The sequence below is a fragment of the Dictyobacter vulcani genome (genome assembly GCF_008974265.1).
Lineage (GTDB): Bacteria > Chloroflexota > Ktedonobacteria > Ktedonobacterales > Ktedonobacteraceae > Dictyobacter > Dictyobacter vulcani.
Genome location: NZ_BKZW01000002.1, coordinates 1,326,446 through 1,441,788 on the forward strand (window position 1 = coordinate 1,326,446; position 115,343 = coordinate 1,441,788).

Here is a 115,343-nt window from a genome sequence, read left to right on the forward strand (position 1 = left end):
GCGATCAAAGCTATTTAAGGTGCCGATGATGCGGAAATCCTGCGGGATGGGGAGTTCGGCACTGCCGTTTTCCAGTGTGACGCGTAGGACCTCATTGCCTCCCAGGGCGGTGAGGGCGTCACCAAAGGCGAGATCGATGGGCGCACGATTGAATTCGTCGATGACCAGCCATTGACCTCTAAAGGTGCTAATCTTTGTACGATCGATGCCGCTATGCGTGGTCAGGCGTGTGCGCAGCAGGCTCAGAGCGCTCCATTCCTCGAATTTTTCGCCCTGGAAGGACCAGTTGTTGAGGATGGTGGAGGTGAGATGGCCAAACTGAATGGTGTAGTTCAGTATCCCATTCTGGCTTTGCGGCATGATGCCACTGATCAGGGTACGCGTACTCCAATCGTCGGTGGCGGTGACTAAACGCGTGGTGTAGGCGCTGTCGGTCAGGTAGCTAGCGGCTAGCGCCTGCTCATCATCTTCCGTGTCACTCTGTGGGTTGGGGCTGGCCTGACTTTGCCAGAGGATTTCAGGAATGATACGCGCCAACTCTGTCTTACCGGTTCCTGGAGGTCCGGTCAGGATCACGTGGCCGGCCAGCAGGGCATAGTAGATGCGCCTGACGACCTTTTCATCGACCAGGATGTGTTGCTGGACTCTGTGGATAAGTTCGGTAAGTAGTGGCTCCGGCGTTGGCTTCAAGGGTATATGCTCGATCAGGAGTGTCTCGGCTGGTGCGTCTGTGTCCGTAGCAGTATTGGGCTGATGCACAGACGTTTCATAGAGTCCAGGTGGATCTTTTATCACTCCCAGTTGACCCGTCTTGCCGGTCAGGATATCACTATTATCGGCATCTTTGATAATCAGTGTAGGCGTATCGGACGATAATGTGTGAAATTCTCTACCAACCCATGAAAAAAAGGCATCATCCCAATAATGTGATTGGACAAGCTCAGGGGCCTGGCGGCTCACGAATTCCAGTAGACGCACTATTTCTCTATGCTCATCTGCTTTTTTTATTTCTATGTTATTTGCATTGAACATCGATTTCGGTAATTGAGGAAGTAATCCGGCCTGAACGAGTGTATAGATACCTTTGCGCAGACTTTCATAATAGATACAGGTTGGATGCGTGGGATCCAGCCAGCGTGCGAAGAGGGACATGATAAAGGCGCTCCGAGTAGGAGGAATGATCATGCCACTACTTTTTCCTGCTCTACGCAGCCGCTCCCTTTCTTGTAGCAGAAAATAATAGAAGGCCTCTATATGCTGTCCCAGGTTCGCACTGCTGAGTCCTTTTACACTATTGCGGAAATGGATCTCTGCGTTACTGTTATCATCATTATGATATTTATTTAATTTGTTCATCTCCATCATAAACCCGAAGCCGGTCGCTCCCCAATCTTCCTGGTTGTGGAGGATGGTTGTTAGCTGTGCCATCAGTGTTTTCAAGGAGATCTCTGCCTGCACAAAGCTTTGGACTGTACTATGTAATGCAGGCAGGTTGGCATCACGCAAGCTGGCTTTTTGCTTTCTACCCTCAATATAGTCATGATCAGCCAGATATGCTGTGACGATTTCATTGAATGTTTTTGCCATGGATTAACCTTTATTATTCATTATTATTCATTTTCAGTAATTCTTTTGAGAAAGGCCAGGTTGTCACGTTCGACGGTTTTGACCAGCACGGAGCGGTCCAGGTAGCGGTTGCCTTTTTCGCAGGAGGTTTCGGGGATGAACATACAGGCGTGACAGGCGGCTCCGTGCAGGGTGTTGTCTTCGAGACTGACGTGCTCGGCGCAGAGTGGATCGGAGGCGCAATATTCCATGTCGTCGATGACGCCGCCGATGTGGTAGCCCATATCCTTGCCCTGGCTGACCAGGCCGCCGAGCGTGCCTTCGCTATCGGAGGCGGCGGTATAGAGCAGGATGCCGGCCATGGCCCCGCCTTCCTCGGTGGCTGACTGTGAGTAGATGCGCTCACGGATACTGGCGGCGGCATAGCCACAGTGCAGGGTGAGTTGTCGGATCAGGGCGTGGGCGAAGCTATGCAGCAGGACATAGCGCATGTCGGGATAATTGGCCTCGATATCGACCATACTGCGCACGTCACGCCAGCGTTTATGGGCCTCATAGAAGGTTTCATTGTGTTCCTGTACCGCGCTTTTATTGAGCCATGCCTGGATGGCTTCTTCACGGAACTGGATAAAGATGCCCTCGCCACGTACCTCTGTGGCTGGTAACCACTCGGGCGAGCGTTTGGAGAGAGGCATGATATGATCTTTGGGCAGCTCTTTTTCTTCGGCGAAGTCGTTGAGCGACTCGATGCGTGTGAAGCCGGTCAGCGCCATTACTTCGCGCAGGCGTTCAACCAGCACAACCTGCTGGATATATTGCTCATAGCCAGTGGTCATCTCGGCCGGCAGGATCTCGAAGTCGTCGGTGTGGGGCGCATTGACTGGATCAATCAGTACGCGCCACTCGGGAGCTTGAGATCGCGGGGGCGCACAATCGCGGTTGGTTCGTCCTGGTTTTTCTTCGCGATGGCCTGCCAGATGGTCTCAAGACTATACTCGCCCAGCTTTTCCTGGATGTGTGGGATCTGCATATAGATCTTGAGCATCTCCTGGTTGCTCGCGGCCTGGAGGATAGACCAGTGATCCTCGATCAGTTGGGCCAGCTGGTCTTCACCTTCGGTATCGAGAGCGAGGTATAGCCCAGGGGAAACCAGGTGTTTGAGGCTGAGAGCAGGGTGGTCCTGGCCGGCTGCAGGCAGGCTTTTTTTTGCATACTGGCGTAGATGTGGACGGCGGCCAGTGCAGGTCGGGGTATAGCTTTTCTCCTCATTTGTGGTAAAGGCAAAGGCCTCAGACATAATTCTGCTCTTCTTGCAGGTCCGGCATTCGACCCGGATGTCGGATGGCTCACCGGTGATGCCGCGCTCACTCATGTAGAGGGAGGCTTTACAGGGGGCGGGTCCGTGGATAAAGTGGTGCCAGGGAAAATCGTCGAGGTGGCCGGCCGTGCAGGCGATCAGGAAGCGCGAGGGGACGACGATGGGATTCTTGCCTTTGGGACAATTTTCGTGGCGATAGCTGGTGCGATCAGGATGGAAGTCGTAGCTTTTCAGCTTGAAGAAACCATCATCCACCGAGGCCAGCAGCCGACAGGACGGGCAGACCATCCAGCGTGGAAAGGCGGCGACGGGTACACCGACATAGCTGGGATTCTTGCCGGTTCTTTCGGCGGTCGATGGGGTCAGCAGGTGCTTGACCTGGGGACCCATCACGGATTGGATGGCTTCCAGCAGGCGTGGCTCGATGATCTCTTCTGAGGTACGCGTGTCCCAGTCGTCGATGCCCATGATCAGGGTGGACATATGCGGCAGATCCACAATCGCACCGACACCATAGGAAAGGATCAGCTGGCTGGGGCGTAGCTCGCCAACGGGATGTTTTTTGATAAATGGGGCCATTTAGTTTGTCTCCTCCAACATATCTTCCTCATGCTCAGTATCATTGGGATCACCGAGTGGGCGTTCATCGATCAATAACTGGACTGCCGGTTCGACGTTGCGCATCGAGTTCAGGCAGGTAAAGGGTTCCCACTTGCCGCGCCTGGGTTCTTTGAGCAATCTGACCATGCCGTTGCGCTCCTCTTTATAGTTGAGGGTGGCATGCGTGTTGGCCTGTTTGAGCCAGTAGGCTTGCAGGAGCTTTAAATCATGCCGGACCCGCTCGCTGGCTTCCACCTCTCCTATCGCATTGGCTCGCTGAGAGATGATCTCGATGGCCTGTTCAAGTAACGCTGGATCATCGGTGATCTGGCTGGCGCTGTCGTTTTTGTTGAAGCGGCCACCGGTCAGACGGACCATGCTGACGAGCAGGGCGGCCAGCCCACGATCCAGGGCACGCGGCGCAAAGGGGGTGACGGAGAGCGCCTCGACGTGTTGATAGAAGGTAGCGTGATAGTGCTCGAACTGCTCATAGTGCGACAGATCACGTGGGCGCGCCCAGTTATAGACCGTACAGACCAGTCCCGGCGCATTACGACCGACGCGGCTGGTGGCCTGAATATATTCCGAGGTCGTCTTGGGTTGTCCCGTCACGACCATCAGGCCGAGGCGCTTGATATCGACGCCCACAGAGATCATATTGGTGGCCAGCAAGACATCGATGGGTTTGGGACTCCCCTCAATGCCAAAGCCTTGTTCCAGGCTACTCAATACCTCGGGAATATCACCTGAGCTGACGCGTGAGGTCAGTTCCTGGACTTTAGGGCGATTGCGGTTGCCCAGTCCACGTTTGTCCATACGCCAGATGCGGTTACTGATATCATCATCGACGAGGTGGCGCATCCCGCCCAGCTCACTCATCGAGTTAAAGTAGCCGACCAGCGTCATCCAGGGATCCGAGCTGGCTCCATATTTCTGGTAGAGCAGCTGGGCACCGGCCAGCAGGGACAGATAGACACGGATCTGCGCGGCCTTCATACGGCGGCCATTGGCGCAGATGCCCAGATAGCGGCGACCCGGCGCCTCGGGTCCTGGCTTGCGCTGGAGCGAGAAAAAGTTATCCTCGACATCCAGACCCTGCGGCGGAAAGATATTGACGGTACGCATAAAGAGCGCCTCGACCTGTTTGCTGGCCTGGCGAATCGTGGCGGTGGCCGCAATCACCTTGGGCCGCACCTGCTGGCCTTTATAGGTCCAGGTTGCCAGGTGATCGACGGCCGTCTCATAGAGTCCGACCAGTGTTCCCAATGGACCAGAGATCAGGTGCAGCTCGTCTTGAATAATCAGATCGGGTGGTCGCAAAGGAGTCTGGGGATAGCTGCGCGCCTCTGTAAGTTTGCCGACCGGCCGGTGCCTATCACTATCCTTGATCTCAGGTGAGCGGAAGCCATGGCGCTCACAATATTGATCCACCTGGCCGAAGAGCATCTGCGTCTCGCCCTTCCAGGGGAGCTGGGCAAACTTATCGACGGTCGCGATCAGCAGCGCGGGCAGCAGGCGATAGATCTCTTCATCGACCACCAGTACAGGGATACCCTCTGCATTGGATTTAGCACGACTGAACGGACATGTTCCAAATGGATCACTACAGTAGACCAGGGTGCGGCCACGGCCTTTTTCATAGCTCTCAACCAGGATATCTTTGCCGGCCTCAATCTCAAGGCCACACCAGGGACAATGCGTAATCTGACGCGGGTTGCCAGTGTTGTTGCTGTACTTGCTGGCATCGCGGGCCTGATTGATCGCCTCGGCCGAATCGCTGGTCGTATTAGGCGTGGAGCGCTGTCCTACCCAGAGTCCCAGGCGGAACGGAGTCTGGCCCCAGGTGCTGGTCCCGCCCCGGCGGATAATCTCGCAGGCGCAGATCAGGGCGGCCGCGCGCTGAAACTGTTGCAGGGTCAGCAGGCGCAGGGTATAGCGCATAATTACCGCGATCCCATCCTCGCCGGAGCGCCCCTCGATCACACCCTGGAGGCGACGAATGCCCAGCGTATAGGCAGTCAGGCCCAGATAGGCCTCGGTCTTACCACCACCGGTCGGGAACCAGAGCAGGTCAGCCAGGGCATCCTTCGTTGCATGGCGATCCTCATGGGCGGGATCGGTCAGGGCAGGCAGGTTGAGCAGGATAAAGGCCAGCTGGAAGGGACGCCAGCTGCGGTTGCCCGGCTGATCGATATCCACCAGCTCCTTAGAGCTCTTGCGCCGCTTCTCCTCTGCCAGTAGCGTATGGATGCGCTGGAGCCACATGGCGCGATTCATAAAGCTAAAAGCCTGCGCCGCCTGCGGATCACTCCCGACCAGGGCGATACCGGCCGCGATGCGCCGTAATGTCTGGCGGCAGTTGTCGATCGCTGTCTGGGCGACTTTGGCATAGGGCTGGAGATGCTCTTGAGGATCGCTGATACGCCGCTCCTGTTCATCGATCCAGGTGGTATAGGTGCTGACCAGGGGTTGTAGCAAGCCTGGTAGCGCGTCCATCTCCGCTGCGGCCAGGGTGCGCATATCCAGACACAGATCGGCCAGGGCGGGAATATCCTCGGCCGTAGGAGCCTCGGTGCGCGGCACATCATAGCTGGGAATAAAGCGCGTCGTGAGCCGGTAGGCGCTGGTGGAATCCTGCGCGTGGGTCTCGGCATGCACGCTGACACCATGGCCGATGGCGAAACCGACCTGCTTGCGATAGAGCATCGAGAGCGCCTTATCCTCATCCTGATAGATCTTCTGAAGCTCGGATGGACGGCGCTGGAAGATCTGGCCACCGTTCGGCGCGGCCACACTCAGCTCGGGCTGAAAGAGATAGGCCGAGTCGCTGTTCTTCTTCGACTGCACACGCTGGCCATTAACCAGGAAAATGGTGACCGTCCAGAAATCGGCTGAACGGCGCACCAATCCTTTGATATAGACGTCTGGCTGCTCGGTATCGGGGCTCTGTTGCTCAATTGTACCCTCGCGCAGGTGGATCTTCAGGGATTGGCCGCCGCGTGGTGTACGTTTCCAGATCTTGTTCGATTTAGCCTGACCTTCGGGCTTGACCTGACTATCGGCCCTGAGATACTGACCCCAGCTGGCCGTGACCAGTAGCTGTGTAGTCGCGCGATCGACGCAGAAGCTCATCCCAATCGAAGAAGGACTGAGGCTGGTCGTCTGCGAAGCATCCGTCTCAGGCTCACCCTGCTCTTCCGCACCGCTCTCAATCGTCCCCTGACTCTCCTGCTCCTCCGGCGGGATAGACATATCGCGCGGAGCCAGGATCCCGACCAGATAGCGGTCATGGACCCGGAACTCATCCACCTCCTCTTCCGCGCCCCCGGCCGGACCGAGCAGGTCGCGCAGCATCAAATCTTCCAGCTCATTGCGCATCTCATACTGCGAAGGGATACGTGCTTGCAGGATAGGTCCATCTGCTTGCTTATTTTTAACCTGCACCGGAACCTCGACCTTGCGCGTCGGCTCCGCATCATCGATATCTTCCAGATCCGGCAGCTCATCTTCAGGTAGCCATAGCTCAGGCCTGCTCGTAATCTTCGGCTTCGCCGGTAGCTCGATCGGCTTACCGATAACGGTCGCCTCGCGATCATCGCGGCCCAGATTAAAGGCCGCCGCCACAATCGGATTCAGCGCCTCCGAAATCGTACTCACACCCAGCAACTCGATATCATTTGAAAGATCAACCCCTTCAGAAGCGGAGCCAGATCCTCAGGAGTCACATCATGAGCGACCGCACTCCAATCCAGCTGGATCGTCCCGGCGCGTAACTCTTTATTCAAGCGTCGCAATTCAGACGCAGACGGCAATTGTGCCGCCAGACGAATCGTTTCCAAATCCCCATCCTTATCGTCTATGTTAATAATAAGCGACATCTCATCAAAAGACCAATAAAAACGCAAACGTAGGTTCGGCCCTCGCGGCCGATTGGTTTCCTCCCCGATATCCTCGGCATAGCATGATCAATCCGCCATTGGCCTCGTCTCGTGTCGATTTCTCCCCAACGGTGATCGCGAGGCGAGCCAATCGGCCGCACATTTCACGTTGGCGCAGAGGATATCGTAGGGGGAGTTAATCGACCGCGAGGGTCGAACCTACGGGTATTGCTTCTCTTGATCTTTGAATGAGATGTTACCTTTCTTGTTTTTTTGATGCGTTTATATTTTGCGATTAAAGTTCCAGTATTGTGGGTCGAAGCCTTCGAGGAGCGGGGTGGTGGTATCGTGGGGGATGATCACCAGCAGGGCTCGCATGGCTCGGGTCATGCCGACAAACATGGTGCGGCGCTCGCGTGATAGGTGTTCGGCTCGCTCTTCGTCGGTGGCGTCGAGCGGGATGACGGGATAGTTGGTGGCGCTAAAGCCGGCCAGGGCGACGATCGGGAATTCGAGTCCTTTGGAGGATTTCAGGTTGATGACTTTGATGCCGGGCCGGCTGAGGTCGAGGTCGCGACCAGCCATGTAGGTGGCTTCAAGTCCTTGATTCTCCAGGGCGGTGGCCAGTCCACGGCCAGCGGATTCGCTGGGACAGAGGACGGCGCAGGAGCCAATCGGCAGGCGCAGGGTGCGGCTGGCCCGTTTGAAATAGTTGGCGAGCAGCTGGGCTTCATGGTTGATGCTGCTGACCGTGCGGGCGTCGGGCGTGGGGCCGCTATTGATGTACTGGGCCTGGATGACTTCGGGCTCTAATACCTCATTATTCAAATAGGATAGCGCGGCCTCGCCGACTTCGGCGGTGGAGCGATAGTTGGCTTTGAGGACACAGGTGCGGCCCTGGAAGCGCAGGCTGTCGTGGACATCGGACCAGGAGAAGCTGCTGCCATAGATCGACTGGTTGGCGTCGGCGGTAATAAAGAGGCGATTGGGCGCTTTACAGAGGGCGATCAGCATACGCAAGGCGCTGGGATCCAGATCCTGGGCCTCGTCGATGACCACGGCGTCATACTGCTGGTAGAACGGACTCTGCTCTACTATTTCGGCGGCGCGCAGGCGGCGCAAGGCAAAGGTCTCCTTGCCCTGCGCATGCAGCAGTTCCAGCCAGTGCTGATAGACATTCCAGACCGCCGCGCGCTGGGTGGCATTCAGACGGAGCTTGCGGCCGGCGCGTGGGTCTTCGCATAGTCCACCTGGCTGGTCAGCTGGCGGGCGATAATAATTTTCTCGATTTCCTCCATCAGATAGTCATTGCCCATGCGCTTGAGGATGTCGCGCTGCGCCAGCTGCTGGAGCTGGTTGCCATTAAAGCTGGTCTCTTCGATGGCCCTGGCGAGCAGCTTCTTCGTGTGCTCACTGCTTTTCTCGATCTGATAGCGATTCTCCTGATGGCAGGAGGCGAGGATCTTCAGGGCTATACTATCGGCGGTGGCTACTTTGACATATTGATGGTCGGGACCAAGCAGCTGCCTGAGTAGTTGCTCCGATGAGCGGATCAGCGCGTTGGTGTAGGTGGTGAACAGGATCTTTGGCTGGCGCTGCCCGGATGCCAGTAACTGCTTGAGCAGCGAGCGGATGCGATAGAGGGCGACCGTACTCTTGCCGGTGCCGGGTCCACCCTTGACCAGGGTCGGGCCGCTGCTATGCATCGACCAGCTCGCATAGCGCTCCTGATCGGGCGAGAGTTTGAGCAGGAAGGCTAACAGCTCGCCTTCTTTATAGCGCAGCAGATCCTCGACATCGTTCAAGACCAGATTGGGCTGCTCGATGACCTCTTCCATGGGAGGATCAAACATATAGCCGTCGATGCGCAGCAGGATCTCATCGGGTACGCCGGGACATGCCAGCAGCCGCTCTTGATCCTTGATGCGCAGCAGGCGGGTATGATAGCTGGCCGGTACACGCAGTTTATTGAGCAGCTCGACCGTAATTGGCTCTGGCAGCTGGTTACTGTCTGATGGGGCCATAAACATCTTATCCCAATCGGGTTGGGAAGACGTGCTGGTGCTCACATCGCCACTGATCACGGTCGGACCCAGCACATCGGATGACGGTGGGGCCTCCGGGGCGGCGGTATCGTTATAGGTATCATCATCGCGATCATCCATCTTATAGATGCAGACCACATCCTGCGCGCACGTGTAAAAGATCCGATAATCGCCAGAGCGGATCCGATACGGGCGGCCAGCCATATGGGTCAACTGCTTCTTCAACTTTCCATCTGGCAGCGGATTAACCTCCAGCAGCTCAATCTTCTCGCGTACCTGCTTCATCTCTTTAGGCTGCAACTTCAGCAGATAATCCAGAAAAGCCGGCTTCATCACCATATCCCATTTTTTACTCATAGCTTTATCATGAATCCTTTCTAAAGATCGAACAATGTAGCCTGTCCAGGCTCGTCATCAGTAGTGCCGGCCGCCGAGCCCGGATGCTGCCCGTTGCCGCCATCCTTACCCGCCTGATTCTTTTTAGCGCGACCATGCTGGTTATCGGCATCCTTAGCCAGCAACTTCTTACCCTTAGCCGTGGGCTTGCCATTCTCATCCACCAGCCCGGCCGCCACCTCCTCCGCATGGCGCTGATGATTCAACAACAGCAAGCGATCCAACACCTCCTGCCGCGCCGCCTCACTGATCGTATAGCGCAAACCCTGCTTCGTCTCATGAAAGCCATGCTCCAACGCCAGATCATCCCACCCATACGCCTGCGCGACCGCCTCATCCATCTCCTTGTGTAGTTCCCGCAGCTTGATTATGTCTGGTGATTGCTCCTTGGGATTATGGAAGCGATTGTAAGTTTTTGTGAGACCCTCCTGGCGTGTTTGCATAATGGACTGGCGATGATTATAGTAGCTTTTTCCTTTCAATTCTAGATTTGTTGTATTATGAGGAAATGGATAAGTTTCAAAACAATCGCTTGGTGCATATACGGGGGTTAATCCCAACGTAGAACTGTTTGCTAAAACCCATTCAGTATGCAAACTCGTTTGTAATTGAATAAAATCTGTAAAAGAATTAAGCGCAAATACAATAACTTTTTGGTCGTACACCATTGTGTTTGGAACAAAGACAAAATTGTGATATTTACTTGTTTGAGCAACCACTAACACCTGTTTCATGTCAGAAATAGCATTTTCGAGCCCCTTCGCATAATCACCGTATATCCACCATTGTTCACGTCGGTTGAGACGTTTATTGTGATCTCTTTCGGGTTTAACTTTTTCCCTTACAATTTGGATACAAATTGGATAAGTTTGTGCTTTTTCTAAAGACCAATTTTGAAAATTAATAATCCACCTACTAGGATTTTGCTCAAAATGTGTATTTAAATCCTCCCCATTTAAAAACGGCTTAGTGACTTCTTTATATCTTGAATCCATCTTTAAAATGATTTCTGCTTCTTTTGTTTCAAGTACAAATCCTTTGCCATATATATTGTGTCCTTTAAATGATTTTTTCATATTTGCGTACAATGATTTTGGTTTAGTATATTTGCTGTTAGAAGCAGTGAGTTGAGGTGATATATGTTTTACTATTTTGCCGTTTAGCCAATAGATACCATTCCAGTCACCTTTTCTTACCCACACTTGTGAAACTTCGAGAGATGCATCTCCGGGCCATTTATAAGTAGGAGTAGCTCTATATATTGTGTTGTCAATTGTAAGTAACTGAGCTAAACCTACATCTAAAGTATCCCTTGGGCTATTGTATTTGTCGCTAACAATGAAAAGTGACCATGGCTAGTGATTAATGTCCCAGCTCTAAGAAAAAAGTAGGAACATAAATCTGCTTGACCGCCTCTTTTCCCCATAGCAATATAATTTACTAAATATTCTCTATATACGACTCCCAATGTATTGGTTATTTTTGCTCCACCCTGAAATGGTGGGTTGCCTACAATTGCAGAAAAGCCCATATTTCCTTTTTCATTGCCAAGAAATACTTCTGGAAATTCCAAGTACCAGTGAAATGGCCTACGATTTTTAAGCAACCCCTCTACTTCACTATGTATTCTCTTTAGTTCATTATTATTTGTGTCTCGGACTGTTAGGTTTTGGCTTTGGAACATCCCTTCACTAAAGGCTTGCATTAGCAGCATGTATTCATTACCAAGAGTGTCTTGGATATGTGCTTGTCTCTTTACGTCACTCAATGTGATGCCAATCAGTAAGTCTGCGCCGAGTTTGATCAATTCCATAGCTTGATCGGCTTCTTTAAGCATTTTTTCTTTGGTTTCGATGCCGCTGATATCGTGTTCGTGGAGCAGGCGGATCTGCCTGCGTAGTTGTGTCGCTCTAGGCACTGCGCTATCAGTTGCCCCTCGAATTCTGCTCATTTGGCTGATCTCGCCAGACTTGGCATCCATCGACCAGTTGGCTAGTTGTCTATCGCTGATTCCTAGTAGTGAATCGCCGCACCTCAAGGCATGGTCCAGGAAGGTGAAGGGTTGGCCTTTGGACATGGTGATCAGCCACATGGAGAGTTTGGCCATTTCGACGGCCATCGGGTTGATGTCGACGCCGTAGATGCAGCGTTCGCTGACCAGGCGGCGGGCGATAATCAGGCGCTCTTCGCGGTCGAGTGGGATAATCTCTTCGCTGGCTTCTCCGCTGGAGAGCTGACCGCTGGGCGTCTTCTGGGGGATGGCCTGCACCTTATTGATGTTGAGTTCGCGGTCGGTCTGTTCCCAGGCCTGGACGAGTTTCTCGGAGAGGTAGCGGCAGGCCTGGACCAGGAAGGCTCCGGAGCCCATGGCGATGTCGCAGACGGTCAGGCTGAGGATCTCTTCGGCTGTGCGCAATTGCCATTGCTCTTCGGGCCAGCCTTCGGCGGGTCCATGATAGACAAGGGGATCCAGGGCGTGCTGGACGATCGGCTCGGTCAGGCTTCTCGGGGTGTAGTGGGTGCCGGTCGAGCGGCGGTCGCTACCTTTGGTCATGTAGACGGAACCGGCGGTGATGATGGTGTAGTTCTGGAAGGTATCTTTGCGCAGCAGCCCGGCATAGGGTAGCACGCGCTGGAAGATTTCTTGCTGGTTATCGCAGGCCTCCATCAGGCGGCTGCGCTCCTGCTGCTTCTCAAACTGGACATCCAGGCCCTTTTTGAGCGCGGCCTCACTGCGGCCCGTGACTTCCTTCAGATAGTCAAGCAAGACCTTCTCACCTTTGCTGGCGCGTTGTTCCAGTTCTTCCAACGGCACTTCCGGCTCGGCCTTGTCGCTGCCCTGGAGTCCCAGGATGGTGGCCGGGGCGCGCTTGACCGTATGGTCCAGCAGTCCTCATAGACATGGCCAATCTGCTCGATATCCAGGCCACGGAACGAGAGGCGGCGCGGCTCGATAAAGCCTCCGACGCGGACCTGCAGGTATTGCAGGGCGTTGAGTAGATAGAGTACAGTGCGGTTATCGATGTGCAGCGGCTGCGCCGGCACCTTGCTCCACTGTGTGCCAGCGGCCCGCCCTTCCAGGAAGGGGAAGCGATCAGGATTAAACAGGCGACCACCATAGGCTGGCATGTGGAGATCCACATGGTCGAGACCACCATAGACAACGCGGAAGATCGCCAGCAGGCGGCTCCAGGCATCATAGCGCAGGCCCAGTACCTCTTCTCCGTGTTGATCAGCCTGCTCACGCAACTGCTGGTGCAGCGTCGAAGCGGCATAGTTGCGATCATAGATGGTATCTCCAAGCAGCAACAGGTTGCGTTCCTCGGCCGAGAGCAGGAAGACCAGGCGCATCATCACCGTCAGCGCTGCCTCATAGAGCTGGATCTCGGGAACATCCTTGAGCAGCTCGCGACCGCTATCCTTATCCAGGCGATCCAGTGTCTGCACCAGCACCTCGACGGCGCGGCGCACTTGATCACCCAGCTGCGTCGTCACCTCTTGCTGCTTGCTGGCACTCTCCGTCAGCAGCGCCTCCAGCGTCTTGTCGGCCTCCACATTAAAGAAGCGCTGCATGCACAGCAGGCTATGGAAGGCGCGCAGCGTCACCTTCTCCTCCAGCCACAGCGAGGCATACCAGGAGTAGTAGCCGGTCGTCTCACCAGCCGGCGCATCGATCAGCATCCAGTGCTCACCATTCGTAATCAGCCCGAGGCGCAGCCCATTTTTGCGCAGCAGCTCCATCATGCGCGTCTCCGGATAGGCCTTCCAGCTTTTGCCTGCTATCGGTTTCTGTAGATGCTGATTCTTCGGATACAACTGGATCAGCAGGCGTGGCTTCGGCTCATGAGGCGACTTGATCACCAGCGTCGGGCGAATCGTCTCATTAGTCTCCTTCGGCTCAAAGCTCAGCGAGGCCGGAATATCCTGACCCTCCAGGAGCGCGCTCGGCTGCATATCCAGTAGTTCTTCAAGCACAAAGCGCAGCCATTGATGATGGATAGCAGGATCAGGCCGCGAGCCTTCCTGATTATCGGCCCACTCCTCATAGGCCAGGCGCAGGCGGCGGCGCATCTCAGCCTCATCATCCTTTAAATCCAGGCCCTGCGGAAACGCATCCTGCAGGACAGGCAGGCTCAGGAAGGGGCCCGAGACCTCGATCAGGGAAAGCCAATCGGCATGTTGGCGGGTAACGGATTGTTGGGCGACCATCGTGTCAGAGTCCTTTCAAGGGTAAGTAGCCGGGCGGGATAGTCCAGCACGCATGCAGCGTGCGCTATCCCGGCCCCTGGCTACACTTCCTGCTTAACGTGCCAGATTGGAGGGCACCAGATAAGTTACAGCCACCGGAAAGATGCGAGGTTTGGGATCAGTAAAGCGCTTCTCGATGCGCTCAACCTCCTGCGCAATCTCGGTATCGATCTGTTCTAAGCGCGCCTCCAGCGAGGCGATGTCGCGGTTGATCTGCTGGCGCTCCTCATGCGAGAAGCCGGAGAGCGAGAGCTGTACCACCTCGGGCTGTTGCAGCTCTTTGATGATATTGTTCTTCAGCTCGGTCAGGATGGCAGTGATATCCTTCTGCTCTTTATCGGCGCGATCCGTCATCTTCTTCTGGAGACTTTTGCTGCGCTCACCCATGCGCTCTTCCAGCGCGCGAATCAAGGGCGGCCGCTGGACATCCCATTGCGCGGCCAGCCGCTGCTGCATCTCGGGCGCGACCTCATCAGTCTGGGCTGCATCCAGCGCCTTTTTCAGCTGGCCCTCATTCATCTGCACAAAGCGCCCCTGGCGTAGATAGCCACCGGCGGCGATCACCTCTTCATGTAGTCTCTGATTATCGCCACCCAGGATCAGCAGGCGGGCATGCGCAACCACGGCCGGAGAATCCATGGTCAGCGCGGGGACGGTGCGTGCCGTGACGCGGTGCAGCTTGCTCTGCTCGCCACTGGCCCAGACCTCGGCGCGCAGCAGGCGCAGCGACATCGTCACCAGGCGGTGATTCAGATGGGCCAGCACCACATCATCGCGTCCCTGGGCCAGATTATGATCAAAGACAATCGGCCGCTTAACATGGGTATGGGGATGCTCAAGTCCCTCCGTACACCTGGCCCAGCTACCCGTCAACTCAGGTACATCGAAGACCTGGATTGGTTTATGCTTGCCATGTGCATCCTTTAAGATCCTCGGTTGTAGCGGTGGCTGTTTGGCCAGCTCCAGTGCCGTCACCACTACCGCCTGGATATTCTCGGGTGTCAGTCCCAGCTCGCGCTTCCCCTCCTGCAACTGCTCATACAGCTGACGGATATGCGCCTCCAACCGCTCGCGCTGCTTGCGCTGGAACGCCAGCATGCGCCGCCCAGGAGCCCTGGACTCCGCTTTGACAGTATCCAGATTACGACGGCGGCCCAGCATGGCCTCCTCCACCTGAGTCGCGATCACCGGACCCACATTACCCAGATCCTCGCGGATATGCTCGATCTTATGCACCGCCTGCATCAAGAAATCCAGATCATCATCTAACTGCTGATGCTTCTCAACCGACATCGACTGTTGATTATAGCGGCTACTGACAAAGTGATAGATATTCACTTCAGCGGCGCGCTGTCCATGGCGATCCACGCGCCCATTGCGCTGCTCCAACCGATTCGGATTCCAGGGAATCTCATAGTGGATCAAGCGCGAACAATGATTCTGTAGATCGATACCTTCCGATGCAGCGTCCGTGGCCAGCAGGATGCGCACCGACGAATCAGCCGGATCGGCCTGGAACGACGCCTTGATCTCCTCGCGGGTCTTCGTATCCATACCACCATAGAGCATTTGCAGGCGGCGCTCCCCATCGGGTCCAGCCTCGGCAAAGCCCTCGCGTGCCAGCAGTGCAAACAACCAGTTCTGCGTCGCCCGATACTCGGTAAAAATAATCACCCGCTCCTGGCCCCACTTGCCATGCGGCTTCAGGATCCTGAACAGCCAATCGATCAACTCCTGAGCCTTACTATCGGGGCGGCCACGGGCATCGCTGGCCCAGGCGCGCAACCGCGTCAGCAGAGCCTGCTCCTGATCCGTAGGAGCATGGAAGAGCGGAGCCACCGCATCCAGCGCCTCCGTCGTCACCTCATCCAGATATTCATCATCATCACTCTCCTCCTGCAACTGCTCCACCCGGCTGCGCAGAATCCCCTCGCTCGGCCGCTTCGTCACCGCCGTATGGCGCTGCTTCTCGCCCAGCGACTGCTCATGCTTCTCCAGCGTCGTATAGAAAGCCTCAGGAGAAGAGAAGAGGCGCTTCTTCAGCAGCATCGTCACAAACTCAGACGCATAGCGCTCGACATTATCGCTGGCCTCTTTGATGCGCAGCGCACTATATTCCTGCAGCAACTGATGCGCCTCGCGCTCCTGCGGAGTATACGCCACCGGTAGCGGAGTAATCTGGCGTACGGCAAAGCGCGCCGAGCCATCCCAGCGCGTCGGCAACTCCGACTTCAAGCGCCGTACCATTACCGCATTCAACTGCTCATGATCCGGCTCCACGCCACGAGCGAAGCGCTGATTATCCAGCAGCTCCAGCAGAGCCGTAAAACTCTCGCGGTAGCCATTATGCGGAGTCGCCGAGAGAAACAACTTATGCTCAAAATGCGGAGCCAGCCGCCGCAGGGCCGCCGTGCGCTGTGAATCCATCGCATACTTACCCTGACCCGAAGGCGCGATATTGTGCGCCTCATCCAGGATCAACAGATCAAAGCGGCGCGGATAGCGCGGCTCACCCTCAGCAGGCAACGCCTCCGTAAAGAGCCGCAGTGGCCGCTCACGCTTCAAGAAATCGATCGACGTAATCAGGCGCGGAAAATGCTTCCAGGGATTCACATGCAAGCCCCGCTCACGGCGCAGCGAGCGCATCAACTCACTATCCACAATGCGGAACTCCAGGCCAAACTTATCGCGCATCTGATCGCGCCACTGCACCTGTAGAGCTGCCGGACACACAATCAAAATCTTACGTGCCCGATGGCGAATAATCAACTCCTGCGCCACCAGACCCGCCTCAATCGTCTTACCCAGACCAACATCATCCGCGATCAACAGATTCGCGCGCGGCATCTGAATCGCCCGCGCCACCGGATCCAGCTGATAATCCTCAAGATCGATACCACTCAAAAACGGAGCCTGGATCGCTTTTACATCCGCACTCGAAGCCGCGCCCCAGCGTACCGCATGCAAAAAGGTATCCAGACGCTCAGGCGTATCAAACTGTACCGGACGAGGCAAAGGAGTCTTATCAATTAACGTAGCCCCCGGCTCCACCTCCCAGATCACCTGGAGATCCTCGCCCAGACCATCATCCTCAACCGAAGAAAGCGTAACTAAATGCTGTTTATGGAGAGATTTAACAGAAGCATCATGTGTAGAAAGTGTACTGACAGGATTATCAACAACCACATAGCGACGTTGCCTGACATTGACCAGCTGACCAATTTCAGGTACAGAAGGGAAATAAGACAAGGACCAGCTCCTGACTAGTTCTACAAAAGAACATAGCAATACTAGATAGCATGCCCTCAATCGTGGATGCAAATTGAGCTCAAAGGGCGGCACTCACGATTGTTTTTTATAGCATAAAATCAAAAAAATATAGTAATAATAATCAAGATTGGTGGGTAACAACCGTATCAATAGCGCGGAATATGCCGATAAGCCGCAGATAAACGTGAGATATATATAAATACCGCCAGCTTGTCGGCCCCCACCACCAGCAAAAAAGACATCTCCCACTCCTCCCCCAAATCCCCCGAACCCTCTATAGACCTGTACAGTATTATACCCACCTTTTCACAAAAATACCAGAGTTTACTATAGATCCCTGCTAAATCCGTTATAGCTAGATTAAACTACCTATCCAGAATTCAACCCCAAACACAGCTAAAAAAGTAAATATAAAGCGACTGTATATATAATGAAACAACATGATATATCAACGAAATCCCCCCATATTCCCCGTACCGGCAGCACTCGTTGCTAATACGTTTCACGTAAGCCTTTTTCTGGACGAGATTGACGAAAGCATCTAAGCCGATCAGAGGCCCAGTGACTTCAAAGGATCAAGAAAAGCGAACAGGTAGGTTCGACCCTTTGGGTCGATTCGTGCCTGCATGATATCCGTGCTTGACCATGAGCAAGCCTCTTCACGCCTTGCTTCACCGCTTTTTCACTTGCGTGATCTTGCGGAGGTGAGGGGAGCGTGGAGGCAACCGAATCGACCCAAAGGGTCGAACCTACACGTTTTACCTCTCTTGATCCTTTGAGAAGGTGTTCCTTCACCGTCATGCTATCATTTCAGCCATTCAATCCTTAAGTGAAAAGTATTAGCACTCGTTGCTGCGACCACTCGACGTATGAGCATGTCCCTCCATGGGGTTGAGGTTAAATATTTTTGAGGTGACAAAAATACAAAAGCAGCGAATCGTACGTCGAGTGAGCGCTGGTCTTTCAAACAACGTTCCCAGGATCATCAATGTATGGCGGTTAATTTGAAGGTGATTCCTTTTGTTTTTTTAGCAGGCTTTGTCAGTTGAGTTACTGTGTATTAGCAATGGCAGATGAGCAAGAATGAAGAAGTTTTTTTGCGGGTTGTATGTTATGCTCTTTTCTATTGATTTGCTATGACGGAAAGGAGTTCCTGGTGCTAAACGAACCGGTTACAACCATTGATCAGCGTTTCAGTGATCCGGATGCTGCTGCCACGGATTGGGATGAGACGCGTCGCGTGCTTGAAACTGCCGAGATCTTCTGGCTCTCGACTGTCCGTACTGATGGTCGGCCCCACGCTTCTCCGCTGGTTGCTGTATGGCTTGATGATGCGCTCCATTTTGCTACCGGTGAGACCGAGCAGAAGGCCATGAACCTGCGTGAGAATCTACATGTGCTTCTGACGACTGGCTGTAATGACTGGAAGGAAGGACTCGATGTGGTAGTTGAGGGTGACGCCATACAGACCACCGACAATGCCGTGCTTGCACGCCTCGCGAAGGCATGGACGACAAAATGGGATGGGCGATGGCAATTCGAGGTGCGCGACGGTAGCTTTTATCACGAGGGCAGTTCCCCCGCCCTCGTGTTTTCAGTAAAGCCCACCAAAATCCTCGCCTTTGGCAAAGGCAAATTCAGCCATACCCGCCACCAGTTCTAATAGTTACTGAAGCTCTACCTGGCTTGCGAGATTAGCGTAAATTGGCCTTTTACATTTTGGTTCCCAGCGTGCTCACATCCCGAGCCAGGTTTTCGAGCTTTTTAATGGCCTCGAATTGACTGAGGTGAAATACGCAGGGCAATCGAATAGAGTTCCGCAAAGCGTTCCGGGCTTCCAAAAAGCCGCGTGATAAGCTCACGATATTTTTCTACGTAGACATGGTTCTGATCAGCAGGCAGATCAGTGGTACTTACCGATGCCTCACCAGTAATCACTATAATATCGCCTCCCATCCCGTTGCCATCAAAGTTGAGAGCAACCCGTGGATTCTGTTGTAAATGCCCAGGCGTTTGGCATGCGTCTGGCTGTAGACAAGCATAGTCGCAGTGGCGTCATCCCACAAAAACCAGACGGGTGCTGGCTGTGGCATACCTTTCGCATCAACTATCGTCATCCAGATCAAATGTTCCTCCTGTAACCGGCGAGCAACTCGTTCCCCAAACGGTGTCGATGGGTCTGGCAATTGAAATGTCATACTAACATCCTTTCATTCTATTCAATATTCGTGTCAGAGATAAACCTGATTCCTGTCTCTATCATACTGATAGGAAGTATACAGACCTGTCTCTATCATGTCAAGTGGGAAGGGCATCCAGGGCATTGTCAGATTTCTGGATGAGCGCAAGAAAGAACAATAATGATGTGCATGCGGATCCACGGGTCTGAATATGACAATAGATGTCATATTCAGGGTTGTATAGTCTGTTAAGGACTGTAAAACTGAATAGGGAGGTGCGCGCATGCGTATCGGGGTTAATCTGGGTCCAACGGGGAGTTGGGCGGATATACTGGCGGCGGCACAGGATGCGGATCGCCTGGGGTTTGAGGCGTTAAGCTTTTTGGATCATTTCCATACTGATAAACTTGAGTGGCCATATATCTCTGGCTGGGCTCTATATGGAGCACTGGCTATGAAGACCGAGCGCATCAAGCTGGTGCCGATGGTGATGGATCGCTTGAATTATCTGCCAGGCGTGCTGGCCAAAGAGACATCGGTCCTATCTATTTTGAGTGCCGGCCGCTTTGAACTGGGTATCGGAGCCGGAGATTATTTTCAGGAGGCGCGTGCCTGGGGCCTGGCGATTCCTGCTGCGCCGGCCAGGATCGCTGGCTTGAAGGAGACTATCCTGGCACTGCGCGAGATCTGGACGGGCCAGAAGGTAACGTTTACAGGTGAACATATCCAGCTGGTAGATGCCGCCTGTACGCCATCTCCTCTGGAGCCGATGCGTGTCGTAGTCGGTGCTGGCAGCTCGCGGCGACTGATCCAGAGCGCCGTTGAATATGCCGATGAACTAAATGTCTATGCGGATGACGAGCTACTGCGTTTTGCCAGCGAGCAGATCGCCGCCTCTGGGCGCAGCGTTACCCTGTCCGCCTACGTCTGGGACTGGCCCGAGAAGATCAGCCAGAAGCTACCTGCCTGGGAAGCCATCGGTGTAGCACGGACCTTCTTAACCGTCTGGGACTTCAAGCAACTGCCCGAGATCGCCAGACTAATGTCCTGATTGCCTGTAAAACTGATAATATCATTCAAGCTTTTCTGTAGAGTTGATTAGAGCAATTGAGTGATTCTGAGTCAGCTAATGGTTACATATCAGTAAAATACCCATTGGTTTAAAAAAAAGAAGTTTCCCTTTTTTATCGTCTGGCAATTGACAAAACACCCGTAACATGTTATACATTCTTGTGAAATAAGTAAGCAACTGTCCAGGCGCTTGTGAAAGCTCGGAAGACCGAGTACCGGATGAGTGATACGGCATACCGAAGGCAACATCGTGTATGTATGGTCCCCATCCGGTTTTCTTTTTCTCATCGACAATCCTGGATCATATTTCGCCGTATGTATGTATTTTTTCGCACTTATTGAGGCCGGTCGTCGAAGATCCAGAAATATTCAGAAATATTCAGACATACACATACTCCTGAAACAATCTATCTTAAAGGTACGCTGGAAATAAATGAAGCTTGCTTACCCATGCATACATATACAACCAATGTATCACGAATTTGAGAATATGAACCATGATTTTAAGGGACGGCCGTAAAACACGCAGCGTAGCGGCAGCCCTGGCGGCTAATACGTTTCGTTGAAGGAGAGAACCTCAACGGTATGGCGTGGCGTCGTGTACGTCGAGTGGGCGCCACACGCGGAGGCCGCACTGCTGCGTTTATGTGGAGCAACGCACTCGAAGCGTCCGCAGTGCTGTGGCGCCTCCACCGCAACGGATCCTGTTTCGCGTGCCTGCTCGCACAGCAATGTGATAAGAGCGCGCGTGGATCCTCTCCGTACCTTCTCGAAGAGGATCACGACACACGATCCGTGTCCCTGTAGGCGCCACAGGCATGCGCTGCTCGTTGAACACCTCGCTCCACCATCACGCCGCATGCCGGCCTCGCGTGTGGCGCCCTCTCGACGTATGATTCGCTGCTTTTCTCCACCATGTTTTTTATGGTCACAAAAGCGCTTCACCGAAACGTATTGGCCCTGGAGGCTGCGCCCGTCTCCCCGCGAGCGAAGCCAGCAAGCCCCCAGCTAGCACCTCTCGCTACGCCTCCCTCCACGACCATATGCCGCATGTTCGCGGGTGACGGTGTAGGAACGTTGACGAGTGAGAACCCATAGCGGCAGCCACCAGGACAGCCGTTACATGTTTGTGTGGCGGACGCGTTTGTTGAGGGTGGAGGCGATGGCGAGCATGATCAGCCAGCCTCCCAGAATGAGCGCGCTGCGTCTGGCTCCTACGTTTTGGATCAGCAGGCCTCCCAGGATGGCTCCCAGGGATTGCGCGCCACGGATCACCATCTGGACAGTACTGCTCATGCGACCACGCATGGTGTCCGGGGTGGTGGTCAGGCGGTAGGTGTCGAGCGCTATGTTGTAGATCGGGGCGACCAGTTCTTCGGCGGCGGCGATGATGCCCATAAAGATGGCGTTGGGTGCGACCGCGTAGAGCGGGAACATCAGGGCTTCGAGCCAGAGCATACTGATGGTGATCGCACCAAAGGAGAAGCGTTGCCGGACACGGTTGCTGGCGATATTGCCGATGATGGCTCCTACCGCTGCCGCCGTAAAGATAGCTCCGATGCCGCTCGGCGATGTATGGAGTTCTTTGGCCAGGATCAAGATTACGAGGTAGCCCGCACCATAGCGCAGGCTGTCAGCCCCGTTGATGATGGTCAGAAATCTGAGTAGCGGTTGTTTCCATAACCAGGCAAAGCCTTCAGCGATGGTCTGACGCAGCGGTAGACTCTCGCTTTTCTCGCTACTCTGGAAATTGCCACGAATGAAACTCAGCGAGAGTATCGACGCGCCAAAGGAGATCGCGTTGACCAGAAATGGAAAGACGCTGCCGATGGTATAGAGGGTGCCACCAAGCAAAGAGCCAAGCGTGCGCACACCGGAATATGCGGCCTGGGATTGCCCCAGGGCGTCTGGTAGTTGCTCGCTGGTGACAACATTAGGGAGCGCCGCGCTATTGGCCACGCTAAACATGGTACCCAGCGCACCGGCCAGCGTCACCACAAGATAGATTTGCAGCATACTCAGCACATGTAGCCAGTAGGCAAGCGGAATAGTCAGGATCAGTAGCATGCGGCCCGCATCGCAGGCCAGCATGATCCGTTTGCGATTCCAGCGGTCCGCCAGCACACCCGCCAGCGGGCTGACCACAATCACGGCGATGGTATTCAGGCTTACGGCAATACCCGCCTGGATGGCCGAGCCGGTGAAGGCCAGAATTAGCAGCGGCAGCGCAATAAATTGTTGTTGATCACCAATAAATGAAACAAGCTGACCACCCTGTAAGAGCAAGTAGTTGCGATTACGCCAGAGTGATGGCGAGCTATGATTTTTCTGTCTTTGTGACAACATCCTTGATAGACTCCATTCTCTCAATAGTTGTGCCGAGAAAACACAGAGAGTGTTTTTCAGTACACAAAAAGGCTATGGACAATGTTGATAGCTCGCCCGGTGGCCTGTCCATAACTGAGAAATGGACACAAAAAGGCCGTGGGCGAGAACATATTTTTTGTTCACCCACGGCCTGCTGGTCTGACGTCTGCTTAGCGTTTATGCCTGCTGCATATCAACGTCTTCTCCAAAAAGGGCATAGTATGGCCCTGGGCGACGCGAAACGCATCAACACATGCAAAACGGGAGCGGAAACACCATCCTCTGGTGTATCCCGCCATCGCGCTGGCCATATCCATTCCCTTTCTTTTTTTGCTCTTTATATCATTTTAAACGACTCGGAAACTAAAATACCATAACCCTTTTCTGAAGTCAACCTGCTTTCCTGGATTGCTGGCCGTGTAGAAGAAACATAGGTATGCTCATAGCGAGCACTATGGTAAAATAAACACAAGGTTTATAGCACTGAAATTATCTATCTACGTAGAGATAAAGGACCTCAGGAGAAAAGCATGCAAGCAGATAAATCGGATGCGCTGAAGCGGCTCAAGTATATTGAGGGCCATCTCAATGGGATCCGCAAAATGATTGAGGAAGATAAGTATTGCGTCGATATTTTGCGCCAGACCTATGCGGTGCGCAAAGCCATTGAAAAGCTGGAAGCGCTTCTGGTCAAAGGGCATTTGCAGACTTGCGTTCCTGATGGGATTAAAAATGGCGACACCGACAAGATTATTGAAGAACTGGTACAGCTATACAATCTTGCTGGCGGCAAAGAGTAAATAGCATAGTCTGGGAGCACGCCTCGCGCCAGCGGCGCTCGCAGGTTTTTTAGATTGTAGAGGAAACAAGGGGCAGGCGGTCGAGGCCACCTGCCCCTTGTTTCCTCTATCCATTTTTATCTTTGCGCCGAGCGTCCAAAGCGGCGCAGTCGTAATGAATTGCTGACGACCGTGACGGATGAGAGTGCCATGGCGGCCGCTGCAAAGATCGGTGCATTGTCCCGCAACCAGGGGATCAATGGTGAGAGGATCGCGGTCGGAATCAGGATGACGTTGTAGGCAAAAGCCCAGAAGAGATTTTGCTTGATGGTGCGCAAGGTGGCTCGTGAGAGCGCCAGCGCGGTGGCTACGCTCTTCAAATTGCCTTTGACCAGCGTGATATCGGCCGCTTCCATGGCGATATCGGTTCCGGTTCCATGGCGATGCCTGCATCAGCCTGAACCAGGGCCGGCGCATCATTAATACCATCACCGGCAAAGGCCACGACCAATCCCTGTTCCTGTAAACGCTTGACCTGATTGGTTTTGTCTTCAGGCAACACTTCCGCCAATACATGCTCGGCCGGGATCCCGACCTGGGCTGCAATGGCCTGTGCGGTACGCTGATTGTCACCTGTAATCATCCAGACGGCGAGCCCTTGCTGCTGCAAGTTCTCGATTGCTGCACGGGAATCCGCCTTCACGGTATCGGCGACGGCAATCAATCCAGCCGGATGACCATCGATGGCCACCAGCATCACCGTTTTTCCCTGCGCTTCTAATATCTCTAAACGCTCGTCGAGCATATTTATGGGGATGTGATTTTCACGCATCAAGATGCGTGTGCCAACCAGCACCTGGTGTCCTTCCACCTGCGCTTTCAGGCCACGGCCTACCAGTGCCGTGAAATCATCGGGAGTTGCACCCAGCGAAATTCCTCGGGACTTCGCCCCTGTGACGATCGCCGTCGCCAGCGGATGCTCTGATCCCTGTTCTGCCTCTGCGGTCAGGCGTAATAGCTCATCCTGGTCAATACCTGGCACTGCAAGCACATCGGTCAGTTCAGGTTTTCCTTTCGTGATGGTGCCAGTCTTGTCCAGCAAGACAGCGCTGACGGCTTGAATCCGTTCCAGGCTCTCGCCGCCTTTGATCAGGATACCCTGTTCCGCGCCCTTGCCTGTTCCGACCATGATAGCTGTAGGCGTCGCCAGACCAAGCGCGCAGGGACATGCGACCACCAGTACCGCGACCGCCGCTACAATCGCAATCATCCAGGGACTACTCATGGCGGCCGTACCCATGTTCATGTTGCCCATGGTACTCATATCCACGGACCCGGTAAAGCCCAGACTGCCCGCAATCGTCCAGCCGATAAAGGTCAGGAACGCAATCACCAGCACGATCGGGACAAAGATACTGGAGATTGTGTCTGCGAGGCGCTGGATAGGCGCTTTTGAGCCCTGGGCCTGCTCTACCATGCGAATAATATTCGCCAGCATGGTATCGGCCCCCACTTTAGTGGCTCGCATGCGCAGAAGACCACGCTGGTTAATGGTCGCGCCAATCAGTGGATCGCCCTCGCTCTTCTCAATCGGCATACTTTCACCCGTGATCATCGCCTCATCGATGGATGAGCGGCCCGTGAGCACCGTCCCATCGACCGGAATCTTCTCGCCCGGTCGCACAATCAACTCATCCCCAACCAGTACTTGCTCGATTGGCAAATCCAGTTCCTGGCCGGCCCGCACAACATGGGCGGTACGCGCCTGTAAGCCATCAACTTCTGGATGGCTTCGTTGGTCTGGCCCTTCGCTCGCGCCTCCAGATATTTCCCCAGGTAGATCAGCGTAATGATCAAGGCCGCAGTATCATAGAAGGTCGTGGCCCCGAGCACATCTGGAAAGAAGGTTGCCACCACGCTCATCAGATAGGCGGCCGTTGATCCGAGCGAGATCAAGGTATCCATGTTCGCACTCAGATGGCGAGCCGTTTTCAGCGCGGTCCGATGGAAATCCCAGCCCACAATGGCCCAGACTGGTGTGGTCAGGACAAGCAATAAGATATTCTCAGCGGCAAAGCGATTCATGAAGAACATGTTCAGGATCACTACGGGCAGCGAGAGCACGATGCCCAGGATCAGCAGGTTGCGCTTCCGAGTCAGTTCCGCCTGTCGGTGTGCGCTCTGGACCTGTGCAGGTGTTTGCTGCTCGCTGGCTGGCGTAGTAGTCGTAACAGGTGTGGGTTGTGGCTCTGCCTTTACAGCCTCTTGTTGAGGGATCGCTTTATAGCCGATAGCATCGACCTTCTGTACCATTTTGGACACATCTGTTTGGGTTGGATCATACGTGACCGTACCCTGTTCGGTCGCCAGATTCACGCTGGCATCCAGCACGCCCGGTAACTTCTTGAGTCCCTTCTCAATGCGCATCGAACAGGAGGCACACGTCATACCCTCCAGCATAAACCGGGCCTGTTCCTGATGTTTATCTGTATCGCCCGAAGGCGTATGTTCATTGCTTGCATGATTCTGACTCATCTCAATCGTCATATCATGATCCTCTCTTTGTAAAAAACCTTGTACCCATACCCCCGGGGGGGGATATGAATATCATAGATCCCTATTGAAATTTTGTCAAGATATGTTATACTTTTTTCGTACCCCTCCCAGGTGGGTAGGGGTGGAAAGGAACATAACATATGCATGCAGATAAACAGGATGTCCTGAAGCGCTTAAATTATGTTGAGGGTCATCTGGGCGGTATCAAGAAGATGGTTGAAGAGGATAAGTATTGTGTCGATATCTTGCGGCAGACATATGCAGTTCGTAAGGCTATCGAGAAACTCGAGAGTCTGCTGGTTGAGAGCCACCTGCATACATGTGTCCCTGAAGGTATTGCCGAGGGAAGAGGTGACGAGATCATTAAAGAACTCGTTCAGCTCTACACTCTGGCCGGAAATCGTTAACTAATAATCATTTTGCGCACTGGCTACGTGTGGCCAGTCCAGGGAGAATAAGTGTATGACAAAAGATATTACCCTTTCAGTGCCCGACGTGAGTTGCGAACATTGTGTGAAAGCTATCAATGGCGCACTGGGCGTGCTGCCAGGCGTAGAAGAGGTCGCGACCGATATTCCTACTAAAAGCGTCCGTCTCAGTTATGATCCAGCCCAGCTCTCACTGCAACAGATCGAAGAGACTCTCGATGATGTCGGCTATACCGTGTCCTCAGAACCTGCGCCCACGCCACGCACATCCGGCAAACCCTTGAACCTGTTCTAAGACATAGACCGTTTCTTTTTAAGCTGCATACACCCCCCTCCACCGGATAGGGGTGTATGCGGCTTAAAAAAACGGCCAGAAATCCTGGTATTTATGCTTGTGGACCTGTGGTTCCCTGGACAAAGCCGATTTCGGGAAATCTGGTTGTCCCGACCTCGATTGCTCCACTTGTAATCTGTGTGAAGCCAGCTGCCTGTAGCAATTGGGGTTGATCCTGGATGCCACTATTCCATGGACCAGTATGCACAGGGCGTGCGGGTTGACTCTGGCTTTCTTCGGGTCGCCTGGTATCCACGATCAGAACGCGGCCACCTGGTTTGAGTACACGCGCAATCTCTGCGATCCCCTGACGTTTAAGTTCGTCTGGCAAGACATGCATCATCAAAGTACTCAGTACGATATCGAACGAGTGGTCAGGGAAGGCGAGCCGCTCGATTACCCCGACCTGGAAATTAGCCGGTAACCTGCTCCATGCGGCTTTCTGGCGCGCCCTGGCGATCTGCTTTGGACCAGGATCAATGCCATAGACTCGACCTGTACTACCAACGCGTCTGGACGCCTTGAGTGCGATGGTTCCTGTGCCGCAGCCTACATCCAGTACCTGCTCGCCTGGTTGAAAGTGGGCCAGATCGAGGATGTTCTGTTCAAGTACTCCCCACTTGCCAAGTAGAGAACGTTACTCCACCATAACATCAGTCATAACGCCAACCCCAATCAATTACATGACCCTGTGTTGAACCAGTCTGCTCCTGGCTTTTTTTCGGATGGTGATGCGCGGATGCATGCATGAATTTACGCTCCTTTTTTGTATGCTGCAATGAAATGTCGTACGCCTGCTACGACCTGATCCTGGAAACTGATTTCCAGCAGGCCGTGTTGCAAGAAGTGATCGAGTTCGCTGCGCGTCAGGAACCAGGGCGGACCGGCGGTGGGCTCGTCTGCGTCGCGTGCATAGCAGATGAGGAGCAGGGTGCCGCCAGGTGCAACACAGTCGGCAATGGCTTCAATCGCTCGCGTATGTAGTTCGGGTGGAAGGGATTGGATGGTGCGCGACTCAAAGACAAATTTGAAGGCTTGCTGAAAGGTTGCTGGCAGTTGGAAGAGGTCTGCGACCTGATAATCAACGCGGGAGGTTGGGAAGCGCTGGCGACACCAGGCTATAGCCTGGGGCGAAAAGTCGAACGCAGTGACACGCTGCTGCTGTTGGGCCAGCGTCTCGGCATCGTCACCAAGCCCGCAGCCGATCACCAGCGCCTGTCCATATGTGCTCATGTGCCCCTTATGTTGTGCCAGCCATGGTAGCAGGAATTGAGCGTTGCTCTGTCTGGTCCAGGGAACCTGCTGGATATCATTGTCCGCACTGGTATACACGCTCTCAAACCAGTCCGCTGGATCACCATATGGGCGACGGATCGCAGGATTCCCTGATGAGGGTTGCGTTTTTTCGGTATTATTATCCATAATCCTTTTTCCTTTTCATTCAAACAGACGCATGTAGAGGGTTCAGATAGTCCAATTGTTCGTAGCTTGTAAAAAGCAACTCTAACGACTACAATGAATATATATGCTAGCTATGAAGAAAACAAGTACGCAATTTTATTTGACATAGTCAAAAAAATCAGACTATCAGCCAGACCTGATGCAAAAAAGGGAGCAAAGCGATGAAGCATTTACAGGCGATTTGTTGTCCGGTCGAGGTGACCCTCTCAATAGTTGGTGGCAAATGGAAACCAGTGATTGTCTGGCTCTTGCTTGGTGGCACGAAACGTTTTGGCGAGTTGCGCCGCTTAATTCCAGCCGCCACGCAGCAAATGTTGACAACGCAGTTGCGTGAGCTTGAGCAGGCGGGGATCATTCATCGAGAGGTCTATGCGCAGGTGCCCCCAAAGGTTGAATATTCACTGACCGAACTGGGCCGTAGTCTGGAGCCAGTGGTCTATCAGCTGGCCACATGGGGCGAATGGTATTTCGAACAAAATAATCAAGCTCATCACCAGATAAGCCAGGAAATAAGAAACCACGCCCGGTAGGTTCGTGGCTTGCTCACGATTGCATATCAAAGAGGAACCAATCGTGGACAAGCCACGAACCTACTGCGGGACCGGGTTATCCAGGCGCTCACGCATCTGCTCAAAAGTAGACGCGTCAATCTCGCCGCGTGCATAGCGCTGCCGCAGGATCTCAAGTGCAGAAGGTTCTGCTTTCGTACTGATGAATCTCGTGGAGCGGCTTAACCACCGGATCAGAGCCCAGACGGCCAGTGCCAGTAGCGCTAACCAGAGAACGTTCCAGAAAATCATGCCAAGCATCATTGGCCAGCTATAGCCATAACCATATCCCCACATCATAGCCCTATCCTCGCTTTCTTTTTGCTTACTATCCATGTTTAGCATGACTCGTAAGCATCACAGCGCTATCACAGCACCCGTTGATCTTCTCTCAATAGATACACAATCATCATTTCCACATTAAAATATTCGAGAGTAGCGCAGACGCGAGCTATCAATGCTAGAGTTTATATATATTAAATTAATAGCTAATCTCGGGTGTTTTGTGGTACAGTAGGTAATATAATAACCTATTGCAATATACATGCTATCTGAAAAATACGCGTAGGCAAATAAGGCATATCATGCCATCTCTTTTTATGTGTAATAATCCCCTGATTGGCATATCAGCCTGTTATGCCGCTTTATATTCTTACATTGACATGCAGTAAAATAATAATGTCCTGAGCACAAACTCTCAATATTGTGAACAATAACTGTGTTAACATTACAATTATTTTGGAGAAGGTGACGATGAAAAGAGAAGATAAATCAACATCCAAAGTAGAAAAATCCACGACTATATTTGAAATACTTTCATCCAATCAATCTTCAGACAAACAGACACGCAGAAAAGTCCAGAGTGGAGTAGCGGCATCGCCACGTCAGACATGGCGTGATCTGCTGGCCCAGATTATCCGTGATGAAGAAGTAAAGCAACAGATTATTGATGCGCTCCATATCTCTCCTGTTACCTTGAGCCGCTGGATTACTGGTAAATCAGAGCCACGTGCACAAAATTTGCAGCAGTTGCTCAATACATTACCGCCACAGTACCAGGAACAGATGGCGCTGTATTTGCGTGAAGAAAATAAGCTGCCAACGCCTCCAGCAGGCGAAGATGGCCAACCCTCGCTCACGATTCCGAGCGAGTTTTATCAACAGGTTTTTATGGCACATGCCACGACCAGTGAAAATCTGCGTTTCTGGTCCCTCTGTCAGTTGATTATTCAGCAAGCCCTCGGCCAACTGGATCCAGAACGGCGTGGTATGTCAATCTGGGTCGTGTGTTGTATGCCACCTTCGGGCACGCACAACAAAGTGCGCAGCTTGCGTGAAAGTGTAGGAGCAGGCACCTCGCCATGGCAAAGCAACCTGGAACAGGAAGCCATGTTCCTGGGTGCTGAATCCCTGGTAGGGAATGTGGTTACCTCTTACCGACCAGCCATTGTACAGGACCTCGATGAGGATCATAGTATATTGTCGTTCTCACGGGTAGAGCATGAGAAGAGTATCGCTATTTACCCTATTCTTTACTGTGGCCGCATTGCCGGTGTCTTCATGGTATCCAGTGCCGAAACCAACTTTTTTCTGGATCCAGGGCGTATCGAACTGATCCCGTGTTATGCGGACCTGTGTGCGTTAGCTTTTGAGAACAAGCAGTTTTACACCGCTAACCAGATTGCGCTGGAAGTCATGCCCACCTATCAAGATCAGAAAGCTTATTTCGTCCATTTTCGACAGATCATGACTGAAACCATCCTGGACGTGGTCAACAGCAATAATACCGTTAACAATACGCAGGTTGATCTGCTTGTCTGGCAAAAGCTAGAAGCAGCCCTGGTGGGGAAAAAAGAAGATACATTGTCATCGTAACGTAGCGGCAGCTCTTGTGGCTGCGAAATGGGAGCGCAGATTTTTCTGCGCTCCATTTCTTATGTGCTTTAAACGGAAATCCTACAAGGCCGTCTCGCTGGCGGCGGTGTTTTCCTGTTTGCTCGCTGACAGGGGACGAGCAATCTTTTCAAGGGATTTTCCTTCAGCGTCGATGCCAAAGAAGATCGCGACGATACCTGCACCGACCATCAAGACGGCACCCAGGATATAGCCATAGAAAACCATATAGGGATTACCGGTCTGGATCAGGTAGCCAAAGAAGATTGGGGTCAGGGCTCCACCGATCGCTGTACCAATCGCGTAGAAGAACGCGATGGCCATCGCGCGTGTCTCTAGAGGAAAGACTTCACTGACCGTCAGGTAGGCCGAACTGGCACCCGAAGAAGCAAAGAAGAAGACGATACACCAGCAAATGGTCAGCGTTATGGCATTGAGGATACCCAGGGCAAACAGCCAGCCTGTAACGGCAAAGAGTACGCCTGAGCAGATGTAGGTAAAGCTGATCATCTTCCGACGCCCGATGGTATCGAAGAGGCGTCCAATCGTTAACGGTCCAAGGATATTACCAAGGGCGAACGGAATCAGGTAAAACGCCACGACGTTCGGAGAGACTTTCATGAAAGTGGTGAAAATCAAGCCATAAGAGAAAGTGATGGCATTATAGAGGAAAGCCTGTCCGACCATCAGTGAGAAGCCGAGCAAAGACCGTTTCGGATAGTCTCTGAACATCGTTCTGGCAATCTGCGTAAAGGTGACCGTACCTTGTGGCCGAATTTCCAATGTTCCTTCGGGATCGGGCAGTTTGTCCAGCTTATCTTCTTTCATGATCTTCTCTTCGATGCCCTTCACCACCTGATCCGCCTCATCAAAGCGACCATGCATCATCAGCCAGCGTGGACTCTCGGGTACAAAGCGGCGAACCAGCAGGATTGCCAGTCCCAGGATGGCTCCGAGGCCAAATGCCAGACGCCAGCCCAGATTGATTGGAAAGATGGCTGGACTGAGCAAAACTCCGGTTAAGGCGGCTCCAACCGCTGTTCCTACCCACCAGGTGCTGTTAATCATAATATCTGTCCAGCCACGTGCCCGGGCAGGAATCAGTTCATCCACGGCTGAATTGATAGCTGAATATTCACCACCGATACCTGCGCCAGTAATAAAGCGGCAGGCGATAAACCAGTAGATATTGAAAGAGAATGCCGTCGCAATCGTGGCGATCAGGTAGAGCGCCAGCGTGAGCATAAACAGCTTTTTGCGTCCCCATTTATCTGTCAGGCGGCCAAAGAAGAGCGCACCGATTACCGCACCAATCAGGTAGGTAGTACCGGCACCGGTGACCTGGACATCGGTCAAATGCAATGTCTGTGGCTCTTTCAGAACACTGGCAATCGAGCCAACAATCGTGACCTCCAGGCCATCCAGAATCCAGGTGATCCCTAATGCGATGATCACTAACCAGTGCCAGCGGCTCCAGGGGAGACGATCCATTCTGGCTGGAATATCGGTTTTTACCGTCTCCGCCGCTGTCATTTGTTTACTCATTATCCTGCTCCATTGCACTAATCATGTTTTTAAAGAGAATAATTGCTAAAAATTACTAAAATACCTTCTCTCGCTGCCAGTTTTTAGCTACGGCAGATAGGAGAAGGAAACGATTAATAGAGGAAACTGATGTATATATTTTATGCATAGAGAATCGTTTCCACGTGCTTGTTATACGGGCTGATCCATATAAGCAGTTTCAATTTTTTTGCAGAGACTTGACATTTAATTCTGAACAGAATATATTTTTATCACTTGATAAAAATATTGGGCCAAAGACATTACCCATCCACCGTGATATGCTGCGTCTATGTACAGTGGGAAGATGAGCAGATACTTTTGTGTTGCTCTTCATAGAAAGTTTTTTTTTCCAGTCATTCACCGTTAACAAACGGTGCTTATGACGACTATTTTTTAGCTATTGTTTATCAATTGATAAGGAGTGAGTAGATGGAAGCGAATGCGAATATTTCGCCCGCATCTCAAAGTGCACCCGATCCTGGCTACAAATGGCGTGTTCTGGCGACTGTCGTGACAGGACTCTTCATGGTGGTGCTGGATTCAACCGTGATCAATGTGGCCTTAAAGGCTTTGCAGCAGCACTACTCGGTTTCAACCAGTGAGTCCCAGTGGGTGATCAGCCTGTATACGCTGGCGCTGGGTATTGCCACCCCATTATCGGGATTCCTGGGTGATCGTTTTGGCATCAAACGCATCTATCTGAGCGGACTGGTCCTGTTCGTGGTGGGATCCGTGTTGTGTGGTCTGGCACCCTCATTGACGTTCTTGATCGCGGCGCGTGCCATCCAGGGTATCGGTGGTGGTATTTCTTTGCCGCTGGGTACAGCCCTGCTCTTCCGGGCTTTCCCGCCCCGTGAGCGTGGAGCCGCCTTTGGTATTTTCGGCATTGTCCTGGTCTTTGCCCCGGCGATTGGTCCCTTGCTTGGTGGCTGGCTGGTCGACCAGAATCTGCTTTCCTGGATCTTCTACTTAAATATTCCTATCGGCATCATCGGCCTGACCATCGGTATGCTCTCGCTGCGCGAAGCACCCGGCTCAGCCAAAGTCAAAGCAGACGTCCCTGGTATCATCCTTTCCGCGCTCGGCTTTGGCGCCATCCTTTTTGCCACCTCGATTGCGGGCGAGCAAGGTACTGGTTGGACTGATCCACGGGTAATTAGTGGTTTTGTGGTTGGTGTGGTGGCCCTGGCCCTGTTTACGATCGTTGAGTTACGTGCCACAGAGCCTCTGCTGGATCTGCGTTTGTATGGTATTCCCAGCTTCGCGATCGCGAACGTAGCGGTTATGGTTGGTATAGTAGCCCTCTTCGGCGCTGAATTCCTGCTGCCCCTTTACCTGCAGATCCTGCGCGGCCAGACCGCCTTCCAGGCTGGCTTAATCTTGTTGCCGCTGGCTATTGCCTCGGCCTTCTCAAGCTTCATCAGTGGACGCATCACCGACCGCATCGGTCCACGCGTGCCGATCGTGCTTGGCTTTATCCTGATCGCCTACAACACCTATCAGCTCTCACAGATCCAGATGGATACCAGCATCAACTTCATCATCTTCCTGCTGGTGTTGCGTGGTATCGCGGTTGGCCTGATCATTCAGAACAGCCAGGTTGCTGCGTTGCTGGATGTGCCGATGGGCCGTCTAAATCGTGCCACCCCACTGGTACAGGCCACGCGACAAACCATGCAATCGATTGGTGTCGCCGTCCTGGCAACCATTTTGACCAGCGCCATCACGATCAGTATGCCGAAGAACGTCCAGGCGGGCGCGGATCTCACGAAAGTGCCACCCCCTGTCCGTGCAGCGATCCTGAACGATATTCATCAGTTCCAGGCCCAGTACATCACCGGACTCGAACACGCCTACCTGGCCACCTTTGCCATCGCGGTCGTTGCCACCTTGCTTTCCCTCTTCCTGCCGGGCTGGCCGGGCAAATATGAATCTGGCAAGAAAAGCGCGCCAGTTCCAGCGGAAAAGCAAGCCGCTGAAATGGCCTGATCTTTCAAACCCGTAGGTTCGACCCTTGAGGTCGATTGGTTTCTATCACCCTGGCCTGGTTCTGCATCACGTGATCGTAGTGCATGTTAGCGCGGGCAACCAATCGGCCGCGAGGGCAACCAATCGGCCGCGAGGGCAACCAATCGGCCGCGCGGGCAACCAATCGGCCGCGAGGGCAACCAATCGGCCGCGAGGGCCGAACCTACTTTCCAGGGAGCTTCAGACAGGAATGATGGTGTTATTCTCTTCAAGCCGCATCGGCATCCCATACTTAGGACGCAGCGTGACCAGTGGTTGGAAGACAATGTGTGCTCGTGGTTTTAGTTGTGGTACATAGCTTTGCAGGATGGTTGCCAGCAGGAGTTTGGTTTCGAGTTGCGCGAAGGTCATACCAATACAGATCCTGGGACCCAGGCCAAATGGAAAATAAGCTCCCTGCGGAATACTCTGTGCATTACGCTTATCCCAGCGCTCCGGCCGGAAGTTTTCTGGATCACCCCAGACATCAGGCAGATTGTGCAGGACCCACTGGCTCAGGATCGTGATTGTGCCGGCGGGAATCCGTTGTCCATCCAGTTCAAAATCCTCGCGGGCCATGCGGGCCTGTCGCCATGCGGGCGGATAGAAGCGCCAGGATTCATTGATCACGCCCTCTAAATAGGGCATGTTGGGCAGATCCTCCAGCGTTGGCACGCGTCCGGCCAGTACTGTCTGGATCTCGGCGAGGAGTTTGGCCCGGACATGTGGATGTTGTGAGAGCAGATAGAAGGTCCAGGAGAGCGTGTTCTGGGCGGTCTCATGGCCCGCAGCCACAAAGGTCAATATATGATCATGGATCTGCGTATCGGTCATGGATTCCGGCTCATGTTTCTGGGCCTGGAGAAGCATCGAGAGCACATCACCTGTATCACTATCGCTCTCGCGGCGTTGTTTGATCAAATTATAAATAAACGTGTCGATTGTGCGTGAGCCTTCTTCGCGGGCGCGCTCCGTGGCCAGAGGAAAATTGATACGGCTCGTAATCACTGAGCGTCGTGGAGGACTACTGATGACCGCATCAAAGGCATGGCCTAGCTGCTTTGTCTGCTTGATAGAATCCACGTTGAAGAGTGTTTTGGTAATAATACGCAAGGTTAAGGCCTGCATCTCGCTGGCCATATTCACCACTGAGCCAGGACGCCAGGACGCGATGGTTTCCTGTGCGTAGCGGGTCATGGTGCTGGCATAGCTATCGACACGCAGTTTATGAAAGGCCGGCTGGACCAGGCGGCGCTGCTGACGATGGTGATCCCCATCAATAGTGAGCAGTCCTTCGCCCAGAAAAAGCTTTAAGCCAGTATCGTTGGCATTGCCCGGCTTGACAAAATTACGTGGATTTTCGGTTAAAAAATAGCGGATATGTTCGGGTCGAAAGCAAAAGAGCACTGGTTGTTTGCCGACATAGACGGTCGCCATCCGACCATAGTGTTGCTCTAATTCTCTAAAAAAGCGCAAGGGACGGTACTGAAAATCGAGCAAGCTGCCAATGACAGGGAGGCCCTTTGGACCTGCTGGTAGTGTGACTGGAGTGCTGGCCATGGTTTTGTTCTCCAATAGAAATAAGGGATAGAGTTTCTCGTGATGATACAACTGTCCTCTATTATAACTCTACGAATAGTAGCTGGAGGATGTTGTATGAACAGCAAACAGCATCCCGGCTCATTCATAGGATGCTGTTTTACTGGTGTTGTATGTTTCTGGAAATTAGTGGGCCTGGAAGCCACCATCGACGGGTAGGGTCACGCCGTGGATCATATCGGCACCCGAGCTCAGCAGATAGGCGACCGCATGGGCCACATCCATTGGCTTGGCGAAGCGTCCGAGTGGAATGCGGGCCTTCATCGGTCCACTTTTAGCGGGATCGCGCCAGGCCATCTCACCCATCGGAGTCATCGTGATAGTAGGATTGACTGCATTGACCCGGATCTGAAAAGGCCCAAGTTCCAGCGCCATCACACGCGTTAACTGGTCCAGCGCGCCTTTGGAGGCGCAGTAGGCCGTATGGTCGTTTACTGCCAGACTGGAGGATTGTGAAGAGATATTAACGATCGAGCCGCCATAGCCACGCTGGATCATGCCCTGAGCAATAATTTGTGAGACCACCATGACAGCTCGTACATTGACCGCCATCGTGGCATCAAAGTCCTCAACCGTCGTCTTCAGAAAGGATTGTGGAATGGAGATGCCGGCATTATTGACCAGCAGATTAATCTTGCCCGCCTTGCGGGCCGCCTCTTTAGCTTGCTGAACATCACTGAGATCCGCTACAATCACCTCGCCGTGAAGCTCATGTGCCAGCAATGCCAGATCTTCCTCTGAGCGGCTCACCGCCACTACATAGGCTCCTAATTGTGACAACAAGAGAGCAATCTCGCGGCCAATGCCCTTACCCGCACCGGTAACCAGGGCGCGCTGGCCGTCAAAACGAATATTCATGTTGTATTTGCCCCTACTTCCTGTAGTAAAGAATAATCAAACTTCTCTGTTTGAGAGTATCAACTTTGATAAAATGTGCCGCTACGTTGGTTTTTTCTCCAATCTTCCACCTGCATATGAACCATGCCCTGGCACTAATCTCTCTCCCTTATCTTATCTCAATAGCAGGGTTTTTACCAGGGAGTATAAAGCAACATAAAAAAAAACAGAATAACCCATGATGTTATGGGTTATTCTGCAAGCGTTTCGGTGATCAAGGATTATAAACGTTTGCGACGACGCGTGGTGGTGGTTTCACTGCGGCCGGGAACGTTGGGAAAGAAGATCACGCGTACCAGTGAGACGATACCCCAACCGATCAAGGCGTAGATCAACATGGCCAGAATGGTTGAAATTTCAAAGACACCGGTGTTTCCAATCGTTTGATCATTGAAAATACCATTAAAGATTGACACAAATGGATGGCTGAGATTATAGAGGAAGCTGATAAACGGGCTAATCTCGTTGGCACCAAACAGGCGGAATATAAAACGTAGGCCCAGGATCACTTCGAGCACACCCAGCAAAAAGTAAATGACCGAAGTCATCCAATAGCGCGCATTCGCCATATCTATCGCGTTATTCTGATAGACATCTTTACGCTTCTCGACACGATTGCCCGCTGGATCCTGATACTGCTGGCGCTGGCTTTGCACATAGTTGCCGCCCTGCTGAACATTCTGCTCCGTCACATCATTGTACTCTTGATAGGGATATCCCCCACCCTGCTGATTGGGATATTGTGGATCGTTGTTGTATGAATTCCGTTGATTTGGCATTAAAAGACCTCCTTTGTCCATTACACTGACAAGACTGCCCGTATCATACCATTTATAATCGTGTAGGCGAAGTTACTGGTATGCCAGGGTTATGGATAAAAGCAAATAGATAATAAAAAAAGCTCTTTTATTACACGTATCAAGTCAACAGAAAGTAGCGGCAGCGCTGCCGGTACGACAGGTCTCCCTAACCGAAAAGTATCGGGCTCAAGACCTGCCGTTACAATGAAACATTTTTAGAATCTGTATTCATAATGGTCCTGTATACCGTACTAAATAAGATGAAGTTTTTGCGGTATTCATCCATGAAAACTTTGCACTTATTGGTAGTAGATTTTGATCGCTACACCGGTTGAATGTACATCTGTAATAGTCGCCTTAAAAAGAAAGGGATTCCTCAATGACAGTAGTCACCGATTGGGGTACAGCTATTATGAGTTCATTTGCCAACGCTGTGAATTTAATCCTCGCGTTTATTCCACGGCTGCTTGGCTTTGCTATTATCTTAATTGTTGGTTTATTGCTGGCATCTGCGATCAGCAAAGGGTTGACCCTCTTGCTGCGCAAAGTTGGCTTTGATCGCCTCGGTCAGCGCATTGGTTTACAGCGCTTCGAGCAAAACATGAATATCAGTATGGATGCCGCTGGCCTGCTAGGGCGTCTGGTTTACTGGTTTATCGTGTTGATCTTCCTGGTAGCAGCGGCCGACGCCCTGGGTGTTCCAGCAGTTAGCAATGTTTTGAGTAGCATTGTTAGCTTCCTGCCAAATGTGTTTGTGGCTATTCTGGTACTCTTCCTGGGTACGCTGCTGGCTACATTCGTGGCAGACATCGTGCGAGGTATGACCGCCTCCGCTAATGTTGGCAATCCTAATGTCTTTTCGGCGATTGCCCGTTACCTGATCGTAGGCTTCTCCGTTTTGATCGCCCTGGAGCAACTCAATATCGCTCCCGCTCTGATCAACGAGTTATTCGGAGCCATCGTTGCTGGTGGTGCGCTGGCCTTTGGTCTGGCTTTCGGCCTGGGTGGTCGTGACGCTGCACAGCGTTTACTTGCTCGCAGTGAAGGAACCGTCAGTGCATTTAGCACCGCAGCCGCTGAGGGTAAGCTGAAAACCAATATCAGCCAGCCAGCCAATCCTGCTAACGATCCTTATGCACAGGGACAGGTTCCCGCCTATGATGCACGGACCCAGCAGGTTCCAAACAACTACAATGCACCGGTTCAACAGCAGGCCCTGCTTATAATCCACCAGCCCAGCAGCAGGCTCCTGTCTACAATGCACCGGTTCAGCAGCAGGATCCTACCTATCGACCACAGCAGCAGGCCCCTGCACAGCAGCCACCATACGAGCCTCCTACGCAGCGGATTTCACAAAATGATCCACAGCGCCAGGTACCACCGTATGAGAATACACAGGGCTAACTATCAACCTGTATAAGTTTTTATCAAGCCAGAAAAGGACATCGGGTATAATCCTACCTGATGTCCTTTTTTATATTGCTTATATCGCTGGTGAAAGGCAAAGGCTATGCACCATTTTAATAATTCAGCAGTGATTAAAGCGTGGTCCGCGATGCCTGAAGATAATAACACTCCTGTTCATTCTCCCTGTACAAGCTGTTTACGCATAAATATGATCAGGGCAGCGCCGATGAGGAGCCAGACGCCGACTACGATCGGGACAAAGCTGAGCGGCGCTGGCCCTGGTGCGATGAACGCGGCTACAAAGATTGCGGCCATCAAGATGGTACTGACGATGGGCATAAGGCCGTGGCGTAGCAGGCTGAACTGGCTGCGGCGCTGTTGTCTGAAGAAGCGCAAGCAGGCTATATTGACCAGGATATAGATGGGCAGGATTAATAGGGCGTCGAGGGTACCCAGGAATGAGAAGGCGGTGATCGGTGTTAAAAAGAGCCCTAAGGGAATGCCGCAGATTAGCGCGAAGAGACATAGGAGCGTGATGGCGCCAATGGGGGTATGGTGTGTGCGGTGGGCTAGCGCCGTCCAGCGTGGCAGCAGGCCATCGCGTCCAACCGTATAGATGATGCGGGCGCCACCATTAATAATCGCCAGGGCGGCACTGAAGAAGGAGAGCGTGCCCGCCAGATCAATGATACTGGCAAACAGGCTACCGCTGAAATGGCGACCAATCGTATCAAATGGCGCTGGATCATTAGCATAGCCGCTGGCCATATTCTGGATACCATACCCGATGGTGGCTGTATAGGCTATCAGGATATAAAAGATACCCACCACCAGCATCGAGCCAAAGACGGCCCGGGGAATATTACGGTGAGGATTAGCGGTCTCCTCGCCCAGCGTGGCTGCCGTTTCAAAGCCGATAAAGCTCAGGACCGCCAGGATAATACCTACTGTCAGATCACCACCTTTGGGAACCTGGTTGACACTGAATGGAGCCAGACTTAAGCCGCCCTGGCTGCCCACATGGAAAAAGATCAGGGCCGCCAGGATCAGGCAGATTCCCATTTCAAAGACCAGTAAGGTCATATCGACCTGCAACGATTGGCGAATGCCTGTATAGCAGAGGGCAAAGACGATACCCACCGCCAGCACAAACCAGATGATCCAACTGACATTCAGGCCAGACCAGCGTAATACCAGTACCTGGATATTGGCGCTCATCAGGACAAAAGAATAAGGCGCGCCCACCGCCACCGCGGCCAATCCTAACCAGCCTGTCAGAAAACCCCAATGGGCATTGAGTCCTGTCCGCACATAGGTATAGGCCGAGCCACTGGAAGGCAGCTCGCGTGATAATTCACTATACTGATTCGCCACCAGCAGCGCGACGACAAACCCGATCACATAGCACAGAGGAATGGCCGCCCCGACCAGTCCAGCCTGAGGAATCGTATTAAAAAAGATCGAGGCCGCCGGCGACATCACCGCTACTGAAATCACCACGGCATGGCGCAGACCAAGCACACCCTTACCAAGCGTGGCTCAACAGGGGCTGCCACCAGCGGAGAAGATTCATCCTGCATATATGCACTCCTTGCAAAATAGAGCATAGATAAATGAAGCTGTTTGCCTAAGAAGATGTGTCCTCTCTTGCTTGCTTTATAGATGTACCTTGAACAGGATGCGAAATAGAGCTATGATCGAGCGCAAATAAGCGTTGCAGATAGTCATTGAGAAACAGCCCCTGTGGATCAAGTTCAGCCCGGATGCGTTGGAAGTCCTGCCAGCGGGATAGAGGCTGGCTAGCGTTGTGCCGTCCTGCGTATGCATTTTTCCCCAATGTGGTCGGCCCTGGTAGCGCTTGAAGATCGTTTCGATTTGCTGGAAATATTCACGATACGCCATACCTTTATACATATGGACCGCGATATAGGCGGAAGGGCGTTGATAGGCCGGACTCAACCAGATATCATCCTCATGGACAAAGCGACACTCAACCGGAAAATGGACCTGTGTATGGTGGGTGCTAATACTCTCTTTAATCTCAGCCAGGACCGTGGTAAAATGCTCAACCGGAATATTATATTCCATCTCCTGAAAGCGCACCATGCGCGGAGTCGCATAGACACGATGGCTATAATCGACTTCACTGACCGACGCCACACCCAGAGCAGAGACATTACTGATCGACTTCGATAACGGCGGCAGCAGGCGACAACTTTCCGAGAGCAGCCAGTAGAGTCCATTCTCCAACACCACCTTATTAAAGCGACTCCAGAGATTACTGCCCGTCAGCACCGCACTGGTCTGATTTAAAAACTTTGTCTGCACCGCCTCGGTATGGGGAAACCAGTAGAACTCGAAATGGTCATTGCTATTCTTATAGTCTTCAAGCTGCACCAGACAGTCACTGAGCTTTTCGCGCTGACTTTTGAAGTGCAGGCGTTTGGCCGGCACCACCCGTAGTTTGACTTTCGCAATAACGCCCAGCGCGCCCAGCGCTACCTGAGCGGCTTTAAAGATCTCAGGATGCTGTTCATCCGAGCATTCGAGGATCTCTCCATTGGCGGTGATCAATGTTAAGCCGACCACCTGTGTGGATAGTGAGCCGAAGTGGACACCCGTCCCATGCGTACCAGTACTGATCGCGCCCGCGATACTCTGCACATCGATATCGCCCAGATTTTCCTGTGCCAGCCCCTGTGCCAGCAATCTATTGCCCAGCAACTTGAGCCGTGTTCCGCCCAAGACTGTGGCTGTGCCGCCTTCGGCATCAATCGATTCAATACCCTGGAGCTTATCCAGCGACAACAAAATATCATTGGTCTTGGCCAGAGGGGTAAAAGAATGGCCCGCGCCCACCACACGTACATGGTGCCCCTCGCGACTATATTTACCAATCAAGTCAGCAAGCTCTTCGATGCTTGCGGGCTTCACCAGTTGACGAATATTAGATGCTACTGAACCAGACCAGTTATGCCAGGATTGTGTTTTTGCCATTGCCATAAAATGGGGGTCTCCTTCGTTAGTTATAGGAAGCATTGGCCGTCGCCACGATAGGTGGGGATTTCTTCGTTGATGGTGCCATTTGAGACCAGCAGGAGGGTCTTGAAGCGTTCGCAGAGTTCGCCGGCTTTACTGTGGCGTAGAAAGATGGGATCGCCGGGCTTGAGTTTTAATGGTCCTGGATAGTGTACAGGGGTTTGTACTTCGCCAGCGCCTTCCAGGGGATCCAGGCGGGCTCCGGTTGGCAGATAGGGTTGAGGTTGTTTGTCGCGGCCGACCGCTCCGGAGGCGATATAGCCACCTCCAAGGCAGGTATAGATGCCTCGATGGGCCTGGCGGACGATCTCGATGGCAAAGCCGGCGGCGGCCTGGTAGCGGAAGTCGCGATAATTGTCAAACAGGGCCGGAGCATAGAAGCCAGAGCCGACCGTGATCTCGGTTACGCCTGCCTCGGCACGGGTGGTATGCAGGCTGCCTGTGCCACCTCCGTTGACAAAGCGTAGCGCCGGCAGGTGATAACTTTCGATCAGTTTGAGTGTGGCCGTTCGGCGGGCCGCGACCTCGCGGATCGAGCGCTGCTTGAGATAGCGCACCAGCCGATTTTTGGCGGCGCTCTTCGGATACTGATCACCGACCCCGGCGACCTGAGCTTCATAGCCCATAATACCGGCCAGCGCTACATGTGGTGCCGCGACAATACTGTTCAGGACGGGACGTATCTGTTCCAGGGTACGCAGCGGGCTGCGCCAGACGCCAAAATGGAGTCCAGGCAGACTCAAGGCCATATCCAGGTCCAGGCAGACAGGAATACAGACCTCTTGTTGGCTGGCGATGGTTTCAATCTGCTGGATATGGTCCACACTATCGATCATCAGGGTGATCTGCGCACCTTCCGCGATGGCCCGGGCGACCGCCGAAATATCTTCGGCGTGCCAGGTGGGATAGCCGACGAGCAGATCCTGAAATCCCAGGGACGCCAGATAGATGGCTTCGCGGGCCGTAAAGCACATGATCCTTGAAAGCAAGGATCGGCTGCCAGGATACGTCTGAGTACTTCGACACTGCGGATCGACTTGGAGGCGATGCGGATGCGTTTACCACCAGCGCGGCTGATGATCTGCTGGATATTTTGCTCCAGCAGATCCAGATCCAGATAGGCCAATGGCAATGTATGGCCGGCAAAGACTTTCTTATAGTATTCATAGTCGTGTGTGCTGGTAGTCACGGTGGGCGAGAGAGCGGGCGAATCGGTGGATATGTGCACTGGCGGGCTCCTTTGCGCTAGACTGCCGGCTGAGCGCTTCCTTGCTCAGCTTGCATAAAGCGTAACCATTTCAAATGGATAAGTCAAGGAAATACGGCCAGCAAACGCCACTACCACCGGGTACACATTATTTGATGCGCTTCCACTCGGCCAGCTGAGTGCGTAATTCCTGAATTAATTGCTCAGGCAAGCCCACAAAGAGACCCTGTCCATTGGTATCGAGGACACGGGTGAGGAAAGTACGTTGATCCAGTTCTACCACACCAGAGACCTTGATTGGTGGCGGACCTGGCACGATCCACAGCTTCCCATGACGCGCCAGCAGCTCAAGTTCTTCTCGGTATTGAGACACCTTGAAGGCCAGCTGGATGATCATATGTGCCGGCTGCTGTACCTCGATACGCAGGCCAATCTGCATCGTATCCTTGCCTGGATGAGCATACCACCAGGTACAAAGGGCCTCGCTCTCCTCTCCCTGTTCGGTGGAAGCCAGAATCGCCAGATCGGGCCGATCCGAAATATCCACCCAGACCACCGCAAAGATCTGCTGCTGCAGATTCATCTGACTGATCTCATCAATAGGCAACGCCAATCGTCGTAACTCATCAATAGTATGCTCTTCCATCTGTATCTTCTTTCTTTCTTCCGTTCGTAGCGGCAACGCTAGCCGCTGCGACCCGTTCACGTACGCATAAAGCAACCTCAACGTAACGACAGCGCTAGCCGCTGTCCCCGCTCCACGTACTTACAACCCGTACCCGTAGCAGCGGTCTCCACTCTGCGTGTAAGGCTTACTTGTGCGTGGAGAGGGGGCGGCCGTGAAGGCCGCCGTTACGTTGAGGTTGCTTTATGCGTACGTGAACGGGTCGCAGCGGCTAGCGCTGCCGCTACTGGCTTTAAGGTTGAGATATATGTTACACTATATTCAATCCGTTGACAAAACGGATTATTGGGGAGTTGTATGGATCATAATAATAAGCTACGACAACAGAACATAGCATTACAGCAGCAACAAGGAAACCAGCCTGATATGAGGTCTGGTTTGTTGCCCATGCTCTCGACTCCCTGACAAAAAAAGTAGCAGATGCACAAATCGCCAGCCCTTGCTCGAAGGGCTGGCGATTTTTTTGTGTGTCGATGTACATCCAATTTTACGAGGAATGGAAAAAGATAATGGACATGAGTTTTCTGCTTAGAGGATTACTGATCGGACTCTCGGTGGCGGCTGTGGTGGGTCCGATGAGCGTGCTGTGTATTCAGCGCACGCTGCACAAAGGTCTGCGCTACGGTTTGATCTCAGGATTAGGTGTAGCGACCGCCGATGGGTTGTATGGTGTCATTGCTGGCTTTGGCTTAACCGTCATTGCCACTTTCCTCCTAAACCAGCAAACATGGGTGCGCATTATCGGTGGAATTTTCTTGATCTATCTGGGTATCAAGACGCTGCTTACGCGGCCCGCTGAGAAGGCTGCGACGGCAACAGGTGCCAGCAGTTTTCTGGGAGCCTATCTCTCTACCTTCTTGCTGACCCTGACCAATCCACTAACCATCCTCTCCTTTGCCGCCATCTTCGCAGGACTGGGCGTGGGGAGTACCAAAAACAGTATCATGACGGCTTTGCTGGTAGTCATAGGCGTCTTTTTGGGATCAACCCTCTGGTGGTGTCTCCTCATCGGCGGTGTGAGTCTGGTACGTGAAAAATTCACGCCCCAATGGATGCTCTGGATCAACCGCATCTCGGGTCTTGTTATTATGATCTTTGGCCTGCTGGCTCTTTTTAGTCTGAAAAGGTAATAAGCGTGCGTTTGTGGACGGGAAGAGGTTGCAGCGGCAAGCGCTGCCGGTACACGCGGGGGGATATGATGTACAATTGAGGGGAATATTTGTCTGGTAAGAAAGGAAGTTTTATGGCTACTGTACGAGAAGAAACCTTTCGTTTGTTGCGTGAGTTGGGGATGACGACTATTTTTGGGAATCCGGGTTCGACGGAACTGCCATTTTTGCGCGATTATCCGGCGGATTTTCGCTATGTACTGGGGTTGCAGGAGGCGTCGGTGGTGGCAATGGCGGATGGGTATGCTCAGGCCAGTGGGCGGGCAGCATTTGTTAATTTGCATACTGCGCCCGGCGTGGGCAATGCTATGGGGAGTATCGTGACCGCCTTTCATCAGCGGACTCCGCTGGTGATTACGGCGGGACAACAGGTGCGTGCGATGATGGCTCTGGAGCCGCTGCTCTTTTCCCAGGAGGCGACGGAGTTGCCGAAGCCATATGTGAAGTGGAGCTATGAGCCGGCTCGGGCTCAGGATGTGCCAGCCGCGATCGCGCGTGCCTATTATATCGCTTGCCAGCAACCACGTGGACCTGTCTTTGTGTCTATTCCAATGGATGATTGGGATGTTGAGGTTGAGCCGCTGACCGTACGCGATGTGAATCTGCGCATGGCTCCTGATCCTGCGGTCTTGCAGGAGGTGGCGGCACAGTTACAGGATAGCAAGAAGCTGGCGCTGGTCGTGGGGGCCGAAGCGGATCGGGATCAGGCCTGGGATGCTCTGATCGCGTTAGCCGAGCGGACCCATGCGGCGGTCTGGAAGGCTCCCCTGGCGGGCCGGATTGGTTTTCCTGATAATCATCCATTCTTCCAGGGCGATCTACCTCCGGCCACAAAGGCTCTGAGCGAGAAACTGTCCAGCTACGATACGGTGCTGGTGGTCGGCGCTCCCGTCTTTCACTATTATCCCTATGTGCCCGGTGCCATCATTAAAGAGGGCACCAACGTGATTCATATCAGTAATGATCCTGCTGAAGCCGCTCGCATTCAGGTTGGCCGCAGTCTGGTGGGCAATATTGCCCTGACCATTGAGCAACTATTGCCGCACCTGACTACTGCTGAGCGCGCAAAACCAGCGGCTCGACCGCAACCTCCGGTGCCAGCAGACCAGACGCCGATTCTGCCAGCCTTTGTCATGCATACGCTGAGTAAGGTCTTGCCAGAAGAGACCGTGATCCTGGATGAATCACCTTCTACCAATGGTCTCATGCGCAAATATGTGCAGATTACGCAGCCGGGTGGCTTCTATATGACGGGAAGTGGTGGACTCGGTTTTGCGATGCCTGCGGCGGTCGGTGTCAAGCTGGCGCAGCCCCGGAGACCGGTGGTGGCCGTACTGGGTGACGGCTCAAGCATGTACTCGATCCAGTCCTTATGGACGGCGGCGCAGCTAAAGTTGCCAGTACTCTTTATTATCCTGCGCAACGAAACCTATGCCATCCTGAAAGCCTTCGCCCAATTTGAAAAAGTCGGCGCGCAGATTCCAGGCCTGGACCTACCGGATCTAGATATCGTCAAACTGGCCGAAGGCTTTGGCTGTCATGCGCAGAGAATCACGCAACCCGAAGAACTGGCCCCGACCATCCAGTGCCTGCTCCAGTCCAGCACCCCATCAGTCCTGGAAGTCGTAGTAGACACAAAAGGATCATCCCTGTTATAAAACAAGAAACCAGCGTACCGGCAGCGCTGGTCTCCAATACGTTTCATATAAGCGAGACGTTGAGAGATGGTTTGACGTGATCAGCAAGCAAGGTGTACGTCAAGTGGGCGTCACACGCGGAGGCCGCACTGCTGCGTTTGTGCAGGCCAGTGTGCTCGAACGACGCGCAGTGCTGTGGCACCTACACGGATCGTGTGTGCCGTGGCCTGCTCGCGCAGCAACGTGGTGGGAGAGCGCGTGGATCCACCCCGTACCGTATCGGAGAGGATCACGAAACAAGATCCGTCTCGGTGTAGGCGCCACAGGCATGCGCTGCTCGTTGAGCACCTTGCTCCACCATCACGCCGCATGCTGGCCTCCGCGTGTGGCGCCCACTCGACGTACGATCCGCTGCTTTTCTCCACCATATTTTTATGGTCACAAAAGCGCTTAAACGAAATGTATTAGCGACCAGCGCTGTCGGTACGTCGGTTTCTCGGGTTAGCAGGTTTTTTGTAGGAATGTATTGACGATATCCATGAATTCGGTAAAGCTGCTGCGGTGGATGTTGTGGGCGGCTCCGGGAATCTCTACCGCTTCGCTGCCGGCGGGTAGGCGTTGCTGGACTTCTTTCCAGGCGGCGCTATCCAGGGTGGAGCCCTGGGCGGGATCTGCACGCACAACCAGGGTTGGCGCGGTGAGTTTACTCAGCAACGGGAGCAACTCGCCTTCGGCTTCGGTATCGGCAAAGACGCTGATGATGGTTTCTTTGCTGACCTTGCCGGCCGCATCGATTTTTCCGGCAATATCCTCGGCAGTCCAGTTTGAATTCTGGGCTAGTAAGCGGGCGCGTAACTCGTCGGGAGGAAGATCAAGGTCAGCAATAAAGCGCGCCGCGCGCTTCGCTGGATCGCCATGGCCAAAGTTATGGGCAAAATCCTCAAGAATAATGCGCGAAAATTGTGGTGGTGGCAGTTCGATATGGATGCCGCTGGCCAGCACGAGGGCCGTGGCACCACCCCAGGAGTGGCCGACCAGCACAGGATTTTGTAATTCAAGTGCCTGAATAAAGTATGCCACATCACTGGCCGTCAAATGGAGCGTATACCCGCCCGCCACCGGCTTGATGCTATCCCCATGCCCACGCATATCCAGCGCAAACACACGGTAGCGATCAGCCAGCGCTGGTCCAACTCGTACCCAACTCTGGCTGGAACTGGTAATTCCATGTAACAGGACGCAGGCCGGCAGGTCCGTGCGCTCCGCGTTCCAGCTCAAATAATGAAACTGGCCAGCAGGCAAGGTAATGATCTGTGATTGTGGTGTGTTCTCAAACTGATTCGACATCCCCAAAAATTCCTTTATGAAAAATACTACGCTGCCGCTGTACTGTTCCTCCGCAAGCGGCAGCGTAGCCAACGAATATTCTATTAATGGGTATAACACAAAACTGAGCGCTGTGTATAGGGCCTGATCAATATTTCGTGGTGATAGTTTTTGGAATCTTTTGTGGATTTTGGTGCTATGCAGTTTTTTATGGTTCACTGATATATGTATCGAAAATAGACTTAATATATTATATAAAAATTTATAAGAATGATTTATAGCTGTTTTTATAATTACAATATAACGAGTATATAAGCTAAAAAATGATCGAGAACTATAAGCACTGTGTTTATTTCTGGTTGGCAACAACAGGCTGTTCTGTCTGGTTGTCTGGTTGGCAGAACAAAATTCATTGGGTTGGATACTTATCACTGTATTGAGTTTCAGAGTAGCAGTTGATAGTGCGGCTTTGGATGCGTCTGTTGTTTAGATCTTCTAGAGGTAATGATGGAAAAATCTCGCAGCCTGCATGATGTCAGGTATTGGTTAACCAGGGTCGTTACAGGCATCTGTACCGGAATAGTCTTGTTGTTGCTGATCAACCTGGCCCCGCTGTCAGTGGTGGCATATTCTGAGATACCGCAGCGGTCGCACGTGCAGGGTCTACGCATTCCGGGACATGCCGTCCCCCTGCTGGAGGAGCACAAACCAATTGGTCCCACGGCCAAAGAGCAGACATTGCATCTGGCCGCTGTTTTGAAGCTGCGCGATGAGGCTGGGCTGGATGCCTTGCTGGCCGCCCAGAATAATCCGACCTCACCACTCTATCATCATTACCTGACGACCCAGGAATTTAACAGCCAGTTTGCGCCTACCCTGGCCTCCGTGCTTGCTGTGACCGCCTACCTGCAGCAGCAGGGCATCCAGATCACCTCGATTGCCCCGAACCGTTTGTTGATTGATGGTTCGGCTACTGTAGCTACCGCTGAACATGCCTTTGCAATCAGTATTAATAATTATCAGCTCAAGGCGCGTGTCGTCTATGCTGCTAATACTGATCCATACGTACCTGATGCTGTTAGCGGCATAATACAGACGATTACCGGCTTAAATAATGTGACTCTGTACCGTCCTACGAACTTGCAGCGCCAGCAGAGGCCGTTGCATCCTTATCCTGGTCCCAACGGTGGCTTTACCCCGGATGAGTTGCGGAATGCCTATGATGTGACGCCATTGATTGAGACTAAAATGGATGGGAAAGGACAAACGGTTGGCCTGTTTGAACTGGATGGCTATAATCCAGCTGATATTGCGACCTATCGGCAGCAGTTTCACCTGGGGCTGTTGAATGTCTCCAATGTACTGGTCGATGGCGCGACCAATACGGTTGGCCCGAATGCGATTGAGGTCACGCTGGATATGGAAACCGTGTCGGCTCTGGCTCCCGGGGCCGCGCAAAAGGTCTATATAGGTATCAATAACGCGGCTGGCATTAATGACACCTATAATCGCATCGTCACTGATAATGTGGCCAAAGTCATCAGTGTGAGTTGGGGGGAATGTGAACTGGCCAGTTCAGCGTCACGTCTGGATACGCTGAATACGATTTTCAAGCAGGGAGCGGCGCAGGGGCAAACTTTCTTCGCGGCCAGTGGGGATTCCGGGGCTTATGATTGTAATGATAATGGTGTGCAATCCTTAGCCGTTGACTCGCCTGCCGACAATCCTTATGTCGTGGGAGTGGGGGGACCTCGCTACGCACGAATCCCAAAGGGGCGTATGTCAGTGAAATCGGCTGGGGTGGGTCCTTGCTCGGGGGTATCTTTCATGTCGTGGGTAGTGGAGGAGGCAAAAGCACACACTTCTCACGCGCGGACTACCAGAGTGGCCTCAATCTGACCGATGCGAGCCGCCAGGTTCCGGATGTCTCGGCCAATGCGGATCCCGCGACTGGCTATGCCGTCTACCTCACGCCCAAAAATCCGAAAGATCCGGGCTGGCAGGTGGTCGGAGGCACCAGCGCGGCGTCCCCACTGTGGGCAGGCATCGCAGCCGATATCAACCAGGCCTTGCGGGCCATACATGTCTCGCCACTGGGTCACGCGCTTCCGGCGCTCTATCGCATCTATAATACGCCACAGATCTATCCGCCCTATCATGATATCGTCAAAGGCTCCAACCTGTTTTATCAGGCTGGCCCCAACTATGATCTGGTTACTGGTATGGGGACGCCTGATGCCTGGAATATCATGCGTGATCTCCAGGGCGCACCAGGCCTGCCCACGCAATTGTTGCAGAACGTGAGCTTTGAGGGTGGCCTGGCACCCTGGCAGGAACACTCTGCGGGTGGCTATGAACTTATCAGCATGGCCAATCCCCATACTGGCACATACAGTGCCTATCTGTGTGGCTATTCCAACTGCGATGATACCATCACGCAAACCCTGACCATCCCGGCTTCGACCCACAATGCCGTGTTGAGCTACTGGATCTATATCGGGCGGGCTGACACCACCACTACCTGTACGGATACCTTCCATGTGTTTCTCCGTGCGCCCACTGCACCCGGCACCACCGCGACCGATATTCAGAAGTTATGTAATACCGATGCCAATGGCTGGGTCCAATATAGCTTTGATATTACCGCCGCCCTGGTTCCCTATCTCGGCAAGCCAGTGCAACTCGGCTTCCAGGCCATCGGAGCCACCAGTCCGCGCTCCAGCTTTTTCGTCAATGTAGATGATGTCTCGCTCTATGTGACCCGTGGTTGACCACAGGTTCGTGGCTGCCGGTACGACAGATCGCAGCGACCAGCGCTAATACTTTTCCCTTAAGGATTGAATGGCTGAAATGATAGCATGACGGTGAAGGAACACCTTCTCAAAGGATCAAGAGAGGTAAAACGTGTATTTTTGACCCTTTGGGTCGATTCGGTTGCCTCCACGATACCCTCACCTCCGCAGGATCACGCAAGTGAAAAAGCGGTGAAGCAAGGCGTGAAGAGGCTTGCTCATGGTCAAGCAAGGATATCATGCAGGCACGAATCGACCCAAAGGGTCGAACCTACCTGTTCGCTTTTCTTGATCCTTTGAAGTCATTGGGCCTCTGATCGGCTTAGATGCTTTCGTCAATCTCGTCCAGAAAAAGGCTTACGTGAAACGTATTAGCGACCAGCGCTGCCGGTACGACAGGTCTCCCCATCTCGACCAGGATGCGCTTAACCGAAACGTATTGGCGGCTAGCGTTACCGGTACGGGTGCAGGTGTTCGTGGATCAGGTTGGCTTTGATCAGTAGTTCGCGGTTGTGCAGGATCTGTTCGGGGTGCCGTCGGCCAGGATGCTGCGGTTCTCACCCATCACGAGGATCCTGCGGGCGATGACCGGTACGATTTCAAGCTCATGGGTGGTGGTGATGACGGTTTTGCCGGCTTCTCCCAGTTTGCGAATCAGATTCACCAGGACCCATTTGGTGCGCGGATCCAGCGCGGCCGTGGGTTCGTCGAGCAGGATGACTTCTGGCTTGAGGGAGAGGACCGAGGCGATCGCGGCCCGCTTCTTTTCGCCGCCGGATAATTCAAATGGTGCGCGCCGGGCCAGATGAGTGATCTCCATCAATTCCAGGGCTTCATCACAGCGCTCTTTAACTTCGCGCTGACTCAGACCCATCTGTAGCGGTCCAAAGGCTACATCATCAAAAACGGTGGCGCTGAAAAGCTGGATATCTGGATCCTGGAAAACCAGGCCAATTTCCTGATGGAAACGAAAGGCCTCCTCTCCCGTGGTTGCCGTTTTGATATCCTGTCCCAGCACATGCATAGTACCTGCTGACGGCGTATAGATGCCATCCAGCAATTTCAGGAGCGTCGATTTACCGCTCCCGTTGGCACCGAGCAGCACCACCTGTTCGCCACGCTGAATGGTCAGATCAATGCCATCCAGGGCCAGTTGCCGATCATTATAGAGATAGCGAACGTTTTGTAACGCAAACACGGCGTTATCTGTAGATGTAATAGCTTCCGAGCTCACAGAACATACCTTCCAATACAAAAAATGAGTACTGCTAATAGACACGCAAGCACGAGTGCCAGCCAGTCTTGAGCGGTCATCCTATAGGCATTATATGAGCGCACCTCGCCCTGAAAGCCACGCGCCGCCATGGCAGCATAGACATCATTGCTCATCTTGAAGGAGCGGTTCATCAGATGGCTCATTGAGCCACTGACCCAGCCCCGCTGCTCCTGTCCACTGCTTCTACCCACGGTGCGGCTCTTACGCGCCTCAAACATGCCATTGGCGGAATGCAGGAAGAGGAAGATGTAGCGATAGGTCATCGAGAGTAGCAGCACAAAAATTTGCGGCACATGAAAGGCGCGCAGACTTTTCAGGATATCCGACCAGGGTGTGGTCAGAATCAAGAGTACAGCCAGCGAGACCGACACGCCGACGCGGGCAATAAAAATAGTCCCACTCAGCAGGCTGGCGCTGGATGGTCCAAAATGCAGTGCGCCCAGCGCGATATCAAAGAGGCGCGGGCCGCTGGTAACAAAGACGGATGGCAGTATGACGATGCCCGCGAAAAATGGTATCCCGATCCACACGCGGCGAATAAAGAAATCAAAGGGCACTTTACTCAGGCGCGCCAGTAGTAATAATACCAGATAGAGACAGGGCAGCGCGACCAGCGAATTTGATAGACTGGCGGCCAGCACGACCACCAGAAACATCGCCAGCTTGGCCCGTGGATCAAGTGCTTGGAGCAAGCCGGGCTGACGGCTATGCTCCTCAGTAAAAACCGCCTGCTCAATAGCAGCAGCAATGCCGGCAATCGTCTTCTCAATCCAGCCAAACTGCCGACGATAGGTTTTTTTTACCGAGCCCTGTGATGAAGTCGTATTCATACGTGCGCTCTTTCTTCTTGCTGCATGTTCTCATCTTTATGCTGGTGTGTAAGCAGGGTAGCCACGCCCCAGAAGAGTACGCCAATCAGTAAGATGCCCAGCAGGCCGCTCAGCTCATAGCCCAGCCCTTGCCGCCACATCGGCACATTGGGTCCATTGAAGAACGAAGATTGCAGATTATAGCCACTAAAGGGAGCGCTCCAGACACCTGAGAGTTGTTTTAAGCCCTGCGGCATATAGCCAAAAGCCTGCTTTACATCCTCGGGACTCCCCTCGGCATAGGCGAAGCCCGGCGCGATCAGACCAATCGGAACAAAGACCGCCAGCGCCACAAAGATCGTGCCTACTTTGCGTATGGATTTAGGTAAGAGGAACCAGGCCAGCGGGATCAGCCCGAGCGCGAGCCCGAGCACAATCACCAGCATAATCCCAACATCTGACCAGGCAACATGTGACCAATCAGTGCCAAAGAGATGGGTGAAGTCGCCATGGCCCGTGATCAGGCCAGCCGCCAGGAGTATGGCCAGTCCACAGGACAGACCAAGCGCCAGCATCTGCCAGAGCGGCATAGCCTGCCTGGATCCTGCTGAAGCATCGGCCTCTGCGACGGTTCCGCGTAATGTCGTGAGGTATTGAGGATGATTCTTCTGGATATAGACCACACCCAGAGCCGTAACCAGCGCCTCTACCAGCGAAGCACCAAGCGCGTGCGAGAGCAGCATCGTCGGAATCGCGACCTGCAATGGATAGGGACTGTAGAGCGGATGACCACCAGCTTGAAAGAGCAGCGGTTGGAGTCCGAGCTCGATGCCTACCGCCAGAGCCGACGCAGTAATGCCCAGATAAGCCCCGATGCCCGCCGCCCAGACGCGGCGCGTCGAACGTAAGGGCGCTCTGCTCGCGATCAGGCGATACACAAAATAGCCAATAAACGGCAGAATGATACCCATATTCAGGCAATTCGCAAAAATCGCCAGCACACCACCATCCCCGAAGAAAAGGGCCTGAATAATCAAAGCCGTACTGATCCCGATCACCGCTGCCCAGGGTCCGAGCACAACCGCGATCAACGTACCACCGATCGCATGGGCCGTCGTCCCACCAGGGACCGGAATATTAAACATCATAATCGTAAAAGAGAAGGCCGCAAAAATAGCTAACAGCGGGACCGTACGCTGATTCAGCACCTTTTTTACTTTATTGACCGCGACACCCCATACCGGGATCGTAGCTACCCCTGTTCCCAGCGAAAAAACCGGACTCAGATAGCCGTCTGGAATATGCATTCATTGCCTCCATAAGAATCAAGCGGCTTCTTATTCATCTTCTCTATCTCATAGGCGCTTGATCCAGAGCCTGCGCCAGCAAAGATGAAATTATATAGCTGTGAAAAATTCCTTATTGCAAATGTTTCGCAATAACAAGTATACAACAGCAACCCCACCCAGTGTAAGGGCAGATCCAGCCGGCTTTACCTTTTTTTATTTATTCGCGTTTTTTTGTGTGCGGGCTTTATGCTTTCTCCAATACCAGATACCGATGGCGGTCAATATTATTATTGGACCAATGGGAAAGACTGCTAGCAAGACAGCGCTCTTTATATAGGTCGTGGTGCAGTCCGGTCCTGGTGATGTATCATTAACACGAATATATGTTTGTTTCGCTGGCAGATTGGCTTGAGGCACGAAGACAGGATCTTTCTGCATATGCTCGGGTGTGTAACTGGTGTAGAAGCGTGTCAGATTGTAGGTGGTATCCGGAGACTCTTTTAGAGATCGGAGTAAGCCAGACATGTTTTGCGCTTGCGCATACTGAGTGACATAGGCATAGCCACCTACCTTTTGAATGGCCGTATCCATAAGTTGTGCATAGCTCTCTTGTGGACTTGGATTAGCGCTGACCTTATCCGCTGGCACTGTGACCTCGGTATAGTTTTTGAGCGTATAGCGTTGCTGTGCCAGGATTGAGACTTCCATTTTCATCTTGTGCTGAATATCAGTAGCCGCCAGACGAATGGGAACGGTGACCTGCTGCATGACCATTGGAAACGTAATTTTGACCGGCGCAACATTACTGACATTTGTGCCTGGACGTAAGCGCATGGCCAGAAAAAACATATTGCTCCGTACATATGGTTGGATCAGATTTGTGGTGTTCGCTGGTACGGTATATTTATGGTTTTGCAGCCAGCTTGTCAGAGCCTGGGCATCTCCAGACTTGATAATCTCATAGGCAAAGGGACCGGTCTCACCGCCTGCATAGACATTGACACCAGGATTGCTGGATGTGGGCGCTCCACCTGTTGCGTAATTATTCCCGAATAACATATGGGTGATATCAGCATGATTACAATTTTGGGGTGCAGGTATAAAGAAACGAGGAGCCGTATAGTATTCGAGCTGATTGAAGATTTCCTGGGCAGCCGTTTCAACCTTTGGTACCGCTGGTACAGGGAGTACCCAGGCAAAATCACGCGCATTGCCTTGATAGCGGATCTGTTCATACAGGGTTGTGCTATTGTGATTTATTGTAATCAGCAAGCGCTCGGTATCCTGGCTGACTTTTCCGCTGGTCGCGCTGCTAAAAAATCCTCCACAGGCCAGGGCCGAAGCGGGCGTTATTAGCAAGATTGCTAGTGTTAACAGGGACGTGGTCAACAGTAGTCGACGAGAACGAGCTAAATGCTTTGTTATCATACGTTCAATAGAATCCTTTCCTCTTCATTCTATACAAGAAACGAGACGAACCCCAAAAAATAACGGCTCAGGTCGCAGCGGGGTGTTCATACCTGGAGAGGTGGCAGCGGCAAGCGCCAATACATTTCGGTTATGGATGGAATAGCTACAATGGTGGAATGATCATGAAGCAACGCATGCAAAAATGATCAAGAGAGATACAAATGGTAGGTTCGACCCTTTGGGTCGATTGCCTCCCCCACACGAACGTATTGCCTCACATGGCATAGCTTGCTCATGGTCAAGCAAGGATAGTATGCAGGGAACCAATCGACCCAAAGGGTCGAACCTACTTTCGTTCATCTCCTCTAAGGATCAAACCGTCCCTGGGCTTAAGCGAAACGTATTGGCGGCAAGCGCCGCCGGTACGAAGAGGTCATTACTCGTACGCGAACGGGTCGCAGCGGCGAGCGCAGCCGCTACGGGAACGGGAAGCGATGATGATATAATGGGGGCATAGTTTAGATCAGTTTTAAAATGGAGTAAAAGAAAATTATGTCCCAGGATCAGAATACGCCGTTGACGTTTATGGCTGTTCATGCCCATCCAGATGATGAGGTTTTTGGTACCGGCGGTACCTTTGCCCGCTATAGCGAGCAGGGCGTGCGTACCGTGTTGGTGACCGCTACAATGGGAGAAGAAGGGGAGATCGTTGATCCTGCTTTAGATGAGCAGGCTAAAGAGGCGATGTTTCCACGGCTGGCCGAGGTGCGGCAGCAGGAACTGAAGAAGTCGGTTGAGGCTCTGCATATACAGGAATCACGTCTGCTCGGTTATCGCGATTCCGGCATGGCCGGTCGGGAATCTAATCAGCATCCTGATAGCTTCCATCAGGCTAATTTTGCTGAGGCGGTCAAGCGTCTGGTGGCTTTGATACGTGAGTTCAAGCCGCAGGTCCTTGTCACCTATGATGCCTTTGGCAGCTATGGTCATCCCGACCACATCCAGGCCAACCGCATCACCAATGCCGCCTTTGATGCCGCCGGCGAGCCCCGCTGCTATCCAGAATTGAATTTACCCGCCTGGCAGCCATCCCGACTCTACTATACCGCTATGCCGCGCTCATTTTTTGTGCAGGCCGTCAAGGCTGCGCAGGAGTCAGGCGAGCCCGGACCGTGGAATAATCCAGAGATGAACACTGACATTATGGGCACGCCTGATGAGCAAATCAGTGTTCGCATCGATGTACGGAAATATATTGATAATAAAATTCAGGCGCTGACCGCCCATAAGACACAGATCGCACCCGACAACTTTGTCTTCACCACGCCAGTAGAACAGCGTGATCAGTTCCTGGGCTATGAGCACTTTGTGCTGGCCCGCAGCGCCATCAATTCCCATGCTGGCGAACTCGAACAGGATCTCTTTACCGAGCGAGCATAATACCTGCTGACAATCAACCTGCAAAAGAAGAGGATAGGCAAAGAGCTTATCCTCTTCTTTTTATGGTCATGTAGACGCCATTTTTAGGACGAATGGTAATGGTTTTATCTGTATCAGGCACAATCTGCTGGCCAGGAACCAGGAAGTCAGACCCTTATCAAAATCCTGAGCATGTTCCACTATATAGCTAATAGAAGTATGCCTGAACGCAGATGAAAACGGGATCCATTCAATCGTGAATGGATCCCGTTGGGTGCTCTATTAATGGTATGCAGGCGATTAGTCGTTGCAGCCACCCTGGCCACCGAACCAGTTGCCGCCAAACTGATTACCACCACAAAACTGGTTGCTACCACCGGAATGATGACCACCGAAATGGTGCTGGCGATGCTGGCGATGATGGTGCCAGCCAAACTGATAGCCACCGAATTGATGACCGCCATTCTGCTGGTGCTGGGTCTGGACGTGTGAGCCACAGGCACCGGTCACATTTGAGAGATCGGCATCGGCTAATTCAAGTGCGCCAATGGGATTCTGAGGAACCTGTGCATACTCCTCACTGGTCAGGGACTCGCGATACTGTGCATCTTTCCAGGTTTTTGTGATATCGATATTCATTCGTTTGAGCCTTTCTGTGTGTTTACACAGCTATAAATTTTTATACATCCGGGCATCGTATATTTTGCTCTTAACACAGAGAATGCATGTGTGTAAATCTCTAAATGAAAAGCATAGAAATTCACTTCAATTTACAACCTACATTTTTCAATGTACCGCATTCGTTGCTTCGCTTTATTTCGATACCTAAATCTATTATAAAAATGCCCAAAACAAACAGGCGGTAAAAAGTCTGTCGAAACATGGCAAAAAATTCAGAAAGTGGCAAAAAAAAGCCATTTTTACACCTTTGCATGAAAAGAAATTTCATGTTTTCTGTCAGTGTGTGAAGTGTGCTCCTGAAAAGAGCCAGAATTGAGCTCAATAAACGAATTTTGGGCAATTTTTGCCAGTTTCAAAAAATTGCCCAAAAATGAATAAACTTTTAACTCCGTGGCGATGCTTATGTGTACGCCAACCAGTCGCAGCGTCAAGCGCGGTCGGTACAGGTGGAAATAGGCAATAAGAGGAGGACAACACCGTTGCCCTCCTCTTATCATAGTTGTATTCGTTTGGTTGTTAGTTCGAGCGGGTAATTAGCAACCGCCGCAGCTACCGCAGCCGCCGCAGCCACCGTCGAAACCGATGCCGAAGCCGATGCCGTATCCGCCTTCATAACCGCAGCCATAGCCACCTTCGTAACGATCAAAGCGACCACCATACCATGAGCCGCCACCGGAGATCCGGCCACCGCGCCATGGATCACAACCAAATTCACGGTGACCATGGCGACCAAATGCGCCAGTAACAGTGGTCAGGGCAGCATCAGAAAGTTCAACTGAACCGATGGTATTCTGGGTCAACTGTGCACGCTCTTCGGTGCTGAGGATTTCAATATTCATGCTTTTGTGTACCTTTCTTTTGTAAAAAAAGACAGTGTTATTTGTAGTATCTCAACCGGCCAGTAGCTGTAGAATGACTGTTATAAAAGCTCATTCACCTGACTCTGGGACCGGATCCACTATCGCTCTTCAAGGTAAGAGTGTGTCGCGAATTTCGATACCTGAATGTATTATAAAAAGTGCCAAAACAAGCGTACACTAAAAATGATGCAGAAAAATATAAAAATATTCATAGATGTGCACAGAGTAAATATTATGTCATACTATGTATGAATACAGTATTCATCTATTAATAATTATCTTTATCGATATGCTTTGGAACGTGCGCTGTTTTTCAGCACGCAATGGCTTTTTCTGTCGTCTTTTTTGAGCAATTTTCTGGAAATCACAAAAATGGACAAAAATTCAGAAAAAAAGACCCTCAAAAGGATCCAGAAATCCTTTTGAGGGCATACATCAGGGTGGGTTATGGTGTGTGATTGTGGCGTCGGTTTTTTAGGACTGCCACTGCCACTCCACAATTTCTTTGGGGTCTGACCCGTGCTCTTCAATATATTTATGGTGTTCGGCGAGCCGATTTTCATACTGGCTGATGCGGGCATTGGCTACTGCGGCAACCTTTGGATTATTAGCCGCCGCCTGCCGGATAGCTTGCATGACGATCTGATAACGGCTGGTACCATTACGCACATTCATATCGAATGGGGTGGTCGTGGTGCCTTCTTCGCGATAGCCATTGATGATGATGCGGTCAAGATTATGGCGTCCAAACAGCAACTGTTCCACCGCTGATGGATAGCCATGGAAATTGATAATGACCGGACGATCTTGAGTGAAGAGCGCCTCGAACATCTGTTGATCCAGGCCATGTGGATGGTCGGTGCTATTCTGCAAGATGAATAGATCGGTTACATTTACCACGCGGACGCGTAGTTCGGGCAACTCATCGCGTAGAATTTGCGTGGCGGCCAGAACCTCCAGCGTGGTGTTGTCGCCGATACCTGCCAGGACCACATCTGGATCAACCCCATTGTCGGTGCTTGCCCATGGCCAGATGGAGCCACCAGCGCGACAATGGGCGATAGCTTCATCCATCGACAGCCATTGTGGCATGCGCTGCTTATTGGCAATAATCAGATTGACCTTGTCCTGACTCTGCATACAATGATCCATCGTCGAGACCAGACAGTTCGCATCCGGTGGCAGATAGACACGTGCCACAGAGGCTTTCTTGTTCAGAATGGCATTAATGAAGCCAGGATTTTGATGTGAAAATCCATTATGTTCCTGCCGCCATAAGGTCGATGTCTCCAGGTAATTGAGGGAAGGTACGGGCAGACGCCAGGAGAACTCTTTGGACAGCTTTAGAAATTTGGCGAACTGATCCGTCATCGAGACGACGATATTTAAGAAGGCCTCATAAGATGGAAAGAGTCCATGGCGACCGGTCAGGATATAGCCTTGCAACCAGGCCTCACAGTCATGCTCACTCAGGACCTCAATAACCTGTCCACCCTTCGCGCCGACCTTCTCATTGTGTGGTGGGACGGGCCACTCATACTCACGTGGCTTGACATCCAGGACCGCACCCAGTTTATTGGATTGCAGTTCATCGGGACTAAAGATGCGGAATTGCTGCGGATTGCGGCGAATAACCTCGCGTAAGTACAGGGCAACCTGCTCCATGGCGCTGACATTGTTGCCGCCACGGCGCGCGGGCATGCCACGATCCTCTTTCACCGCCATATCCTGGATGGATGGCAGGTCTAGATCCTTTGAGATTTTTCCACCATAGGTATGGGGATTGCTACCCATGCGCCGATCGCCGGTAGGACAGAGGTCGAGGATCTCCTGCTGCGGTCGGCCTTGCTCATTAATCAATTCTTCAACCCGATAGGAGCGCAGCCATTGCTCAAGCAGTTTCAGGTGTTCAGGATTGGTCTGTGGATCTGCAATGGGAACCTGATGGGAGCGGTACGAGCCGACAATTGGCTCTCCATCCATCTCTGCGGGTGCCGTCATACCTTTCGGGGTGCGCAGAATGATCAGGGGCCACTGTGGCTTCTCAATTGGCTGGCCCGAGCGCGCCGCCTGCTGGATATTTCTAATCTCCTGATAGGCCCAATCTAATGCGCCATACAACTGAGCATCCAGATCGGCATCCGCGTTACCCTCGACGAACTGTATTTGATAGCCATAGCCAGTAAACAGGGACAGCAACTCTTCATCGGACATTGTGCCATAGATAGTTGGATTTGAAATCTTATAGCCATTGAGATGCAGGATCGGTAATACCGCGCCAGACTCGGCTGGATTGATGAATTTGTAAGAATGCCAGGCCGTGGCTGTAGGGCCTGTCTCAGCTTCTCCGTCGCCAACAATACATGCGACGATCAGATCTGGATTATCCATGGCTGCGCCAAATGAGGTGGCCAACGCATAACCCAGTTCGCCGCCCTCGTGAATAGTGCCGGGGACACCTGGATAGAGATGGCTCGGGAAACCGCCGGGCCAGGAAAATTTGCGCACAAAGGTATGTAAGCCCTGTTTATCAAAGGTCAGTTCAGGGTAGTACTGCTGGAGCGTCCCCTCAAGATAGAGATTGGCCAGATTGGCGGGCGCACCGTGTCCTGGTCCTGTAACCAGGAACATATCCAGATCGCGCCGTTTAATCAAGCTATTGAGGTGGGCATAAACAAGATTAATGCCCGGACTGGTCCCCCAGTGTCCAAGCAGGCGATCCTTGATATGCTCCGGCTTGAGCGGCTCCTCCAGCAAAACATTATCCCGCAAATAAATCTGCGCCACCACCAGATAATTGGCCAGGCGGCGATAGCGTGCGATTGCATCTAGCTCCTGAGCATGGGCCTGACGAACATTGTTTACCTCGACATGCTGGTCCGGATGGGTAAGATCTTTGACCATAAAAAATTCTCTTTTCTTATCACTTAAGTGTAGGAAGTGTGTAAAAAAACAGCTGCCTTGCATTTCGTCTTAGTAATTGTGTGCTGACATATTTTTCCGCAGTGTGCAGTACCAGAACCACCCACAATTTGTACACGAATCTGTCAGGAAAAAAAAGTCACTCCTGTTTCATAATAGCGTGTAGGGGAAAATGATAATAGCGTCTTTTTTTATCTTTTTGCGAAAAACCTGTCTGCTCGCCAGAAATTTTTAACATCGTGCAGAGAATGAGTCAGTATGGATGAGTAGTGAATTATTGTCGAATGATAAAGAGACGGCATTTTTTGGGGATTGGCTAGCAGAGGAGAACTGTGATGCGCTTACAGAACAAAGTGGCTTTAATTACTGGTTCAGCTCGTGGCATGGGACGAGCGGCCGCCGAACTATTCGCTCGTGAAGGGGCCAGTATTATCCTGACGGATATTGCGGAGCAAGATGGGGTTGAGGTGGCTGCAAGTATCTGCGCGAACGGCGGAAAAGCGTTATTTGTACCAGCCAACGTGGCCAGGGCTGAAGATGTGCAGCAGCTGGTAGAGGCGGGCATATCTGCCTTTGGGACGATTGATATTTTGTATAACAATGCAGGTATCATGCCAACCAGCGATACCAGTGTGCTTGATACCAGCGAAGAAACCTGGGATCAGATTATGGATGTGAACCTGAAAAGTACCTTCCTCTGCTGTAAATATGTAATTCCTCATATGATCGAGCAGCAGCGTGGCTCAATCATCAACATCTCATCAATGGTCGTTTTTCTCGGCTGTACCGTCCCGCAGGAAGCCTATGGAGTTGCCAAAGGGGGATTACTGGCACTAACCAAATCGCTGGCGATCCAGTATGGTCCAGCGGGTATTCGTTGCAACGCTATCTGTCCGGGACCTATTAATACTGGTTTGCTGGATCACCTCTGGACCAGTGATGAAGAGCGCAATCGTCGCCTGAGCCGTATTCCGCTGGGCCGCTTCGGGCAGATCAACGATATCATCTATTTTGCCCTCTACCTCGCCTCAGACGAATCCTCCTGGACAACTGGTAGCTGGATGACGATCGATGGAGGTATCTCTTCAAATTACTTTTGATAAATGTGATAGTAGGTTCGACCTCAATGGTCGAATCTACAGGGAATCATCCGAGGGGGCAGGGGTTTGCGGTATTTGCGGTCCCATTCGGCTTTTTTGCGTTGGGTCTGCGCTTGCTCGGCCAGATGGGTATAGGGATTGTCGCGCTCGTGCTTGAGCGCTGAGGCAGAGGACAATGCGTGCTCTTCCGCATAGTGGATCAAACCACCAGAGTTGCTCCTGAGCACGTTGCGCTACCAGACTCAATAGTTTATCGGCTTGCAATGAACTGGCTATATAAAATGCTGAAACCAGCGCATGATAGGAGGCCTCAAAGAGACCTTTAGCGAAGGTTTCGCGATTAATAGCCATCAACTGATCATAGAGTTTTTCGACATCATCATTATCGATGCTCTGAGACATATAGTTTTCCTTACGATACATAGGTATGATATTTTTTCGCACTTTCAGTTTATGCCACTGGCGCAAGAATTGTATCGTAGAAAATAGTCTCCTCGCGATCCGGAATATATTTCCAGATCGCTTGAGTTTGAGTATTAACCTGTTACTAATGACGATGCTCCATCGATCCACATTTCGGTATCGGTGATATGGCTGCTGGCATCGGAAACGAGGAAGAGTACCAGTTGTCCTACCTGCTCAGAAGTCGCGGCCTTCCCATCATTTAAGGGGATTGGTCCATTTTACAAGAACGCCATTCCATTCTTATCAAGGCACGGATAACACAAATGATAGGTTTCAAGCCAGTGGCCTCTATATTTGCTGCGAGTGAGCGGCGTTTATGCTTGCTTTTCAAGCGCATTATGATGATAGCCAAACAGTGTACTGATAAAGTAATGATCGGCATTGGCAAAGTTATAGAAGACATTATTTTCAATCACATCGAAGCGGTTTAAAGGAGCCAGCTTGCCTTCCGGGGTCATCACAAAATCGCGATAAAACTGGTGATCCAGTTTGCGCTCGCCCCATTTGCTGCCCGTGGTGACGTCGATGACATCGATAGCAGAGTTCACCACATGGCCCGCCAGCTTCATCATCGAGGTCTCTTTTTCTAAGAACTCTTGCTGGATGCTATGTGGTAGATTGGCCGTGACGCTGATCTCAGCCGTCGCCTCCTGCACGTCATGTCCCAGGCCCCTTTTAAGAGCTTCCACACGATCCATCTGCCAGCGCGTCCCCACGAGGCCACGGGTATTGCCATCGCCACTAAAGGTGATCAGCCCTTTAAGCCAGTGATTGGTCGCTGTACATCAGCGTCCGCGGCAGATCATCTGGCAAGCCAATATCTTGTTGAATCAGCTTATCCACGCCATGTTTTGTCTCTTTGGCCTGGAGACGACTGATGCGTTTACTGACCGAGGTTAAGCCCAGATCATAATGAAAGCCAGTCGTAACCAGATAGCCATGTTCCTGATCAGGTAGTGTAAAATCAAAGCTGGTATTGACCGCGACCCGCTGGTTGCGGCGCATCACCTTACGCTCAACCATGGGGAGATGGATCGCGCTGCGGGCCCGCACTGACAGATGTTTGGACGAAATGAGATATTGATCCATTCCGGCCCGCACCTGTCCATTTGTCTCCTCAGTCCCATAGCGAAAAATGGTAATCTCATCACCGAAAACATCCTCAAGCAGTCTGGTCATCCCAACACTGGACTTGGGGACCGCGCCGGCCTCTTGAAAATGCATGGTAAAGGCAACATCATTGCGCCTGGCCCGCTGGCGCATAGCTTTCAGAATATTAACCGTCGGAATATCTCCCCGCAGTAATTGTCCAGCATTACCAGAAAAAACCATTACTGCTGGTACACTCTCCGTCGGGTGTTCAATTGTCAATATACGACCTTTAGTAGTTGAATTACTGATGAGCATATAAAAAAAGATCCTTTAATGTAACATGAGGATAACCAGAAGAGTCATTCTCGCATATCATAAGTTAGTTCTAATTATGGCACGGTTTAGCCAGAGAAGTTGATACTTTTTTACTCTTACGGCCACCAGATTCCCACCTCTAACGCGGCGCTGCCAGCAGCCAGGACAGATTTCTCGCCTCCTGCCTGGTTGATCGCGGACATGAGAACCGCCAGTGCGGTCAGTGCCTCACGGCGGGTCTGGCGTGCCAGGAGATGCAACGTCTCAAGCAGGATCGGATAAAGTGTGGCTGTGGTAGATTGCGCGACCCATGTCGGTGCCTGTTTGAAGAGCTGTACCACCACATATGGATCATCCGTCTCACGCATATGCTGTACCACCAGATCAAGGAGTTGCGACCAGCCAGTGGGAGTAAGTGTTGATTGAAGCGCGGTCAGCACCTGATCCTGATGATGTTTGCTTTGTAGCGACCATAGAGCCTGTAGCAGCGGCTGATAGAGATCTTCAGGTAATTTGGGTGCCAGATGGGTGAGCACCCATAGCTGATCCTCTTCAGTTCCCAGCATGGCGCGCAGGCTCAAGAGTTCCGTGCTAAACACACGTTTTGGTTGCTCTGGTAGATACGTAACCAGTATCGTGATGATGCGTACCTGCCAGTACTTTCCCGCTGGAAACTGCGAGAAGTCTTGTAGATAGGTCTGAATTGATTGCGCTGACAACAGTTCCTGTAGCAATGATTCACATGCCTCGGCGCTCAGATAGTCCACCAGCACTTCAATAATTTCTAGTCGTTGTAGTGCCGAGCCAGCGCGCAATACATCGCGCTGTATCTCCGCCAGTTGTTCCTGTGTCATCGAAGGAATGAGCGTCTTGAGCACCGCCAGTCTTAAATCCAGATCATCAATCTGATCATAGATCTCCCAGACGCCAGCCAGCAAACTCTGAGGAAGATGAGAGATCAGCGGGATCAGCAAACGTGCTCGTAGATTGGCGGAATGCAGATTAAGGAGATGCTGCCAGATCTGCTCAAAGAAAGCCGTTGTGAGTTGCGGCTGAAGGATTTCGAGCGCATGCGGCAGCAGCCTGACTAAAATATCTACTTGTAATTTTTCCTGCCTGACAGTTTCTATGCTTGTGAAAAAGGCATAGAGTTCGGTGACGGGCACGCGATCTGCCAGATTTTCTAATACTTTCCAGTAGTTATAGGTTGAAAAAAGAGACGGTAGCATATCCCAGACCTGTTTGAAATAGCTTGTGGGTGTATGGGGAGCCAGGATGGCCAGCATGGCTGTACGTGTCTTTGCTGGCTTGATCTGTAGTGTAGCCTCCCAGGTATGCATAAACAGGGTGGGGGATAGATTGGGTGCCAGTGTGCGCAAGATCCACAGCGCCTGGCTTTCATCGGTATTGGTGACAATTGCCGTCCAGAGTGTCGGAAAAAATCCATCTGGCATCCGTGGTACTAAAAGATGTAAAAGGCGTAACTGCTGCAATATAGTATGCGGCAACATTACAGCATCCAAGATGCGTGTCAAATCTGTTTCAGGTGCGCCGGGTATCAACGCTTCCAGGAGATTGCCTCTCCATTTTGCATCCTGCGTCGTCAGGGCCGTCTCTAACAACTGCGCAAGCTCTGCCTCGGATGCGATAGCGGCCCTTCTGACTAGAATCTGGGTACGCCACTGGGGATTTTGCAATGTATGCACGCTGCTATAAAAGGACGCCAGGTGCTTTGTTGGTATATAGGGTGCCAGTGTTTCTAAGGTCCGAGCCCGGGCATCTTCTTTCTTCATCTTTTCTACGATAGTCAGTACCGCATGGTAGGTTTTCTCCTGTCCATGTGGGGCAAATGTCTGTAAGATACGGGCTTGATTCTCCTCATCGAGCATGGACCTGGTTGCGTGTAGCATCGTATGTTCTAATTGCGGTGCTAGTTGTGTATGGAGAAAAGAGGCACCAGAATGAATGAATTGAGCACGTGCGGCATCATCTTTGATGATCTGGAGCACCTGGATCATTTCTTGTATGCGAGCGCTTTTTTTGTTCTGCGGGCAGCGTTGCGACCAGGGCTTCCAGCACCTGCGCCCGTTTTTCCGGTTCCTGCATATTTCTGACAATCGCCAGTGCTGCAGAAAGTAAGGGACCATGGAGTTGTGGTGCCAGTACCTGCAAGACCTGAGCCTGATCGGCCTCATTCACAAAGCTCTGTACCGTCTCCAGGGCTCGCGGAAGCTGATCTGAAGGCAGGCGTCCACCCAGTTTGGTGAGGATATGCGTCTGCTCCTCTTCACTCCGGCTATGCCAGGCAAAATAGAAGATTTCCGTGAGCATAAACTCAAACAAACGTGCCAGTGCAGTATTGGATAAACGGGGAGCGATCGCCAGGAATGTTTGCAGGCGTTCTTCGCGTCCTGACATGGCTTGAAATGTCGCTGGCAGATTGAACGCAGACGTGGCCAGATTGTCCTGTAGCGGTGCCTCTAGCTCGGCGAGCACCCACACACGATAGCCTGGATCTTTGATCGTCAGGATAGCTTCCAGCAACTGTGGGAGTAAAGACTCAGGCATAGCCGTTCCAAGTTGTGCTAAGAGTGTGGCGCGACACCCTTCATCCCAGGTTAGATGGGCACAGGCCAGCACTTTTTCCAGCAAGTCATGTGAGAGTCGGGGCAGCAATGGCAGCAGGATATTGGTACGTTCTTCTTCACTTTTGAGTTTCAGGATAGCTTGCAGCAGGTCCGGTAATAGTTCATCAGGCATAGATGGCGTTAACGCAGCCAGGGCGCTGGCCCGTGCTCGCTCATCCCAGAGATAGTTGATTTCATCGAGGGCATACTGTAATGTATCAACCTGCAATAAGGGTGCCAGTTTTACCAGCAGTTCAACGCGATAGTCGCGATCCTCAATCTCGCGTTCCAGCTTAAGTGTTTCCTGTAAGACTTCTGGTGCTGGCAGATAGAGAGCCAGTTCAGCTAATAAGCGCATCCTCAACAGGCCATCCTGAATGGAGTCGGTTTGTTGTGCGACCTGCTGTAATGCTTCTTCAGGCAGATGAGGGACGAGTGCCAGTAGCGCCTGAATTCTATAGCGTTCCTCCTGTAACGACTGTATAGTTGCTAACAGGTTTGCCTGCTGGCCGGTGGGTAAAGGGGTTGCCGCCAGGCCGGTAAAGGCCAGGGACTGATACTCTTCCTCTTCTATCGCCTGGACCATGAGCATGAAGCGTTCAAGTAAGCCTGGATAGGGTGAGATGAATGGTGCTATCTCAGCAAGCATACCACCGCGATCCGCTTCGTCTTCGAAGTCCTGAATGCTATCCAGGATGTGGGCCAGCAGTTCTTCTGGAAGTCCATGGGCCAGGGCGAGGAGCGCATCAAAACGCAGATAATCATCTTTAATCGCCATGGCGGTATCTAAGGCTTCGTGCAGAATATCAGTGCGCAAAGGTTCCTGGACAAAGGCAGCCAGACCGACAAGTTCTACAGCTCTGGGCGCGAGCTCATGCAGCAGACGGATACAGGCCAGTCCCTGGGCGGGCGTCCAGATGCCTGTTTTTACCGCCTCGGACATCAGCCTGGGCGAGATACTATTGGTCCTACTATTGACACTGACCTGACAGAGCAGACAGCGTATCTCAGCGCCTAAAAAAGGAAGTACCTCAGAACAGGCCATGGCGGCTTTATCTGCCTGTTCAGCGGCTTTCCTGGCCCGTTCAACATCAGCCAGGAAGCCAGCTTGAGCCCGATCCAGTGTCTCCCATGCTTGTTGCCAGCCGTGGCTGACCAGCGCCAGCAACGTCTCTGTCGTGGCCTGGGAGCGAACCAGATGGACCCCATAATATTGAATGATATAGGGCGATGCCGCCCGGGGCGCTAACTGGTCTGCATTCAGGGCCAGCAGTGTTTGCTCACCCCAGCGCAGGAAACGCTGTTCGATGGCCTGGCGTTCAGTCGGATTCAGGCGTTCCTCATAAAAATAGTTTCCCAGCCGGGGATGGCTGAAAACATAGCCCTGATGGATGCCATCGCCAGTCACAAAGCGTGCCAGTGGAGCCAGGTGAAGCTCAAGTTCTGCCGCGCTGAAATTTTCCTGTCCTGCCGTCAGACTGATAAGATCTTTTTTACTCAGTGGACCCAGCGCACAGGCCAGCAGATCGAGCATGGTCTGTATGGCCTCTTCACGCTGAGGCGCATCAGCTCCCCAGAGTTGACGTTGATCTTTCCACCAGAGCTCAAAGTATCCTGTCAGGCCTGGCTGGATCGAACGCAAATCGGTCGTAGTAAATTGGATGGTCTGCTCGCCGCGCTTCCACAGCTCATCGACATAGAGCCGCACCAGGAGAGGATCACCTTCACTTAAGCGATAGAGCTCAGAAATCATCTCATTGCGCTGACTTAAGAGATCCAGGGGGAATCCCATCTGCAAAAGGACATTAGCAACACCTGAGCGATCCAACGGCGAGAGTTCTAGCGTGCGGGCGAATCCCTCCCTCTCCCAGCCCAGCCGTTGTAGCCAGGTCTGGTTGCCATGATCATTAGCCAGCGAGCGGGCAGAAATAACGATCCGTAATCCGGGCGGAGGATTCTGTGGAAAGAGGTGAGCATCCGCACTCCAATCCGCCGCTTCATCCACCCCATCCAGTACGAGCAAGAGACGTTTTCCGGCAGGGAGTGGGCGCACCAGATAAGCAGCCAGCAAGCCACGCCAGACCTCCTCGGATACGTTCGGATCATCTGGAATGTGCTCTCCATGCAGTGAGGCCAGCAGGGCGGTCAGTGCAGGAAATGTTGTACCCGCTAAATTGGTACGAAAGCGAATACTGACCGGAAAATAAGCGATCGCCAATGACTGGTGGGTGATAAGATGCTGGCACCAGCGTAAGAGCAGCGCCGATTTCCCGCGACCAGCAGGAGCGGCGATCAGCAGATAGGGTTCAGCCTGCGTATCTTCAAGCCAGCCATCCAGGCTGGCAAAATCTCTGCTTCGCCCTCCAAAAGGTACAGGTTGCTGTGGATGCCCCAGATATTCAAGCAGGAAATTCTTCACGCGGGTCACTGCGTCCGTCGGCAGATCACGCAACCCCTCTGTAAATGTAGTCATAAGCAGATTTGCCGTATTTTTTCCTGGCTGCTGAGCATCATCCTGCATCTTGTCATCCTTTTCCTGGCATAAAAAAACAACTATATAGCGTGATAGTGGAAATTTCTATAAAAATGCATCAGTCTACATAAAATGCAGCTGGTAAATGAATTCTAACATAAGAAGCCGAGGCTATGCAAGGTAAAGCCAGATGCAGAGATACATTTTTAGTGTAAAGATAGAGAGGAAACCTTTATAGGGGTAACAAAATTCTCGGCATATACAGAGAATTTTGTTACCCCTATTCTTTAGATTACGTATCTGTGGGTAGCATGCTATAAGCACGCAATCGTACGCTGTGGAAAAGCACGATAGTATGCATGTATTTCATATAGCAATAGGTTTTAGATGTTACTGGTCTGATGTGTTTTAAGAGCGGTTGCAGATCAGGTCGGGCCTGAAAGCGAGCCGATATATCAAAGGGATCTCTCGTGAAGAAGCAAAAAACGCCACAAAATTACATTAATTATTTTATACATGATATATATGGATATGATCAGCCACATCCAGGACAAGAAGAAGCATTGCTTTCTCTGCGGGAGGGACACGATACCCTGGCCATCATGCCCACCGGCTCGGGTAAATCCTTGATTTATCAGGCTGCCGGTAGTCTACTACCAGGACCCACGGTGGTGGTCTCGCCACTGGTGGCCTTGCAGTATGATCAACTGAACTCTCTCCAGGGACCTGCGCCCGGATCGGCAGGAGTGATCAATCCTGCGCAACCTGCGGCAGAGACCGCCAGTACCGTTAAGGAATTTGAAGCGGGGCGGCTTGAATTTTTGTTTCTGGCACCCGAGCAATTCAACGACCAGACGATCCTGGAACATTTAAAGAAGAATAGGCCCTCCCTGTTTGTGGTGGATGAAGCGCACTGTATCAGCGAGTGGGCAACGATTTCCGGCCGCAATACCTTTCGCTGAGCGCGATTATTGAGTCACTGGACCATCCAAGAGTGCTGGCCCTAACCGCTACGGCCTCTCTGCCTGTGCGTAATGAAATTATTGAACGCCTGCAACTGAGGGAGACCAAAGTGGTGGTGAAAGGCTTCAGACGTTCCAATATCTGGTTAGGCGTCGAGCGTTTTCAAACGGAGAGCGCTAAATTGCAAGCCTTGCTCGAACACGTCCAGCAGGCTCAGATGCCTGGTATCGTCTATACTGCCACCAGAAAACGTGCCGAGGAGGTCACACGGGCCCTGCAGGATAAAGGTTTCAAGGCTCAATTCTACCACGCTGGACTCAAAGTGCCCGAGCGTGCGGCCCGGCAACAGGCCTTTGTGGATAATGCCTTTGATGTCATCGTTGCGACCACCGCTTTTGGCATGGACACCAACAAACTGGACGTGCGTTTTGTGTTTCACTATGAGATCAGCGATTCCGTGGATGCCTACTATCAAGAATTTAGCCATGCTGGCCGTGATGGAGAGCCAGCTAAAGCCCTGTTGCTGTATATGGCTAAAGATTTTGGCATGCGCCAGTTTTTATCGAGTAGTGGCTATATTAATACTGATCAGATGGTAGCCGTTATCGATGTACTGCAAGCGCATCGCACTCCTGTCGAGCTACAAGAACTGCAAAAGGAACTGGGCGTCTCGCAGACCAAGCTTATGCATATGGTGACGAAACTGGAAGAGATCGGGGCCATTAACCTGTTACCGGATGGCTCAATTATGCTCACCAGGGACGCGAAAGACCTGAAGCCGATGGTTGAAGAGACGATGAGCAAGCATCAGGCGCGCAGGCGCTTTGAACGCTCGCGCATTGAAATGATCCGTGAGTATGCCGAGAGTGATAGTTGCCGCCACGCCTATCTGCTGAACTACTTCGGAGAAGCATTTTCCGGCTCATGTGGTCATTGTGATGTCTGTGCCAGGCACCAGCAGCAGACAGCAGATCAGGCCACGGACAAGTATCCTTTCCCACTCACCAGCCGCGTCGCACATGCACTTTGGGGAAAAGGCATGGTCCTGCGCTATGAAGACGATAAGATCGTCGTCCTGTTTGATATCGTCGGCAGTAAAGCCCTCTCGCTAGAAATCGTCAAAGAAAAAGGCCTGCTCACCCCCCTTGATGGATGAAAAGTACAGTACCGGCAGCGCTAGTCGCTAATACTTTTCGGTTAAGCGCATTCTGGTTGAGATGGGGAGACCTGTTGTACCGGCAGCGCTGGTCGCCAATATGTTTCGGTGAAGCGCGTTTGTGGCCATAAAAATAGTCCGTGGAGAGGGCGCCACACGCGAGACGCTCTCTGTCAAGGGGGGCCAAAAAAGACCTTTTCAGCTCATATCCCGAAGGCTTTTTGAGCACAGACTGACCCAGTGCCCTGATGCTGGGTGTGCAACCAGCACACCCAGATGATGAGACAGGGTACGGTCGTTCAATGGGTGAGGCTCGTTTCGCTTTTGACTCGCCGTGGTCTCAAGCCCGCTGCTCTTCCCCCTTGACTCCACGGGCGCCAGAGGCTCTCCCATTGAAGCAAAGAGTTGCTGTATCGGTTCCAATCGCGGATCTCTGGGTGCTCCGCTGTCGCGTGCTGCCGTGATCTGCACGGCATGCCGTGCAGATCACGGCAGCACGCACCGCTCAGGCGGCCGCTGGCGCATGGCGAGCCTGGGCTTGTACAAACGTGTCCTCCTGATAGGTCTCTTTCTTGCGCCGCATCGCCCAGATAATCCGAAGCCATGTATTGGCCAGCCCCCGAAAAATGGTCGCACTCTTTTTGCCTTGCTTCTTTTTCTGGTCATGATACGCTCGCGCCCAACTGATGTTCTTGCAACTCTCTGCCGCCAACAGATACACTGTAGCGCGAAGCGTTTTGCTACACGCTTGGCGTTGCACTACATAGCGACTGTTGCCGCTTTGTTTGGTGACTGGAGCGGTGCCTGCGAGTTGTTGCGCGACGGCGACAGTGGCTTCATGAGGGTCAATGACCGCCAACTCCGCCAGCAACCGCGGGCCCAATCGCTTGCCAGAATTGGGGAGGCTCGCGAAGACCTCATATTCATCTTGCTGCTGATAGAGCTCCTCAATGGCCAGATCATAGTCATGGATCTGCGCCATGAGGGTGTGCAGTTGGGCGACCAGCGTTTGCGCCAGTCGGGATTTGGCATGCACCACCGCCGCGCTCGCCTCCAGGTGCGGTTGTTGAAGCAGTGGCCAGACCCGTTGCGCACACGGTAGGGGATGAGGATGGCGTGCCTGTTTGAAGATCTGGGTCAGCTCCTCTACGCTTGCCTGACGTGCCTGCTCAGGAGTCGGATAGGCGACGATGAAAGCGAGCAAACTTTTCTGCAACGTGGTCCCCTTGTCAAAGGCGTCGAGGACCACCGGGTAGTACGCTTTCAAGCACGCGCGGAGTTGATTCGCCAGACGCGTCTGCGCTCCAATCAATCCCTGCTGATCACGCACCAACAGTTGCAGTTCCTGCAACCCCTGCTCTGGCAGATGCAGGGGCCTCAAATCACGCCAATCACTGCGGGCGATTTTGGCCAGGGTGTAGGCATCAAGCAGGTCGGATTTGGCGCCGGAGACGGGACGCCAGCGATCAACCGTTTTAGGATTGATAGGATACGGGACAAAATTGGCCTTCAGCAAAGCGGTCACGAGTAAATTGGTCTTGGTTTCCAGCACACAGATCATCTCATCTTGATGATCGGGGCCAGTAAGTGCGCGTAAGCGCGTAATCAAGGAGGCAACTCCTGCGGCAGTATGGTCAATCCGTAGGCGCAGGCACAGCGCTCCTTCATGGTCGAGGACGACCACATCATGATGGGTGTCAGCCCAATCGATACCAGTAAACCACATAGCAATGCTCCTTTGAAATGAAAGGGAACGCTCCAAGGCGGATCGAGCCTTCTACTGGCGCTCGAAGCGCAACGCTCTCGTGTGATTACGACCTTGGAAAGCACCTGGAAATACAGGTCTCGCGTTGGCAGTCTCTTCGCGAAGAAGAGCCGCGGGCCGGCAGGGTATTTTCCAGGTGGAGTCCCGTTGCTTCACTCTATCGCATCATCCTTTCTGCTGTCCAAGTGAAGCATTCAGTACTCATGCCAAAAGTATAACGTAGAAGGCCAGCATGCGGCGTGATGGTGGAGCGAGGGCTCAAAGAGCAGCGCATGCCTGTGGCGCCTACACCGAGCCGGATCCTGGTTCGTGATCCTCTCCGAGAAGGTACGGGGAGGATCCACACGATCTGTGTAGCGCCTACACCGAGACGGATCCTGTTTCGTGATCCTCTCCGAGAAGGTACGGGGAGGATCACGAAACAGGATCCCTGTAGGCGCCACAGCACTGCGAAGTCGTGCTTGCACGCTGGCTTGCGCAAACGCAGCAGTGCGGCCTCCGCGTGTGGCGCCCTCTCCACGTACACATGGCTTGCTGGTCACGTCGAACCATCTCTCAACGTCTCGCTAACCGAAACGTATTAGCTCTAGTCGCTGCGACCAGTCCTCGTCCGAGCGCGTACCGGCAGCGCTGGTCGCCGGTACGCTGGAAACCTGCTTTCTATGCCCTGGAACATTACCCGACCATGACTTTTGACATAGTGCCAGATGTGTCTTTCCGTACTTCTCCTTGAGCTCTTGCCCACGCTATACTTTGCTTGTGCTTGAATATATACAACAAGTTAGCGTGCGAGGAATAATTTATTATGCAAGAAGCAGCAAAAACCACTTTATCCCGTGCCGGGCGGACCGGACCAATCCATCAGGCGCATGATGGTCGTGCGGTCGCGGTTGATGTGCAGCATCTGGTGAAAACATTTGGCAAACATGAAGCTGTCAAGGATGTCTCTTTTACGATTGGCAAAGGCGAAATCTTTGGTCTGCTGGGTCCGAATGGGGCTGGCAAAAGCACAACTATTAATATGATGTGTGGCTATCTAAAACCTACATCTGGCGATGTCTCTGTCAATGGGCTCTCCTTGTCCGAGCATGTGCGCCAGGTGAAACGTATCATCGGGGTGGTGCCACAGGAAATTGCTCTCTATAAAGACTTAAATTCACTGGAAAATCTGAATTTCTTTGGCAAAATTTATGGCTTATCCACGCAAGAATGTAAGCAGCGGGCAGAAAAATTATTGAATTTTGTGGGTCTCTATGATCGGCGCAATGAGCCAGTCAAAACCTTTTCTGGTGGTATGCAGCGCCGCATTAATATGGCGATCGGCCTGATGAATGAGCCTGAGTTTTTGATGATGGATGAGCCAACCGTCGGTGTTGATCCACAATCCCGTGAGCACATTTTTACCACCATCGAGCAACTGCGCGATCAGGGCACGACGATCCTCTATACCACGCATTATATGGAAGAGGCCGAACGGCTCTGTAATCACATCGCGATCATGGATCAGGGCAAGATCATCGCGGCCGGTACCCTCGAGCAACTGCTGGCCTTACGTGATCAGCAGCAGGAAGTGCAACGCCGCATGGCTTACAGGAATTGTTTATCCAATTGACCGGCAGAACATTACGCGATTAAAGGTAAGGAAATATGAAAACTCTCTGGTATATTGCCAAAAAGGACCTCTTACAGGTTTTTAAAGATAAAAGTGCTTTTGTACTGATGCTCGCGGTGCCGCTGATACTGATCTCGGTGGTTGGTTTTGCGCTGGGCAATTTCACTGGCAATGGCTCCTCTCAGCTCAATATCAAAGTAGCTTTGAGCAATCACGATGCTGGTATTGGCAATGCTATCCGTTCCGCGCTCAAGATACATACGAAGGAACTGGTCATTACCGTCGATGAATATCCTGATACGGCTCAAGTGACCGAACGGGTTGGCGCCGTCAATAATGCGGCGGATGTGGGTATTGTTATTCCTGAAGGTGCCAGCCAGGCAGTCGCGAATAGTGGGCAACCGGGGAATGCTGCCGCGAACATGATTCAGTTTTATACCTTGCCCAATACCTCTAATGCGTTAATTAGCGTTGTACGCAGTATTGTCACCAATGTTGTGCAGTCGCAACGCATTGGTACTGTGGCCAGTCAGCAGGTGCACGTTGTCTGTAGTCAGCCTGGCAATGCCTGTGCACCAAAAACCATCGATGATGCTGCAATTAGTGCCGCAGTAGTCAGGGCCAGTCAGACCAGTGATCAAGCCGTAGTGGCTCAGACCGTGGGACAGGCCACGACTGTCAGTACTTTTGATCAGGTCGTGCCTGGCTATGCGATCTTCTTTTCACTGTTCGGCTTGAATGCAGTGGCCGCCACGATCTTGCAGGAACAAGAAGATGGCACCTTCCGGCGTTTGCTGATCGCACCGATCCAGAAATATGCACTGCTGGGTGGCAAGATGCTTGCCCAGTTCGTCTTGACCCTCCTCCAACTGGCCGTGATTTTCCTGTTTGGCTACTTTGTCTTTAAAATGCACGTAGGTTCCTGGTTAAGCGTATCTCTGCTCCTGATTGCCACCAGTTTTGCCGCCACCGGACTCGGCATCATGCTCGTCGCGCTGATCAAGACACGGCGTCAACTTAATCCTGTGGTGAGCCTGGTAACGCTGATCACTTCAGCCATTGGCGGAGCCTGGTGGCCGCTCTTTGTTGAGCCTACCTGGATGCAGCAACTGGCTAAGGTCGGCATTACTGCCTGGGCCATGGAAGGACTCAACGGAACGATGATGCTTGGCAAAAGCTTCTCGGACATCCTTCCCGATATCCTGGGCCTGCTGGTTTATGGCACGATCTGCTTTATTATCGCTTTACGTTTCTTCCGCTTTCAACCAAAGGCCGCTGTAGCATAAAACATCTTCTTGAAAAGCAATCGTGAATGACATGTTCCTGGCAGATCAGCTTCAATCTGGTTTGACAGGGACATGTCCCACATTGATAATGGATGAGGAGTAACGTGCAGCATAGCGGAAAGATAAGATAAAATGACTGACGATATTAGCATCCTGATTTGTGAGGATCAGACACTGATGCGCCACGGATTGCGCACGATCCTGGAATTGGAACCAGGCATAAAAGTGATCGGCGAGGCCGCTGATGGCGCGGAGGCGGTCAAGCGCTATGCAGCTTTGCGTGATGAGCATAATGCGCCTGATATTATTTTGATGGATATTGAGATGCCGCACATGAATGGCGTGCAGGCCACGGCGGCCCTGATCAAAGCGAATCAGCAGGCGCATATTATTATTTTGACCACCTTTGATTATGAGGATTATGTGTTTGACGCCATTAAAGCCGGCGCCATGGGCTATCTGCTCAAAGATGTACCGGCCAGCGAATTGATGACTACGATCCGGCAGGTGCATGCGGGCGAACCATTTATCCAGCCTAAGATCGCCAATAAGCTACTGATCGAATTTGGTCGCCAGGGCCGTAATGCTAAAGCGCAACCCTCTCATAGCCAGGCAGTAGTAGAAGACCTGAGTCCACGTGAAATCGAGATCCTCAAATTACTGGCCGAAGGTGCCAGTAATCGTAAGATTGCTGAACGTCTGGTGCTGGCCGAAGGAACGGTCAAAAATCACGTCTCGAATATTCTAAGCAAACTGCAAATCGAAAACCGTACCCAGGCCGCCAATCTGGCGCGTGAGCGCAAGCTGTTCTAGTAATTCTTTATGCGCGCTTATCGCAGGGAACATATGGCAAAAGAGGGCGATATCATGGTACAGCTCGACATTGAGAAAGATGATGCTTATTTTCATCGAACCTTTAAACGTGTAATGATCGGTTTTGTGGTACTGGGTTTTTTCTATCTGGCGATATCCAACTTTGTTGTGCTGTCAACCACGCCAGCATATATGCGCGATTGGCGTGGCGTGACCTGTATTGCGCTCACGGCCATTACCTTTTTGCTGTATGCCATTCCAACTCTGGTGGACCGCCATAGCTGGCCTCCTCCATTGTATTACGCTTTGTCGATGTGGATAGGAATGTACCTTGCTGTCTTGCTGCTTACCTGCATCGATCGAAGTTTTGTCTGGGACTTTTATCTGGTGTTCGGGCTAAGCTTTGGCCTTTTTAGCTCGCGGCGCTTGTTTTTGATGGTCTTTTTGATCGTGATCACGATCTTTGCCTTTGAAGGGTTGTTGAGCTGGCCATTCAGTTCAATGGCGCTCTTTAATATGGTCACTCAGTCTATGACGCTTTTTAGTATTACTGGCTTCAGCGTACTTTTTCAAAACCTGGTTTCGGAGCGTTTTGAGCGTAACCGGATTCTGCAAGACCTGAGTAATGCCAATGCTCGTCTGGAGGAGGCGCATAGTCGTTTGGAGCGCTCGGTTGAGCAGGAACAGGAACTGGCGATCCTGCGTGAGCGTACGCGCCTGGCTCGTGAGATGCACGATACATTGGGCCATGCACTCGTACTGATTGCCGTCAAGTTGGAGGCCGCGCAGCGCCTGCGTGAACGTGATCCCGAACGCTGTGCGCAAGAATTAGAGTCCACCAAAGAGATTGCGCGTGAGAGTATGGCAGGTCTGAGAGCCAGTATTGCTGATCTGCGTTCACCGATACTTGAGCGTGAGCATATCCACCAGGCACTTGAGCGCTCGATTCGAGAATTGAAGCAGCGTGCTGGTCTGCAGGTCAGCTATAGCCTGCAAACTGATATAACCTGCCTGCCAGAATTGCTGGAGGAGACCCTGTGGAAGGTCAGCCAGGAAGCGTTAGCCAATATCGAGAAGCATGCTCAGGCCAGACACGTCAAACTGAGTATCTGCCAGCAAGAAAAGCAGTTGATCATGAGGATTGAAGATGACGGCATCGGCTTGTCAGCAGCCTATTATCACTATGGAGAAGATGGCAGCCTGTCGTGCTTGAGTCCTGCTGGCCACTATGGCTTGCGCGGCATGCTGGAACGCGTCGAAAATGCAGGCGGTCGCCTTACACTACGCTCTGCTCCCAATCAAGGCACCACCGTCGAGCTCAAACTGCCCCTTGTTGAACTGTAGTGTATACAATGACAGTACATACACTATAGTTCAAAGAGGGGCGGCGCAATGGAGTCGTTGTTAAAATTATTGACGGGATATTTCGCGTCGGGTGTCGAGGGGATTGCTGGCATTATTATTGCCTTTGCCGCATTGCAGGCGGCGCTGCAGGCAGCACTTGTTTTTGCTGGAAAAGGACGGTGGGCAGGGGACGCACAGGAGCCGCAGATTGAAGCTGTGCGCTTAAAGCTGGGACGCTGGCTGGCGCTGGCACTGGAGTTTGAGCTGGGCGCGGACATTTTGCGCACCGCCATCGCTCCAACCTGGTCCGAAATTGGACAGCTGGCGGCGATCGCGGCAATTCGGACCCTGCTGAACTACTTTTTGCAGCAGGAGATTGATCGGGCCGCCAGTCGGCAAGTTGCTACGAGCCCCCCAACTCCAGCACCAGTTACTGGAGCAGCGAGTGATCTATTGAGCAAGGGAGAGATCAAGCATGTTCCCCTCTTCATCTCTAGCGTGTTTAATGTCTCGGTCTGGTCCGCCATTATTGAATTTCTGGGCGCGCTACTCATCCTTGCCTATATGTGTTTTGCGCTACTCACCCTCTTCCGCACCAAAGATATCTCCCAGGCGCGCATTGTGGTCACCGATGGCATTATTGCTGGACTGAGCTTTAAACTGGCTGGCACCCTTCTCCGCACCATTGAGCTGCAAAGCTGGCCGCAGATACTGACGTTCCTGGCCATCTTTGTCATCCGTACTGTTCTGAAGCGTTTCTTTAGCTGGGAACAACATCGATTGCAATTACGCAGAAATCAAACTCAGACGGTGGGAAGATAAGCACTCCAATTTGCCCTGCGGGCTCTCCTGATTGTCTGAAGTCCCGACGGAAGCAATAGAAAACGTTTGCTATCTATCCTATCGCGGTGATAAGCTATAAGCAGGCAAAGCAGTTATGAGGATGCGAAAAAAGATCGTAGCTATTTACACTATTCCGGGCAAGCATGCGCTGACTGTATTTACTTTTTGATGTATTGAGATCTATAAATGAGCCTTGTGAAAGAGGGAATGTATGAAGTTTGGAGTTTCACTTCCGAATGGCTGGAAGATGAGCCTGGTGGACGTCAAAGATCCTGTTGATGCTTATGAGACGATGACGAACGTGGCGAAAGTTGCTGATGAGACAGGCTATGAAGCTGTCTGGTTAGTTGATCACTTTCATACGGTTCCTCAGCCGACCCAGGAAGTGACATTTGAGTGCATGATGTCGTTGGCGGCGATTGCGCGCGACACCAAACGGATCCGCATCGGTCAGATTGTGACCTGTAATAGTTACCGTAATCCTGCCCTGCTGGCCAAGATGGCGAGTACGCTGGATGTGTTGAGCCACGGTCGCTTAAATTTTGGCATTGGTGCGGGCTGGTATGAGCATGAATATCGCGCTTATGGTTATCCTTTCCCGGATGCACCTGAGCGCCTGCGCATGCTCCGCGAGGCCCTGCAGGTCATTCATGCGATGTGGGAACAGGAAGAAGCGACCTTTGAAGGAAAGTATTATCAGATCAAAGGCGCGATCAATCAGCCAAAGGGTGTCCAGAAGCCCCACATCCCGATCCTGATTGGGGGTGGTGGCGAGAAAGTTACCTTGAAACTGGTGGCACAGTATGGTGATGCCTGTAATGTCGGTGGTGATCGCGAGACACTACAGCATAAACTGGACGTGTTGAAGCACCACTGCGAGACCGTGGGACGTGACTACAAGAGCATTTATCGTACAACTGGCACTTTCTGCTCGATTGCGGATACCGATGAAGAAGCCATGGCCCTTGTACCAGCCTCCGTCAGACAAGGACTTACCGATACCGCTCTCGTGGGGAGTCCAGAGACGATTCGCCAGCGTATCGCGACCTTTGAATCCATGGGCATCGATGAAATTATCATTGATTTCCCCAGTGCTACCGATCTGACTCCGCTTCGTCGCTTCGCCAAAGAATTTATTGCATAGCCGTTCCAGCAACAAAAAAGCAATTCAGGCGCTAACCACCCGGGTTGTTTTTTTGTAAGCCTGGAGTTTGCATCGCTATAAGAGTGTGTCTGAGCTTCACGCTGATCGGGAGCGTCGCGCTCAGCCGCACGCGGGCACTAAAGTGCCCATACTTTTTTTATGCTGTGGTGGAAATGCGTGCGCGACGCGCACGCATTTCCACCACAGCATAAAAAATTTTGAGCGCCATAGGCGCGAAAGTCTGTTGACGAAGTACCTCATGGAAGTGATTTTCAGACACACTCTAAAGGGTTTATATGGATGAGATTATCGTGTACGTATACGTATACGTTTAGAGGAATTCCAGTTCTCAAATGATGGCAGGGAGGTATAGGTATCCTATTTGCTCTCACTTTTAGAGACAATAACTACCCCGGACCTGCAAATAGAATCCAGGTTCCAGAACTAAGTAGTACAAATGGTTGTTCCTATTTTTGATAATATGTCAATCCTCTTTTTCTGTTTCCATATGTTGATCCCATGAATCTGCTTATTTCTTGCCCTATTCTCCCATCTGTTGTTGTTATCCTCTGTATTTTCTCTAGCCGTTTTCTCTATGGTACCTGACTTTATTTACAAGTATCGAACAATGTTATACAATGTCTATGTTACATATGTTACAATCTTTCCGACGTTTTCTTTTTCGTTGTTTAACCACACCTTTTACTGTTTCTTTTGGATTTGATGAAGAAAAGAGGATAGCCCGTGAATAATCTTTTAACAGTGTCCGAAGTAGCTGACATGCTACGTGTGGATGGTACAACCGTTCGTCGTTGGGTAAAAGTTGGCGTACTTGAAGCTGTCACTTTACCCCACACCAATACTCGTCAGGTATATCGTATTAAACGTGAGACTGTGGAGAAAATTCTTCTCTCCTCATCAACAGATTCAGCTTCACAATCTTTGTAGCACATAGCAGTATCATTTCCGGCAGTGTAGTTATGATCCACTGCCAGAGTATTTGTGCCCGAGATAATTGATGATGATCTCATGTAAATAAAGGCATCCTTCCATCCTGATAAACTTGTCTGTGCTGGGTGATAGGGTGGTTGGATCGAGTCTTTGAGCATACTACTTTTGCTTTTGAGAAATATGCGGGACATCTCAGTGTCATGAAAGAAAGCCGTTCTTGAGGAGCGGACGATTGCTATGTTTATAACTGGCAAACAGGACACACCCGCAAACATTATCTCGGGCGTAACCTCAGGTTGACATTTCATGTCCTGACTCTAACCCATTGGTATTTGCCGTCAGGATCGAAGCACGCGTTTTCCAATCCGATACAGGGGACATTACACAACAAAACATCGGTGGAATGTAGACAATCACAGCATATACCCACTCCTCATGTCACTATTCCACTGTTTGAACCTTGCTTCTCTTTTCCATGCCTACCAGCGAGGCTGGTAGAACGCGTACATTTATCAGCATTTATGTAAATAAGGTATCAAACTATTCAGAATCAGGTGAGTTTATACTGCAAGCATTAGTGTCTCACGGCTGTATACATGAGCTATACATGGTTGGTTTGGATATCAATTCTATGCAATGCTGGATCTGCGTTTGTTTGGCAACCGTCCATTCCGCACCTGTAATACACTGGCTCTCTTCTCGGAGCAGGCTTTATGGGACTGCTCTACGCGGCTCCGCTCTTCCTGCAGGTTGGACGCGGTGTCTCGGCACTCACCTCTGGCCTGACCACCTTTCCCGAGGCGCTGGGCGTACTTGTCTCGACCCAGATCGCAGCACGGCTCTATCCGCGCCTGGGGCCACGCCGACTGGTTATTACTGGTCTGAGCAGCGTCACCGTCTTTATGACATTGATGCTTTTTATTGGACAGGATACCAATCTCTGGCTGATGCGTATCTTGATGTTCCTGATTGGTGCCGGTATGGCCTGCTCATTTATTCCGATCCAGGTGGCCGCGTTCGCGACAATCTCGCCGGCCGCAACCGGCCAGGCTTCCGCGCTCAATAATGCTCGTCTGCAGGTTGGGGCCTCGTTAGGCGTGGCATTAATCAGTAGCGTGATCAGTTTTGTTGGTATCACGCACGTAGATGCGCATGGTGCAGTCGTTGCCAACCTGGCATCTTACCATACCGCGTTTATCGTCTCGGCGATCCTGGTCTTAATCGCCACTGGTATTGGCTTTACCATTCACGACAGCGGTGCCGCCAGTACCATGAGCCGTCGTCCCGATGAAACCGTCAAGCAAGACGCCATCCTGGATGCTACTCCCGGCGCCGAAGTGGTACTCTAACGCGTTAATGAGAGTGTGCTTGAAGCTTGCACCTACTAGAATCATAGAATTCAGTCACAATGTACTACCTTGATAGGAGTGGAAATATAGTACAAGCATAAAAAAAGGATCACGACACACTGTTGTGGTCCTTTTTTTATGCTTGTACTATATTATGAGCCATAATCGTTGCACCACGGAAAAGAAGTGCATGGCGCAAATGTGCGACTTCAGAAAAAAAGTTAAGCATTGAGTTAGATAAATGGTAAAGTACTGCTACTTTTTTTCCTTTCCGGCCGTGTCATGAACAGCAAGCTAGAGAATATACATAACCACAAACAACTCGTTGTGCTGTAATGGTACAGCGAATACAGTAGAAGGAGTTTTCTATGTCTGGTCTGCTGGCCGCCCGAGCACAAATGGGAACATCGCTGATATTCCATATCGTGTTCTCGGTGCTGGGCGTGGGAATACCTCTGCTACTCTGTTTAGCAGAAGGATTAGCGTTAGCCCGTAAGGATCCTGTGTGGATGACATTGGCGCGCCGCTGGGCGAAGGCTGCGGTCATTATTTTCGCCATTGGCGCGGTCTCTGGTACGATCGTGGAGTTTGAACTGGGACTGCTCTGGCCAACGTATATCAAGTTTATCGGAGCTGTCATTGGACCTTTGTTTGCCTTTGAAGGCTTCGCTTTCTTCCTTGAGGCTATCTTCTTTGGTATTTATATGTTTACCTGGGATATCATCCCGCCGTTCTGGCATTGGGTCTCATCCTTTCCGATCTGGATTGGTGGCCTGGCCTCAACGTGGTTTATTGTGACCACGAACTCATGGATGAATACGCCGACCGGATTCGTGTTCAAAAATGGCAAACTGGTGGCCATTGATTCGCTGCAGGCGATTGCCAATCCCAGTACGCCCTATCAGACGGTCCATATGGCTCTGGCGTGCTATGTGGCCTGTGGCTTTGGCGTTGCCGCTATCTATGCGTTTGCGATGATCCGTGGCAAGCGTGACGACTATCACCGCAAAGGCCTATTGCTGGCGCTGGCCATGGCGACGGTTGCGACACCGCTACAGATTGTCAGCGGTGATTTCAATGCGCGCTTTCTGGCTACTGCCCAGCCAGCCAAGCTTGCCGCGATGGAAGGTGTGTTCAAAACTTCCAGTCATGTGCCCCTGAATATTGGCGGTATCCCGGATGCTAAGACCGGAACATTTATCCTCTCGATTCCGATACCCGATGGCCTGAGCCTGCTGGCCACGTATAATCCAAATGGTGTAATTCGGGGGCTGGATGCGTATCCACCGCGCGACCGTCCAGATCCTGTTGTGGTCCATCTGGCCTTTGATGGCATGGTCGGTAGTGGCTTCTTTGCCCTGTTTGTGGCCGTGGTTTTCTGGTTGCTTTACTTTAAGCGTAAACGGATCATACCCGAATATACATTGCTCTTAATGGGTGTGGCCCTGTCCGGCTTCTTAAGTTTTCTGGCCGTGGAGTTAGGCTGGATTGTGACGGAAGAAGGGCGGCAACCCTGGGTCATTTCTGGCTACCTGCGTACAAGTGATGCGGTAACAAACGCTCCATTTCTGGGGGGCAGTTTCGTGGTTTTCGCGCTCATCTATATTGTCCTGGCTGTCACTATGATCGTCCTGCTGTTACACCTGGCACGCAGTCCATTGCCAGAAATGCGCTGGGAAGAGGTTTCCAGTGGGAAACAAGCTGGCAATAAAGCTATCAATCAAACCATGAAGATCGGTTCGTAAGAGAGGAGAAAAGAGGATGAGCCTGGCTTATGTCTTATTGAGTATCATCTGGTTTGCGCTGATTGCGTATGCCGCCTTTGGTGGTGCAGACTATGGTGCAGGACTATGGGATCTGGTGGCGAGGGGCGATACGGCTGCTAAACAGCGTGAACTGATCGACTCCTCGTTGGGGCCGGTGTGGGAGACCAACCATGTCTGGCTGGTTTTCCTGGTGGTCGGCTTGTTTTCCGCCTTTCCTGTTCCTTTCTCGATCATCTGCATAGTGCTGTTTATCCCGCTGGTCGTGGCCCTGATAGGTGTGGTCTTACGCGGCTCGGCTTTTGTGTTTCGTACCCATGGTTTGCGTGGCAAGAACGCGCTCATCTGGACCCAGGTTTTCAGTGCATCGAGCGTGTTGACACCTTTTTTCCTGGGCCTGTCGGCCGCTGCCGTAGCCAGTGGACGTATCCGCGTACCACCTGGAAGCACGGTCCAGACGGACCTGGGCTCTATCTGGCTGACACCTTTTACGATCGCCATTGGCTGTATGGCGGTCTCGCTTTGCGCCACTCTGGCCAGTGTCTATCTGACAGTCGAGGCCAGTAATAGTAAAGATCATGATCTGGCAGAAATGTATCGACGGCGCAGCCTGATTACAGGAGCCGTGACGGCCGTCTTAGGTGCCCTTGGGCTTGGTCTCTCGACTATCTATGCACCCCTGTTATGGCAGGGTATGCTGGCGCGTGCGTTGCCGCTGGTGATCGCGACCATGTTGATCGGCCTGGCGACAGCCGCGACCCTCTACTTCCGCTATTACCGGATCGCACGTGCCCTGGTCGTGGGAGAGGTGGCCTTCTTGCTTGGTTCATGGGGTGTCTCGCAGATACCATATCTTATTCCACCGGATATAACTGTAGACCAGGGGGCCGGTTCACCCAGCACACTGTTCCTGCTGCTCATCGGCGTTTGTGTTGGTATGGTCATCATCCTTCCATCCATTTACTTACTCCTCTACCTCGTCAAGCTACGTACGGGTATGGGCTTCTTTCAGAAAGGAGAATAAGTATCTATGGAAGCCATCATCGTCTACTGTCTGGTGCCGGTCTTCTTTATCGTACTCGGCCTTTTTAGCGCGACCATCTTGCTGAACAAGCCGTATCGTGAACCCGAGCCAGTGCAAGCGTCAAAAAAAAAACGCCTCTGAAAAGAAGAGCTTGAAACCTGCCTATGCAGCCCTGGCCGTGTTTCTCGCATCCATACTGGCGGCCTTTGTCACTGATAAAAAACGTGCACGTGACTAAAATATAAATACATAATCCATACATTAAAAAAGTGGTTTGCTAATAGCGGACCACTTTTTTAATGTATGGAATTGGGAAAGCCGGAGCAACGCTTATTTTCGTGTGCCCCGGTAGGCGATTGGACCTTCATTGATGCGTTGGAAATAGCCAAAAAAGCTACTCATATCAGATGCAAAGCTGATGGAAAAGGAATTGCCTTGCTGATCGCGCCAGGACAAACTGGCAGGAAGAGAGCCTGTGCCCGCATCAACGCTGAAGCTGAGGTCGGCAGCCGTATGCCACTGGGTGATTGGTCCCCATGAATTTTGGGTCGCGTATGTATACGTACTGGCTGTGGGTTCCGAGCCCTTTGCATCTTTTGCGAGAGCTGCGCCGCCTGTAACCAATAGTGTCGCCAGCGTGGCGGAACCTGCGCTCTTCATAAAGTTGCGTCGATCAGGGGATACGTTTTCTGTCTGCATAAAAATCTCTTTCTGCGTTCATAGTAAGATGAACAACTCAAATAATATATTAATCAGGTCAATGACCCTCTCTTATCATCTTACTGAAAGGACCAAAAAGCTTCTACTTTCTTTCCATCGTTCTGTGCTGCTATTCATGGATGAAAGATGCCTATGGAGTTCTGCTGTTTTCAGTTTCATTTCAGCTACCAGCGGTATACTGGCTGACACAGGGAAAATACACATGCTGTTTATGAAGTGATGGAGGAATACTATGCAGGCATTTTCAAAGAAGACAGAGATACAGGAAAGACCAGGACTGCTTGTACTTGCATTGAGTATCATCCTGCTGGCGATGATGCTTGCCGCATGTAGTCAGCCGGCCAGTAAGTCAGTCGGCGCGGTCCCCACGCCGGTCCCCACGCCGACCTCGACGCCAGTTGCGCCATTGCCCCCTCGAATAACCAGGTGTCCCTGACTATGGATGCCGATGTCATGTATGCGGCTACCTCTGGTCAGGGTGTATCTGCCTTTCATGCACAGAATGGTGCTAAAATCTGGCAGACGAGAATCGATGGCATAAGCGCCTGGCAACCTGTAGTGGCCAATGGCATTGTATATATCACATCATCGACTGGTGAAGGTGGACCTTATTATATGACAGCGTTGCGGGCCAGGGATGGTAAGCTCCTCTGGCGTTATCGCAGTGATATGAATATGAGTCTGTCCGGTGTCGAGAATGGCAGCGCTTACCTTTCAACGCTGACCGAGGTGATTGCACTCAGAGCTACTGATGGTGTGGAGCTATGGCATGTGCATAATATCTCTGATCAACCACTGGTGATTGTGAAAGACGTTGTCTATTTGAATCAAATCTCGACCTTCTCCGTGCTTAACGCCAGCAATGGGGAGGTCATGTGGAAACATGCTGTAGACAATAGAGTAGATATGCTGAAAAGCAGTCAGGAAACGCTGTATATCTGTTGCGACAAAGGAAAATTTCAGGCGTTGCGTGCGAGCGATGGCCACGTATTGTGGAGCCAGATGATCGATGCTACTATGGCTCAAACTCCCCAGATTGTTAATGGCGTCATCTATCTCCAGGCCACAAAAATAAATCTTGGAGGCTCTACCACCCCCACCACTACCAGTAGCTCACTCCTGCCCTCGTTCTCAGCAACTGGCAAGACATTGCATGGAATGGTTCAGGCACGTGCCGCTTTGCCGCTTCGTGCCGCTCTGCCGCTTAAGGAAGGATCGACCTTTCTCTATGCGTTACGTGCCAGTGATGGCACACTCCTGTGGAAGCAAGTCAGCCAGCCTGGCGATGAGAGTTTTGCCAACTGGTTCCAGGTAGAGCAAGGTGTTGTTTATAGTATGGTTACCACTTCAACGAACACCAGTACGACGAGTATACTGACCGCCTTCCAATGTCAGAGCGGAAAACCTCTCTGGCGGAGAGCAGATGCCATTGGTTCCTATCCATATGGAGCAGCCATACGTGATGGCGTGATCTACAGGCTCGGAGGCCACAGCGCCGATGCTCTGTCTGCCCGTAATGGCAACATACTCTGGAGCCATCCTCTTGCGGGTAACGTCAATGATGCCCCCATTATCACCGCGCAACAGCTCTATCTTGGTACCGATAATGGCATTGTCTACGCCCTCAAGCGCGAGAATGGGCAGGTGCAATGGCGTGAGGATACTGTGCATGTTTAAGGAGTGAATAGTATCTTAACTGGTGAATGCATTAATTTATATGTAGGAGTGTGTTTATCCAGACTGTGCTATACTAGGGAAAAAATCTCAAGAAAATAGAGCCAGGAGGTAATAAGATGTCAGAACGTTGTGCCGAATGTGGTGGTGTGCTTCCCGTGGGAAGGACTTGCCAGCATATCTTCGATGAGTGCCTGGCGCTGGAATTGACCGATCATGCTTTTGGGAAGGTCCACATGTTGACGGTTGCCTGCTTTATGATACAGCATGGGCGTTATAGTGAGGAAGCATTGAGTTGGATCGGACCTCAAGTTCAGGATCACCTGAATGGCGTTCCGGCCCGCTACCTGCGCCAACGTGCGGCCAGCGCTGTGGCAAATACCAAACATCCCGTGAAAATCTTGCGCGACGCTGGAGCAGAGCCACAACCCCGGGTTGATTGGTCAGTCACTATTGTTGATGTCGTTCCTTTTCTGCAGGATGCTGATGCGTATTGTGAGCAGATAGAGCGCTGGGCACGCGCTACTGTGCATGAGATGAAAGCTATTAGCTAGCATGGGAATAGATATACCCGCATCCATTCTGGTAGTTGACGACGATGTGCGACTCCTGAACGCGCTGCGGCGTACGCTGGCATACGCGGGCTATCGCGTTACCACTGCGACCACTGGCAAAGATGCGCTCAACCAGGTCAGGCATAGTCCGCCTGACCTGGTGATCCTGGACCGTATGTTGCCAGATATGGACGGCTTAGAGGTGTGTGTCGGGTTGCGGAAAAACAATGACACTATCGCGATTTTGATGCTGACAGCCAGGGACGCTATCCTTGATCGTGTGCAGGGACTGGAGGGGGGAGCCGATGATTATCTGGTCAAGCCATTTGCGCAGGTTGAATTGCTCGCCCGGATCAAAGCACTGTTGCGCCGTCGCCAGCCACCAGATGTACAAAAAGGTCTGCTTGCCTTTGCTGATCTGGAACTGGACACCGCCACGCGTCTGGCCAGACGTAGTGGCCGCGACATCGAGCTCAGCACCACAGAATATGAACTGCTCGCGCTTTTCATGCGCAATCCTGGCATTGTACTGACCCGCACGCTCCTGCTGGATCGTATCTGGGGCCGCGACTTCGAGGGAGGCCCGAATGTGTTAGAAGTATACGTCGTCCATCTGCGCACAAAACTGGAGCAGGCTGGCGAGCCGCGCTTGATCCAGACGATGCGTGGGACCGGCTATGTTTTGCGTCAGCTTGCTTAAAAGAAAGTGTCTTGCCAGCATGTATATGCCACTACAATTACGGCTGACTGGCTTCTACCTCGTGCTCCTGATCAGCGCCCTGACCTGCTTTGGACTATTGATCGAGCGGCAGGCTACCCGGCGCGCCTATGACGACCTGGATCAGACCCTGAGTAGCCGCGCTGCGAGCGTGCAGCTTGGGAAAATGCTTGTCAGTCCGGGTACAGTACCTTCTATCATTCCGGGCATAGCTGGAGTAGGGACCGAAGGCGTCGCCATTGAAATCCTGGATCGGGACATGCACCTGCTGGCCAGCACCGATAGCAATCCTGCTAATATCATGCAGCCCTCGTTACAAGGCTCAAAAGGAAGTCCCATTCCATGGGATAAACAGGCAGTTCAGACCCTCTTACGGCAAACCACTGCTGATTATTCCTATAGCCAAAGGAGTGTGTATAGCACTGTCACTTATCAGGGTCAGCAGATCAGGGTCTATAGCACCACAAATAATACTTTTGGCCGCATACATATTATCCAGACCGCTCGTTCTGAGCAGTCTGTTGAACTCGCGCTGACAAATCTACGGCTGATCCTCTGGGGAACAGGGAGTTTGATTGTGGTCTGTGCGGCGCTGGGTGGATGGTTGCTGATGCGAGGAGTTTTATTGCGTGTGCGCCATCTCACCATGACCGCTCGCGCTATCACGCAGAAACAGCATTTTAGTCAGCGTGTCGTTCTGTCTACACACAGTGGTGACGAATTATCCCAACTGGCCGCAACCTTTAATACTATGCTGGATCAGTTAGAGCACCTCTACCACTATCAGCAGCGCTTTATCGCGGATGCTTCGCATGAACTGCGGGCTCCCATTACCTCTATTCGTTGTAACCTTGATCTCTTAACGCAGGCAGACAGTCTTGCGCCTGAAGAAAGGCGCGAGGCTCTGGCAGACACCAAAGATGAAGCTGAGCGCATGGGGCGTCTGGTCAATGATCTATTAACCCTGGCCCATGCTGATGCCAGTTCTCACCTGTTACAGCCAGATCTTCAGCAGCAGCGTATGCATCAGATCGATCTGGATAGCTTGATCCTTGAAGTCTTCCGGCAATATCGACCGGGGGATGACAAAAAGGGTCATCCGCGTTTACTGCTACAGGATATTACCCCGGTTCAGGTGCTGGGAAATGGGGATCAACTAAAGCAAGCGCTGGTGGCCCTGGTTGATAATGCGCTCAAATATACGCCCGCCGATGGCACCGTCACGCTCCGGCTTACGCTTGATGGATCCTGGTGTGTGGTGAGTGTCCGTGATACCGGACCAGGGATTGCGCCCGAAGACATATCACATATCTTCGAGCGCTTTTATCGTTCCGTGCAGGGGCGCACGCAGGATGGTAGTGGATTGGGCCTGGCCATTGCCCGGAGCATCGTGATGGAGCATAAAGGCACGCTGCATGTTGAAAGCGTGCCTGGCCAGGGAAGCACCTTTACCATATGCCTTCCCTTGAAGGCATCATGAGGAGAACTTTATGCTGCGTAGCGGGACAGAGCCTGCTCGTTATCATATGCTGTCTGGGTGCGCTGCTCAGGTGTGACGCAGACATGATCATTGGGACCTGCCTCACGCCAGACGTAGCCTGAGCGACAGCTATCCGATCCATACGCGCCGTGGGGATTGACGCGATAGCGGGCCTGGCTATTATCAAAGGCGGCCCTGGTGCGTTGATCAGGGGTGACACAAACATGGTCATCAGTAAATGCTTCGCGCCAGACATAGCCAGTGAGGCAGGTGTCTGGACCATACGGACCATTGCCAGCATGGCTGGCCGTGACATGGTGCAATCCTGCCGCCTGGCTTGTCGGTACACAGAAACTAGCTAGGATCATGAGTAAGGTCGCGACCACAGCGGCCGTTGCTAAACATCGTGTGTACATATTCCCTCCTTTTTCCTGGTAAGAAATGTTTAATATTGCCGTCTCTCTAGAGAGAGTTTTTCAGCATCGGCATCTCTCAGTCAAATCTCTATCCAGGTGTCCAAAGGGATCTTTGCGTGTCCCTACGGTATATCATCAGGTGAACGTGTACTTTGAATCTGTTCAGGTGTGATTACCGCATCTCGTAAATTAGCTCCACCTAAAAGGGCACCGGTAGTCGTGGCACTGTTCAAATTCGCTCCATGGAGGTCCGCATCAATCAGATCAGCATCCATGAGATTGGTAGCACTGAGATCAGCGCTATCCATGTGAGCGGCATGCAGTTGGCAACCACTCAAGTCAGCCCCATGTAAGTGTGCATTTGAAAGTGTAGCCTGGTTGAGATTACAGCCGACAAGATTAGCATACTCCATGCTAGCATTGCGTAAGTCCGATGTAGAAAGGTCGGCCCCACTCAAGTTCGCCCGATTGAAATCCGCGCCTATTAAAGAAAGGCCATGCAGATCAGTCTCATTGAGCTCTGGACTCTCACCAGGATGCTCTTTTCTCCATTCATTCCAGCGCTCAATGTTTCCCTGCTTCAAGAGCTCAACTAACAATAGATCTGGCATTTTAGCATCCCCTTTCTATCTGATGCAGAAACATGTAGGAAAATCTACACTCGACCAACGTTTCGAACCCGGAATAAGTTTCCATCGTATCGGCAACCCGTTTGGGCGCACAAAAAAGATGGTGGCGACTTGAGATCTGTCGCCACCATCCTTTAGAGGTGTCCTGCCAAAAAGAAAGTTTTGAGGTATGTTCTAAATTACAAACTACTCTAATGTGCCAAAAGCTTGACTGACATTCACGATTCTCTCATATGACCTTGTACAGATAACCTTTGGAGCATCTCCATGACGCCCTGATCTGCACTTGTTTGTTGAGGATATGAGCTGAGAGTCTGCTTTTCTCTCAAAATGCTCCATCCCCAGCAATAAAAGGGATGTCCAAGAGCTTGATTGTAAGTGTGTTCTCCCCTCCTTATTGACGCTATAGATACAGCTATCTATCTAAGATTCTGATGATGGTTCCTTGATAGATGCCTTGTTATACCCATAGTACGAGCGCCGAAAAAAGAAGGTAACTGCCGACCTGACAAGCTATTACGCGAAATATCATTTTGTTGAGAGTACCTTGAAATGGATGGGATTCAATTATCAATATGAAGTTGAATCTGCGATCATATCTTTTTGAACGAGAGGCAACAGAAAATGGTCTGCCAGACGTTGAGGCAAGGTTGATTTCCCTGCACCTGGAGGACCCGAAACAATGATGAGGACCGGATTCACAGCTGGTTTTTCTCTCAATGTCCAGATTATCCTTTCAAACTTGAATTGTCTGTAACATTCTACCACACCTTAAACTTGCTGTACCGCGATCGTATGAAGCGTTCGGTTTCTGGATCTTCAAAGCCATGGTTCACATCTATGTAACTACCTCAGAAAGAGACATCTCCAACTTGCTTTTCAGGCTACCTCACGTTTACAGAGTTGCTACAGCTGACACTTCATAGCGTTTGATGTCCATGGCATTTGTCAGTATTGACTCCAGGTACACGCCAAATTCCTGGAAGTGTGGCGATTGGAAATGTTGCATTAATGCTTCGGCGTTATCCCATTGCTCGAAGATAAAAAAGGTATTGCGGTCGGTTGGTTCGACATAGAAACGATAACTGCGGCAGCCTGTCTCGGCTTCCGATGTTATACTCATCTGCTGTGCTTTCTGTACGGCCTCGTCCCATTTTTCTGGTTTGATGGTAGCTTTGCCTGCGATAACTATCATGGTTTGTCTCCTTGTTTCTGATCGTTTTTGCTGATGAATCACGAGCCTCTACCTCTGTCGTGGATATGACGCATTGCTAAAGTGGCGGTAGCTGCTATGTCCACGATGCGCTCGGCACTTCGGCTAGGCCTGGTCGGTGCGTTTGACGCCAGGTATGCTGAGGACGAGGTCTGCTCCAAAGACCTGAGATGGGGTGTGGAAGCCGGGCTGGACCTCACCTGCCAGAACTCGCTCAACAATAGTAAGTGCGGTTAAAACGGTGAAATCGTAGGCTTCTGGACCAACCAGGTGTGAAACCACTCGTTGGCCGCTGGCATCCGTTGCCTCACCCCATACAACAGTCTTGCCTTGTGATCGTTCCTGGGCGCTGGGACCAGGTGGTTGTCGCTGTGCCTGGCGCTTGAGAAAATTTTGCAGTGCAGCAGAACGGAAGACGCCCTTGAGTGGCGTGCTTAGCGCCATCATGATGCGTAAGGCTATGGGATAGACGGTGTAGGTTTTGATACCTGGAATACCAGTGCTATAGTACGCCGTAAAAATGTCGCCGCGCCAGGGATTCGTGACGGTTAGGAGTGGCCCTTGACCAAAGTCAATGCGCCGTCTCTCAGCGCCCGCGTGCCTGGGAACAAGCTTGCCATCCTGTCTCACCACACCCGCGTTAGGGAGATCTTTGAGGGTCGAAAGAAGGGTGCCGCGCGAGACGCCACCCAGAGCGTGAAAGGCGAGCGACAATTGCGTTGCCGTGGGCAGACGCGTCTTCAAATGGAGCGCGAGGGCGTCGGTTGGCACAATCCCAAAGCCTACCCCTGGCAGGAGCATGACGTTGGCAGCCTGAGCCGCTGAGTCATAGGTATGTAGCAGTTGGAATTCTGGCACCTCACCGGCAATATCAAGATAGTGTGCACCGACCCGCAGACATGCTTCTGCTAATTTCCTGGCCGTAAAGGAAAATGGACCAGCACAGTTGAGGACCACGCTCACTCCGGCTAAACCCTCATCGATGGTGGCTGGCTTCTCCAGGTCAAAGGCGCGATACGTCAGGCCGAGTTCCTCTGCCAGCTTTTGAAGGGCAGTAGCGTTGCGACCAGCTAAAATTGGCCGCAAACCCCGCAGCAGGGCGGCGCGAGCTATTAGCTCGCCAGTATAACCTGTCGCTCCATAGAGCAGAAATGTTGTTTGCATTTCCACTTGCCCATCTCGCATTGGTTCTCCCATGGTTCTTCTTCCTCACTTTTAATTAAATGACCATGAGTCAATTATAAATGACTCGTGGTCATTTGTCAAATTTTGGGGAGTGCGATGTTGGGACAAAGTTGATTTTCCTGCACCTGGAGGACCCGAAACAATGATGAGGACCGGATTCACAGCTGGTTTTTCTCTCAATGTCCAGATTATCCTTTCAAACTTGAATTGTCTGTAACATTCTACCACAACCCCTTTTCGGTTAGCGACACGGTTGGCGGATGATGCGACGTACCGGCAGGTCCCCTTGAAAGACAATCGTGAACGCCGCTCAGTCGCGGCTAGCTCCGCTCACACGATTGCAAGGTAGGGCTTGAACCTGCGACCGGTTCACGGAAGCCATGTCCCTTCAACACGTAGTCGTGTGAAGGTGAGCGCGTCCCGCGTTCATCGTGTACATGCTCGTACGTCTACCAGTCGCAGCGACAAGCGCTGCCGGTACGTTGGTGTTGAATGCTCGTACGCTTATCTAGTGATACTTTTTGGCAGTTTTGGCGTGGAATTAAGAGAGGAGAATCCTTTTGATTTAGGTAGCGGGAGGAAAGAGTGTATGGCTGTATTCGCCACCTTCTTTGGTAAACTGTCGCGATACCTGACTGCTGAGAGTGTGAGCAAAACGTTACACGCTCATGTGGGGACGGTGCCTAATCCTTTGAGCAAACGCAGTAAACAGTTGAAGCCGCGCATTCATGATGCAAAGATGTTTAAAAGTGTCTGTCCCTATTGTGCTGTAGGGTGTGGGCAGCGCGTGTATGTTAAGGATGGGAAAGTTATCGATATTGAGGGGGATAATGATAGTCCGATCAGTGGTGGGTGCCTCTGTCCCAAAGGGAGTGCCAGCTATCAACTGGACATAAATAAGCGGCGCGTCACCACTGTCAAATATCGTGCGCCTTATGCGACCGATTGGGAAGAGAAGCCATTGGCCTGGGCGATGGAGCGTATCGCGCAGAAGCTTTATGCGACCCGTGAGGCGACTTTCCGTGAGACGAATGAGAATGGGAAGCCCATCAATAATACGGTCGCTATCGGTTCGCTTGGTGGCGCAACTCTTGATAATGAAGAGAACTATCTGATCACCAAGTTTTTCCACTCTCTGGGTATGGTCTGTATTGAAAACCAGGCCCGTATATGACACAGCGCTTCTGTGCCGGGTCTCGGTGCAAGCTTTGGGCGCGGTGCCGCCAATACCTTCCAGCAGGATTTACAGAATAGTGACTGCATTTTAATCGAAGGAAGTAACTTCGCGGAAGCACATCCAGTTGGTTTCCGCTGGGTGATGGCTGCCAAAGAGCGGGGCGCAACCATCATTCATGTTGATCCGCACTTCTCGCGTACCTCACAGATGGCAGATATCTATGCTCCCATTCGTGCCGGCACCGATATCGCTTTCCTGGGTGGGATCATCAAACTACATTCTTCAAAATGACCTGTACTTTAAAGAATATGTACAGGCATACACCAATGCCACCTATATCGTCAGTGATAAGTATCAGGATACCGAGGACCTGGCAGGATTTTTCTCCGGCTGGCAGCCAGAGCATGGTGCGTATGATACTGATAACTGGCAATACAAATTTACACAAAAGGGCGAGTCGCAAATAAAGACGGAGGAAGCCTCTACCGCTAGAGGTGGGTCTCGCAAAGGCAGTAGTGGTGATGTATATCATGAGCAGCATGTGATGCCGGATGCTCAAGAAGGGCAGGGTCTGCTACCCCATGCTCATCCAAGCCAGATTCAGCATGATGAGACGATGCAAGATCCACACTGTGTCTTGCAGATCCTGAAGCGCCACTATGCTCGCTACACGCCAGCAATGGTCTCCGACATTTGTGGTATTCCGCAGGACCTGTTTTATAAGATCGCTGATACGCTGGTCAAAAACTCGGGACGTGAACGCACGACCAACCTCTCCTACTCTGTTGGCTGGACCCAGCACATTATTGGCGTGCAGATGATCCGCACTGGCTGTATCCTGCAACTTCTACTGGGCAATATTGGGCGTCCCGGTGGGGGCGTGATGGCATTGCGTGGTCATGCTAATATTCAGGGCTCCACCGATATTCCTACCCTCTATAACCTGCTGCCAGGCTATCTGACAATGCCCAGCGCAATCCGTGAGGAGTACGATTATCAGACCTATATGGAGCACAATGATCAGGATTCCGGCTGGTGGGTGCATTATCCTGAATACTTTGTCAGTTTGATGAAAGCCTGGTATGGCGATGCCGCAACCAAAGAAAATGATTGGGCATTTAACTTCCTGCCGAAAGTTATTGAAGACCATTCAGATCTGCCGATGTTTGTGAGCATGAAAGACGGCAAGATGAAGGGCTTCTTCTTACTCGGACAAAATCCGGCGGCCGGTGGCGTCAACGCTGGTTTCCATCGGGCCGCGATGGAAAAATTGGACTGGCTGCTTGTCCGTGATCTCTTTGAAATCGAATCCGCCACCTATTGGAAACGTCCGGGCATTGATCCCACCAGGATCCCGACGGAAGTCTTTTTCCTGCCAGCCGCCTCACATGTAGAGAAGGAAGGAAGCTTTACCAATACACAACGGCTGATCCAATATCGTGATCAGTGTATCGAGCCACCAGATGATGCGCGTTCAGAAAACTGGTTTATTACCGAACTGTGTTTGCGCTTGAAAGAGATGTATCAGGAGAGTACCAAAGAGCGCGATAAGCCGATTCAGGCTGTAACCTGGAACTATCGGCGCGAGGGGCCTCAGCAGGAACCGGTGGTTGAAGACATTGTGAAGGAGATTAATGGCTATCGAACTGCTGATAGACATGTAGTGAAGGATTTTACTGAACTGAAAGCAGATGGCAGCACAGCGTCTGGTTGCTGGATCTTCAGCGGTATTATGCCGGAAGAAGGAAAGAACCTGTCACGTCGGCGCGAGCCTGATAACTATGTGAGTCTGGATTGGTGTTTCACCTGGCCTGCTAACCGCCATATTCTTTACAATCGGGCCTCGGCCGATCCTGAAGGCAAGCCATGGTCTGAGCGCAAGAAATATATATGGTGGGATCCTGAGCATAAAAACGACGATGGAAGCACCGGTCGCTGGGTTGGTTATGATATTCCTGACTTTCCAGTCACCAAGGCACCCACAACACAGGCTAATCCCACCGGAAGTGGCGTCGATGCTCACTCTGGCGCATCGCCTTTTATCATGAACGTTGAAGGCGTGGGACGGCTCTATGCTCCCAGTGGTCTGACCGATGGTCCAATGCCGACACACTATGAGCCGATAGAATCGCCCGTGAGAAATCTGCTGTACCCTGTTCAGTACCTGATCAAAAGGGGGAATCTCATGGGCATAATGGTTTTTTTACGGATACAACCCTCTGCATTGGTTGCAAAGCCTGCGAGGTTGCCTGTAAGCAATGGAATCAGTTGCCTGCGGATGGCTTTAAGATGAGTGGCTTTAGCTATGATAATACAGTCGCGCTCTCTGCCACCACCTGGCGACACGTTGATTTTGTCGAACAGAAGCGTTCTCCTGATGGCGACGGAAAACCGGTCAACTGGTTGATGATGAGTGATGTGTGCAAACACTGTGCCAATCCCGGTTGTATGGAAGCCTGTCCAACGGGAGCCATTATTCGCAATGAGTTTGGGGATGTCTTTGTCCAACCCGACATCTGTAATGGCTGTGGATATTGCGTCCCCTCATGTCCATTCGGCGTGATTGACCGCAACGAGACCACCGGCAATGCCGCCAAATGTACCCTATGCTATGACCGGCAAAAAGACGGCATTGAGCCAGCCTGTGCCAAGGCCTGCCCTACTGATTCAATCATCTTCGGGGATATTGATGAATTGAAAGATCGAGCCAGGAAACGCGTTGATACCCTGCACGAGCGCGGTGTCGACACGGCCTATCTGTATGGTGTGGATGAAGATACCAGCGTAGGTGACCTCAATGCCTTTTTCCTGCTCACTGAGCGCGCCTCAGTCTATAACTTGCCTGAGAAGCCAAACCTGCCACAGGATAATGTCTTGCCTGGATTTCTCGCATGTTTTGCCGCTGGCGCGTTTCTCACGGTAACGACCCTTATGTCCTTATGGAAGCGTTCTTGAATGAATCGATTGATTGGATGTTTGAAAATGTCATACTTCTTGCTAGTAATAGATGTGTAAGAGAGGTATTATGGATAAGCGCAATGGGAGCCAGCCGTTTTCACCATATGTTACGTGTACTCAAATTCTGTTCGGCTATGTCTATTGGTACCTGGGTACTCAGTTGTTTTGGCGTCTGCTGTGGCTTAACCAGTGCCCATCAGATGGCCAATGATGGGCTGCTGAATTGGTTACCCCCGGTGGCTCGTCTATTCAAAGCATTACCTGTAAAAATTATCCAGATTATCGGCAGCTTTTTTGGTCTCTTGCTGGCCTCATACACAGGCGTCTTGCTGGCAGCAACGGCAGTCCCGCTCTGGGCCCGAGCCCGCTGGGCAAGCCACTGATCAAAGGCCAACGTGGAGCGCTCTTCATCTTCGGCACCGTCATCGGTGGTGTCCTGCTACCATTACTGACCAGACTGGGCTTCAGAAGCACCAGGAAGGCACCATCCCGCAATGTGAATATCGTGTCATCCCTGCTCGTCCTCATCGGCGGCTTGATCATGCGTTACGTATGGGTCTATGCCGGCCATGATTCAGCGCAGGACCCACAGGCCACCCACGAGTACAACCGCATAGCATGGGAAGAGCGCACCAACAAAAGATAAGCTGTACCTGGCTTTTTCACTCTGGAGCCATCCTCTCGAGGTCGATTGGAGCCATCACGTCCAGGCCGCCCCAACGTGATCGCGTAGGTTCGACCCTCGAGGTCGATTGGAGGAGCCATCACGCCAACGCCGCCCCAACGTGAACAAGAAAAGGGGAATCGGTCCCTTTCGGGGCAAGATCGATGCGAGGGGAGACAATCGACCTCGAGGGTCGAACCTACTATCAGGGGGCGGTCCAGATATGAATTTTGGTGTCGTCGCCGCCGGTGGCGATGTATTTGCCATCGGGCGACCAGACCAGCACACGGATAGGTGCGGAATGGGAGAAGGTCAGGAGTTTCAGGTTGGTGGTGGTGTCCCAGACCTCTACCATCGTATCCTCGCTGGCATAGGCGAAGCGCCGGCCATCGGGTGACCAGGCTATGACCGAGATGGGTGCTGGATAGCGATAACTGAGGACCTCTTGATGGCTGGTGGTGTCCCACATTTGTATCATACCATCAAGCCGTCCACAGCCGACGCGTGAGCTTTTATTGGTTTGTGAGCCGGGACCGGGGCTGGTGAATGCTGGATAAATAGCTGGCGACCAGGCCGCTCCCATAATCGGGGCGGGCGGACCTGCATAGAATGCTATCTGCTTGCCTGTGAAGGCTTCCCAGGTTTGCAGAGAGGTATCCTCGCCGCCAGAAACGATGTGATAGCCGTGGCCCTGGGTTGACGCAGGTCCAGGAGGTGTCCAGGCCAGCGTATGGACGCTGTTACGGTGTCCCCGATAGATGGTGAGTTGTTTACTCGTGGTTGCATCCCAGACATGGACGGTCCCATCGCTAGCTGCGGACGCGATTACAGGTTGGATGGGTGACCAGGCCAGCGCATGAATACTATTATGGCCATGATGACCAGCATAGGTCAGGAGTGAGCGACCCGTACCTGCATTCCAGATGTGCACCTGCCCATCAGATCCAGCACTGGCAATCCGTAAGCCGTCAGTCGACCATGCGACTAAACGTACCTCTGTTGCTGGATCTTGAAAGGTCTGCTGGGGTTTTCCTGTCGTGGTATCCCAGACCTGTATCAGCTTTTCATGGCTGGCGGAGACGATGCGTTTACCATTTGGGGACCATGATAAGGCACTGATCCTATGCTGGTGACCCTGATAGCTACAGACACGTGTACCCGGCGGTTGGGGTTTTCCGCCAGACATCTGACTACGAAGCTGTGATTCTGTCTCTTTGCGCGCGGGCGGCACGATAACCGTGGGCATGACAGGCACGGTTGTTTTTTCTAGCTGAGCGGAGTCCGGCGTTGCCAGCCGACTGGCCTGCTCCAGCGCAGTTGCGAAGGCCTGTATACTGCCAAAGCGGCGATTGTAATCTTTGGCCAGTGCCGTGAACACGACCTGTTCAACCGCTTCCGGAAGGGTGGGGACCTTTTCTCGTAATGATGAAGGAGCAATTGATAGTTGCTGGGCCACAACTTCAGTGATCGACCCATAGAAGGGCCGATAACCTGTCAGCCACTCATACGCCATAATACCCAATGAATATTGATCACTGGCCTGACGCGGCTGACCCTGAATCTGTTCGGGCGCCATATATGGTAGCGTACCCGCTACGTCCTGTATATTTTGTGCCTGCACTGTTTGCATCAGCAGCGCAATCCCGAAGTCGCTCAAGAGGACCTCGTTTCGTCGGCCAAGCAGGATATTTTCTGGCTTTATATCTCGGTGGATTAATTTTTCATCGTGCGCATACTGCAACGCCTCTGCGATCTGCTTGATGTAGGACACAACTACCGCTAACGGAACTGGCGTGCCATTGGGATGGCGCTGCCGGAGCGTCCCACTGGAAGCATAATCTAACACCAGAAACGGAGTTGTGCCCTCGACGCCAAAGTCCAACACGCGCACAATATGTGGATGAATCAGTCTGGCAATATTGCGAGCCTCAATGTAGAAGCCGTCCATGGAACCATTCGCGGCCTCCATCTTGAGAACCTTGATCGCTGCCTGTGTACCAAGATAAATATGTTCTCCAAGGTAGACCCGGGCAAAGGCCCCTTCTCCCAAAAGGCGAATAAGCCGATAATTGCCCAACTGTTTTCCTGGATAAGAAGACATATGCAAATTCTTATGAGGAATGGGCTACATCCCTCTACTCCTGTTCCCATGAATTGCCGAGATGTGGTGGTTGGGCGTGCCGCGAGAGTGCCCGATTGTCTGTCAGTAGCATATCATATCGCGCACAAAAAGAGGAGTATTTTTTTCTGCATCTTGCAGAGGGTGAGCAGACGTATGGGGATAGAATCGAGTATCCCCTGTTTGGGGATACATTGCCAGCTACCTGCATCAATAGAGTAGAGTGTCTTTTCCCGTCCAACAATTGATGATCAGGCCTGCTTTTTTGATGCTTGAGGGACAAACTCGATGGCGGAATCTTTATCAGAATAGGCTGAAAAGACCCGGGTTTCATTGGTGGTATCCATGACCACATAGACGACACCACCATCGGTTGCATTTACGCTTCCCTGTTCGCCAGTGAGTTTGATACGTACCTGGTCACCTTCTTGAAAATAGGTGCCATCGTTATTGGTTTCCATGTTCGTGTTCTTTCTATGAGAGTAGACCTCATGGAGCAAAATAGCCATCGTGAACGCCGCTCATGTGTGGTTGGCTGCGCTCACACCATTGAAATGACATTGAGGTCAGTCTTCATCCTGTCTGGTTGCTGACTTTGCCTGATATGTGCCCTCTTTAAAGAGTAGAGATATCAGGAGATTTTTTGTGTTCCTCATTGATACTTTCGGCATACATGTAGGCATCATGTCGAATATCAAACGACTTGACCAGTCGATCGTTTGGAGAGGGTGCCTGATCTCCTGCGGCTCGCTCACGGACCAAAAAGATCTGAGGCGAGAGACATTGAACATAGTAATGATGATGTGCCATTAATGTGAAACCTTTACTGTTTCTCCTGTTGCGGATGGGGCGGCTTTCGCTGGTTTATCTAAGATGGCGTGATCAAAAATGGCTCTGGCGGTATCTGCACCAGTGAAATCAGCACTGCGCAAATCTGCATTGGTGAGGTCAGCGCCACGCATATTGGCCCGGCAAAAGCGAGTCTGATAGCCATCGATACCATTCATGAGCGCTTTTTGAAGATTGGCATCACTGAGGTCCGCGCCCTCCAGATTCGTATGACGCAAATCCGTTCCACTCAAATCTGCCTCGCGCAAATCTGCATGTTGAAGATTCGCCTCGGTCAAATCCACACCATGAAAATCGATGCCACGTAGATCTGCATGGCGGAGATCTGCCTGATGCAGATTGGGCTCTAACGCCTGCACATCATAATGCTCACGTCTCCATGCATTCCAGTTCTTGTTGCCAGATGCCAGGAGTTCAATATGTTTTTGTAGCGCCATTGTATGTACTCTCTCTCTGTCGTTCTTTATCCTATCATCACAGCACGGTTACTACAGCAAAAAAGAAGCTGTGATACATTGTGAGGATGTTATTTTCGTTTCAGCATACTTTCAAGAAAGATATGTTTATATCTCTCCCAGGTAGTTTTCCCAACCTTCAACCTATCCTTCAATAAGACCAGTTCGGCTTGAGGCAAATCTTCTTCCGCCTGATAACAAAGCTTGCCAGCTTCTCGCTCTTTTAAAGTACGAAGGGCTTTCGTGACTTTCTCAGGACCTTCAAGACGCTTGAGTTGTTCGATGGCATCAATGAAGATTTCTTTTGTCTGGGTAAATGTTTTCATTGCGGTTCTTTTCTAGTACTTCACGGGTACTACCTGGAAAGATGAAATACCCTGCTAGACCATGCGATCCTTGCAATTACTCATCTGGAAGAAGTAGTGGCAAAGTGTGTCTATATGGCGGTACTTCTAAAAGAGAAGAGCGATAAGCGCTTATTAGATTAAGGAAGGGCGCCCCATAAAAAGATTCATGAGACTCTTTAAATTATACACTATTTTTTAGAAAAATGCAATATAAGTAAAAATTCAAATACGTATATGCACTATTTGTGTAGATAGTGAAAATTTCTACCCTATTCAGCAAAAAAGGTAAGTAAATTCTTGTTTTAGAGGACTTGCCGATAACGCTGTAGCCGTTCCCAGGTGCGCTGCGCTGGTTGAAGCCCATCAGGTAGCTCAGGTTCTAAGCTACCGCGTATAATCAGAGCGAAGCAGTTGTCCTGATGATAGCGTTCGCGTAGGCTAGCATTTGAAAACACTTCTTGAATATAGTGATAGCCTTGATTTTCAGTTCGCCCCATCCAGATTCCCTCGGTCTGATCAAGTGTTGGTAAGGTCATGTGATGTCCTCGTTTCTGTTTCAAGACATGCTGAATAGGAAAATATGCTCAAATTTATCATCTAGCACAAAGAAGTTAAAAATGAGAGGAAATATATGTGTAATCCTTTCAGTCTTTCTTAGTATACATGATTTAACAGATAAATACAAAAGCATGATAGGGAAAACAGGGCTTTCCAATTCTCTTTTTGTCCCGCCTGCGGCGGGAGAAGAGGGAGGAGATGCGAGGACACCTCGCGCTCCGGCAAGGGGCGGCCAGCCCCTTGCATCCCCGCTTGCAACGAGAATTGGAAAGCCCTGTAGGGAAAAGAAGAGAAGCTGCCAGCTAAAAAAAAATAGTATAGCCAGATACTTAATACAATCTTACCTCTGCCGATTAAATAAATTGGGAACTGAAGTAGAGCTAACTGGAATAATGGATTTCCCTCTTTATTCCTGGATTTGCTTATCTCTCACTTCCTCTATGAAGAATAGTCATAGATTTGCCTTACATTTCATGTACAAGAAAGAGGAAAATTTCAATGAACCAGATGAATACAAAAAATCAGAAATCGAAATTTCTGTCAGTTGTGAAAAATCAGTCTGTTATTGCAGCTTTGCTCCTTGGTGGCGCACTGGCCATTACTGTCCCAGGTCCAATTTCCCATGCTTCAAGTCTTCATGACCGCCGTCACCATAATAGAACCACTATCAACAATAATAACAATAATAATAATAGCAACGGTAATCTCAATTTCGACAGTAGCAACAACCATAATGGCCATAACGGAAATAATTGGAATGGCTGGAATGGCAATGGCTGGAATGGACTGAGTGGCTTCTTTGGCCGTCACCGTCAGGTCAACATCAATAATAATGTCGAGTGTAATGATGACAACGGTGACGACGACAATGGCTGCGATAGTAACGGCTCTAATAACGGCTGGAATGGCGGCTGGAATGGTGGCTGGTTTAATAACAACGATGGACATGGTCGCAGCCAGATCAACGTTAACAATAATGTTAGCCGTGATCGTGACAACGAGCGCAACAATGACGATGAGAATGGTGGCAACGGTGATGAGGGCGGACACCACCGAAACCATCATCGCAATCGTACCACCATTAATAACAACAACAACAACAGCAATGCTAACGCTGATGCTAATATCGATTCGGAAGATAACAACCACCATAACGACTAGGCTTTATTCTTTCAGGGCTTCAATAGTATTGCTGAGGAATATTCCGATAAAGGCAACGCTATTGAAGCCCTGATTATGTTTGAATGGTGTTCATCCCAGACACTGTAGCAGAAGTGGTCACCTCTCCCGATGACATAATGACACTGGCTTTAGTATCTGCTTAATACTCCTCATGACAGATAATCCCTATCAAAAAAGAAGCAGAAAAGGAGGTAGCAATGGCCGCAATTCCAGAGAAATATAAGGATCTTCTGAAGACAAAATCTGGAGCCCATGTGGCGACAATTGGACCCAAAGGCGAGCCCAGAGTTCACCTGTCTGGTTTGACTGGGATGGTCAACATATTCTCTTCAGCCTGACCAAAAAGAGGCAGAAATTTCTCAATTTGAAGCGCGATCCGCATATCGCCCTCTCAATTACGGATCCTAAACGCCTGGAGCGCTACCTGGAGGTCCGGGGTACTATCGAACGTATTGAAGATGATCCAAAGCTGGACTTCATTAATTCAATGGCCAAGAAATACCTTGGAGTAGATAAGTATCCTTATCACCAGCCTGGCGATGAGCGTGTGGTGGTGTTTGTGAAACCAGAGCATGCCACCTATCAAGGCTAATCCTGAGAGCAAATGATGTTGATGTGCTTGCCCTATGAAAGCGTTTGCGCCTACAATAGAGTCTGTTCCAGGATCTGGACGAGTATTAACCATACTCGTCCATTTTTATGCCTTTATATTTGTGGGTGTATCTGAGTCTCACATTTATTGGGGGTCGTTACGTGTAGCCACACTCGGGCACTTTAGTGTCCAGGTTTTATAATATTTTCGCAAAAAATGTGCAATTGCACATTTTTTGCGAAAATATTATAAAAGAAACTAGAAATGTTTATGGTTAGATTACGGGCAGCGCTGCTTACTCCTTTAACTGGCTCTCTCTCTGCCTTTGGACAGGCCTGTGCCACCGGCCTTACACTGTGGGCTGAGCATGCGGCACAACTCCCTGTGCCATGGACCGGTGTTGAACTGGATGTGCACGATTGTGGTAGTAATATTGAAGCCAGCATGCGTGCTGTTCTCGCCACCTCTCCGGATGTGCTGTTTGGGCCGTATGGAAGTAATACCATGCTTGCTGCTGCGCGTGCCACCAGCCGTGTGCTCTGGAATCACGGAGGAGCAACCTCTCAACTTGCTCGCCCGCACTTTCCACACATCATTCCTATTCTTTCACCGGCTTCAACCTATTTTGCTGCGGTGCTGCAAGCCCTGCGGGCTGTGGATCCGCATATCACTACCGTTTCCCTTCTGTACACAACAACCGGTTTTGGACGTGACATAGCTCATGGGGCCAGCGCGGCGGCCGCCAGGCTCAACTTTCAGCTACAAACCATACCCTTTCAACCCTCGCATGCAGTTACAGCCGCATCCACAGTACCATCAGCAGATGTGTTGCTCGTGGTCGGTAACTTTGCGGACGAACTTGCTGTTGCGCCTGTCTTATTGCCGCGCAGATGGCGTGCGGCCGCCTTTGTCGGTGCTGGAGTCGAGGAAGTTCTGGCGCCGCTGGGAGAACAGCGAGAAGGACTGCTTGGACCGGCGCAATGGCTGGCACGCGTGGCTCCCAGTCCTGATGAAGGACCCGATGCCGATTGGTTTGTGCGCTATTACCGACAAGCATCCGGCAGCGAACCACCGTATCCCGCCGCGCAAGCATTTGCGGCTGGAGTCCTGTACGCACGTTGCCTGCGCGACAGTAATCGTAACGACGACCTGGCCCAACTGGAGTCCGCCAGGCAGCTTGCCTGTAATACACTCTATGGAGCTTTCCGGCTTGATCCGAATAGTGGTTTACAGACCGGGCATCAAATGCTTGTTGTCCAATGGCAACAGGGAACACGTCGTGTCGTCTGGCCTCCAGAACAGGCCGAGCGTGCGCTGATCTGATTGTCCCGATCATACTTGCAGGCATACCCGGTGGATGTGATACAGTTAAGCATATGGCTAAACTCCGACTGCGCCGAGACAAAGCCTGGCGTAGCGGCGTTTCGTGTTTTTGAGTTTGTTACATAGGAGATGCGACTGATGAACGAATGGCAGCAAAGAAACCAGGCAGTGATTGATCAATTTCGAGCAAATGGTGGCAAGGTAGAAGGCTGGGGACCACTGGTCCTGGTAACGACTACCGGAGCCAAAACCGGACAAGAGCGCATCATCCCACTGATGTATGTGCCTGATGGAGATCGCATCTTAGCCGTAGCTTCGAAAGGCGGCAACCCGAAACATCCCGAATGGTATAACAATCTCGTAGCCCATCCTGATGTGACGATTGAAGTTGGCAATGAAAAATTTCCTGCCACCGCCAGAATGCTTAGTGGTGCTGAGCGGGAAAAAGCCTATGCGAGAGCCGCGGAAGTGTTTCCTCCATACGCTGAATATCAAAAGAAAACATCACGAGAAATTCCTGTTTTCGCTCTGGAACGGCGCGCCAACTAACGTCCCGTTAAATATTGACGTTTCACATTTGCAAACATGAGTCATCCCAGATTTTAGGGATGAGCTTGTGAAAGAAGCGAGCATTTCTCCTCAAGAAGTGGAGAAATGCTCGCTTCAGTTCTCTCCAAGAAAAGCGGTTGATGAAGTGCTTCTTGCTGGTGATCTCCTTCTCCTAGAAAACCAACGGGAGAAAAGAGAACAGAACGAAGACGTGTTCACACCAAGAGCATCACCTCGGTTTCCAGCGAGAAAACAGGCATCCATGTTTTGTGTGCGATCGCTCCATATGCTGGTTGCGATCGTTGTGCTGGATGAACACCGGTCACACGCCCCGCGGTCAGGCAGTCCTGGCCATGGAATGGTTCAGCGGTGGTGCAGGCTCAACGCCTCATCAGAGCATGGTCACCGAGACCGTTGGCTGGCCTCGGCCCGACAGGGACTCCCAGTGCGGAGGCACACTTTGCCACAGCCGGCTCAGCGCCATGCGCATCCGCGCAAAGGGAGCATGAGCCTGTCGGCAATGGCGACCCGTTCGATGACAGTAGCGGCGCAGCAGCCAGCGGCGCAAGAGCGTGTAAAACGGCGCCAGCAAGGTGAGCAGAAATGCGTACGCCAGTGCTGCCAGCAGCAAGAGTTTTTCCCGTGGTTCCCACTCCCACACACGGGGGCTTTGGAAGGCCAACTCACTTTTGTTCTCTTTCCAGGTTAATTCGATTTGCCAGCGACGGGCATACGCAAACATGATCCTCCAAGCATCGTCCGCATTGGCGATCGGCTCAGCGGTGAGCAGATACCAAGGGAGGCCACCTTTGCGTCGGGCTACCACCAACCACAATGGTTGTTCACGATGGTCTGGGTGCGTAACGGGCAAAGCGAGAATGCTGGCCATGACCCACTGGTGACGACGGCAATCCCAGACCAGACGTTGTTGCCATCCCCGTTTGCCACGTGCGATTTTCCAGGCAGCGCGCCGTTGGCCTTGTTCATCCACCAGCTGATAGTCTTTTTTCCAACGCAATACAAAACGAAGCGAGAAGGCCACGAGCAAACCAAGCCAGAAACTGCTGGCGAAGCCTTGGTCAAAGACATGCATCACCTCGCGCCCCCAGAGCAGAACTCCTTGCAGCAACAGCTTGGCTTGCTCATCGCGTTTGAAGGAGGCACGCGCCCCGCGGCTGGTCCACCAGCGCATGCAGGCCAACGCTGGAGGGTCAGCCGACTGGTCGCAGCCCACCAGGACTACCGCTAGCCAATGAAGGCCAGGCACAAAAATGGGGCCACGAGGCGGGGTGTAGTAGCCCTTCTTCACATGGGTAAGTCGAGCCGCCTTACTGGAGCGCACCGGACCAAGATCGTCAGAAGCGATACTTTCCGGCTTCTCCCAAGCGCTCTCATCCCAGAGCGCCAGCGCATCCATTCCAGCCTGTTTCCACGTCGCCAAACGTTGGGTGGCTCGATGCCAGAGATAGGATCGGATCAGCTCGGCAGACCATTTGGAACAATGCAACAGACGCGAAAGGCGCTTGGTGCCAGCTGGGGCTTTGTCTGGCGTGTCGAGATAGCCACCCATTTCTGAGAGGAGCAAGCCATTCACTCGATCACGGAAAGTCAAAATCACCACCACGGTTTGCAACAACGTTCGCACGAGCCGCTTATCAATGCGGGTATCGACTTCGATGAGCAAGGGTGCAAGAAACTGAGCAAGACTCCCATACAATCCCTGGGCCATCTTGTCTGGAGGATATGGTGGAACTTGTGGCTCCTCAAGCCGTGTGAGATACTGAGAAGACATGAAAAACACCTCCTGGATTGACTGAATATTCGTTACTTTCTTCAGTCTCTCTCGGGAGGTGTCTTTTTACAAGCCCGACCTTAAAATTCGGGATGACTCATGTTTGTGTAGGTGCCAGATTATAGAAAGTGTCCTTTTTTTACTGGACAGATGTAACCTTTATTCGCTATAATACAAGAATGGATATATAAAAAGGGAAATGTTCCCCATGTTTCCTGTATCTTATTGACCTACTGTAGAAGAAAATAGTATTTTGCAAGCTTTTTTTCGGGATATTGTCAATGAAAACCTTAAGGATGAGAACATCGACTAATATTCTAAAAATAGTTGCTAAGTCAAGTGTATGTTAATGCAAGTAAAGCGTTCAAGATGATAAATTGTTAGATGCAAATACAGTTGCAGTATGCGGCTTCATGGAGGATTTACATGAAATCTGTTACCACCAGCACCTTGACCAACGCATTGAGCACCCTTGGCCCCCTGTATACCCTGCGCTTTCTGCTGGCCCTGACTGGAAAAATGACTACCCCTGCTGTTTTCTGGCGTAGTGACGATGGACAAGAAAAAGATATCGTACTGCCAGATGCCCAAATCGTCGCCGCATATGTCTGAGATTGGCTCTATCGAAGGGGCTCAACAGTTTCTTCGTGAGATGCTGGAGGATCTGCTACCTGCAGATCCTCTTTATGCTGATGCTCATCTGGCTTTAGCACAACCGGGCAAGATCCTCTGTCCACACGTCGAAACGCATAATGGTTTATGGCCATTGTTGGTCTGGTTTATTGCCGCTGCTCATGCGCCCGCATTTGATGCTCAGCTCGTCGGGCGGGGAGCCCTGGCTATGGAATGTGTGGTCTGTGCCTTTGATTTATATGATGACATCGAAGATGAGGAGATCACCCCGCTTGTTGCCGAGCTGGGAAGCAAACGCGTCACGATGGCTGCCACAGTCTTGTGGTCCCTGGGGCAACGTCTTTTCCTTTCTCTGCATGAACACATGGCCTCTGAGGTATTCCTGACGATGTATACCACCAGCACGCTCAAAATCCAGCAGAGTATTGCAGGTCAGCATCTGGATATCCTGGCGAGTGACCTGGCCTGGCCAGAGATTACCGAGGATAAGGTGCTTGAGATCGCACGGACGAAATCTGGCTCACTGGCTAGTCTGGCTTGCTGGTTAGGTGCCTCTTTAGGCCAGGCATCAGCAGATGAATGCCAGCTCTGGAGTGAATTAGGCTTGCGGCTAGGTGCTGCCAAGCAGATTCACAATGATTGCTCGGACATGGAAGAAGACTGGCGACAGCATAAAAAGACCCTGCCCCTGCTCCTCTCAATCATGCTCTCGTCTGAGGATGCCAGCGAAGATGAGGAGCACAGTACTGATCATGAACCTCTTGAACCTCCTGCGATGATGGCCGCTTTATATGGACGCTGGGGAGCTTTGCTGCGCTATCGCGAAGAGATGGAGAGCATCAATGAACTCTTTCAGCGTATAGAGACTATGCAAGCGTCCCCTTTTCTTCTTACTTTGACGCTTTTGATTGGATTGGATGGGGCGGGTGAGTCCACTGAAGATGAGTGATTTGAGCATGGACCCCGCGAAATAGTAACAAGAAAGTCTGGCAAGAATGGATAGCAATAAGCAGATACACTACCTGGATCGTGACATGGCCATCAAGGCGAATCAGCTTGCTGGTGAAAGTGGAGCGATACGAGACATGAATGGCCTTGAATCCGCTGTAGTCGCTCCCCGTAATGCTGCTCTCTATCAAGGGACGATATAGTCAAACAAACAGCTATTCTGATCCAACGCGTAGCGCTCAATCATCCTTTTGTTGATGGCGTGCGCCATGTCGGCGCATAAGAGATCGCTAGAACATCTAGCAGTGGTTAAGAGCATATACCACTAGAACAATGCCTTACCTGGAGAGGAAACTCAAAGGGGACAGCAGCATGGCAATAAAGCGGGGAGGCCTGAAGGTAGGTAAGACCTGGCACCGCAAGTTCTGTACGCAAGGTGAGTGAAAAACGAACCAAAATCCAACGTGGAGATACGAACTCCCATCGCAGCCTACATGAAGCGATGAGCCTGTGATATGTATCAGTTTGCCGTCGGATACCTAAAGCTCTTTACAGGCCAAGCGTCAAATAAGGAATTTGGTTGAACTGCAAAGCTCAACTGGATGTGGCACCTAAACGTACTAAACGTCTCTTATGCGTAAACATGGGATCACCTACGGGACGCGAGTCCTATGGTGACGGAACCCCCGTAGTAGTCGGAAGATGTGAAAGACATCTACATGGCGAAGGGGCAGTCTCCGAAGGGAGACAAGAGCTTGTTAATGACCATAACAAGCAGGGTAGGTATCATAGAGTCAAGAAAAGTAAAGGTACGCGAGATGCGAACAACTGCAACAATTCTGGGACTCATCTGTGAGAGAGGTAAGAAACGCTTACCATTGGAACGGATCTACAGGTTATTGTTCAACAGAGATTTGTATGTGACAGGTTATGGAAAAATCTATCGAAATACAGGAGCAATGACAAAGGGAGTAACAAACGAAACTCCCGATGGCATGTCGCTGGAGAAAATCGATACGATCATCAATACCCTACGAGAGGAAAAGTATCGATGGAAACCAGCAAGAAGGGTGTATATACCGAAGAAAAACGGTAAAAGGCGTCCTCTTGGAATGCCAACGTGGTCAGATAAACTGTTGCAAGAAGTGATACGATCCATTCTGGAGGCATACTTCGAGCCACAATTTAGCCCACATTCACATGGGTTTCGACCTGATCGCGGATGTCATACTGCATTAAGAGAGATTTATCAGAACTGGAGTGGAACAACGTGGTTCATTGAGGGAGATATCAGCGCATGTTTCGATAAGCTCGATCACCAGCTACTCCTGAATACGCTCCAAGAACACATACACGATGGGAGATTCATTAATCTCATACAGAATCTCTTGAAAGCAGGATACCTTGAAGACTGGCAATTCCACAAAACGCACAGCGGAACGCCGCAAGGTGGAATCGTTAGTCCAATCCTAGCAAATATTCTGCTTGATAAGCTGGACAAATTTGTAGAAAACGTTCTTATCCCAAAGTATACCAAAGGGAAAACTAGAAAGCGCAATCCCTTTACCAGAAACTCAATTTCCAGTCATATCGAGCAAGGCAAGAAGGGGATAACGAAAGAGCAAAAGAGCTGAAAAGACAAGCTCAGAAGCTCCCTTCCATAGAGCCCAAAGACCCAGGATATCGGCGTCTAAAATACGTACAGTATGCCGACGATTTTCTACTAGGATTTACGGGGCCTAAGGCCGAAGCAGAAGAGATCAAACAAGAGCTAACTACATTTCTGAGCGAAGAACTCAGATTAGAGCTATCTAAGACAAAAACAGTGATCACACATGCAAGAACTGAGGCCGCTAAATTCCTGGGATATGAAATTACCATCCTACAACAAAACCACAAACAAACAGTGCGAACCATTGGAAAGACAACCTCAAAGATGAGAAGCATTAATGGTGGGGTAGGGCTACGAGTACCCAGGAACGTCGTAGAAGAAAAATGTCAACGCTACATGCGAAAAGACACAATCATCCATCGAGCAGAAATGCTTAACGATAGCAATTTCAGTATCGTTGCAGCATATCAGTCCGAATTTAGAGGAATCGCCAACTACTATCGACTGGCATACAATCTGCATACGCTGAATAAACTCAAATACGTTATGGATACATCGCTGACAAAGACGTTAGCACACAAAAACAAAGTGACAGTGAGTAAAATCTATGCCAGGTACAAAGCTGATATTCAAATTGGTGAAACCTTGTACAAGGGATTACGTGTCACGGTACCCAGGAAAGACAAGAAACCGCTAGTAGCAATATGGGGTGGTATATCACTAAAATGGGATATTAAAGCGACCATAGAGGAACATAAGCCAGGAATATGGACGGATCGGACAGAGCTAGAAAAGAGGCTCCTCGCTGAAATCTGTGAATACTGTGGATCTACAGAGAAGGTAGAAGGGCATCACATTCGAGCAATGAAAGATCTCAACAAATATACTGGGCGGGAAAAACCGAACTGGGTAAAGCGTATGGCCGAACTCAGGCGCAAAACGATGTTCCTTTGTCGAAATTGTCACATGGATCTTCATGCAGGAAAACCAATGGTAACAAAAATGGTCACTCTCACGGAAGTTAAAGCTTTACAAAAAGCAAAACAATGATGCTGGAGAGCCGTATGCGCTGAAAGGCGCACGTACGGTTCGGAGGGGGACCGTTGGAAAAGTGCTGCAAAGCAACTCGTCAGCGGTCTACCCTACAATAAGCGCGCTGCTTTTATCCTGGGCAGCGCCTTTCTGGAGATCAATGGATATCAGTTGCACTATCACGATGAGCAAGAAGAAATGGACCTGGCATATACTATTGAGTCGATGATCGCTGAAAAAAATTTTGAACATCTGGTACAATGGATCGAAAAGCATCTTATGGCTGCTGCAAGCGTAAGAAGCACAGATATCGAACAGATTATGCAACTGATCGTTAAACGTCATCCAAAGATTATTACCTACCTTGGCGAAAACTAAAGCGGAGGTCTCATGGATCAAACACCTGAGCTATCAGCGCATGTGAAGCCTTCTCCTGATATGCCTGTAGCGGCAGCGTTACCACGCCAGAAAAAAGATGTTGATTATGTATTCCTGGAATTAACCAGGAGTATTTGTCCAACGTGCCGGCGTGTGATTGATGCACATATTCTCTTGCGGGACCAGAAAGTATATATGCGCAAGCGCTGTCCTGAGCATGGAACGTTTGAAGGTCTGGTTTATGGTGATGCTCAGGCGTATGTTGCCGCAACACGTTTTAATAAGCCTGGCACCATCCCTCTGGCCTATTCCACGGAAATCCAGCAGGGTTGTCCCCATGATTGTGGCTTGTGTCCGGATCACCAGCAGCATACCTGCCTGGGTATTATTGAAGTCAACAGTGCCTGTAATATGGATTGTCCACTATGTTTTGCCAATGCCGGTGCCGGCTTTAATCTGACCCTGGAAGAAGTTGAAGGGATCCTGGATCACCTGATAGAAACAGAAGGGAACCCAGAGGTCGTCCAGTTTTCTGGTGGCGAGCCCTCCATCCATCCGCAGATTATTGAGATGATCAAGGCTGCTAAAGCGCGTAATATTCGCCATGTCATGCTGAATACGAACGGCAAGCGCATCGCGGATGATGATGAATTTCTGCGCCAGTTAGCTGATCTGCGTCCCTCGATTTACTTTCAGTTTGATGGTTTCGAGCGCGAGACCTATCGCCAATTGCGTGGTGAACCCGATATCCTGCCGCAGAAGCTACGAGCCCTGGATCGGCTGGCAGAGATTGGCGCGCATGTTGTGCTGGTGCCAGCGGTTGACCGTCTGGTTAATCTGCACGAAGTAGGCGCGATCGTTGAGTTTGGCATGCAGCATCCGGCGGTTCGTGGCATCAATTTTCAGCCTGCCTTCCAATCTGGTCGCCATGGCGAAAGTGATCCTATGCAGCGCCTGACCATTCCAGACATCCTGCAAGCTCTGCAAGAGCAGACCCATGAACTACTGACAGTGGCGGATTTTGTGCCAGTTCCCTGCTGTTTCCCCACCTGCAACTCTGTCACCTATGTACTGAACGACGGTGATACTGTTCTACCTCTGACACGTGTCCTGAATGTAGAAGATTATCTGGACTACATCACCAATCGAGCGGTCCCCGATATCTCGGAAGACATCAAGCAAGCATTGGAAGGACTCTGGTCTTCATCCGCCGTTCCTGGTTCAGACAAAGCCGCGCAGCAATTTGCCCTCTCATGTGCCGCCTGTGGCCTGCCCGATGGTCTGGACGTGGCGGCCTTTGCGAAAAACATCTTCATGATTATGCTGCAAGATTTCATGGATCCCTGGACCTTCAACCAGAAAAACCTGATGAAATGCTGCAAAGAGATCCTGTTGCCAGACGGCAAGCAGATACCTTTCTGCGCCTATAATAACGTGGGCTATCGCGAGCAGGCGCGTACGCAATTGCAGGCCCGTGAGCGCCAGCGCAATCAGGCCAGACGTGCCGGTGTGCCCTTTGTGCCAGAACCTTTAACCTTCTCTTTTACGCCCGAGGTGCCGAGTAATTTCATCCAGGTAACGCCAGCCGCTAATGGATCAGTGCATGAATAGTGAGCATGAGACCGCTGCTGCTAGCAGTGACGATCTGAACCTGAAGTCCTGTTGTGCCAACGTCTATCAGAGCGACCTGGCTCGTCTTTTGCTGGGAGAATCCTTTCATCCAGGCGGCACAGTCCTGACTGAACAGCTTGGTTCCCTGCTACGAC

The 115,343-nt window shown here is 51.7% G+C and carries 100 protein-coding genes and 5 pseudogenes (2 of these 105 running past the window's edge); 48 read left to right on the forward strand and 57 right to left on the reverse strand.

The features are described from left to right. The 10 genes and pseudogenes from KDW_RS23060 to drmD form a co-directional block, all read right to left on the reverse strand. On the reverse strand, positions 1-1,587 hold the 5' portion of the coding sequence (locus tag KDW_RS23060) for an AAA family ATPase (protein WP_151758278.1). The gene continues 768 nt to the left of window position 1, outside the view; 1,587 of the gene's 2,355 nt are visible here — the first part of the coding sequence; its start codon is at positions 1,585-1,587; its stop codon lies beyond the left edge, outside the window. Positions 1,588-1,610: 23 nt separating this feature from the next. Next, a pseudogene (gene drmB / locus KDW_RS36110) lies at positions 1,611-3,463 on the reverse strand (DrmB family protein). Further along, complete coding sequence (drmA, locus tag KDW_RS23070) at positions 3,464-7,141, reverse strand: DISARM system helicase DrmA (RefSeq protein ID WP_198925451.1); 3,678 nt, start codon at positions 7,139-7,141, stop codon at positions 3,464-3,466. Continuing rightward, entirely contained in the window at positions 7,138-7,323 is a 186-nt protein-coding gene (locus KDW_RS33110) for a hypothetical protein (protein WP_198925453.1), read from the reverse strand. Before KDW_RS33110 ends, drmA begins: the two co-directional genes overlap by 4 nt. 321 nt (positions 7,324-7,644) lie before the next feature. Then, a complete protein-coding gene (locus KDW_RS23075; RefSeq protein ID WP_151758279.1) occupies positions 7,645-8,571 on the reverse strand; it encodes a 3'-5' exonuclease in 927 nt (308 codons plus the stop codon). Continuing rightward, positions 8,568-9,764, reverse strand: a complete 1,197-nt coding sequence (locus KDW_RS23080) for a UvrD-helicase domain-containing protein (RefSeq protein ID WP_151758280.1) — start codon at positions 9,762-9,764, stop codon at positions 8,568-8,570. Before KDW_RS23080 ends, KDW_RS23075 begins: the two co-directional genes overlap by 4 nt. A gap of 20 nt (positions 9,765-9,784) precedes the next feature. After that, the gene (locus tag KDW_RS33115) at positions 9,785-11,005 is read right to left on the reverse strand and encodes a type IIL restriction-modification enzyme MmeI (protein ID WP_151758281.1); all 1,221 of its coding nucleotides are present in this window, start codon (positions 11,003-11,005) and stop codon (positions 9,785-9,787) included. 98 nt (positions 11,006-11,103) lie between these two features. Beyond that, positions 11,104-12,612, reverse strand: coding sequence for an Eco57I restriction-modification methylase domain-containing protein (locus KDW_RS33120; RefSeq protein ID WP_198925457.1), 1,509 nt, complete (start codon positions 12,610-12,612; stop codon positions 11,104-11,106). Then, positions 12,555-14,012, reverse strand: a complete 1,458-nt coding sequence (locus KDW_RS33125) for a type IIL restriction-modification enzyme MmeI (protein WP_198925459.1) — start codon at positions 14,010-14,012, stop codon at positions 12,555-12,557. Before KDW_RS33125 ends, KDW_RS33120 begins: the two co-directional genes overlap by 58 nt. A 93-nt stretch (positions 14,013-14,105) precedes the next feature. Beyond that, positions 14,106-17,300 carry a DISARM system SNF2-like helicase DrmD gene (drmD, locus tag KDW_RS23095; protein WP_151758282.1) on the reverse strand — a complete coding sequence of 1,065 codons (3,195 nt, stop codon included), beginning with the start codon at positions 17,298-17,300 and terminating at the stop codon, positions 14,106-14,108. 1,177 nt (positions 17,301-18,477) lie between these two features. Between drmD and KDW_RS23100 the strand changes: the two genes are divergently transcribed. Then, complete coding sequence (locus KDW_RS23100; RefSeq protein ID WP_233097855.1) at positions 18,478-18,984, forward strand: pyridoxamine 5'-phosphate oxidase family protein; 507 nt, start codon at positions 18,478-18,480, stop codon at positions 18,982-18,984. Between the two features lie 101 nt (positions 18,985-19,085). Here KDW_RS23100 and KDW_RS33130 read toward each other — a convergent pair whose 3' ends face one another. Together KDW_RS33130 and KDW_RS33135 are read right to left on the reverse strand one after the other, a co-directional pair. Next, entirely contained in the window at positions 19,086-19,259 is a 174-nt protein-coding gene (locus tag KDW_RS33130) for a hypothetical protein (protein WP_198925461.1), read from the reverse strand. Further along, positions 19,259-19,519 carry a PNPOx family protein gene (locus tag KDW_RS33135; protein WP_198925463.1) on the reverse strand — a complete coding sequence of 87 codons (261 nt, stop codon included), beginning with the start codon at positions 19,517-19,519 and terminating at the stop codon, positions 19,259-19,261. The genes KDW_RS33130 and KDW_RS33135 overlap by 1 nt, the downstream gene beginning before the upstream one ends. Positions 19,520-19,784: 265 nt before the next feature. On the opposite strand from KDW_RS33135, the gene KDW_RS23110 reads away from it, so the two are divergent. Next, positions 19,785-20,552 (forward strand): LLM class flavin-dependent oxidoreductase, encoded by a 768-nt coding sequence (locus KDW_RS23110; protein WP_151758284.1) that lies wholly within the window; start codon positions 19,785-19,787, stop codon positions 20,550-20,552. 569 nt (positions 20,553-21,121) lie between these two features. Here KDW_RS23110 and KDW_RS23115 read toward each other — a convergent pair. Both KDW_RS23115 and KDW_RS23120 read right to left on the reverse strand, forming a co-directional pair. After that, positions 21,122-21,355 (reverse strand): hypothetical protein, encoded by a 234-nt coding sequence (locus tag KDW_RS23115; RefSeq protein ID WP_162005536.1) that lies wholly within the window; start codon positions 21,353-21,355, stop codon positions 21,122-21,124. A 336-nt stretch (positions 21,356-21,691) separates the two neighbouring features. Further along, positions 21,692-22,918 carry an MFS transporter gene (locus tag KDW_RS23120; protein WP_151758286.1) on the reverse strand — a complete coding sequence of 409 codons (1,227 nt, stop codon included), beginning with the start codon at positions 22,916-22,918 and terminating at the stop codon, positions 21,692-21,694. A gap of 551 nt (positions 22,919-23,469) precedes the next feature. Between KDW_RS23120 and KDW_RS23125 the strand changes: the two genes are divergently transcribed. After that, positions 23,470-23,739 carry a metal-sensitive transcriptional regulator gene (locus KDW_RS23125; protein WP_151758287.1) on the forward strand — a complete coding sequence of 90 codons (270 nt, stop codon included), beginning with the start codon at positions 23,470-23,472 and terminating at the stop codon, positions 23,737-23,739. Positions 23,740-23,855: 116 nt separating this feature from the next. On the opposite strand, the gene KDW_RS35285 is transcribed toward KDW_RS23125, so the two are convergent. Genes KDW_RS35285 through KDW_RS35295 form a run of 3 tightly spaced genes read right to left on the reverse strand, consistent with a single transcriptional unit; the run spans position 23,856 to position 26,265 of the window. Then, a complete protein-coding gene (locus tag KDW_RS35285) occupies positions 23,856-24,134 on the reverse strand; it encodes a hypothetical protein (RefSeq protein ID WP_269822502.1) in 279 nt (92 codons plus the stop codon). Beyond that, on the reverse strand, positions 24,095-25,441 hold the full coding sequence (locus tag KDW_RS35290; RefSeq protein WP_269822503.1) for a heavy metal translocating P-type ATPase: 1,347 nt from the start codon (positions 25,439-25,441) through the stop codon (positions 24,095-24,097). The genes KDW_RS35285 and KDW_RS35290 overlap by 40 nt, the downstream gene beginning before the upstream one ends. Then, the gene (locus KDW_RS35295; protein WP_269822504.1) at positions 25,405-26,265 is read right to left on the reverse strand and encodes a cation transporter; all 861 of its coding nucleotides are present in this window, start codon (positions 26,263-26,265) and stop codon (positions 25,405-25,407) included. Before KDW_RS35295 ends, KDW_RS35290 begins: the two co-directional genes overlap by 37 nt. A 149-nt stretch (positions 26,266-26,414) precedes the next feature. On the opposite strand from KDW_RS35295, the gene KDW_RS23135 reads away from it, so the two are divergent. Together KDW_RS23135 and KDW_RS23140 are read left to right on the forward strand one after the other, a co-directional pair. Continuing rightward, complete coding sequence (locus KDW_RS23135; protein WP_151758288.1) at positions 26,415-26,681, forward strand: metal-sensitive transcriptional regulator; 267 nt, start codon at positions 26,415-26,417, stop codon at positions 26,679-26,681. Between the two features lie 55 nt (positions 26,682-26,736). Continuing rightward, positions 26,737-26,997, forward strand: coding sequence for a heavy-metal-associated domain-containing protein (locus KDW_RS23140; protein WP_151758289.1), 261 nt, complete (start codon positions 26,737-26,739; stop codon positions 26,995-26,997). A gap of 91 nt (positions 26,998-27,088) precedes the next feature. Here KDW_RS23140 and KDW_RS23145 read toward each other — a convergent pair. After that, positions 27,089-27,649: pseudogene (locus KDW_RS23145) on the reverse strand (class I SAM-dependent methyltransferase); the annotation flags it as partial. 140 nt (positions 27,650-27,789) lie between these two features. Continuing rightward, positions 27,790-28,458 carry a class I SAM-dependent methyltransferase gene (locus tag KDW_RS23150; protein WP_151758291.1) on the reverse strand — a complete coding sequence of 223 codons (669 nt, stop codon included), beginning with the start codon at positions 28,456-28,458 and terminating at the stop codon, positions 27,790-27,792. 200 nt (positions 28,459-28,658) lie between these two features. Between KDW_RS23150 and KDW_RS23155 the strand changes: the two genes are divergently transcribed. Continuing rightward, positions 28,659-29,027: a winged helix-turn-helix transcriptional regulator gene (locus KDW_RS23155; RefSeq protein ID WP_151758292.1), complete on the forward strand. Its 369-nt coding sequence runs from the start codon at positions 28,659-28,661 to the stop codon at positions 29,025-29,027. Positions 29,028-29,087: 60 nt separating this feature from the next. Here the strand turns inward: KDW_RS23155 and KDW_RS23160 are convergent, their stop codons facing one another. After that, positions 29,088-29,345: an SHOCT domain-containing protein gene (locus KDW_RS23160; RefSeq protein WP_151758293.1), complete on the reverse strand. Its 258-nt coding sequence runs from the start codon at positions 29,343-29,345 to the stop codon at positions 29,088-29,090. A 453-nt stretch (positions 29,346-29,798) separates the two neighbouring features. Between KDW_RS23160 and KDW_RS23165 the strand changes: the two genes are divergently transcribed. After that, positions 29,799-30,920 carry a helix-turn-helix domain-containing protein gene (locus tag KDW_RS23165; protein ID WP_151758294.1) on the forward strand — a complete coding sequence of 374 codons (1,122 nt, stop codon included), beginning with the start codon at positions 29,799-29,801 and terminating at the stop codon, positions 30,918-30,920. Positions 30,921-31,001: 81 nt separating this feature from the next. Here KDW_RS23165 and KDW_RS23170 read toward each other — a convergent pair whose 3' ends face one another. After that, complete coding sequence (locus KDW_RS23170; protein WP_198925465.1) at positions 31,002-32,483, reverse strand: MFS transporter; 1,482 nt, start codon at positions 32,481-32,483, stop codon at positions 31,002-31,004. A gap of 450 nt (positions 32,484-32,933) precedes the next feature. Between KDW_RS23170 and KDW_RS23175 the strand changes: the two genes are divergently transcribed. Next, positions 32,934-34,493 carry a DHA2 family efflux MFS transporter permease subunit gene (locus KDW_RS23175; RefSeq protein WP_151758295.1) on the forward strand — a complete coding sequence of 520 codons (1,560 nt, stop codon included), beginning with the start codon at positions 32,934-32,936 and terminating at the stop codon, positions 34,491-34,493. An 86-nt stretch (positions 34,494-34,579) separates the two neighbouring features. Here KDW_RS23175 and KDW_RS31960 read toward each other — a convergent pair whose 3' ends face one another. From KDW_RS31960 to KDW_RS23190, 4 genes are all read right to left on the reverse strand, one after another. Next, positions 34,580-34,744 (reverse strand): hypothetical protein, encoded by a 165-nt coding sequence (locus KDW_RS31960; RefSeq protein ID WP_162005537.1) that lies wholly within the window; start codon positions 34,742-34,744, stop codon positions 34,580-34,582. Continuing rightward, positions 34,713-36,071 carry a cytochrome P450 gene (locus tag KDW_RS23180; protein ID WP_151758296.1) on the reverse strand — a complete coding sequence of 453 codons (1,359 nt, stop codon included), beginning with the start codon at positions 36,069-36,071 and terminating at the stop codon, positions 34,713-34,715. Before KDW_RS23180 ends, KDW_RS31960 begins: the two co-directional genes overlap by 32 nt. Positions 36,072-36,236: 165 nt before the next feature. After that, positions 36,237-36,968, reverse strand: coding sequence for an SDR family oxidoreductase (locus KDW_RS23185; RefSeq protein WP_151758297.1), 732 nt, complete (start codon positions 36,966-36,968; stop codon positions 36,237-36,239). A 260-nt stretch (positions 36,969-37,228) separates the two neighbouring features. After that, positions 37,229-37,786 (reverse strand): YggT family protein, encoded by a 558-nt coding sequence (locus KDW_RS23190; protein ID WP_162005538.1) that lies wholly within the window; start codon positions 37,784-37,786, stop codon positions 37,229-37,231. Positions 37,787-38,186: 400 nt separating this feature from the next. Between KDW_RS23190 and KDW_RS23195 the strand changes: the two genes are divergently transcribed. Next, the gene (locus KDW_RS23195; RefSeq protein WP_151758299.1) at positions 38,187-39,227 is read left to right on the forward strand and encodes a mechanosensitive ion channel family protein; all 1,041 of its coding nucleotides are present in this window, start codon (positions 38,187-38,189) and stop codon (positions 39,225-39,227) included. Between the two features lie 161 nt (positions 39,228-39,388). Here KDW_RS23195 and KDW_RS23200 read toward each other — a convergent pair whose 3' ends face one another. From KDW_RS23200 to KDW_RS23215, 5 genes and pseudogenes are all read right to left on the reverse strand, one after another. Then, positions 39,389-40,735, reverse strand: coding sequence for an APC family permease (locus KDW_RS23200; protein WP_151758300.1), 1,347 nt, complete (start codon positions 40,733-40,735; stop codon positions 39,389-39,391). Positions 40,736-40,841: 106 nt separating this feature from the next. Beyond that, positions 40,842-42,217: pseudogene (locus tag KDW_RS23205) on the reverse strand (D-arabinono-1,4-lactone oxidase). A gap of 23 nt (positions 42,218-42,240) precedes the next feature. Next, a complete protein-coding gene (locus KDW_RS23210; protein WP_233097892.1) occupies positions 42,241-43,203 on the reverse strand; it encodes an alanine racemase in 963 nt (320 codons plus the stop codon). Next, entirely contained in the window at positions 43,089-43,481 is a 393-nt protein-coding gene (locus KDW_RS34235) for a hypothetical protein (protein WP_233097857.1), read from the reverse strand. Before KDW_RS34235 ends, KDW_RS23210 begins: the two co-directional genes overlap by 115 nt. A 127-nt stretch (positions 43,482-43,608) precedes the next feature. Next, positions 43,609-44,106: a hypothetical protein gene (locus KDW_RS23215; protein WP_151758301.1), complete on the reverse strand. Its 498-nt coding sequence runs from the start codon at positions 44,104-44,106 to the stop codon at positions 43,609-43,611. A gap of 548 nt (positions 44,107-44,654) precedes the next feature. Here KDW_RS23215 and KDW_RS23220 point away from each other — a divergent pair. Both KDW_RS23220 and mdlC read left to right on the forward strand, forming a co-directional pair. Beyond that, positions 44,655-45,275, forward strand: a complete 621-nt coding sequence (locus KDW_RS23220; protein ID WP_151758302.1) for a LysE family translocator — start codon at positions 44,655-44,657, stop codon at positions 45,273-45,275. Between the two features lie 113 nt (positions 45,276-45,388). Then, the gene (gene mdlC, locus KDW_RS23225) at positions 45,389-46,972 is read left to right on the forward strand and encodes a benzoylformate decarboxylase (RefSeq protein ID WP_151758303.1); all 1,584 of its coding nucleotides are present in this window, start codon (positions 45,389-45,391) and stop codon (positions 46,970-46,972) included. A 110-nt stretch (positions 46,973-47,082) separates the two neighbouring features. On the opposite strand, the gene KDW_RS31965 is transcribed toward mdlC, so the two are convergent. Together KDW_RS31965 and KDW_RS23230 are read right to left on the reverse strand one after the other, a co-directional pair. Then, the gene (locus tag KDW_RS31965) at positions 47,083-47,244 is read right to left on the reverse strand and encodes a hypothetical protein (protein WP_162005539.1); all 162 of its coding nucleotides are present in this window, start codon (positions 47,242-47,244) and stop codon (positions 47,083-47,085) included. Between the two features lie 208 nt (positions 47,245-47,452). Further along, positions 47,453-48,298 carry an alpha/beta fold hydrolase gene (locus KDW_RS23230; RefSeq protein WP_151758304.1) on the reverse strand — a complete coding sequence of 282 codons (846 nt, stop codon included), beginning with the start codon at positions 48,296-48,298 and terminating at the stop codon, positions 47,453-47,455. A 483-nt stretch (positions 48,299-48,781) separates the two neighbouring features. Here KDW_RS23230 and KDW_RS23235 point away from each other — a divergent pair, with 483 nt between their 5' ends. Together KDW_RS23235 and KDW_RS23240 are read left to right on the forward strand one after the other, a co-directional pair. Next, positions 48,782-50,176 carry a S53 family peptidase gene (locus KDW_RS23235; protein ID WP_151758305.1) on the forward strand — a complete coding sequence of 465 codons (1,395 nt, stop codon included), beginning with the start codon at positions 48,782-48,784 and terminating at the stop codon, positions 50,174-50,176. Further along, entirely contained in the window at positions 50,110-51,048 is a 939-nt protein-coding gene (locus tag KDW_RS23240; RefSeq protein WP_151758306.1) for a hypothetical protein, read from the forward strand. The genes KDW_RS23235 and KDW_RS23240 overlap by 67 nt, the downstream gene beginning before the upstream one ends. Before the next feature lie 517 nt (positions 51,049-51,565). Here the strand turns inward: KDW_RS23240 and KDW_RS23245 are convergent. The 4 genes from KDW_RS23245 to KDW_RS23260 all read right to left on the reverse strand — a co-directional run bounded on the left by KDW_RS23245 (position 51,566) and on the right by KDW_RS23260 (position 55,871). Beyond that, on the reverse strand, positions 51,566-52,303 hold the full coding sequence (locus tag KDW_RS23245) for an energy-coupling factor ABC transporter ATP-binding protein (RefSeq protein WP_198925469.1): 738 nt from the start codon (positions 52,301-52,303) through the stop codon (positions 51,566-51,568). Beyond that, positions 52,300-53,175, reverse strand: coding sequence for a cobalt ECF transporter T component CbiQ (gene cbiQ, locus KDW_RS23250; protein ID WP_151758307.1), 876 nt, complete (start codon positions 53,173-53,175; stop codon positions 52,300-52,302). Before cbiQ ends, KDW_RS23245 begins: the two co-directional genes overlap by 4 nt. Beyond that, positions 53,172-54,461 carry a cobalt transporter CbiM gene (cbiM, locus tag KDW_RS23255; protein WP_151758308.1) on the reverse strand — a complete coding sequence of 430 codons (1,290 nt, stop codon included), beginning with the start codon at positions 54,459-54,461 and terminating at the stop codon, positions 53,172-53,174. Before cbiM ends, cbiQ begins: the two co-directional genes overlap by 4 nt. A 195-nt stretch (positions 54,462-54,656) precedes the next feature. Beyond that, complete coding sequence (locus KDW_RS23260) at positions 54,657-55,871, reverse strand: DUF2330 domain-containing protein (protein ID WP_151758309.1); 1,215 nt, start codon at positions 55,869-55,871, stop codon at positions 54,657-54,659. A gap of 534 nt (positions 55,872-56,405) precedes the next feature. Here KDW_RS23260 and mshB point away from each other — a divergent pair. Next, complete coding sequence (mshB, locus tag KDW_RS23265; RefSeq protein WP_151758310.1) at positions 56,406-57,293, forward strand: N-acetyl-1-D-myo-inositol-2-amino-2-deoxy-alpha-D-glucopyranoside deacetylase; 888 nt, start codon at positions 56,406-56,408, stop codon at positions 57,291-57,293. A 279-nt stretch (positions 57,294-57,572) separates the two neighbouring features. On the opposite strand, the gene KDW_RS23270 is transcribed toward mshB, so the two are convergent. The 3 genes from KDW_RS23270 to KDW_RS23280 all read right to left on the reverse strand — a co-directional run bounded on the left by KDW_RS23270 (position 57,573) and on the right by KDW_RS23280 (position 61,717). Continuing rightward, complete coding sequence (locus tag KDW_RS23270) at positions 57,573-57,911, reverse strand: mersacidin/lichenicidin family type 2 lantibiotic (protein WP_151758311.1); 339 nt, start codon at positions 57,909-57,911, stop codon at positions 57,573-57,575. Between the two features lie 575 nt (positions 57,912-58,486). Continuing rightward, on the reverse strand, positions 58,487-58,792 hold the full coding sequence (locus KDW_RS23275) for a hypothetical protein (protein ID WP_151758312.1): 306 nt from the start codon (positions 58,790-58,792) through the stop codon (positions 58,487-58,489). A gap of 495 nt (positions 58,793-59,287) precedes the next feature. Beyond that, positions 59,288-61,717 carry a phosphoketolase family protein gene (locus KDW_RS23280; RefSeq protein ID WP_151758313.1) on the reverse strand — a complete coding sequence of 810 codons (2,430 nt, stop codon included), beginning with the start codon at positions 61,715-61,717 and terminating at the stop codon, positions 59,288-59,290. Between the two features lie 353 nt (positions 61,718-62,070). Between KDW_RS23280 and KDW_RS23285 the strand changes: the two genes are divergently transcribed. Then, positions 62,071-62,835: an SDR family NAD(P)-dependent oxidoreductase gene (locus KDW_RS23285; protein WP_151758314.1), complete on the forward strand. Its 765-nt coding sequence runs from the start codon at positions 62,071-62,073 to the stop codon at positions 62,833-62,835. A gap of 36 nt (positions 62,836-62,871) precedes the next feature. On the opposite strand, the gene KDW_RS23290 is transcribed toward KDW_RS23285, so the two are convergent. The 5 genes from KDW_RS23290 to KDW_RS23315 all read right to left on the reverse strand — a co-directional run bounded on the left by KDW_RS23290 (position 62,872) and on the right by KDW_RS23315 (position 69,855). Then, positions 62,872-63,237: a hypothetical protein gene (locus KDW_RS23290; protein WP_151758315.1), complete on the reverse strand. Its 366-nt coding sequence runs from the start codon at positions 63,235-63,237 to the stop codon at positions 62,872-62,874. 377 nt (positions 63,238-63,614) lie between these two features. Beyond that, positions 63,615-63,998 carry a hypothetical protein gene (locus KDW_RS23300; protein WP_162005540.1) on the reverse strand — a complete coding sequence of 128 codons (384 nt, stop codon included), beginning with the start codon at positions 63,996-63,998 and terminating at the stop codon, positions 63,615-63,617. A gap of 61 nt (positions 63,999-64,059) precedes the next feature. Further along, positions 64,060-64,707, reverse strand: coding sequence for a hypothetical protein (locus KDW_RS23305; protein WP_151758317.1), 648 nt, complete (start codon positions 64,705-64,707; stop codon positions 64,060-64,062). A gap of 116 nt (positions 64,708-64,823) precedes the next feature. Further along, complete coding sequence (locus KDW_RS23310) at positions 64,824-66,716, reverse strand: hypothetical protein (RefSeq protein ID WP_162005541.1); 1,893 nt, start codon at positions 66,714-66,716, stop codon at positions 64,824-64,826. Beyond that, the gene (locus tag KDW_RS23315; protein WP_151758319.1) at positions 66,694-69,855 is read right to left on the reverse strand and encodes an NACHT domain-containing protein; all 3,162 of its coding nucleotides are present in this window, start codon (positions 69,853-69,855) and stop codon (positions 66,694-66,696) included. Before KDW_RS23315 ends, KDW_RS23310 begins: the two co-directional genes overlap by 23 nt. Positions 69,856-70,277: 422 nt before the next feature. Between KDW_RS23315 and KDW_RS33140 the strand changes: the two genes are divergently transcribed. Together KDW_RS33140 and KDW_RS23320 are read left to right on the forward strand one after the other, a co-directional pair. Then, on the forward strand, positions 70,278-70,769 hold the full coding sequence (locus KDW_RS33140; protein WP_198925471.1) for a DEAD/DEAH box helicase: 492 nt from the start codon (positions 70,278-70,280) through the stop codon (positions 70,767-70,769). After that, entirely contained in the window at positions 70,733-71,926 is a 1,194-nt protein-coding gene (locus KDW_RS23320; protein WP_198925473.1) for a RecQ family zinc-binding domain-containing protein, read from the forward strand. The genes KDW_RS33140 and KDW_RS23320 overlap by 37 nt, the downstream gene beginning before the upstream one ends. A gap of 505 nt (positions 71,927-72,431) precedes the next feature. On the opposite strand, the gene KDW_RS23325 is transcribed toward KDW_RS23320, so the two are convergent. Next, on the reverse strand, positions 72,432-73,652 hold the full coding sequence (locus tag KDW_RS23325) for an IS110 family RNA-guided transposase (protein ID WP_151758276.1): 1,221 nt from the start codon (positions 73,650-73,652) through the stop codon (positions 72,432-72,434). 311 nt (positions 73,653-73,963) lie between these two features. Here KDW_RS23325 and KDW_RS34240 point away from each other — a divergent pair, with 311 nt between their 5' ends. The 12 genes from KDW_RS34240 to KDW_RS35300 all read left to right on the forward strand — a co-directional run bounded on the left by KDW_RS34240 (position 73,964) and on the right by KDW_RS35300 (position 85,961). Further along, positions 73,964-74,275 carry a hypothetical protein gene (locus KDW_RS34240; RefSeq protein WP_151758320.1) on the forward strand — a complete coding sequence of 104 codons (312 nt, stop codon included), beginning with the start codon at positions 73,964-73,966 and terminating at the stop codon, positions 74,273-74,275. Between the two features lie 221 nt (positions 74,276-74,496). Beyond that, positions 74,497-75,303, forward strand: coding sequence for an ABC transporter ATP-binding protein (locus KDW_RS23335; protein WP_233097859.1), 807 nt, complete (start codon positions 74,497-74,499; stop codon positions 75,301-75,303). Positions 75,304-75,338: 35 nt separating this feature from the next. Further along, on the forward strand, positions 75,339-76,589 hold the full coding sequence (locus KDW_RS23340) for an ABC transporter permease (RefSeq protein WP_151758321.1): 1,251 nt from the start codon (positions 75,339-75,341) through the stop codon (positions 76,587-76,589). A 132-nt stretch (positions 76,590-76,721) separates the two neighbouring features. Further along, on the forward strand, positions 76,722-77,402 hold the full coding sequence (locus tag KDW_RS23345; RefSeq protein ID WP_151758322.1) for a response regulator: 681 nt from the start codon (positions 76,722-76,724) through the stop codon (positions 77,400-77,402). A gap of 54 nt (positions 77,403-77,456) precedes the next feature. After that, on the forward strand, positions 77,457-78,746 hold the full coding sequence (locus tag KDW_RS23350) for a sensor histidine kinase (RefSeq protein ID WP_162005543.1): 1,290 nt from the start codon (positions 77,457-77,459) through the stop codon (positions 78,744-78,746). 48 nt (positions 78,747-78,794) lie between these two features. Then, positions 78,795-79,568 carry a DUF1622 domain-containing protein gene (locus KDW_RS23355; RefSeq protein WP_151758324.1) on the forward strand — a complete coding sequence of 258 codons (774 nt, stop codon included), beginning with the start codon at positions 78,795-78,797 and terminating at the stop codon, positions 79,566-79,568. Positions 79,569-79,800: 232 nt separating this feature from the next. After that, positions 79,801-80,733: an LLM class F420-dependent oxidoreductase gene (locus KDW_RS23360; protein WP_151758325.1), complete on the forward strand. Its 933-nt coding sequence runs from the start codon at positions 79,801-79,803 to the stop codon at positions 80,731-80,733. A gap of 744 nt (positions 80,734-81,477) precedes the next feature. After that, positions 81,478-81,681 (forward strand): helix-turn-helix domain-containing protein, encoded by a 204-nt coding sequence (locus tag KDW_RS23365; protein WP_151758326.1) that lies wholly within the window; start codon positions 81,478-81,480, stop codon positions 81,679-81,681. Positions 81,682-82,397: 716 nt separating this feature from the next. Then, the gene (locus tag KDW_RS23370) at positions 82,398-83,033 is read left to right on the forward strand and encodes an MFS transporter (protein WP_151758327.1); all 636 of its coding nucleotides are present in this window, start codon (positions 82,398-82,400) and stop codon (positions 83,031-83,033) included. Positions 83,034-83,401: 368 nt separating this feature from the next. Continuing rightward, the gene (locus tag KDW_RS23375; protein WP_151758328.1) at positions 83,402-84,778 is read left to right on the forward strand and encodes a cytochrome ubiquinol oxidase subunit I; all 1,377 of its coding nucleotides are present in this window, start codon (positions 83,402-83,404) and stop codon (positions 84,776-84,778) included. A gap of 16 nt (positions 84,779-84,794) precedes the next feature. Continuing rightward, the gene (locus KDW_RS23380) at positions 84,795-85,820 is read left to right on the forward strand and encodes a cytochrome d ubiquinol oxidase subunit II (RefSeq protein ID WP_151758329.1); all 1,026 of its coding nucleotides are present in this window, start codon (positions 84,795-84,797) and stop codon (positions 85,818-85,820) included. Positions 85,821-85,826: 6 nt separating this feature from the next. Next, on the forward strand, positions 85,827-85,961 hold the full coding sequence (locus KDW_RS35300; RefSeq protein ID WP_269822505.1) for a hypothetical protein: 135 nt from the start codon (positions 85,827-85,829) through the stop codon (positions 85,959-85,961). A 189-nt stretch (positions 85,962-86,150) separates the two neighbouring features. Here KDW_RS35300 and KDW_RS23385 read toward each other — a convergent pair whose 3' ends face one another. Beyond that, entirely contained in the window at positions 86,151-86,519 is a 369-nt protein-coding gene (locus KDW_RS23385; protein WP_151758330.1) for a hypothetical protein, read from the reverse strand. 253 nt (positions 86,520-86,772) lie between these two features. Between KDW_RS23385 and KDW_RS23390 the strand changes: the two genes are divergently transcribed. From KDW_RS23390 to KDW_RS23410, 5 genes are all read left to right on the forward strand, one after another. Then, positions 86,773-86,976, forward strand: a complete 204-nt coding sequence (locus tag KDW_RS23390; protein ID WP_151758331.1) for a hypothetical protein — start codon at positions 86,773-86,775, stop codon at positions 86,974-86,976. Between the two features lie 2 nt (positions 86,977-86,978). Next, complete coding sequence (locus tag KDW_RS23395; RefSeq protein ID WP_151758332.1) at positions 86,979-88,217, forward strand: outer membrane protein assembly factor BamB family protein; 1,239 nt, start codon at positions 86,979-86,981, stop codon at positions 88,215-88,217. A 116-nt stretch (positions 88,218-88,333) separates the two neighbouring features. Continuing rightward, entirely contained in the window at positions 88,334-88,768 is a 435-nt protein-coding gene (locus KDW_RS23400; RefSeq protein WP_151758333.1) for a DUF5946 family protein, read from the forward strand. A gap of 13 nt (positions 88,769-88,781) precedes the next feature. After that, complete coding sequence (locus KDW_RS23405; protein WP_170296572.1) at positions 88,782-89,468, forward strand: response regulator transcription factor; 687 nt, start codon at positions 88,782-88,784, stop codon at positions 89,466-89,468. A gap of 19 nt (positions 89,469-89,487) precedes the next feature. Then, positions 89,488-90,966: a sensor histidine kinase gene (locus KDW_RS23410; RefSeq protein WP_162005544.1), complete on the forward strand. Its 1,479-nt coding sequence runs from the start codon at positions 89,488-89,490 to the stop codon at positions 90,964-90,966. Between the two features lie 8 nt (positions 90,967-90,974). Here the strand turns inward: KDW_RS23410 and KDW_RS23415 are convergent, their stop codons facing one another. The 4 genes from KDW_RS23415 to KDW_RS23430 all read right to left on the reverse strand — a co-directional run bounded on the left by KDW_RS23415 (position 90,975) and on the right by KDW_RS23430 (position 94,421). After that, positions 90,975-91,382 (reverse strand): hypothetical protein, encoded by a 408-nt coding sequence (locus KDW_RS23415; RefSeq protein ID WP_198925474.1) that lies wholly within the window; start codon positions 91,380-91,382, stop codon positions 90,975-90,977. Between the two features lie 122 nt (positions 91,383-91,504). Further along, entirely contained in the window at positions 91,505-91,993 is a 489-nt protein-coding gene (locus KDW_RS23420) for a pentapeptide repeat-containing protein (RefSeq protein WP_151758336.1), read from the reverse strand. Between the two features lie 913 nt (positions 91,994-92,906). Further along, the gene (locus KDW_RS23425) at positions 92,907-93,206 is read right to left on the reverse strand and encodes a putative quinol monooxygenase (RefSeq protein ID WP_151758337.1); all 300 of its coding nucleotides are present in this window, start codon (positions 93,204-93,206) and stop codon (positions 92,907-92,909) included. 123 nt (positions 93,207-93,329) lie between these two features. After that, positions 93,330-94,421, reverse strand: coding sequence for a saccharopine dehydrogenase family protein (locus KDW_RS23430; RefSeq protein WP_198925476.1), 1,092 nt, complete (start codon positions 94,419-94,421; stop codon positions 93,330-93,332). Positions 94,422-95,088: 667 nt separating this feature from the next. Here KDW_RS23430 and KDW_RS23435 point away from each other — a divergent pair. From KDW_RS23435 to KDW_RS36115, 3 genes and pseudogenes are all read left to right on the forward strand, one after another. Further along, a pseudogene (locus tag KDW_RS23435) lies at positions 95,089-97,741 on the forward strand (molybdopterin-dependent oxidoreductase); the annotation flags it as partial. Between the two features lie 68 nt (positions 97,742-97,809). Next, positions 97,810-98,541, forward strand: a complete 732-nt coding sequence (locus KDW_RS23440; protein ID WP_371876269.1) for a 4Fe-4S dicluster domain-containing protein — start codon at positions 97,810-97,812, stop codon at positions 98,539-98,541. Positions 98,542-98,678: 137 nt separating this feature from the next. Continuing rightward, entirely contained in the window at positions 98,679-98,927 is a 249-nt protein-coding gene (locus KDW_RS36115) for a hypothetical protein (RefSeq protein WP_371876270.1), read from the forward strand. Positions 98,928-99,413: 486 nt separating this feature from the next. Here KDW_RS36115 and KDW_RS23450 read toward each other — a convergent pair whose 3' ends face one another. From KDW_RS23450 to KDW_RS23475, 6 genes are all read right to left on the reverse strand, one after another. Then, on the reverse strand, positions 99,414-101,309 hold the full coding sequence (locus KDW_RS23450; RefSeq protein ID WP_151758340.1) for a serine/threonine-protein kinase: 1,896 nt from the start codon (positions 101,307-101,309) through the stop codon (positions 99,414-99,416). 269 nt (positions 101,310-101,578) lie between these two features. Next, the gene (locus KDW_RS23455) at positions 101,579-101,788 is read right to left on the reverse strand and encodes a hypothetical protein (RefSeq protein WP_151758341.1); all 210 of its coding nucleotides are present in this window, start codon (positions 101,786-101,788) and stop codon (positions 101,579-101,581) included. Between the two features lie 154 nt (positions 101,789-101,942). Then, a complete protein-coding gene (locus KDW_RS23460) occupies positions 101,943-102,137 on the reverse strand; it encodes a hypothetical protein (RefSeq protein WP_151758342.1) in 195 nt (64 codons plus the stop codon). Continuing rightward, positions 102,137-102,613, reverse strand: a complete 477-nt coding sequence (locus KDW_RS23465) for a pentapeptide repeat-containing protein (protein WP_151758343.1) — start codon at positions 102,611-102,613, stop codon at positions 102,137-102,139. Before KDW_RS23465 ends, KDW_RS23460 begins: the two co-directional genes overlap by 1 nt. An 89-nt stretch (positions 102,614-102,702) precedes the next feature. Next, the gene (locus tag KDW_RS23470) at positions 102,703-102,957 is read right to left on the reverse strand and encodes a hypothetical protein (protein ID WP_151758344.1); all 255 of its coding nucleotides are present in this window, start codon (positions 102,955-102,957) and stop codon (positions 102,703-102,705) included. Between the two features lie 323 nt (positions 102,958-103,280). Then, positions 103,281-103,514, reverse strand: a complete 234-nt coding sequence (locus KDW_RS23475; protein ID WP_151758345.1) for a hypothetical protein — start codon at positions 103,512-103,514, stop codon at positions 103,281-103,283. 520 nt (positions 103,515-104,034) lie between these two features. On the opposite strand from KDW_RS23475, the gene KDW_RS23480 reads away from it, so the two are divergent. The 4 genes from KDW_RS23480 to KDW_RS23495 all read left to right on the forward strand — a co-directional run bounded on the left by KDW_RS23480 (position 104,035) and on the right by KDW_RS23495 (position 107,182). After that, a complete protein-coding gene (locus KDW_RS23480; RefSeq protein WP_151758346.1) occupies positions 104,035-104,697 on the forward strand; it encodes a hypothetical protein in 663 nt (220 codons plus the stop codon). 355 nt (positions 104,698-105,052) lie between these two features. Beyond that, entirely contained in the window at positions 105,053-105,310 is a 258-nt protein-coding gene (locus KDW_RS23485; RefSeq protein WP_233097893.1) for a pyridoxamine 5'-phosphate oxidase family protein, read from the forward strand. 264 nt (positions 105,311-105,574) lie between these two features. Next, entirely contained in the window at positions 105,575-106,633 is a 1,059-nt protein-coding gene (locus KDW_RS23490; protein WP_198925482.1) for an ABC transporter substrate-binding protein, read from the forward strand. 138 nt (positions 106,634-106,771) lie between these two features. Next, positions 106,772-107,182: a nitroreductase family deazaflavin-dependent oxidoreductase gene (locus KDW_RS23495; RefSeq protein ID WP_151758348.1), complete on the forward strand. Its 411-nt coding sequence runs from the start codon at positions 106,772-106,774 to the stop codon at positions 107,180-107,182. A gap of 391 nt (positions 107,183-107,573) precedes the next feature. Here KDW_RS23495 and KDW_RS23500 read toward each other — a convergent pair whose 3' ends face one another. Beyond that, entirely contained in the window at positions 107,574-108,974 is a 1,401-nt protein-coding gene (locus KDW_RS23500; protein ID WP_151755362.1) for a hypothetical protein, read from the reverse strand. A 426-nt stretch (positions 108,975-109,400) separates the two neighbouring features. Here KDW_RS23500 and KDW_RS23505 point away from each other — a divergent pair, with 426 nt between their 5' ends. From KDW_RS23505 to KDW_RS23530, 7 genes and pseudogenes are all read left to right on the forward strand, one after another. Then, entirely contained in the window at positions 109,401-109,586 is a 186-nt protein-coding gene (locus KDW_RS23505; RefSeq protein WP_151758349.1) for a hypothetical protein, read from the forward strand. Continuing rightward, complete coding sequence (locus tag KDW_RS23510) at positions 109,558-110,556, forward strand: polyprenyl synthetase family protein (RefSeq protein WP_162005546.1); 999 nt, start codon at positions 109,558-109,560, stop codon at positions 110,554-110,556. The genes KDW_RS23505 and KDW_RS23510 overlap by 29 nt, the downstream gene beginning before the upstream one ends. A 46-nt stretch (positions 110,557-110,602) precedes the next feature. Then, on the forward strand, positions 110,603-110,758 hold the full coding sequence (locus KDW_RS31975) for a hypothetical protein (RefSeq protein WP_162005547.1): 156 nt from the start codon (positions 110,603-110,605) through the stop codon (positions 110,756-110,758). 615 nt (positions 110,759-111,373) lie between these two features. After that, positions 111,374-113,217, forward strand: a pseudogene (locus KDW_RS36120) (reverse transcriptase domain-containing protein). A 153-nt stretch (positions 113,218-113,370) separates the two neighbouring features. Then, positions 113,371-113,577 (forward strand): hypothetical protein, encoded by a 207-nt coding sequence (locus KDW_RS23520; RefSeq protein ID WP_162005548.1) that lies wholly within the window; start codon positions 113,371-113,373, stop codon positions 113,575-113,577. Between the two features lie 12 nt (positions 113,578-113,589). Further along, entirely contained in the window at positions 113,590-115,188 is a 1,599-nt protein-coding gene (locus KDW_RS23525) for a radical SAM protein (protein WP_233097863.1), read from the forward strand. Continuing rightward, on the forward strand, positions 115,181-115,343 hold the 5' end (the start) of the coding sequence (locus tag KDW_RS23530) for a class I SAM-dependent methyltransferase (protein ID WP_151758352.1). It continues 662 nt past the right edge of the window; only the first 163 of its 825 coding nucleotides appear in the window; the start codon lies at positions 115,181-115,183; its stop codon lies beyond the right edge, outside the window. The genes KDW_RS23525 and KDW_RS23530 overlap by 8 nt, the downstream gene beginning before the upstream one ends.

Bases quoted from the DNA above. Each gene is read 5' to 3' on its own strand.
- KDW_RS23285 (WP_151758314.1), top strand. From the start codon at position 62,071: ATGCGCTTACAGAACAAAGTGGCTTTAATTACTGGTTCAGCTCGTGGC.
- KDW_RS23270 (WP_151758311.1), bottom strand. From the start codon at position 57,911: ATGAATATCGATATCACAAAAACCTGGAAAGATGCACAGTATCGCGAG.
- KDW_RS35295 (WP_269822504.1), bottom strand. From the start codon at position 26,265: ATGACGATTGAGATGAGTCAGAATCATGCAAGCAATGAACATACGCCT.
- KDW_RS23135 (WP_151758288.1), top strand. From the start codon at position 26,415: ATGCATGCAGATAAACAGGATGTCCTGAAGCGCTTAAATTATGTTGAG.
- KDW_RS23305 (WP_151758317.1), bottom strand. From the start codon at position 64,707: ATGCTCATCAGTAATTCAACTACTAAAGGTCGTATATTGACAATTGAA.
- KDW_RS23360 (WP_151758325.1), top strand. From the start codon at position 79,801: ATGAAGTTTGGAGTTTCACTTCCGAATGGCTGGAAGATGAGCCTGGTG.
- KDW_RS23175 (WP_151758295.1), top strand. From the start codon at position 32,934: ATGGAAGCGAATGCGAATATTTCGCCCGCATCTCAAAGTGCACCCGAT.
- KDW_RS23215 (WP_151758301.1), bottom strand. From the start codon at position 44,106: ATGGAAGAGCATACTATTGATGAGTTACGACGATTGGCGTTGCCTATT.
- KDW_RS23510 (WP_162005546.1), top strand. From the start codon at position 109,558: ATGCCCAAATCGTCGCCGCATATGTCTGAGATTGGCTCTATCGAAGGG.
- KDW_RS36115 (WP_371876270.1), top strand. From the start codon at position 98,679: ATGTCTATTGGTACCTGGGTACTCAGTTGTTTTGGCGTCTGCTGTGGC.
- KDW_RS23430 (WP_198925476.1), bottom strand. From the start codon at position 94,421: ATGGGAGAACCAATGCGAGATGGGCAAGTGGAAATGCAAACAACATTT.
- KDW_RS23325 (WP_151758276.1), bottom strand. From the start codon at position 73,652: ATGTGGTTTACTGGTATCGATTGGGCTGACACCCATCATGATGTGGTC.
- KDW_RS23480 (WP_151758346.1), top strand. From the start codon at position 104,035: ATGAACCAGATGAATACAAAAAATCAGAAATCGAAATTTCTGTCAGTT.
- KDW_RS23165 (WP_151758294.1), top strand. From the start codon at position 29,799: ATGAAAAGAGAAGATAAATCAACATCCAAAGTAGAAAAATCCACGACT.
- KDW_RS23395 (WP_151758332.1), top strand. From the start codon at position 86,979: ATGGATGCCGATGTCATGTATGCGGCTACCTCTGGTCAGGGTGTATCT.
- KDW_RS23455 (WP_151758341.1), bottom strand. From the start codon at position 101,788: ATGGAAACCAATAACGATGGCACCTATTTTCAAGAAGGTGACCAGGTA.
- KDW_RS23495 (WP_151758348.1), top strand. From the start codon at position 106,772: ATGAACGAATGGCAGCAAAGAAACCAGGCAGTGATTGATCAATTTCGA.
- KDW_RS23195 (WP_151758299.1), top strand. From the start codon at position 38,187: ATGACAGTAGTCACCGATTGGGGTACAGCTATTATGAGTTCATTTGCC.
- KDW_RS23500 (WP_151755362.1), bottom strand. From the start codon at position 108,974: ATGTCTTCTCAGTATCTCACACGGCTTGAGGAGCCACAAGTTCCACCA.
- KDW_RS23340 (WP_151758321.1), top strand. From the start codon at position 75,339: ATGAAAACTCTCTGGTATATTGCCAAAAAGGACCTCTTACAGGTTTTT.
- KDW_RS23335 (WP_233097859.1), top strand. From the start codon at position 74,497: ATGCAAGAAGCAGCAAAAACCACTTTATCCCGTGCCGGGCGGACCGGA.
- KDW_RS23355 (WP_151758324.1), top strand. From the start codon at position 78,795: ATGGAGTCGTTGTTAAAATTATTGACGGGATATTTCGCGTCGGGTGTC.
- cbiQ (WP_151758307.1), bottom strand. From the start codon at position 53,175: ATGAATACGACTTCATCACAGGGCTCGGTAAAAAAAACCTATCGTCGG.
- KDW_RS23125 (WP_151758287.1), top strand. From the start codon at position 23,470: ATGCAAGCAGATAAATCGGATGCGCTGAAGCGGCTCAAGTATATTGAG.
- cbiM (WP_151758308.1), bottom strand. From the start codon at position 54,461: ATGCATATTCCAGACGGCTATCTGAGTCCGGTTTTTTCGCTGGGAACA.
- KDW_RS23280 (WP_151758313.1), bottom strand. From the start codon at position 61,717: ATGGTCAAAGATCTTACCCATCCGGACCAGCATGTCGAGGTAAACAAT.
- KDW_RS33125 (WP_198925459.1), bottom strand. From the start codon at position 14,012: ATGGTCGCCCAACAATCCGTTACCCGCCAACATGCCGATTGGCTTTCC.
- KDW_RS23415 (WP_198925474.1), bottom strand. From the start codon at position 91,382: ATGTACACACGATGTTTAGCAACGGCCGCTGTGGTCGCGACCTTACTC.
- KDW_RS23150 (WP_151758291.1), bottom strand. From the start codon at position 28,458: ATGGATAATAATACCGAAAAAACGCAACCCTCATCAGGGAATCCTGCG.
- KDW_RS23110 (WP_151758284.1), top strand. From the start codon at position 19,785: ATGCGTATCGGGGTTAATCTGGGTCCAACGGGGAGTTGGGCGGATATA.
- KDW_RS23465 (WP_151758343.1), bottom strand. From the start codon at position 102,613: ATGGCGCTACAAAAACATATTGAACTCCTGGCATCTGGCAACAAGAAC.
- KDW_RS23460 (WP_151758342.1), bottom strand. From the start codon at position 102,137: ATGGCACATCATCATTACTATGTTCAATGTCTCTCGCCTCAGATCTTT.
- KDW_RS23300 (WP_162005540.1), bottom strand. From the start codon at position 63,998: ATGGATCGTGTGGAAGCTCTTAAAAGGGGCCTGGGACATGACGTGCAG.
- KDW_RS23410 (WP_162005544.1), top strand. From the start codon at position 89,488: ATGTATATGCCACTACAATTACGGCTGACTGGCTTCTACCTCGTGCTC.
- KDW_RS23220 (WP_151758302.1), top strand. From the start codon at position 44,655: ATGGACATGAGTTTTCTGCTTAGAGGATTACTGATCGGACTCTCGGTG.
- KDW_RS35285 (WP_269822502.1), bottom strand. From the start codon at position 24,134: ATGGAAGCGGCCGATATCACGCTGGTCAAAGGCAATTTGAAGAGCGTA.
- KDW_RS23390 (WP_151758331.1), top strand. From the start codon at position 86,773: ATGCAGGCATTTTCAAAGAAGACAGAGATACAGGAAAGACCAGGACTG.
- KDW_RS23190 (WP_162005538.1), bottom strand. From the start codon at position 37,786: ATGCCAAATCAACGGAATTCATACAACAACGATCCACAATATCCCAAT.
- mdlC (WP_151758303.1), top strand. From the start codon at position 45,389: ATGGCTACTGTACGAGAAGAAACCTTTCGTTTGTTGCGTGAGTTGGGG.
- KDW_RS23315 (WP_151758319.1), bottom strand. From the start codon at position 69,855: ATGCAGGATGATGCTCAGCAGCCAGGAAAAAATACGGCAAATCTGCTT.
- KDW_RS23425 (WP_151758337.1), bottom strand. From the start codon at position 93,206: ATGATAGTTATCGCAGGCAAAGCTACCATCAAACCAGAAAAATGGGAC.
- KDW_RS23140 (WP_151758289.1), top strand. From the start codon at position 26,737: ATGACAAAAGATATTACCCTTTCAGTGCCCGACGTGAGTTGCGAACAT.
- KDW_RS23350 (WP_162005543.1), top strand. From the start codon at position 77,457: ATGGTACAGCTCGACATTGAGAAAGATGATGCTTATTTTCATCGAACC.
- KDW_RS23345 (WP_151758322.1), top strand. From the start codon at position 76,722: ATGACTGACGATATTAGCATCCTGATTTGTGAGGATCAGACACTGATG.
- KDW_RS23385 (WP_151758330.1), bottom strand. From the start codon at position 86,519: ATGCAGACAGAAAACGTATCCCCTGATCGACGCAACTTTATGAAGAGC.
- KDW_RS23185 (WP_151758297.1), bottom strand. From the start codon at position 36,968: ATGAATATTCGTTTTGACGGCCAGCGCGCCCTGGTTACCGGTGCGGGT.
- KDW_RS23450 (WP_151758340.1), bottom strand. From the start codon at position 101,309: ATGTCTTCTTATCCAGGAAAACAGTTGGGCAATTATCGGCTTATTCGC.
- KDW_RS33135 (WP_198925463.1), bottom strand. From the start codon at position 19,519: ATGACATTTCAATTGCCAGACCCATCGACACCGTTTGGGGAACGAGTT.
- KDW_RS23370 (WP_151758327.1), top strand. From the start codon at position 82,398: ATGGGACTGCTCTACGCGGCTCCGCTCTTCCTGCAGGTTGGACGCGGT.
- mshB (WP_151758310.1), top strand. From the start codon at position 56,406: ATGTCCCAGGATCAGAATACGCCGTTGACGTTTATGGCTGTTCATGCC.
- KDW_RS23235 (WP_151758305.1), top strand. From the start codon at position 48,782: ATGATGGAAAAATCTCGCAGCCTGCATGATGTCAGGTATTGGTTAACC.
- KDW_RS23290 (WP_151758315.1), bottom strand. From the start codon at position 63,237: ATGTCTCAGAGCATCGATAATGATGATGTCGAAAAACTCTATGATCAG.
- KDW_RS31975 (WP_162005547.1), top strand. From the start codon at position 110,603: ATGGATAGCAATAAGCAGATACACTACCTGGATCGTGACATGGCCATC.
- KDW_RS23275 (WP_151758312.1), bottom strand. From the start codon at position 58,792: ATGAATATTGAAATCCTCAGCACCGAAGAGCGTGCACAGTTGACCCAG.
- KDW_RS23420 (WP_151758336.1), bottom strand. From the start codon at position 91,993: ATGCCAGATCTATTGTTAGTTGAGCTCTTGAAGCAGGGAAACATTGAG.
- KDW_RS35300 (WP_269822505.1), top strand. From the start codon at position 85,827: ATGGAAGCCATCATCGTCTACTGTCTGGTGCCGGTCTTCTTTATCGTA.
- KDW_RS23400 (WP_151758333.1), top strand. From the start codon at position 88,334: ATGTCAGAACGTTGTGCCGAATGTGGTGGTGTGCTTCCCGTGGGAAGG.
- KDW_RS23180 (WP_151758296.1), bottom strand. From the start codon at position 36,071: ATGGCCAGCACTCCAGTCACACTACCAGCAGGTCCAAAGGGCCTCCCT.
- KDW_RS23505 (WP_151758349.1), top strand. From the start codon at position 109,401: ATGAAATCTGTTACCACCAGCACCTTGACCAACGCATTGAGCACCCTT.
- KDW_RS23490 (WP_198925482.1), top strand. From the start codon at position 105,575: ATGTTTATGGTTAGATTACGGGCAGCGCTGCTTACTCCTTTAACTGGC.
- KDW_RS23375 (WP_151758328.1), top strand. From the start codon at position 83,402: ATGTCTGGTCTGCTGGCCGCCCGAGCACAAATGGGAACATCGCTGATA.
- KDW_RS23260 (WP_151758309.1), bottom strand. From the start codon at position 55,871: ATGATAACAAAGCATTTAGCTCGTTCTCGTCGACTACTGTTGACCACG.
- KDW_RS23160 (WP_151758293.1), bottom strand. From the start codon at position 29,345: ATGATGTGGGGATATGGTTATGGCTATAGCTGGCCAATGATGCTTGGC.
- KDW_RS23230 (WP_151758304.1), bottom strand. From the start codon at position 48,298: ATGTCGAATCAGTTTGAGAACACACCACAATCACAGATCATTACCTTG.
- KDW_RS23120 (WP_151758286.1), bottom strand. From the start codon at position 22,918: ATGTTGTCACAAAGACAGAAAAATCATAGCTCGCCATCACTCTGGCGT.
- KDW_RS34240 (WP_151758320.1), top strand. From the start codon at position 73,964: ATGCCTGTGGCGCCTACACCGAGCCGGATCCTGGTTCGTGATCCTCTC.
- KDW_RS23525 (WP_233097863.1), top strand. From the start codon at position 113,590: ATGGATCAAACACCTGAGCTATCAGCGCATGTGAAGCCTTCTCCTGAT.
- KDW_RS23380 (WP_151758329.1), top strand. From the start codon at position 84,795: ATGAGCCTGGCTTATGTCTTATTGAGTATCATCTGGTTTGCGCTGATT.
- KDW_RS23475 (WP_151758345.1), bottom strand. From the start codon at position 103,514: ATGACCTTACCAACACTTGATCAGACCGAGGGAATCTGGATGGGGCGA.
- KDW_RS23155 (WP_151758292.1), top strand. From the start codon at position 28,659: ATGAAGCATTTACAGGCGATTTGTTGTCCGGTCGAGGTGACCCTCTCA.
- KDW_RS23170 (WP_198925465.1), bottom strand. From the start codon at position 32,483: ATGAGTAAACAAATGACAGCGGCGGAGACGGTAAAAACCGATATTCCA.
- KDW_RS23470 (WP_151758344.1), bottom strand. From the start codon at position 102,957: ATGAAAACATTTACCCAGACAAAAGAAATCTTCATTGATGCCATCGAA.
- KDW_RS23080 (WP_151758280.1), bottom strand. From the start codon at position 9,764: ATGAGTAAAAAATGGGATATGGTGATGAAGCCGGCTTTTCTGGATTAT.